A 115,343-nucleotide genomic window follows, 5' to 3' on the forward strand; every position below is an offset into this window, starting at 1 on the left:
GATACTAAACATCAAGCATCTAACCAAATAATCAAGGCAATAATCTATTGATTATGAATACAAAAGAGGGCATCCGTTTTTTGGACACCCTCTTTGTTCTAATGCCCTGCCTAAACCTGTAAAGTTCTTCTTGACAAACAACTAATTGTCTAACTATTTTCTTTTTATATTGTTATAGAAAAAACCATAAAGTGAAGTTCCAACTAAAGGAATAATCACAACAATCAGGGAAGCTCGCAAACTAAAGAAATCAGCAACCAAACCATACAAAAGAGGGATGAAAAACCCACCTGAAATAGCCATAATAATAAACGATGAAGCTTCATTAGTAAACTTGCCCAAATCTTTTGTGGCCAGCGCAAAAATAGATGCAAACATTATAGATACGAAAAATCCAATCGCAACAATTGAATAAATCCCGGTTTTTCCAGATGATAACATTGATATAGTAACCAACAATGCAGCTATCAACGCAAAGAACCCAAGTATCTTTGTTGGATCAATCTTCGTCATAATCCAGGCTCCGAGAAACCTGCCTAACATTAATCCATAGAAAATTATAGCTGAAAGTTTAACGGCCTCAGTACTGCCAATCTTACCTATTTCTTTAAAATAAGGCGTCATTAACTGGTATAAAATGGCTTCGGCTCCCATATACGAAAACATGATAATAAAGCCGATTACAAAATGACGGTATTTAAAAGCACCTTGAATTTTTAAACTTTCAAGCAAATTAGTACCTCTTGTCTCGGTTTTATTTTCGGGCATTTGAGCTGTATGCACTAAAACCGCCAATACTAAAAACACTAGAGCTACCAGTATATAAAAAAATTTAATTCCTCCGAAAATATTTCCTTCATACAATTCCAGTATAAACCACCCACCTAAAGGTGCTGTTAAAGCAGCACCTATTGCTCCAATGCCTTGAGCAAAATTAATTCTCGCTTCACGTGTTTCAGGTGCACCTAAAATTCCGATATATGGATTACATACAGTTTGAAGGATTGTTACACCACTAAAAATTATAAACAACCCCAAAAGAAAACCATTATAGCTTTGAAAAGAAGCAGCTGGATAAAATATAATTAATCCCACGGCTGATAACAGAGCTCCCAGTGATATCGCTTTTTGAGTGCCAATACGATTAATTAGCACTTTTGCCGGATATGCCATTAAAAAGAAAGCCAGAAAAGATAATGAAGTTCCTAACGATGTCTGAAGATTTGATAGGCTAAAAGTTTCCTGAAAAAATGTTGCTAGTACATTGAATAGATTCCAGACAAAGCCCCACATAAAAAACAAGGCATAAATGAGTATCATGGGATATATCACTACTCCCCGTTTAAGATTCATAAAGGTTCTTTTTTTAAGGTTTTATTATAATTATGAACATTGACTGCTTCAACCGTTATTTAACCCTATCGCCTGTATACATTCTTATGGCTTTCGTTCAGGCTAAATGATCCCTCAAAAGATCTCTCATTACAATATTTTGAGTCCATTGATCAGTAACAGGTCTATAACTAAAAGGCAAAGTCTGCAAATACGGCTCTGGACCAAATTCAGTACAAACCGGAAATTCTGTATAGCCTTTCAATTTTGCATTTTCAAGTATTCTTTTCCACCATGACAAGTGCGTCTCAATGGCCAACCGGTTATTATCAGACTGCAAATGATTAATCTGTGGCCCTTGTTCATAGCCCACTCTTGCATGTATAAAGTCAGCTCTTTGGCAGGCCTGTAAAACAATATCATTCTGATCTTTCAATAACGATTCCGATACACAACACCAATGCGAGAAATCTGCATTGATTCTTAAATCAGGCAGCGCATTGAAGTATTGTTTAGCCATGAGGGTCGAAAAGAGTGCTCGCCCCCTGTGGGTTTCATGGACAATCTTTACGCCTGTATATTCACCAACTCTTTCTGCGGCCTCAAATATCCTGCAATTCTCTTCAAATGAATAGAAATCCTTCCCTGTATGGGAATTAATAAACAAAGGGTTAAATGAAGCAAGATAGGAAAAGTATTCTTCCATACGTTCAATATATTCGTCAGGAGTTTCATCTTTGGATTCCAACCATTGCTGGGCAATTAACTCAAGTTCGTATTGAGGTAATAACTGTCTTATTTTTTCAGCAATGCCTTCATCGAATGAGATATTCATTTCAACACCATCAAAACCAGCATTTTTTACCCTTTCAAAGAAATGCTCCAATGAAAGATGACTACTTCCCCAGTATGGATAGAAAAATTTAATTTTCATTTATTATCTTCTTTATTACTCATTCAAGATACTCTGTATTTATGCAGTTCACTTAGCCTTTACATCAGAAACCATCATTTCTTTCCAGGTAACATTAAAGCGGTTTGTAACGGGACTTCCTGTGAAATTTTCTCTCAGATGCTTAAACTCCTCATACGATTTAATAATTTCATTTTTTCTTTTTTTAGACCTTACCAAAAAGTCTGCGTCAGGCGGGTAACACGCTGCAGGAACCCCTGCTTTTTTATTTTCTTTTTGGTCACCTTCAAAACGGGTAATATTTGCATTGGTAGGCAAATCTGCACTTTGGTAACGCAAATCCATACTCCATCTGACACTATCCGTAGTATTTTTGAAACTAGCATGAATAACCTTATTTGAAAGAAGCAATACTCCACCCTTTGGTACGGGGCATTCGACCCAATTTTCTTTTGGAAGCAATTCATCCTTTACGGCCAGATACTTTCCGGTTTCATGCATTACATGCTCCACCACATCACCTTTATGGCTACCTGGGATGACGTACAAACATCCATTATCAGCATTGGCATCAACCAGAGGAATCCACATGGTCATCACCAAAGCGTCATCACAAAATGGTTCAAAATAACCCGAATCCTGATGCCAGGGAACCTCACCATATCCAAAATTAGGGATTTTGGGACGAAGTCTGTACACCGAACTTGCAATCACTTCTTCCCCGCAAAATGCCTCAGCAACATCTAATAACTTTCGATTTGTAATTAGTTCAAAAATAGCCGGGCCATGTAAAATTCCATTCCAGATTGACACTGCAAGTTTGGGTGTTTGACTGCTTATTTTTGCGAGTCTTTTTTCAAACGGTTCATTCTCATATTTATCAGATAATTCTCCACTTTTAAAGAGTGAATTTGCCCTTATCCCGATTTCCGCATTTAACTCATCAATAACACCCTGAAGGTCTATGCTTTCAATCACTTTGTCGATTATCAAGTATCCCTCCTCTTTGAAGAATTGCTTTTGCTTATCTGTAACAACGATTTTTTTCTCCATAAACTGAAATTTATACGATACTATTCTACCTGGACACAAAGCCGGTTATTTCAATTTTATTGTTTGAATGTTTTTCCTGAAACTGGTTCATTTTCTTTAAATCCGATTCCATATACTTTTTCCCGGTATATCGCCACTTCTGGTTCATTTTAATATACTTATCTTCACAAACATCGTTAAACATACAAAGTTCCCATTTGGTGAATAGTCCAGTAAGGTTCTTTTCAAGTAGTACTGAAATGGCATTTAAGTTTTCTTGGGTATCAGTAGCATCCGGAATTAATGGCGTACGAATCTGCAATTCAGGGGCTCCATATTTTTCTATAAACGACTTAACAACCTGAAGTGAAGCAAGTATTTCTTTTGTACCTTGCCCTGTCAACTGTTTTGCTTTTTCGGCAATCAATATTTTCAGATCAAAAAATACCAAATCAATGTAAGGCAGGAGTTCTTGCATCACCTTTTGCGAAACAAATCCGGAGGTATCGAAAGCAGTATGAATCCCTTCCTTTTTACATTTTTTCAAAAGCTCAATGCAGAATCTGGAATAAGTGGCAGGTTCACCTCCTGTGAGTGTAACCCCACCACCTGAAGCATCCCAGAATGGTTTATCTCCCATAATCCTTTCAAATAATTGATCAACTGTATATTCATCTCCCAGTTTTTCTATCGCTTTTGACGGACAGACATTTGCACAAATTTGGCATCCGGTACACTTTTGTCTATCAACTTTAATTCCTTCTGAGGCCATTGATAACGCCTCTGTCGGGCAAACCTGAACACAAGATTCACAACCGATGCATCGCTTGTTAACCACCCAGATCTCCTTCTGCGGTGAAATGCTTTCGGGATTATGACACCACTGGCATTTTAAGGGACACCCCTTAAAGTACACAACGGTACGATAACCAGGACCGTTGTGGGTATTTAATGATTCCACCTTAAAAACTATTGCCGTTAATTCATTCACTTTCAATCTTTTTCACTATATAGCGATTTATAAATTCTGGTAATTCACCCGTTCAATAAACTCCTTCTGGAAACGTTTATCCATGGTTACAAAATGACTGGAGTATCCGGTAACTTTTACATTAATATCGTGATAAACCGGATTGTCATTGTCATGATATGCTTCTTCTAATATCTTTAAGTCAACTAAATTAAAATTGATTTGAACTCCACCCTTTTTGAAAAATCCAATAGCAAAGGCTTCCATTAACTTCTCCTTATTAACACCTCCTTTAAAGAAATCCGGTGTTAATTCGATCTGAAATGACCCCCCTTGGAATTTTGCAAAATCAAGTTTAGTAAATGAATTAACGGTGGCGCCAATACCATTTTTATTCCGCCCGTGCATTGGATTCATCCCATGAGCAAGCGGCTCTTTTGCCAGTCGTCCGTCAGGTGTAGCTCCCATCATTGGTCCTGCATAGGTGTGTCCCATGTATTGAAAAAGTGATGGTCTGAAACAGAAACCCTTGTTGTTTTGTTTGCTTTCCAATACTTCCCGAACCTGTTCAGAAACCTTGACAGCCATTTCATCCGCTTCTTTATGGTCGTTTCCAAACTTTGGAACGTTCAAAAAATGCTGACGCATCATTTCATTCTCAGACCAATCGGTTTCCAGGGCTTTTTTCAACTCAGTTAAGGCATATTGCCTTTTACTAAACACCAATTCTTTAATGGCATAAATGGAATCAGATACATTGGGAACACCCAGAACATTTACGGAGGTATAGTTATATCTAACCGCCCCTTTATCAGTAACATCTTTACCTTTTTCAATACAATCATGCATGCAAAAAGAAGTAACCATCTCTGGCCACACTTTTGCCTGCCAATCGTAAGTGGCATTCTTAAACTTCACAAGAGCATCAGCAGTGCAATCAACTTCATGGCAATACAATTCCCAAAATTCATCGAATGAATTAAGGTCTTTTTCTATCGCTCCATCAATTGCCCGTTGCATTGGTTTAATCAGAACAAGACTATTCACATCCTGATCGTTATATTCAGTTCCAACCCCGCAATACCACTGACAGCCACTATATGCAACATTCCATGCGTCTTCAGGTTTATAACCACTTCGTACTTCACTAGCTTTTATCACATCGTAATTAACCAAAATAGGAACACCACAACCATGACGGGTTAATACATCGCAGGCATATTCAAAAAATGCCTCATTCATGTCTTCGTGCCACATCACCCCCATGTGGTTTATGCCTCCAACTAGGTCGTATGCCTCCAGACAAACCCAACTCATTTCATTCGTTGCATCAGATAAATCCTGTAATCGGCCACCTAATGCGGTATAACTACCATATTTAATGTACATCTCACCGATTATCTCACGAGCAAATTGCCGGGTGATCTTTCCTTCTGCCATATCCTTTTCATAGAACGACAGTAAAAGCTGGTCCGTACGGCCATAACCGTTTCCATGGCCATGTATTCTTTCTGCCACCTGGAAGAACCAAATCCATTGAACCGCCTCATGCAAAGTTTGCGGCGCTCTTACTGACAGGTTCTCACAAACTTCGGCAATAGACAGATAGAGATCAATTTGAGAAGCATCGGAGCAACAAGATGCCTTTTCACGTGCCACATCAGCATGTCGGCAGATAAACCGTTGAATTGATAGGGCAACAATTTCCGAGCCTTTCAGATATTCTACCTGTTCTGTTTTTCCTTCCTTCTCAAATTTTTCGATGTTTGCCCGCACTTTATCCAACAATCCATTCCAACCTAATTCTAAACCAATACTTAAATCAGGACATGTATGCGTAAAACTAATACCTCCGGCTCCCAATTCGCGGGCCTCAAATCCTGCCTCCCGCTGCTCCTCTGGATATTGAAAATAGCGTGCTTCATCTAACTGCCAATGAAACTCACCCACAATCAATTCATTTTCGTGAACTTCTGCCGGACTGTTATCAATAAAAAAAGCATAGTCTTTTGCCCAGTTCAACGGAGTATATTCAAAATTGCCATTTTTAGAGGGCATTTCATCTGTTTTAGGAAATGAAATTCCAACATCAACCCGGGCATTATGATCGCCAATTTCAATTCTTTTATCACTATCGCATGCGTGCTCACCTGTAGCAGGGGAGAATGAGGCTGCCTCTCCTGACCAGTGATATACCAGGAATTCAGCGTTATCGCAATATATGTCTCTTTTTTTATCAATCACCAACTGTAACCTTCTATCAATTAAGGCTTGCATCCTATAATCAGGTACAAATTTCTTAGCCACTTCCTTTTCCTTCATAATTGTTTGTTATATTTGACGATCTAAACTTTTTATATATTCTTAAAATCTAAAAGAACACTATATCAGTTAAATATTAAATGCACATATCAAACATTCACATGCACAATCTTAACTAAATGGCAATAGATTCATTCGAATGCAAGATAATCACTGGCGGTTATAGCCATTGCGATAGTTCATGGAATAAAAGAAGAGATGAGCTTGACCAGTGTTTTAAAATATATATTCCAACCGAAGGAGAAGCCTCTATTCGAATCAAAGACGTAGATTATTGCATAAACTCTAACAACATCTATTTCATCTCAGGGTTCCAACTAAATAACCAAAAGTGTGATTCATTTATGAAAGTATATTGGCTCCATTTCATCCCAACATCGCTTTACTTACGTAGGATTTTAATGAATTCAGCCCCATTCTTTTCATGGAAGAAAGAAAACGTCCACTTTCTCGATGAAAAAAGCAGCTATATAAAATCCTTGTTCAAACCAAACTACAAGGACACAACTTTCATTTCACAGATACCCTACTCGTATGAAGAAGCCAAGTTGCATGCTTTCATCCTAAGTTTAATTGCAGATGTATTGAAACATAATTCCAAAGCTGAGATATCCCCCACAACAGAGCTAATGATCTTAAAACCAGCTATAGATTTTATGAATAATGAATTCAGACGCAACCCGGCATTGGAAGAAATTGCTAAGAAATCAAACCTTGCACCAAATTACTTTCACAGGCTATTCAAAAAGAATTTTGGTTTAACCCCACTGAACTATATGTTACGAATGCGAATGGAAATAGCGGTAAGACTCTTAACAACCACCGCTAAAAGTGTGAAAGAAATTGCTTATGAGGCAGGATATAATAACGAATTTTATTTCTACAGGCAATTCAAGAAACATTATAACTACAGCCCTGGAAGATTGAAAAAAATGAGACCTTTTTAATTTGAATATGTGCAAAATTAAAGCTTTGCTACTGATGTTAACACATCAGCAGCAAAGCTTATAGAAATCATGCAACTACATTAGTTCTCAACATACGCTCAACCAAATATTGCAACAAAACCTGCATTTTATTTATTTATAATCAGCTGCATGTAATTTAATACAATCACCAATATTACCATTAAATTCTTTTTCAATTTCCTTATAACGAATTTTACAATTCGTGCCTGTTTTTGAATAAATAACTGCTTCAACTAATTCATTATCCCTCCATTTGATATCCACTTCAAAACCTCCTCTGGCTAGCAGTCCTTTTACTTCGCCGGTTGTCCATTCAAACGGCAAGGCAGGTAATAAATGTATAGTTTCATCATGGCTTTGGATTAACATTTCTGCGATTCCTGCTGTTGCTCCAAAGTTGGCATCCATCTGAAAAGGAGGGTGTAGTCCAAATAAATTGGGAGAAGTACTTTTCTCCAAAACAGTGTTCAGGCTTTCTTTTGCTTTCTCTGCCTGATTCAATCGAGCATATTGACTTATCAGCCAGGCTGCGCTCCATCCGGTATGCCCCCCTCCGTTGGCAATCCTGTAATCCAGTGATTTTTGTGCAGCTTTTGCTAATTCAGGTGTATTCTCCAAACTAATTTGTCTTCCCGGATGCAAGGCAAAAAGGTGAGATATATGGCGGTGTCCTGGTTCCACCTCCGGAAATTCTTCTGCCCATTCCATTAAACGGCCATCAGATCCAATCTGTGGACCGGCAAGCAAATTTATGGCTTGTTTCACTTCCTGAACGGTTGTATTTTCAAGTTCAAGTTCCTCGGAAGCAAAAATAAAATCAGAAAAAAGCTGCCATATTACCTGTTGGTCATGAGCTGGCCCCATGCTTATCTGACTTCGGCTACCATCAGGCGCAATAAAACTATTCTCTGGTGAAACTGCCGGACCGGAAACCAACTTACCGGTTTTTGGATCAGCAACTAACCAATCCAAATAAAACTCTACCGCTCCTTTCAAAACAGGGTACATTCTTCTCAAAAAATCTTTATCATCGGTAAACAAATAATGTTCCCCGATGTGAGAACAAATCCAGGCACTTCCTCCTGTGTGCATTCCCCAACTGGCCATTTCGCCCGGCGAAGTGTATCCCCATACATTTGTAATGGGGTGAATAACCCAACCCTTGTTCCCGTATTGTACCTGCGCCGTTTTCTCACCTGGCTTTACCAATGATTCAATTAAATCAAATAATGGCAAATGCATTTCCGATAGGTTGGTCACTTCTGCTGGCCAGTAATTCATTTCCACATTTACATCGGTATGGTAATCTCCGTTCCATGGTGTCTGGATTTTATTGGCCCAAATTCCTTGTAAATTAGCCGGCAATGTTCCTGGTCTGGACGAAGAAATTAAAAGATAACGCCCATATTGAAATAACAACTCAACTAAGTGAGGGTCTGATTTTGTTTTCTTAAAATCGATTACACGTTGGTCAGTTGCAAAATTAATGTTATTTTCTGGGGTTAAATCAATACTTACCCTGTTAAAATAGGCCTGGTATTCTTTCTTGTGAGTGTCCAGTAACTCCTGATATGGCCTACTTATAGCACGTTCAATATTTTCGTTTGTTATCTTCTCGTACTCCCTTCCTTTATATTCAGGATAACTCAACACATAGTCTGTTGATGCTGTAAGAAAAAGCACAACTTCATCGGCATTTTCAACAATTACTGTTGAATCGGTATAGCTTACTGAACCATTTTTGCAGACTGCTTTTAACCGTGCCATGTATTGTAATCCGTTTCCTCCCTTACCATCAGAAAGAGCACCTGACATTACCAACTGATCATTTTCCGAATATGTTTTAAACCTTTCAGGGCGACTCATTGAACATTTGAAAGAAATCTGACCCATTTTATCTGCAGTAAAACGGGCAACCATCGCCTGATCCGGTTGGCTTGTAAATATTTCCCTTTGATAATTAACCCCATCCTGTAAATATTTTACGCGAACTACGGCATCATTCAGATCCAGTTCCCTGTAATAATTCTCATAGCCAGTTGTTTTTCCGTTTTCAATCCACAGATCGCCAAGTGTTTGAAAACAACCAAATGGGACTTCTGCACCATTGCCATGCCCGGAACCTTTTCCGACACAAATTTGGGTCTTGTTTGTTAACTCAGTGGCTTCTTTATACTTTCCTTCAAAAAGTAATTGGCGTATCTTTGCCTGGGCTTCCTTTGCCACGGGATTGTCATTGACATCAACGCTACCCGACCACATGCTTTCTTCATTTAACTGAATGCGCTCCTTATTTACATCGCCAAAAACCATTAGCCCTAACGAACCATTGCCCAAAGGCAGGGCTTTCAACCACTCCGGATCGTCTTTCCATCCATCGGGAGAGTCTTTTACTGTAGCATCAGCCGGTTGGTTATACCAGAGCTTTAGAGCTTTAGAGCTTGTTTCTTTCTTTTCGTTGGTACATGAAAAAAGAACCAGCATGATGAATAAGGAGGATAAGTGTCTTTTAATTTTCATATTCGATTGTTTAAAATAAATAGATTAAGGCTCAATTTTTATTTCTGCTATTCTCACCACGTTCTGCCCGCGTGTTGCAGAAAGCATCACATACCGCAAATATCGGCCTTTTGCCAGTTTGTGGAGGGTTACGGATTGTGGCACAGGATTATTATCCACGTTTCCATTCTTACCTTCACCCACTTTAAAATTGATATTTTCCGGATCATTGCCAACATACACTTCAAATCGTTCTACCCTACCAGGCTCTTCCGGACTTCCCTGAGGAGGAATGTAAGTAAACACTGACAAGGTTGTTTCTTCTCCCAAATCGATATCAATGTAAGCAGGCTTTCCATCTTTCAATTCTCCTTTCCAACAGGTATTCAGGTCTCCATCCTTAATGGCAGCATCTGTTTTCCAGTTATCCCTGGATAAATCTTTTTTCTGATTGATTATGTTAGGCTCTATCAACTCAGGTACTTTCAATAGTTTTACAGTTGCCAAACTTGGCGACAAACGGGAAGAAAGAATCCGAATTCGAATCTTATCTGTAGTGGTTGATTTTACTCTTTGAATTCGTCTAAAACCAACGGTAGTATTTTTTACCAACTCCCTCCACCTGCCATCTACCATGGCATCCACTGCAAATGCTTCAATTCGCTGTCCGAAGTCAGCCACCATTTCCTGAAGATAAACAGCATCGAAAGTTTGTTCTCCGTATAGATTAATCACTATTTCTGCTGTTTCAATCCCTTCAGGAGCCACCCAACCGGTACGGATATCATCGTCAAACATATAACTTACATTGTAACCGCCCTCACCAGTTGGAGTCGTTTCGGCCCTGGCGCCCAAAGCGTAATTATGTCCCGTCAACTCTCTTCTCCAGTCACCAAAAGCCTTCATTACTGCCATATCTTCTTCTGGAACTAAGCCGGTAGTATCAGGAGACATATTCAGTATTACTCCGGAATTACAGCCAATGGTACTAAAAAATGACTCAGCAAGATAGTTTAACGAACGTACTTTCTCCAATGGATTCCAGAACCATTTGGTATGAACAGGTAAACCACCCCTTGCCGGCATCCAGGTTAATTGCCTGAGTTTAGAAGTATCTCCGGTCATATCATCAATTCCTTTTAATGTCATTAACTGACTAATATCACCTAATTCAGGTGCCATTGTAGGTACACCGGCATGTGCACCCGGGAAATCTTTTGTATCATAAACAACCCCTTGCACACACCATTCTGTTGTGCGCCCCCGACCGGCTTCATTTCCAACCCAACGCACATCAGGGCCAACACCTGAAATAACAGCCGAAGGTTGTAACTTATGAATGGTAGCATGTATCCTGTCCCAGTCAAAATCCATTTCAACACCACTAACTTTAGTACTGATACCTGCACCATCAAACCATACTACATCCACTGCGCCGTAATTGGTCAATAGTTCCGTCAATTCATCCACCATCAAATCGTTATAAGCAGACGTCCCGTATGGTTCCTGTTTATCCCACGGAGAATAGTACACGCAAAAACGAAGTCCGTGCCTCTGGGCTGCTTCCGACACTTCTTTTACCAAATCTCCCTTACCTTCTTTATAAGGTGTTTTAGAAATATTTCTGGGGTGATAAGAACTGGGCCACAACCGGAACCCATCGTGATGTTTGCACACCATAATCACCGACTTTACACCTGCTGCGACAAAAGCTTCCATCCATTGGTCAACATTCACACTCTTTGGATTAAAAATGCTTAGGTCTTCCACTCCCGTTCCCCACTGTCTTCCGGTAAAGGTGTTCAGGTTAAAGTGAATAAACCCCATAGTTCCATATTCCTGGTAGCGAAGTTGTTTGGCAGATGGCCTTACTGCAGCCGCCAGCTTAATCATTTCTTCTTTCGTCACATTCTCCGGTATTAACACCGATGTACCTTCTTAGTAGGTATTTTCCACGTACTTAATGCCTGTTTCCTGTGCATGGGAAAAAAGGAAAAAAACCATAAAACCAACGGCTAATATATATTTCATAAGAAAATAGGCGTTTAATTACTAATTTCAGGTTGAATACGAAATCCGTGAAGTACAGTCCAGGAATTGCCTTCTGCATTAAAACCACTGGGTAAAAACATATAAGCAGGCACGCCATCAACCTTGATTACTTTTGGCCGTTCAAACTTATTATTGGCATATACCGCTTTCCCTTTACTGAAGTCTTGCTCAGGAAACATAACAGGACGCGTTTCCCAGGCAACAGATGTTGGAGTCATTTTTATTTCACCTGTCTTTTCAAAATGCGACTGGTCCATCTCGCAATAAATACCTCCATTTTCAGCATACATCCCAAAGTTATCACACATAGTTGCAACGATATTACCATCTTCTGCTACAAACGCACAGAGGTCTTCAACTTTTTTTCCCGGAGGTGGGGCAAAAACCGGCACCATCTGTTCAACATAAGGTCCTTCCAGGCTTTCTGCCACAGCTACACCCAAAGAAGTATTATTCATAAGTCTGCCATTAATTTCATAAAGTCTGGGACAATACATAAAGAACAAATAATATTTATCGTTGTATTTAACCAGCGATGGATTATCAGTGCCGCGTAAACTATTATAAGATGGAACCCCCTCAACAAGCGACTTCTGCATTATCATGCCACAATCTTTCCATGGCCCACCCGGCTTTTCAGCCATTCTCAATCCTATTTTTCCTTCAGCTCCGGTGTTTATTCCAGGATAGGAAAGATAAGTCAATACATATTTTCCATCAATTCTTTTCACTTCAGGATTATGTGCTGTGTAGCGATTCCACACCCCCTCTTTATCTCCTCCCGGCCTGGATGGAATAATGTTCTTTACAAAAGAATAAGGACCTTCTGGATTCTCGGCAATAAAGTAATTCACTTCAGATTCAACATCCCAGGCACCAAAACCATATTCTGCTGACCACTGACAAGCATACATATGATATTTACCATCATCTCCCTGAACGACTGAAGTACCCCATGTATGATAATCTGGCCTATCCAGGATGACACCCAAATATTCTAAACGGTCTATAAACTCTCTGGTAATTTTGGGTGGAATTGCAGTATCAGTTGCATTAACCATCACGTTAGTTTCTGACTTTCCTGCTTCAGAGCCTTTTTTTTGTTTGCAGGCTACCAAATTGAAACTGCCCAGTATAAGAATGGCAATACCAATTAAATAATTATATCTCATCTGCTTTCTTTTGGTAATTGTTCGATTAAAAATTCCTTTCTTTTCCAAGTACAGCTTCTTTGAAATGTTTTGGTTGATTGTTTTGAATACTTTTAAAAACAGTATTAGTCATTGACGGCTTTGTTCCTTTCATCACAATAATGTATTTTCCCAATGCTTTTGTGTCAAATACAATAACGCCATCTTTTTCCTGTTTTACCTTAACTACAGATTCATCATTCCCATTCAATACATCAACCCTTTGCCCTGGCCAAGGATTAACCAATTTACAAGTACTTCCCTTTAAACTTTCAATATGAACCGTTTTAACAACTCCCTCCTTCATTTCCGATGAAACGATGAACGCCCCTCTAGCCCGAAGCTTAAACGCAGGATTCCATCCTTCTGGAACAGCAGGGAATACCCTGATTTTGCCTCCGTTACTTTGCAGCAACATCTCATTGATTGTTGAAGTACATATGCTCATTGGCTCTAATCCACATTGGATAAACGGCTTTGCAGGATGCCCCTTTTCGTATTTACATCGCTCATCATAGATATAGTCACGCTGAGTGGTAATATCCGGTGTTTTAACGGAATCTGCATACAGTGACAAATAATACCAATGGTCAATGTTATAAAAAAGGCCCTGTGGAAAGTGCTGCAAACGTCGAACCTGGTTGGTTATTCGCTCCAAAGCAACATCGCCTAAGCCCAAGCGAGCTGCCACTATCGGATCGGGTGATATGGCATTTTTAGAAGGTGAATGGCTCTTTACAACATTGGCGGCAGCATTGTACTCCCGGCTCCCTTTTTGGTCAATGCCAATAATATTTGTAGGAAAGACCAACAAAGTGTTAGCGCTGAAATGATTGGTCCAGTCTCCATAGTCTTCTTTTTTAGGATAAACCGATCCATCCTGGTTATAGCCCAATTGCATGATTTCTCCAATACCTTCCTCTTCTCTGAAGGGAATAGGCCACAAATGGTCAATGATATGCTGCCATTCTTTAACTTTTTTATTGTCTCTTTCCAGTATTTTTGCAGAAGAAATGCAGGCAGTCATCGTTGAAATGATCATATTACGGTCTGTAATCGTATTCTTCAGTTTGTTAGAACGTGGACTCTCATACGGCTGCGAAGGAGATATAAAAAACTCATTTTTAGATTTATCCCACTGCAATGTCTGCACATAAAATTCAGCAGCTTTCTTCAAAAAAGGATAGGCTTTCTTTTCTAAAAATACAGTATCACAGGTATATTGAAAATACTCCCAAAAGAATCCGGCAATCTGACTGGCAGGCGTAAAGTTATTAATCATATCCCCCCTGTCCCAGAAGGTCATACGACCAAAAAAATCGTGTGCCTCACTCCAAAGGATAGCATTGTCAGCGCCCCGCATTTTAGCATGTTTCTCGGCTTCTGGCATAATCCGGTAATAAGTATCTAAATACGGAAGCATTAATTCGCAATCATTCTGCGGTGCCAATCCCCAGTATTGTTGTTGTGTATTCCAATGGTGAGGCGTCACCCAATTTCTAACATCATGGTTCCAGGTCCATAGCCCGCCGTTAAAAACAACAGGATACTTTCCTCTTGAGCTGCTTCCCATCAAATAACGACGCAGGTAATATAAATTTTCTAAATAACCCGCATCAATCTTTACAAAAGACTTGCCCCAAAACGATTTCCACCAGTCATGGTGTGCCAGCTTTTCCCGTTCAACACCCACTGACTCTGCCTCATCCAATAGCTTAATTGCCTCTTTAGTGGGAGCATCAGATTCATTTGATGTTACAAGTGCAATCATAATTGTCACTGTGTGAGCTCCGCCAAGTCCGGTAGTTAATTCAGCTCTGTTTTCACTAACTTTTTCGGCACTCACCGGGGCACCAATCAAACGGCATGCTACGGTAAAATCCAATCCATCAAAGCACTCCTCCAAAACAATATCATTGCCAATTGTAATGGCCTTTGAGTTCCCAATACCAATCTGGGTATTACCAGTATATCCGCCATACCAGCCTGGAAAAGCTCTGCTACCATACCTTTCAAGAGTAGTTCGAAGTTTCGTTTCACGGCTCCCTTTACTATCTGCCGTGACCTCCACAAACCATACATTTTTGTTGGCCGACACCCAAGTTCTTATATCACTCTCCATAAAAGGGGTTATTGATTTTATTGAAACATCCGCATTTTGAAGAGAAAGACGACCATCGTAGTCATCTAGGTAAAGCCAATCAAATACCGGTGCTCCAAAATCAATACTTAGTCTTGCCCCTCCTCGTAATGTAGCCCCTGCCTCTTTATTTGGCTGATCAAATAAATCATTTTTATTTATTTGAATCTCCAGGCCGTTAACATTTGACCACACCATGCCTCCTAAATCACCATTCCCAAGCGGAAATCCCTCGAAGCCTTCATAAGCAGGTGTTTTATATACCACATCGTGTTTATTTAAATATGTTTCACTATCAACACCAAATACTAAATTTGAATCTTGGGCGTAGACAATCGTGCAACATAAAAGAGCAACTATAAAAGAATAATATCTCATATCTATTACATTATGGATTAATCTATAATTTTATCACTAGTCTGTTTAGAGTATTGCTATATTGTTTTCCATTTATAACAATTCGACTAAAACACTCTGGTATAGCAACTTCAACTTCTTGTTCTATTTCTGAATTAATTTTCAAACTAACTTGTTCCTTAGTTCGATCCCATTTTAGCTCCTCAACCTGCATTTGACGGCGTAAAAGCACATTTTCAAGCGAACCTTTTCCCCACTCTTCAGGCAATGCTGGTAAAACATCCAATTTTTCATCCCAGGCAAATATCAATGAATTATTGATCACATCAGGAATTGTACCAACGGGATCAAACCCATAACCTCTGTTATCCGGCCAGTAGGAAATCATAAAACTCGGAAATACATATTTTTTCGCAACAAGCCGTGATAAAACCTCGTGAACGACATCGGCCCGTCCCAAACGCGCTGCACACTGTGCCTGATTAATAATCCCATGGGTGATGTGATTACTATCCGGGTTTTTCCAGTTATTCAGGAAGCCTTTTTCTTTCCCTTCAAAGGCTTTTTCAGAAGCTGCCCATAAAACAGGGTCACTTTCTTTATCGAATTCACAAAACTGGTACAAAGGCAGCATATGTGAATGGTGACGTTGGTTGTAATTCTCCGTTGTACCTTCGTAAGCCCACTCCTGCAATTCCCCTTTTTCATTGATTTGATAATCCGGCAGTTTCTTCAACATTGCTTTCCATTTCGGCAAGTTGTTGTTTTCAATGTTAAGTAGCTCACAAGATTCGACCAGGTTACTCAAAACAGATTTTAATACCGAAATATCGAAGGTAGAGTTAGCATAAAGCAAATGATCCTGCTCAGGCGAATATGAAATCCAAAAGGTATATTTTCCATTTTCGTCTTCTGTACCTTTTAGCAAATCCTCGTAGAATAATGCATTTTCTTTAAGTAAAGGCACCACCCTTTCTTTCAGAAAATCCTTATCTCCGGTAAAGCGATAATAATCATAAAAAAAGTGCAGCATCCAGCCCATTGTACCAATTGATTGTTCGCCGGGCCATCGTCCCCAATGCAAGAACAAGTTGGTGTTTGAAGCCCTTGGGTTGGAAACAATTCCACGACAACCAAATAACTTTTGGGCGTTTAAACGACTATCCACCAACCATGATTCAATTAATTTGAAGTAACCTTCCATCAGTTCAGGCATATTGCAACTCATTATGGATTGAATTTCGAGCTGAATATTTGAATCGAGGGTATAGTCCCCACTCCACTCTGGCTTCCAGGTGCCGGTCCAAATCCCTTGAAGGTTTGCCGGATTTTTGCCGGTGCTGCAAATTATTAAATACCTGCATGCGTCATATAGCTTTTGTGTCAAAGCCGGTGTTATTGTCCCATTTTCAACTGCTAAGTTTAACATTTCTTGGGACGTAGATTGAGTTTCACCCAAATTTAATTTCACCCGCGAGAATAATTCGCCATGTGCTTTTGCATGTGGTTTTAACAACCTGTTGTAATCCATGGCCAATCCATCCAAATGCGCTTCCATGTCAGCCAACTTGTTTTTAGGATATCCATTCACAAAATCGGGGTATTTTGGTGAAAAAGCCCAAACTTCGCTTTGCGACTCCGGAAGTGGCGCACGCCATGGCTCTACCTGCATGACAATTAACAGCTTATCTGCGGCATTAACTTTTATTTCATTGTTCTTAGCCGTAACAGTTCCCCCTGTTGGAATAAAACGGACAAGGTTGTCGTACCCCCCTTTCCCTTTTACATAGGTAACATGTGCCTTTATCTCGGTATCCTTTGCGGTCATTTCAACGTCGATCAACTCATGTGCCATTTTCATCGAAAAATTACCTCCCACTTTTCCTTTGGGACCGGTTAGTTCCATTACCACCGCATTATCGGGACGGGAAATAAACATTTTTCGTTCCCAATGACCAGCCTTATTATCCCATGTTACCTTTAATTCGCCTGTTTCGAAATTCTCGGTCAATTGATAGTTTTTCACTTCACCATCATTCCCGAACTGTTCAATGTGAAATGTAAAAGCCGGATGGAAGGGGTCAGTCCACGAAATCTTTTGATTGGACGTTTCCAGCATCATTTGGTGAGCAACCGAAGGCCCGTTTTTACCAGCTTGCAGGGCAGCCTTTTTTATTTCAGGCATTGAAGCTGAAAGGTCTTTTACAAACTCTTTAGTCCCAAGCGTCAGAAACAGTTCGCAATGGTTAATAACAATGGTCTCTTGGTATGGATCGCCGTACATCATAGCTCCCATCACCCCGTTACCTGTTAGCATTGCTTCTTCCCAGCGGGTTGCCGGCTGATTTGTTATTGCGCCATTGAATTCTTTCTTCTTTTGTCCGCATGCCCAAAGGCTAATTACCATCAGGACTGCTGTAATCTGAGCTTTAAATTTCATATGATATAAATGATTTGTTTTCAAATGTATAGTATAAAACTTGCATGTTTTTAATTATCCTCTCTGTTGTAAAATATTTTACATGCTCATTTCATAATACTCTAATTATGTGTTTACTTAATTTCTATTTCCGGCAGGTTCATTCCTGCATGCCATTGTTTGTACCTTTCTTTTAAATCTTGAGTAATTTCAGGAATCGTCAATGACAGGTCATTTTGTTCCCCTGGATCATTATCCAAATCGTACAGTTTGTATTCATCTGTTCTCCCAAAATACCGGAGCTTAAAGTTGTTCTTTCTAACTGCCCAGCCGGAATCATCTCCCCCAACGGAATAATAACTTTTTGCTTCTACTGAATTCATATCCTCAAATGAAGGTTCAGACGCCCTAAAACTCAATCCGGTCCAGTATAATTCATCATGAGGATGCCCTGCATTACTATTTTTTAAAAAAGGGACTAAGTCTTTACCATCGAAATCCACATTTTCTGGGTGTTCTAAACCGGCTAAATTGCATATTGTCGGGAAAATATCCATCGAGCTGACCATCGGTTTATAATTAACTCCACATGGTAGTTTCTGTGGAAAACTTATTATGTAAGGCACCCTTATTCCTCCTTCTTCAAGCAAATATTTTCCTCCTGAGAGGGGGCCATTATTGCCACTAATTCGTTTGGTTGAACCATTATCAGAAAGAAAAATAATAATTGTATTTTCCAGTATTTCATTTTCTTTCAGCTTCGAAATAATTTTCCCAACACTTTTATCCAATTGTGATAAATGCCACAGGAGCCTCGTTCTTCCATCGGCCATATAAGGTCCAATTCCGTCTCTAACCACCCATTCCAATGCTTCTTCCTTTTCCGGATCCCAATCTTCAATTTTTTCTATTCCAAGTCTTGTTAGCGCTGAATCAGGCATTTGATGAGTCCAGGCATGTACTTCGGTATACCCCATCATTAAAAAGAATGGTGACTTTTTGTTTTTATCAATAAACTGAAGGGCTTCATTGGTTATAATATCGGTTGTGTATCCTTCTACTTCCTTTACTGAGTCATCAAAATACCAAGGGCCAAAACCCCAATAAACGTTTAAGGGTTTCGGATACTTCATTTGGTCTTCAAACGAATGTTTCAAATAATCTATCATACCTCCCGTTCTTCCTACGAATCTCTCAAAACCATGCCTCAAAGGATACTCTGGAGACATAATATCATCAGCTTGACCTAAATGCGATTTCCCGAAAAGGGCAGTTGAATAACCTTTGTCTCTTAAATACTCGGCTATTGTTAACTCGTTATTGGGGAATGCTGCATTCGTGTATGTATGGACTCCCCAGCGCTGTTGATACCTTCCTGTTAAAAGACCGGCACGAGATGGTGAGCATATTTGGGCAGTTACATACCCTTGTGTAAAAAGAACACCTCTTTCAGCCAATTTATCAATATTTGGTGTGCTAACATCCGGTGCATGATGAGTATATGCACTACAATCACCATACCCCAGATCATCAGCGACCAATAATAACACATTAGGTTTCATACTATTGTGAATATCAGTATTATCACAAGAAACAAACCCTAATGCTAGTAATACCCAAATCCTAAAGAAATAAAATTTATTTATTATCATATATTTTAATATCACTTTTTACTTCAGCAATTGTTAAAGAAATTCTATCGTATGTACTAACAACTACAACGATCACATAAATATCTGTCATTGATTTAGCAACATTTATCTGTTCGTTGCAACTATCTGTATGTACAATCCATCACTTTTCTTTATACATATTGGAATAAGCTCTTCATTAATGTTTATTATATCGATATTCAAACAGTCGTTGAAATGTCGAGCATATAAAAATGTGGGTTCACAAAACCTCCGTTAAAAACTTACCGATTAAACGGTTTACCCAACTCTGTCGGATTTCTGTATTTTACATTAAGTTTCTGTAAGCGTTCAAGCTGAGGATAAAGCCTTTTTTGAAAGGATTCCCAACTCCTGTTTTCCATTTCTGACCACCCGGCTTCTACCAATGCAAAAGCTCTAGGCCAGGTCATATAGAAAGCACGGTCTATATTTTTAACATATTCTCCCCATAAGGTGGCTTCCACTCCTATAATGTGAGCCTGTTTATTAGGAGACAATCCATAACCCGGATCAAATTTATAAACCTGTCGTAAAGGCAAATAAGCCATCCAATCGCAGGTTTCTTCCCCTTTTGCCTGTGGATAATCAAAATAGGCGTGCTCACCCGGACTACAAATGAGAGAGAAGCCTTCATGACGAGTTTTACTGATAACCTGTGACGTTAATCCGCCACGCCAAGCATACATTGTACTTCCTTTCGGATATTTTGGCACATCTAACTCATACCAGAATAGAGGTCGTTTATTATAATCTATTAAAATTTGATTAACCTCATCAAAGAAATAGCTCATAAGGCCGTGTTCATCACCTAATCCTTTTTCCTTAATTTTACTTTGACATTTAGAGCATTCTTTCCAATGATCCAGCGGTGCTTCATCCCCTCCCAAATGAAATCTCTCAGAAGGAAATACTTCAACCATCTCGGAAATAAGATCCCTCAAAAACAAGAAAGTACTATCATTGCCTGCACAAAACAAATCTTTAGACACACCGGGTATTGTCCTAACTTTTAGCATCTTAGGAAAGCAAGTATATTCAGGATATGCCGATAAGGCAGCTACACTATGACCTGGAACATCCAGTTCCGGTACAATGGTAATAAAACGTTGATTAGCATAGGCAACTAACTCTTTTAACTCAGCTTTTGTATAGTACCCATAATGCGGTTTCCCATCACCATCTGTTTCTCGCCTAAATGAGCTTATTGTATTTAGTAAAGGGTATTTTTCTATTTCAACTCTCCACCCTTGATCATCTGACAAATGAAGGTGCAGATGGTTGAACTTATACATGGCCATTACATCAATGTATTTCTTCACATCATCAACAGGTAAAAAATGACGAGCAGGGTCAAGCATCAAGGCACGGTACTTAAATCTTGGTTTATCATCTATTATAACGCAAGGTATCCGAACCGTTTTATGACCATCGCCTGCATTGTCTACGATCTGCGATAAGGTTTGAATGCCATAAAATAAGCCGGTACGGTCAGTAGCCGAAATAATTATCTGCTTATCATCTATTGAAAGAGAATAGTCTTCTGAATCACCATTTCCTTGTGTGCATTTAAGTACAATCTGATTTTCTGTTTCTGTCCCATCTTTGACTAACTTTAAATTTGTTCCAATGGCCCGTTTTATCTGCTTGTTCAAATTCGCCACTTCAAACGATAAATCAATATCTGACTGTATTGCAATAGTACTATATTCTGAAAGCGAGTAATAGCCATCATTAACATCGATACTTAAAGGTTGTGGAATAATTGCCAGTTCACTTTGCTGCCCCATTAAATGCAGGGTCAAGAATATCATTGTTGTAGTAAATATGCATTTCATTCGATTATTAATTTTATATATCAACTAATGCTATGTTTATATTATTTTGTTAAATTTATGCCGCCTTGAATATTACACGTGTTACTTTTATTATTATATAAAGCCACATTATGGGATATGACTCTTAGTATCCTTTAATTCTTTCTAGTTTTATTCAACTTACTATTCCTTGATTTCTGGATAATGAATGATTTAAATAGTTTCATCAAATTCCCTTAAGTGCAAAGGATATTTTCCATGTTCTCGCACCAGCTTCACAATGTAATCGTAGCTTTGACCTGACACATTACTTGACACCGAATGGTCGGACTGAAAAATATATCCACCACCTTTGGCTGCATTCAATTTAAATAACACTTCTTTGCGAATTTGCTCTTTATCACCTGATTCCCAAACTTGAATGTTGTTATTGCCACAGTAGCTTATTTTATTGCCATATTTCTTTTTGAGTTTTACTGCATCCATATTTGCTTTTACTTCGAGTGGATTATAGGCATCCAACCCCAGTTCAATAAAATCTTCAAAAATCAGCTGTACATTTCCGCATCCGTGATAAATAACAGGCAGGTTATTGTTATGGCACTCTTCTATCATTGCTTTTACCCAGGGTTTGAAATACATTCTCCAGTATTCCGGGTCGAACAACATGGTTTGTTTGTATGCCACGTCTCCCCATATTACCATTCCGTCGAGCAAACCATCAGCAGCTTTAATTTGAGCTTTCATACAATCGAGGTAGAATTGCCCAATCCGGTTTATTTGCACCCCTAACTGATCGGGGTACATTCCCATCCAAAAGAGTGTATTTTCCTGACCCAATAATCTGGTTAAACACTCTGAGCATTCTATTATACTTCCATAAACCGGAAAATCCGGATGTAACTTTTTAACAGTCTCAATCCATGCGGGAGAGTTCCGTTCAAATCCATCACCTACACCGGCGATTTGATTGTCACCGGCTTCAAAAAAGCGTCGGCTGTCGTAAGGATCATCAAATTCAAATTTTTCCAGTTTTTCAATGGTATCAACTTCCCACGAAATAAATTCAGGCATAGGAAAGTCAAATTTTTTCCGCATGGTTGTTCGGAATCCAGTTTTAACAACCACCTCCGTTTCATCTTCCTTTATTGTTTCGAACGATTGTATTTTTGGATCCATATTTGGTATAGTCACAATCCAATCCAAATCGTAATAAGTGTATGGATTTGTTTCATCAGGCAGGTTTAATTCTTTTCGCCAACGCTTTACAAAACTGCCCCAAAAGAAATCACTAATGGGGACCTGATCAGGCTCTTGATGACTTAAGGCCTTATTCATCCGGTTTAATTTTGCCAAACATTTTTTTGTTCGTTCCATAGTGATAACTTAATTTATTCGCAGTGGTTTAAACTCAACTACTCCATTGCATGGTTGCTCAATTTGAATGATAAGTTCAACATACAAATCAGCTTCACCTTTGATTTGAGCCGTCTGATTAATTTGTATTGTATTGTTTTTAATCCGTACAAACTCTTGCATGGCTTTATTTCCATCGTAAAACATGGCAGCATTCTCCACCTTTACCTTCTGTTTGATTTCCGGCAAAACGGTTAAAACATATTGGCCAGGAACATTTATTTTATCACCAAGATTAATTTTCAGTTCGAGTTTGTTGTTGTTCACATCCTTTTTTTTCCACGAAACAACCTTTTGTGGATTCGACCAAACATGCATGCTCTGATTTTTGGGAGGAATAAAATTACTGACATTATAAACTGAAAATGACCGGATAAGAGGTTCCGCGGCTGCCTTCGTAATCACCAGGCGAAGTTTTTCAACCTCAACATCATCGAAATAATCAATCTTTTTACGGCCAACTGAAATTCCTTTGGTTAGTTCAACCCATTTTCCATTCGAATAACCTTCAATCCTATATTCACGGATACGCTCTCCTTCGCGATAATCTTCCATAACAACAGCATGGTTAATGCGGGTCGGTTTATTCAACTGCAAAACAACCTCATTGCCCTTTTGAGAATTGATTTCAGCAATAGGATTGGAAAAACGACGATTGATTTCGTCCCCAAATTCTTTATAGCGTTTCATATCACCTTCAACAATAAGGCCGGTGGTATCGGGAGAAGCGTTTAACAAGAATACACTGCCATATCCAACCGACTTATAATAGCAATCCATCAACTCATCAACCGATTTCCGTTTTTTTACTTTCTCGGGTGACCAAAACCAATAATGGTCATATAGCGTCGTATTAGTTTCAAGCGGGGCCCATACATCTCCATTCGGAGTACCATGAATTTGAGTAGAAACCCCTGTTTTCAGGTCTTCACTTCTGACGGTATTCCATGCGGGGTAAAACAGCTTTCCCGATTCAGTACCAGGCCAGCGCAATGTAGCGTGTGGTCCCTGAAATACGACCGAATTTGCGGCATATTGCTCCATTATGTCCGAAACATCAATAACACAGCTGCCATCGAACCAAACTTCCAGCATCTCTCCGTAGTTCGAAAGCACTTCAGTAAGTTGTGTTCTAAAAACCTTGTTGTACGCTTCCTGCTTTGCCGGATCTTTAGTTTTTCCTCCACTTCCAATCATTGCTCCCCAGGTACGATCACCGGGATAGATATAAACCCCAAGGTTCAATCCATATTTTTTGCACGACTCAGCGATTTCCTTCAACACATCGCCTTTGCCGTTTTTGTAGGGTGTATCTTTTATTCCATAATTGGTAGTTTCGGTTTGCCACCAACAAAAACCACCCGAATGTTTAGCAACAAATATGATTTGTTTTGCACCAAAAGCCAATGCCGCTTCGCACCATTGGTCAGTATTCAGCTTTGTAGGATTAATCCTGTCTAATGATACAGAATGGTCATTCTGTTCCACCTCCGACCAGGTCGTTGGTGCAAAATGCAGAAACATCAGCCGCTCCTGTTCATGCCATTGGTATTGTGCTTTTGTGGGAATAGGTAATGTTTGACCGATTACTTGATTAGTAAATAATAACTCAAATACAACGCACAAAATGACCAACATACACTTCATCAGCTTAATATTCACACACACTGATTTGCATAACTTACTATACTTACTTTTCATTATAAATTGATTTAATTATGTAGCTTTCGCCTTTTTGAGTTTCAAAAGAAATTATTTGATTTGTGTTAACCTCGGCGCTTACTTTCTCACCTTTCGATAGTATTGTAATATCTTTCGTATTCCAGGGGTTTAACACCCTACAAGTTCCTCCTACTGTAGAAGTCACATAAATGCTTCTAATCTGGGAATCCTTCTGCTCTGACGATACTAAAAAGCCTCCCTGCGCTCTTAAATTTTTAAATTTCCCTTCCTTTTCTAATGGCCATGCCGGAAATACCCGTATAATGTCATCAACACTTTGTAGTAATAGTTCGGTGATTGCCCCCGAACATGAAAAGTCTTCGGTATATATTCCGAAACTGTTAAACGGATGGTCACCCGGCATGATGGTCAGCATTCCATTTGAACGACGACGTGAAACCAGTTCTTCCTTTAACCATTTCCACGTTCCATCTATACTTAGCCTTGCTTTGGCGACTGCCATGGTTATCATCGAATTAACCCCTGTGTTTTTGATATTATTTACTGTACTTGTCAATATCTCTTTCTCGAGTGTAGGAGAGAACCACGAGTGAGTTTCGGCAGGAAAAACCGAAGCAACGGTGGTGGGAATATTGTGACTACGCTTAGGGTCATCACCAGGCCAATCGACTACTACCGGATTTTTACCTTCTGACAATGGTAATTCAGGAATCAGTTTCATGTTTGTCTTTATCCTTTCGGCAAGAGCGCTATCCGTATTTTGCAGGTCGATTGCCTCTAATGTTGAATTAAAGGTTGATGTAATAAAAGCAATGTCGAAGGCACAATTGTAGGTTCCAAAATCGCCATGTTCAGGGCTAAAGCTTGGCCCTAGTATGGCTTTTCCTACTTCATCTTTATTGCATTGCTCAAGAACATTGCAATAAAATATCGAAGATTCTTTTAAAAGTGGATAGGCTATATTTTTCAGATAATTTTCATCCGGATAATATTTATAACGCAACCAAATATTTCGACTCACATATCCTGAAGTCCCCAATACATATGACCAAGGTATATATGCCATCATGCGTTTATTTACACTCACACATGCATCGGGAGACGGTTCGTGGCCAAAAATATTTATGGGATAAAAAGCCCCATCCAGCTCAAATGTTTCCCATGCAAACCATTTTGCTCGTGGCAGATAATCCAATATCAATCTGTCATAAGGTTCCGAAAGTTCGCCTTGGTTACAACAATAAGGCCCCCAAAAAGCTTGTTCTACATTATAATCTAAAGTATAACTCCCATGCCACAAGGCATTTTCGTTAGCTGCCCCGGCATACAAGCCTATTGGATAGACACCGGGCTTACTTACACAGCGCATAAAATATAGGTTTTGATACCATATATTTGTCAAAATAGTATCCTCTAACTGAATGGCACTCCTGGACCAAAATTCCGCCCATATTTTATCGTGTTCTGAGACTAACTCAGTTGCATCTTCGGCAAGTACTTGTTTTGCCATTGCTATTGCATCAGCTTTAGGATTTGGTGAATCAAACGAACTTACAATACCAACCGCAGTCTTCTGCTCTCCCCGAGCAAGTGCAACAGCAAAGCTCATTCCTTTCCAATCTTTGTCAGCAGGTAAATCCTGCGTTAACCAACATACATTTTCGTCCTCACCCAAAGTTGCTTTTGGTAAATAATCAACATACACTGCTTCAAGACCAACCTCTTCCTCCGATTGAATGAGGAAAGCATTCTTTTGCGCCAAAGCCCTGACTTCAATTTCATTTGAGTTTATATTGGCTTTTGCTTCTCGAATATCTAAAGTAGAGGAAAACGGAGCCTTATTTTTAATAATAAGCTTACCGCACATTCGCGGACACGGATAGGGATTCTTCCAACTTGGAGGCGTATCATGCTCTTTTGCCCCACCTGAATATTTCCGGCTGGCAATATCAATTTTCATTAAAGGTGGGTCGTTTTCGGTATCTAACCTGGCATCCCAAATATCATTTTTAGACAGGTTTATTACCAAATCATTCCCACTTGAAAATAACATTCCATTAATGTCTCCATTTCCAATAAACACTGCATTTTGTATTGAGTTGCTATGCTCGGTTTGATTTATCCGGGCATTTTCTAGTACTTGACTAAATAGAATATTGTCATTTTTAACATCTCCCTTGTTACACGAAGCAATAGTAAAAAGAGCAATTATAAATAAGGTAATTCGCATGGGCATGTGATTGTTATTGATTAATTAAACACTACTTTTCTCAGAAATACAATTTCATCCTGTGCTTTGTCCGCCAGATTGAATATTACTTTTATTGAGTTGTCTTTCATTGTGGGGTGAGCTGTAATATTTAGCTCCATACGGCCAAAAACCCGGTCAATTTTGCAAAAACCGGGAGTTTCAACTCCTTCCAACATTAATGCAGCCTCTGATGGTTTATTTGTTGTACCATTTACTTTCTTTGCCACGAACAGTTCATATTGTCCGGGGCGGTCAATTATTTTTGATAAATCAACAGTAAATTGTCGCTCGTTTGTTGTTTCAACAAAACCCGAAACTTTTCCAACCTCAACTAAATCGATGTACTCTTTTGACTGACCTGCTTCCCATGAATTACCAAAATCATCTTTATCACTTTTAAGCCTGTCGTAATCCTTTTTATCACCTACCATATAAACAGCCAGTTTCTTTATAACTGGTGGTGCTGCATGTTCACTAGCATGAAAACGTATTTTTCGTACTTTCACAGGCTTAAATTTATCAATTCGCTTGTGCCCTACCGAAATTCCTTTTACAATTTCGAACCAATTGTTTCCATCCTTTGTCCCTTCAATGGTATATTTTCTTACCCGTTCACCAAAGGCAATATCTTCCATGGTTATTACGTGGTCTATTTCAGTTACTTTATTAAGCTCAAGTTCTACTACTTCGCCTTTTCCCGAAGTTTCTTTGATGCTTTGCGAAAACCTTCGGCGAATCTCATCTCCCAATTGCTGATATAATCTCATATCGGCAGCAGGAATCAAACCTGATGTATCAGGTGCCGAGTTTAATAAGAACAATCCTCCACGGCCAACAGATTTATAATAGCATTCTAAAAGTTGGTCTAAGGATTTTAAATGTTTTTCGTTTTCTGGCGACCAAAACCAATAGTGGTCTTTTAATGTAGTATTCACCTCAAGGGGCATCCACATATCGCCATTTGGGTCACTATGTGCGGCAGTTGCAGATCCGGTTCCTCCATCTTCTTTTTTTACTGTATTCCAGGCCGGATATGGCGCATAACCACGTTCATTACCAACCCAGCGGATGTTTGCCATTGAGCTACCGAAAACAATGGCATTGGGTGCGTATTTTTCTTTTATATCGTCGATAGGGATGATGCAGTTTCCATCAAACCAAATCTCGGTTGCCTCACCATAGCGAGACAGTACTTCTTCCCATTGCTGACGCAGCACTTTATTGTATCCTTCTTGTTTTGCAGGATCTTTGGTTCGTCCTGCTCCTCCAAGGTAGGCTCCCCAGGTAAGATCGCCTGGATATACATAAATGCCTAGTTTAATGCCTCGTTCCCAACAAGCATCTGATAATTCTTTTAGAACATCACCCTTTCCGTTTTTATAAGCAGTATTTCTTATACCGTAATCAGTCGTTTCAGTATTCCACCAACAAAAACCACTTGAGTGTTTGGCTACAAACAATACCATTTTTGCACCAAATGCTTCCGCTGCATCCAGCCATTGGTTAACATCGAGCTTCGAGGGATTCATTTTTTCTATTGGGTAAGAATGATCCCCTTGTTCAATTCCTTCCCAAGTGCAGGGATCGAGGCAGATAAACATCGTTTGTTCCATATTTTGCCATTGTAGTTGTTGAGGCGACGGGGTTGCCAAACGCTTTACCTCTTGAGCAAATAAGGAATGTACCGCTATTGTGAAAACTACGCTAAAAAAAAGGATATTTCTAATCATGCCATTAGTTTACTTTGTTTGCTATGGAAAAGAGCCGCCATAGTGAGCGGCTCTTTTATTAATTTCACTTATATTTTTATGATTAGTGCAATAAGTTTAATATCCTGGATTTTGTTGCCACTCTCCTTCTGCAGTCGTCATTTCAGACTGAGGAATAGGCATCCAATACATCTTATTATCCCATACATGTAATTTGGAATCCTCCGCTACCCTATTGTAATTGTATACAAGGTCACCAGTAGATAATTTTTCGATCCATACACCTTTTTTGGGTTTACCCATCACATCTTCTGCAATTTCCCAGCGCCTGATGTCGTGAAAGCGATGATCTTCAAAGCTAAGTTCAATGGCTCGTTCTCTTCTGTAAGCCTCAAGCAACTCTCCTCCAGTATAAGTGATTTCAGGCAATTCAACACCGGTTCTCCCGCGTATTACATTGATGGCTGTTCTTGCTTCTGCTTCATTACCAAGAGCGATTTGCGTTTCGGCATAGTTCAAATAAAATTCAGCCTTACGATACAGAACATCTGGAGTATATACCAAAGGAACACCTGCATAGTCTACAGACAAGGACTCGTCTGTATGTTTTCTCCATGCATATCCGGTGTGAGAGTATTCATGCCCTGTATTTCCGTATCTTGTATCTTTCCCTTGCTCTGAATTAGGAAGAGGTGTTCTTCCTTCAAAACTACCATCTCCATCATCCTCATATTGGATCCAGTACTCAACATTTCTATCTTTAAAAGGCATGCCGTTATAAAAAACAATGGCATCCATGCGAGGATCTCTATTTACATAAGGATCATGAGGATCATAACCTGAACTTGGATTTACGGAGCCGTCTGAAAGGAAAGGTCTTTGGCCGTCCTTCATGTCAAACATATCAACAAAAGTTTGTGTAGGTGTAGCATTTTGCCAGCCTTCAAAACCATTGGGTAACAGCAATGTGTTGGCTCCTGACCATTGTCCTTGGCTGATGGTTTTGTTATATTCCTTTGCAAAAATAACTTCAGGATCCAAGTAAGACGAAGTATTGAACATTTTGCCATAGTCATCTGCCAAAGGATATTCAGCCAAGTCCATTACGGCCTTATTAGCTGTAGCTGCAGCAGACCATTTTGCCTGGTCGTTGTTTGGATTAAACAACTTGCTGGCAGCATAAAGCAGAACTCTTCCTTTCATTGCCATGGCTGCCCCTTTGCTTGCTCTGGCAGGAGTTGTATTTACTGCAAGAGAGGAATTGATCACTTTATCCAAATCTTCCACGATAAACGCAACAACCTCATCCAGTGGTGACCTGGGCAGTCTCACGTCTTTGTCTTCCAATTCATAACGTTGTTTTACCAAAGGAATTTTACCATACCATTTCATCAACTCAAAATAGTAGTATGCTCTCATAAAGTGCATTTCTGCATCCATTGATTCAAGTGTCGTCTCTGAAATGGAAGAGCTTTCTGTTTTTTCGAAGTAACTGTTGATATGGCGTATGTATCCATAGCATCTGCTCCAACGTCCACGGGATACGCCTTCGCCGTTGGTTTCATCAATTCTACCTTCCAGATAGGTATCAAATCCATCGGCATTAGTTTTTTTGAAAAAGCACAGGTCTTCATAGCCAACCGTGCCTAAGTAGTTTGCTTCGTGCATATGATATATACCTGAATATGTCGCATTCACATAAGCTTGCAATAAAGCCTCGTCGTTAAACACATCTACTTCTGATACCGAATCTAAGGGTTTTAAGTCTAGTACTGACTCATCGCAAGAGAAAAGTATTAGAGAAATGCATAAACTAATTATAATTTTATGTATTACTTTCATAATAAATCACTTTAAAAGGTTAAGTTCAATCCAAAGTTCACTGTTCTTAGCATCGGATAGTCCCATGTAAGGTTACTTGTTTGTTCTGGATCGGTTATCCCATATTTATTTAAACTTGAAAAAGTCAGTAAGTTATACCCGCTAACGTAGAGTCTTAAACTATTCAAGCCAATCTTCTCAACTAATTGTTTTGGGAAATCATACCCAAATTGCACCGTTTTTAAACGTATGTAATCATTTTTAAAGAAGTAAAAGTCATTATCGTGAAAACCTTGTCCCGGAGCAGGCCACTCTGCATTGATGTGATCAGGATCATAAGTATGATTGGCGAAATATGCCATTGCATTATTTTCAGCACTGAAGAAAGTCCATATTTGTTTAGTTCCACCTGCACTTCCTTGCCAAAGCATATCGAAATACCAGTTTTTGTAGTCCACATGTCCAGTAATACCGAAGGTCATAATTGGCACATTAGAGTTGTATTGTCTGGTTTGGTCTGCAGAAGTAATTTCGCCATCCCCGTTATAATCTTGAATAATTACACTACCCAGATCGTCACCTGCTCTTTTAGGATACTTATCTAAGTCTTCCTGAGTTCTAAAAATACCAATAGCATGATATCTCAATGCACTCGAAACAGGATGTCCTTCTGGGTTCTGCCATTCGTATTCCCATTCTGGTTGATCAATGTCTAAAATCTTGTTTTTAGCATACGTAAAGGTGCCACCTATGGAGAAATTAAAATCATTATTGATACTCTGCTTGAAATTTAAAGTTGATTCCCAACCTTTGTTTTCCATCGTTCCGATATTTGTTTGAGGTACGCTTATGCCAAGATATCCTGGTATAGTTACATTCGGGGTGGCAAGCATGTTAGAAACGTTGTCTTTAAAAACGTCTAATTCCAAGGTCAACTGATGGTTAAAAAATGCTGCATCAATACCAAAATTCACCACATTATGAACTTCCCATGTAGTATTGGGATTTGCGCTTCCTGATTCAACATAACCTGGTGATATAGCTCCATTAACAACTGTATTTCCTCCAGTATTGTATGAAGCTAAATAATTAAAAGTAGGTACTGCATCATTACCAAGGCTAGACAAAGATCCTCTTAATTTTAATGAACTAATAAAGTCTGCGGACTGAAGGAACTCTTCTTCTGACGCAAGCCATGAGGCTGAGACCCCAGGGAAAAATCCAAATCGCTGACCTTCAGCAAATCTCTCTGAACCGTCATACCTAAAAACACCTTGTAAAAAATATTTTCCGCTGTAGTTGTAGTTCACACGTCCCGAATAATTAATGCGTGCAGTTTCTGATGCATAACCTCCAGCTGTACTTGCAGCGCGATCCGAACTACCCGAATTTAATTGATCAGAGCTCGATGATAGATAATCATCGTTTGATGCCGAGAATGCATCAAAGCGACCTGTCTGTTGCTCTACCTGTAGGAGAAGATCCATATTGTGATTACCTACTGATTTGGCATAATTGATGTTTAAATTCCCCGTAAAACCTTTTGATCTGTTGAATGATTCACTGAGACTGGTTGTACCTTGCTTATGTTGAATCGGCGTTTTATCAGCGCCTTCCGGGTTTTCGCTGTACCAGTACCAGGGTTCATTCCAATTTTTATTGAAGTTTGAAACTATTACAGCAGAACCAAATCCCCCAACAGACATTCCTTTTACCCATGGCAAATTGTATTTAAAATGTAAGCGTAGAGATTCGTTTGTTTCTTCCCATTTTTGATAACCTGCATTGTTCATTGCCAAAGGACTCTGGCCGAATCTACCATAAGCAGGATATCGCTCGTCTCCATTTACATAAAACTCTTTTAAAGGGTTGGTCAGACCTGCTGTTTGAATCGACCCTGAAAACACACCAGCAGAACGTCCAACATCCTGTTTCCTGTATGAAATATCCATACCTACGGATAAATTCTTGGTAGCTTTCAGATCTAAATTGGTCCGAATATTATATTGTTTATTACCACCCTGTTCGTCCAGATAGTAAACACTCCCTTGATCCAAGTACCTAAGCGATGTAAAAAAAGTGAACTTATCATTACCACCTCTAACTGAAAAATTAGTATTGCTCTGTGTAAATGTATCATTAAACGCTTTATCAACCCAATCATAATCTGGTATTTTTCCACTAGCAATATCTGCCAATTGCTGATCAGAATATGCTTTGGTATAATTTGGATCCCAACCAGAGTTTTTCCAGTTTAACCTGTTTAAATATGTCGCATACTCTAATCCATTAGATACTTTCATCAAGCCAATTGGTGAGTTTATACCGAAATCAGTTGATAAACTATATTGAACTTTCTCGTTTTTACCTCTTTTTGTTGTTACCAAAATTACACCACTAGCCGCCCTTGCACCATAGATAGCTGCTGCCGCATCTTTCAAAACAGAAATACTTTCAATTTCATTCGGATTTAAGCGCGATAAACCGTCAGCACCAATTACACCGTCAATAACTATAAGGGGATCGTTGCCGCTCAAACTTGATACACCTCTTATCAGCATGGTATTTGATTCGAGTCCAGGTTCTGCTGAGTTTGAGGTAACAAAAAGTCCGGATAACCTTCCTGTAAGAGAGTTCGTCATTGAAGCAACTGGAGCAACTTCCAATGCATCGCCTTTAATTTGGGCCACAGCTCCTGATACTTCCCTTTTCTTTTGTGTTCCATATCCTACAACCACAACTTCATCTAAATCGGTTACCTCTTCAATTAATGTTACATCGATTTGGCTTCGTTGACCAATGTTTAACTCTTGTTCAATAAAACCAATATAAGAATAGACCAACATTGCATTATCTGTTGCAACCGAAATTGAATAGGTTCCATCCACGCCAGTTATTACACCATGTTGCGGATTACTTTTTTCATATACGTTAACACCAGGTAGTGGTTCACCATTTATATCCGTAACTTTACCTGAAATAACCCTCTCTATGTTCTGTACAACCTGAGTAGAATTCTGCTCTAACGGCTGTTGATCTTTTACTATTGCAATGTAATCGTTAATCACCCGATAATCGAGATCTGTTTCTTTAAGTACCTCATTTAATACATCATCTAAACTTACATCTTCGAAATTTGCACTAATCTTCTTATCTACATCCAGATATTCAATCTGGTAATAGAATGAAACATCCAATTCCTTCTCTATCTTATCAAATACTTCCTTTAGATTTGCATCCTTAAAAACAAGACTTGACACTTTTTTTTGCGAAAAAGTTGATGCAGAGATTGACACAATGCATAAAAGGTTTAGTAGGAACAATAGTTTCATAACCTTCCTGATTTTAGCCCACCACAAACAGTGAAGAGCAGTGTTTGACTTTTTTTTCATAAATTTGCTTTTGAATTTAACACTAGCCATTTATGGCTTTATTTAATGGTTGTTCATACTGCAATATGAGCAACCATCTTTTATTTTAATATTACCTGAATTTTTTCCTGGTTTGTTAAACTGAGTTCGTAAGAAATACCAAATGTCGTTTCTAATGTGATCAACAACTGTTCGATGGGCACATTACGATGAGCTCTTCCTGAAATTTTACAATTTTTACTATACGATTCATCTACTACAATACGGATGTTATAGAATTGTTCCAATTTAGGAACAACTTCGTCTAATGGTAAATCATCAAACACCAGGTACCCATCTTTCCATGAAGTAAAACAGCTTGTGTTAACCTGTTTGATAGAAACATTGTCTATTCCCGCTGAGCAAACGGCTTGTTGACCTGGATTTAATCTGCCAATTGCATCACCGCTGATATTATGTAATTCAACTTTTCCTTCCTCAAGCGTTGTGATAATACTTGCTGCATCATAGGCATTTACATTAAAGGAGGTACCAAGCACCTTAATTACGAAAGATTTTGTTTTTACACGAAATGGTATATCCTCGTTTTTTGCAACAGTAAAATACGCCTCTCCTTCTAATTGAACATCTCTGCTTTTACTATCATTAAATTGCGAGGAATAAGTCAATTTTGAACCACCATTTAGCCAAACAATAGTTCCATCAGGTAGCGTGTTTTTGGTCGAATTTCCAAAAGTTGTTTCAACAACATACTGATTTTCTTCCTTAAAATATTCATTAGAGAAATAATGCCAGGATAGTGCTACTAGCACTACTGCTGCTGCATACTGAATGATTTTAGTAAAGACACGTTTTGGCTTGATTAACTCTCTTGATCTTGTAAAGGTAAATGAATGATATGCCCTTTCTATTGTTGCATCACTGATATCCTTCGACTCTCCTGTTAAAGCAATCACACGCTTTAAACGCTGGTACTCCCGAATACGCTTTTTATCTGCCTTTATCCATAAGGCTGTTTTCAATAGCTCATCTTCACCACCAACATCAAGTATATATCTACAAATTCTATCCAGATCCATTTAATCCACTTTTTTACTGCTTATACTAATAAGAGTATAAAAGTGCCAACATCCCTATAACATTATTGGATTTTTTTTAATGTTTTGTAACAAAAAAGTGCTTTTACCAAAAAAATCAGATTACAATCACCATTTACTGCCACTTAGATGATGTATTTAAAAAAACAGGTGTGTTAGGTAATCTTTTACAACAGAACGTATAATCTTTAACCCCCTGGTTATATTGCCTTCAACGGCTTTCTCTGATATTTTAAGTTCTTGGGCAATTTCCTTATTATTAAAGCCTTCTAATCGACTCATTTCCATCACTAATTTACACCGTGGGGATAATTTATCAATTGTTTGATTAATAATAGTAGTCAGCTCTTCAAAAGAATACTCATCACTTTTTTCTTCCTCACTGATAAAAAGATCTAACTCTAAATGTGTATTATTAAGCTCTGATATCATTTGCTGATTATGCTCCTGATCTTTTAAGTATCGGAAGCACATATTTTTGAGTACTGTATACAACCAAGAAATCAACCCTGCCTCATTGACACATCTGAGCGTATTTTTTTTCTTCCATAAAAGCAAGAATGTTTCCTGAACTAAGCCTTCTGCCTCAATAGAATTACGCACATACTGAAATGCAAAATAATGCAATCGACGATAGTATTTATTGAAAAGCATATCGAAACTACGCTCTTCTCCTTCTTTAATACTGTCTACAATTATCTTGTCTATTTCAGTCATCACTTTTTCTGAAAGTCATATATTCAGACTCAAATGTATATATTTTTTAACATTTACAAAGTAACTAAAAACTCATATCTATTTTTCCTCTGAGCAATCTTCACAGAATCATTTATTATTAGATTCATATAGCTGTATTAATCAAACGGATAAGATAATTTAAAACAGAGGCTTAGTTTAAACTCTTTATAGCTGCCCCCAAGGCATCCAAACCTATTGATTGACAAACACCAAATTTATTTTGTTCTTTCATGTGTGCAATGTCCCATGTATAAACATCATCAGCCAATCCCCAAAGGCTTCTGAACCTCTTTATATAAATAGCATCATTTGCTTTGGCTGTAAATTCTGGCTGAAATTGATTAATTTGTTTATCCCTTGTTTGCCATATTGCTTCGGCAGTGGCAAAAAACACCTCATCAAAACCAGAATTCAATAATACTCTTTCATTGTACCCGCCAAAATAACGCATTAATATGCCGCGACCAGCCAGATAGTCATTACCGTGAATTGGTCCAAAACTAGACAAACAAGGTGCTTCTCGAAGCACGTTATCAGTAGCATCAGTTAATGCCAGTCTTACACCATTACCAATAAATTTAATGAGGTATCGCAATCGTATTTCAAACGCATCAATGCTAAATGACGGTGTAACATTCTTTACTAGTTCACTCTCTACTAATTGATTCTTAAAAGTCAGCATATCAGAAAGGGCTGCAACCAACATCCCTTGATCACCACTCCACACCCACCCCGGCGACCAGGGAGGATGAATCTTTTCCTGGTATCCCGAGCCTTCAAACTCCGCCATAGGACGTTCTTGGATTAGTCCTGCAGATGACGATAGTTTTTTAAGATATTCATACTCTTTTAATTCAAACCATTGGTCAAACCATACCCATTGGCGGTACGCCATTTCAAGATATTTATCATTATCTCCTATATTTTCTTGTAGTGTCAATTTGTAAATTCGTGTTGACAACAGAAATAATAGGACATTTGTAACAGTATTTTTAACACCCTTACTTTGACCGTTAGCATCGCCGTTTCGACAACCATGTGATACTGGCAATGCATTATTAGAATAATCGTACGCTGTATTTTTTTTGTACTCCCAACATAAATTAACGGCAAGGTTATAATACCTCTCTGCCAATCCATCTTCTCCCATTCTTAAAAGATGCTTTCGGGCGTTTAAAGCCATAAGCCCCCACCAACCAAAATCATCTGCCCAAAGCCCGCCAGGATCAAAGCTATTAAAAAACTCCAGGTTCTTTTTAAGCATTTCAACAACCTTAACTTGCATCACCTTAACTTCTGGATCATCAGGCCACTTTTGACTAAGGGCTTCAACAAAAACCAGGCAGGCATCAAATGTGTTCCCTCTCTTCCAGAAGTCATTAAAATCCCAAATTTCTGTGAAACGTTTAAAGGCCAGTACCGACCTTCTTTTAAGCTCCTTTTCAAAAGCTTCATTTTTTGTAGGATTACAGCCAAATGATAACCCCACTGTGGTTAATATCGAAAAGCTACCGGAAAGCTTTATAAATTTACGTCGCTTCATTGTTATAGGATTTACACAATTAGAACTTATATTAGTTAAACATTATCAGCCTGCCTGCTGAAGCTACACCCCAAATCTTTTATATTGTAAGAAAAGGAGTAAATCTTATCCTATTAATCCAAATACATTATTAACTCCTTAAGAGGGTCTTTGAAAGGAACGGTTTCATTTTTGTATTCTGATTGAATCCATTGCTCTTCCCACTCCAAGGTATTAAATTTTGTATTATTCTTCTCTGCTTCTAACCAGAGTTCCCAACGTTTGGCATAGTATGAGCCAATTAATCCATTCCAGGTGCGTGCGGCATATTCATTTACTCCACCGCCCCAGGTGGTATTCAGGCGCTTAGCATTGCTTTCGTAATATTGCTTCTCCTCTGGAGTATCACCAAAATTTCGTGCGAGATTCACCCAATTCTCTAATTTATGATTGGGGTGTGAGGCAAGCAAACGATCAATAAACACCATGTCTTCAATTGCATCGCCGTAAATTGTATACTTTTTCTCACTCTTCTGTTTTCCTGCTTCTTCAAGTTTCTCATCTGCCCTTAATCCGACCAATTGAACCCCTAATTCAATAGCATCAAACTTATAAAGTTCACTGTCGCTTAATTCATCAGCACATGCTAAAAAAAGTTTTACAGCTTGCTCGAAGACTGGTGATTGATGAACACTGCCACCCCCTCCTCTGCCGGGACGAAACTGGTATCGAAAACGTGGATGATCTGTAAAGGTACCAAAGCATGATTTTCTAAGTAAGTCCCAGGATTGTTTCATTTTATCAGGATATGCACCATAGCGGGCTTTGCAGTACATGGCCAGCCACTCATCAAGATGAATTTCTTCAGTCCGCCAGCCCCAATCTGAAAGCAATTCATAGATAACCTCGTTATTTTCTATACCTTCCGGCGCAAATCCAAAACCTACAAGGTTACCTTTATCCTTATAATTAAGGGCCTCAGTCGGAGCTGTAGCATAAAAATCAAGCACTCCATTTAGAGGCACCTTTCCTCCCATGTTTGGAATGAATGAATAAATCCACTGTTTACCAAAAAAGCCCTTGTACATGTCCCATGAATAATCAATCTTCCAGAACAATGCATTGTATTCATTAGCCATATCCAAAATCATCAGTTTGTCATCCGGAATTTTTGACATCATGGCTTTAAGTCGTTCAGGAGTCCAAAATAGTTTTCCAGCCTTATCGCGATGGTAAGGGAATGTCCAGCCTTGCATAACCCATACAGCATCTGGATTTGCTTCGCGAATAGGCTGATAAACAACTTCCCCATACGCCGCTAATTCATTGTTTGCTATTTCCGGATCGTTACTTAATGGCACATCCATTTCATTAAAGCTATCCGCCAAGTAGTATTTGCCTTTTCCAAATTCCTTTTCCCATTCCTCAATATACATCTTACCAATTTTCACAAAAAGATCACTTTCCGGTGAAAGAATATGCACCTTTTCGTCAAATCCACCCCATCCGAGTTCTCGTACCTTCTCATCAGGGTAAATACGGCTGATGCCTTTCGGCACAAAACCAGCAAAAGCATGCACGATTGGCTCCATCTGTAACTCCTTCATACGATTTAGCATCTTATGGTTTAATTCAATTTGCTTATCGAAGAAGGATGCTGGCGGAGAACCATCCCAACCTCCGATGTTACCCATTCGGTTCCATGGAAAATGAGCTGGTCCTGAAAAATAATCGAGTATTTCATCGTTGTTCAGTCCTAGATTTTCAAATACACGAAATAGAATTGCTTCATGGGCACCGGCAATTAAGGGCATATTCATACCATGCATGGCCATCCAATCCAGCTCTTTCTCCCAACGCTCCCAGCCCCAATAGGGTGTTGTATATCCATGTGTTACCGTGTTTAAATAATAACGGTATTTAAAAGGAGACTGAACTGTTTTGTTCACTTCAGGAAGCTCTTCTGGGATATCAATGCGATTACCCGACCAACTAACAATTGAATGGCAATCATTACGCAGGTAATCGTAAGCACCCCGACAAAGAGCAGTAGGTGAACTGGCTGTTACCACAACCTTTCCATCAGCTGACTCAATCGAATATGCATCATTACCTTGTCCTTCAATATATTTAAAAGTAAAAACATCGGCATTAGCCTTACCAATAACACGACTAAGCACCTGTTTTGCCACCACTTCGGCAGGTTTATCCATACCGCTTTTCGCCTTACAGCTATTCATTATAAGCAACAGAATTGCTACTGTCCAAATTTTAAGATACATTTTCACTAGTTTTAAAGTTTATCTTATAATTTTTTATCCAACTAATTCAAGCAAAGTATTACTAAACTCTAGTAACTAATAAAGAGATGACCGCATTACTATATGGCCATCTCTTTACATCCAGTTAAATGAAACACTTTCTATTATAACCTATAGAATATTCCAAATAGATACTATTAGTTCCAACCTGCGTTTTGATCTAAGTTTTCATTATTTATTAATTCCCATTCAGGTATTGGCCATAAATAATCACGTGGTGCAGTAAAAACACGATTTTCGAGTGGCACCACACCTACTGCGGGTTGATTCATTGTTGTTTCCAGTAATTTCCACCTATGGTAATCATAGTACAAAACACCTTCACCAACAAGCTCAATAATACGTTCGTTCCTTATAATTTCTCGGAAACTATCTTTAGTTAATCCTGATAAAGCAATTGGTGGAACAACGATATCTGAGCCATCATCGGCCGCTTTTTTACCTCCCCGCTCTCTTAGTTCATTAATAAGATCAACCAGTTCCTGAGATGGACCATTCAGTTCATTACTGGCCTCAACATAGTTTAAATATACTTCTCCTAACCTGAAGATTATATGATCAACATGGCTACGCTGTTCAGCCTCTTCACTTGGATCTATAAATTTACGGAAATTTAACCAAGTTCCTCCATTGATAAACATAGCTCCTTCATATTCTACATCTTTGGTCCAATCAAAAATAGATTGATTCAAGCGTGGATCTCTGTTTTCAAATGGTTTATCAGCATCGTAAATAGGACTGGAAGTAATAGGGACTCCGTTAATATCAGGATACCTTTCCACTAAAGCTATTGTAGGCGAAAAAATGTTCCAAGAAGCATGAAAACTAATTGGGCCTAACCACTGACCAAGAGAATGGTACTGTCCTTCCAGATCAGCATTGATACGCGCCAATATAATTTCTTCGCTACCATCCCCTTCGGGTCTAAACAACTCTGTATAATTATCATGAAGCGAATATCCTCCTTGATCCATAATCTGCTTAGCTAATTTGGCACTTTCATCTAGCATGGTGTTATCATTAGCAAGCGTCCCCTCATACAATAAAATCCTAGATTTCAATGCGATAGCTGCCCACTTATTAATCCGACCTTGCTCAGGAGTGAAATCGGAGGCTGATAATTCAGAGATAGTTTTATCTAACTCGGTTAAAACAAACTGCAACACTTCTGCCCTTGGACTCTGCGTAACTTTTCCTTCAGTAATAGCCAAAACCTTATCAACAATAGGTACATCTCCAAATTGATACAGTAACTTATAATGCGCCCAGGCCCTAATAAAGCGCCACTGACCATTATACTTGTCTAACTTCGACTCATCAAGTCCAGCTTTACCAACATTATCCAAAAACCAGTTCGCATTTCTGATGGAGCTATATGAACTTTGCCATAAACTATTAACCATGGATGCACCTGGATTTAGCGCACCTGTGGATATTTCGGCATTAGGACCAGACTGGCTAAACATAACTTCCGTCAGCGCATCCCATTGTAATTGTCCTACATTATCTAAATCGAAATGAGCAGCGTTAGCAGCTTGTATCACTTGCTCTTCTGATGTCCAAAACTGATCATCAAATATCGCGGTTACCGGAAGTTTGGTAATATCTTCCTCTGAACATCCCATCAATAAAACACTGAATAGGAATAAATTAAGATATATAATAAAATTCTTTTTCATAACTATTTTCATTAGAATTTAACATTTAAACCAATTACATACGTTTTAAGTGGCGGTATACCTAAACCTCCGGTTTCTGGATCGTGGCCAGGTCTGAAATTGGAAATAGTTAGCAAATTGGTTCCTGTAGCATAAATTCTTACACTACTTAGTATATTGTTATCAGGTATTGGCAGTGTATAACCAATCTGAATATTCTTAAGCCTTAAATAACTGGCATTAAATGCCCAGTAATCAGAATTTGTATAGAAATTTTGAAAATAAGTTTGCTGGGCATATAAAAGTGGTCTTGGATATGTACCATTGGTATTTGTTTCGCTCCATGCGTCATTAGCCTCTTCTGGTATCCAGGCGTAATTACCAAACAAGTCATTTGATTTATACTGATCAGCTCCAGCAACTCCTTGGAAAAATGCTAAAAAGTCAATGTTTTTCCAATCAGCCTGTAATCTTAATCCCCAAGTCACTTTTGGCAAAGTTTCTGCGATTTTCACGCGATCATTAAAGTCCAATATACCATCATTATTAATATCCTTATACTTTATATCACCAGCTGAAGTATTTGGATGAATTCCTGAACTTATTGAAGCCCTATACTCCTGAGCTTCTGCTTCTGTTGAGATAATTCCCTCACTCACATACCCATAAACTGAACCTAAAGGATCACCCACGCGTGTATCTCCCCACTCACTGAATGCATCGGTTAACTCAAGAATTTCGTTTTTATTGTAGGTTCCATTTAATGAAACACGATAATTAAAATCGCTAACATGCCCCTGGTGTGTTAATATCATTTCGACACCAGTATTCTGAACACTTCCTGCATTTACGGCTGGCCCGCTTCTATTGGTTCCTACGACACCTTGTACCGGACTTGCAAGCAGAATGTCATCGGTGACCTTTTTATATACATCTATCTCTCCGCTTAATAATCCATTCTTAAATGAAAACTCCATCCCTAAGTTAGATGTAGTAGTTGTTTCCCATTTTAGATCCCTGAAAGGAATACTTCCCTCTGAAGCTGTTGGTGCCACTATATCACCCATCCCAAAATAATAGGTATTAAAAGCTATAGCCGAAAAATAGCTACCATCAACAGCATTATTTCCACTTGTACCATATGAAGCCCTGATTCTCAGGTAATCGAAAAACTCACTATTAAAGAAGTTTTCTTCAGACAAAGCCCATTTACCTGATACGGCTGGAAAAAAACCATACCTCGTTTCTGGAGCGAATGTTGAAGAGCCATCATATCTGCCACTTACTTCTATAAAATACTTCGATGCATAATTGTAACTTATTCTACCAACACCTGACTGCAATGCGCTTTCTCCAAGGTTACTTGACAGGGCAGTAATATCATCATTATCACCTGAATTAGGTGCATCTAATTCTGTTAATAACTCATCAAATTGAAATGCTCTTCGTCCTCCTTTAAGAAATGATCTTTTATAGAACTGTACATCCCAGCCAGCAAGTGCACTAATTGAATGAGCACCAAAGGTCTTATCATAATTTAAGAAATTCTGAAAATTGAGTTGTCTGCTTGTTACATATTCCTTAGAAAGAGAATTCACATCAGAGAACCAGGCTGGTCCCTGACTATATGTTCTGCTATATATATATGAAGTATTGTTTGAATTTCCAAATACACCAGAATATCTACCAGTAAAACTTAAACCATCAATAATATCCCAGTTAATACTAGTATTAGCAGTAAATTCACTTCCTTCATAGTTTGATGATCCAGCCTGTAATTCCCAAACAGCATTCCAAAAGCCTCTAGGGTAAGCACCCGCCTGATTTAAATAAGCAAACCCACCGCCATCTTCTTCTGACTGATAAACAGGTAAAAATGGAGCGGTTGAGTTCATGTGTAGATAAATGTTATCTATTCCTCCATTTACACTTGGTGAAGTATTATCAATAATCGTGTAATTTAAATTGGCAGAGATTTTTAAACTATTAGTTACCTGTGTTGAAAGGTTTGAGCGTAGTGTATATTTATTCCGCTCAATGCCATTCATAATACCATCATCATTTTTATAACCCAACGAAAATAGATAAGATGTCTTGTCGTTGTTTCCTGATACACTTAAATAATGGCGATTGGAGCGTTCTGTCTTAAGCACCTCATCCTTCCAATTTGTATTAGCATAATAATGATCTGTGCCGCTTTCAAACAACTGAATCTCTTCTGGTGTAAACATTTCTGCTCCACCCGAGTTTAATGAAGCCTGATTCATTATCTTAGCTGAATTAACTGAGTTCATTGACTCTTGAGTGGATGTTAGCTTCCCCCAACTGGTATAAGTTTCATAATTAAAAACGGCCTTACCGTCCTTACTTTTACCCGATTTAGTAGTGATCAACACAACACCCGCTGCAGCACGCGCTCCGTATATTGAAGAAGCGGCTCCGTCTTTTAATACAGAAATACTTTCAATATCATTAGGATCAATATTATCCGAATTCTGAGGAATCCCGTCAACAATAAAGAGTGGTGAATTATTCCCAATTGTTGTCGCTCCCCTTACCTGGTAACTTAATCCTTGGTTATAACCGGCATCGCGCACATACAATCCGGGTAACTGTCCCTGAAGTGCAGAACCAATACTAGTTGTAGTGATATTACCCAATTCTTTAGAATTAATCTGCGTTACAGCAGCAGTTACATTCACCTTCTTTTGCGTTCCATATCCGACCACAATGACTTCATCCAATCCGGTAGCCTCTTCAACTAACACTACGTCAATTGCAGTTCTGTTGGCAACTTGTACGGTTTGCGTATCATACCCAATAAAAGAAAATGTAATAACAGATTCCCCTGAACTTAATTCAATAGTATATGAACCATCAATTCCAGTTATTACCCCATTAGTAGGATTACCTTCTTCAAACACATTTACACCAGGTATGGGATCTCCGTTGGGATCGGTCACAACCCCTCTAACAGTCACACTTCTTTGCTGAGCAGATTGTTCATTTATATTACGCGTAGATGCAAATAGAAGAATTTTATCGTCTATAATCTTAAAATCAAGATGTTGAGCCACCAACAGTTGTTTTAAAACATCTTCCATATTGGAGTTTTCTACTTGCATAGAAACAGTCTCTGATTCATCTACAACATCATGGTTATAAATGAAATTCACATTCGTCTGGCCTTCAATTTCCTTAAAAACCTGCTTAAGAGTCATTCCATTCGCCTTCAAGCTGACCTTTTGATTTTGGGCACTTGTGTTAGCCTGCAAAGGCAAAAGCATGGCAAACAATAACCAAATAGTTATCCGCATAATAATCCATGTTTTTTGAAAACCACTGGCATGTCGCAGCGTTCTCACTTTAGTCATTTTTTTCATACATTTGAACTGTTTTAATTAAACTTAAGGGTGAGGGGGCTTGTAAATGTTGGTCGCATTTTCCCCCTCATCTTATTCTTGCTTACTCATCACTATTGTATTATTTTGTATTTCAAATCTAAAAGGCTTTGTAACTGACAAAAATCCAAGTATTTCAAAAAGGGTTTCGTTCTTAAATCTACCGGAATACTTATAGCTATAAAGCTCCTCATCAAGAACTATTAGCTCAACCCCAAACTTTCGTTCTAATCTTGTAACAATCTCTTTTAGGGTGGCCTGTTCAAAGACCAGATATCCATCAACCCAGGACTTGTTATGGTCCGCTGCTTTTACAACTTCCATTTGCATATTCCCTTTATAAAGAATAGCTTTTTCATCGGGTTTCATCTCACAACTTTTCAAGTTCGAAAATGCCCCATTTAACCGAACACTACCTTCTTTTAAGTATGTTGTTATCATTTCATCTTCCTGATAAGCCGATAGAATAAATTCAGTGCCTAATACCTCCACCTGCAAATGGGAAGTTTCTACCCTAAACGGCCTGTTTATGTCTTTAGACACCTTAAAAGAACCTTCTCCAATCAGAACAACATCCCTGCTATCATTAGAAAACATTTCTGGGAAAAGGAGAATCGATGATGCATTCAAAATAACTTTACTGCTATCTGGCAGTATAATTTCCTTGGTCTCACCAATAGCTGTTGAGTACCTAATGGTATTAACTAGTGGAGAATCTTTCTGTAACAAATAAACCAAAGAAGTAGATAAAAGCACTAGGATTGATGCTGCCACCTTCAAAAACAAGTTTTGTCTTCTTTGCCATAGAATTGTCTTATCCTTCACATCAGAGAATACTCTATTATATATCCTATTGGTAGCATCGGGACTCACTGTTAAGTATCCACTATCCCAAAACCGTTTAACAACATCGTATTTCTTACCATGAGTTGTATCTTCTTTAATTAACTCATGTAATAAAGCACTTTCCTCAAGGGTGTTCTCCTTTATTAACTCTCTAGTAAAAAGTGGTATTATTTCTTTTTTCCTTTTCATCATTTACTGGTCTTCATTAATAAAGACCATATGAAAATCAAAAAAGCCTAGGTTGTATTCAAAAAAACTAGAAAATATTAAATAGCAACAATAACAACCTCATGCCTTCTCGGGTAGGATGTTTTTTAGTATTCCCCACTTGTTCAATTAATTTAGTAACGGCTGTTTTCAGATGATACTCAACTGTCTTCTCTGAAATATTAAGAACATTGGCAATTTCTTTTCGTTTAAACCCTTGCAATTTGGCCATAGAGAACACAAGTTTACATTTTGGGGGCAAACAGTCAATCGCCTCGTTAAGGGCATCTATCAACTCTGAATCAAATCCCTCTTCTTTAGGCACTTCTATACGATCAATATAATATGAAGGTAGTTCATCAAGTTTAATTTCGTTTTGTTTTTTTCGTTTGATGGCTGTTAAACAGCTATTGCGTACGGCAATAAAGAGATAATTCTTTAAATCCTCTATTTCAAGTAATTTCCCTCTATTTTTCCAAAGTTTCAGGAAAACATCACTGATAATTTCCTCTGCCACCTCACTACTATTAACGAATCCCCTTGCAAAGCTATATAAACCTGAATTATAGGTACTCATTAAATGTGCAAACTCCAGTTGGTCTCCTTGGCTAATACGTGCTATTGAGGCTTGGTTCATAGTATTAATTAATTCCTAATAACCTGTAGAACTCAAATATATGCTTTTAATTAAACACCAACCGTCTGTTTTGTCTAAAAAAACTGACAAAATTTAGTTTACCATCTAATGACATAAGTACCTGAATGCAATGAAAACCTCTATTTTATTTACAAGCTGATAGTTTTTAAAGCGCCTCCTTCCAATCGCGATTCCTCAGCCATAAAACCCATTAAGTGACTTTCCATTGATGCCTGAATTGTTGAAGTTAATCGTTCAGGATCGTTATGCGCAACTGCTCTGATAAAGTCATACATTAGCCAGTAATCACCTCCCCCATGACCATAAAAGGCTGCATTTTCATCAATACTTAAATTGGATGCATCCCATGTCCGTTTTTTTCCTGTAATAGCGCTGTAATGGACGAGTTCATCCATATCACCAAACATATCACCCATTGTGCCAAATATGCGGGTTCTTCTACGCCCATAATGCGTGTGCGCCTCCATAGAAAATGATAGAGTTATATCATCTTCAAATTCGAAATTACTTACCTGATGATCCACTACGTTATTATCACAATGGTAAACACATCGACCGTAAGGCCCTGTTCGAAGTTCATTTAATATAGTCTCGTCGCTTGCACTTTGTAAATCAAAATTAAAGTGCTGCCCCCAGGTGCGCGATTCCTTGTATATTTTAATTGCTGAAAACGGACAGTTACGTTCAACCATACAACCATCGGTACACCGTAATGTAGATCCTTTGGGTGCATTTTTCTCCTGAAAAAGTGATAACGAACCAAAGGATGACACCTTTTTACAAGACTTACCAATTAGCCAACGCAAAATATCTGTATCATGACAGGACTTGGAGAGAATCATTGGTGTTGATTTTTGAGAGTTTCCCCAATTACCTCTGACAAAAGAATGCGACATATGAATTCGCTGGACAGGCTCAAGGTGCTGCACACTCACAATATCTCCTATTTCACCAGAATCGATAATTTGTTTCATCTTTCTGAAATACGGCGTATATCTTAAAACATGACAGATAGCAACAATCGCCTTCTTTTTGACAGATAATTCTAAAATGTCATTACATTCTTCCCAGGTTTGGGCAATCGCTTTTTCCAAAAGCATATCATAGCCCTGGTTTAACCCTGCCATTGCCGGTCCATAATGCAGATGATCTGGTGTTGCTATAATTAAAGCATCTGCAAATTTAGCTTGCTCAAATACATGCTCCCAGGTCACAAACTGCTTGTCAGCCGGAATATTAAAAGCCTTTGCCACCCTTTCGCGACGATAAGTTATTGGTTCTGCAACACCAACAATTTTTATTTCATCACGATGCGAGGCAGCATACTGCCCATATGCTAACCACCCCCGACTTCCAGCTCCAATAATTACAGCAGTGATAGGTTTCTTTAACGCATCTTCTTTATTATTTCTTTCAGACAATAATCGCACACTCGCCTCTGCTGTTTCAGCATGTGCCAAGAGTGGCATTGAAATCGATGCCATCCCCAGTGTCTTAATCATATTTCGTCTATTCCAGTTTTTCATGATTATTGATTTTTCAACAACAAACCTTAGAAACAACAGAGTACAGAAGGAATCTCACCTATTTTCTCGTTCAATCTCTTCTAAAGTTTTATTGGTAGTTTCAAACAAGTATTTCTTAAAAAAGAAAAATCCGCTAAATGTCATAACTGAGAAAAAGGCAAAGCTATAGGCCACACCTTTTCCCTGTTCAAACATGCCTGTCACAACAGGAAACAGGAAAGTAATAACCCCGCTAACCATCCAATTGGAGAACGATCCTATAGCAACACCCCTTGACCGTATATTATTTGGAAAGACTTCGGCCAATAACACAAATACAACAGCTCCCATCGATGACGCAAAGAACGCAACATAAACGATTAGTACAATGATTAAAATCCAACTGCTGGTTTGCCCCATGAAAAAGGCCCACGAAAAAACACCTAAAGCAATAGCCATTCCTATAGTGCCATAATAAAGTAAAGTCTTTCTGCCAATTCGGTCGATAAACTTCATCGCCAGTAAGGTAAAGGTTAAATTAGTCAAACCCAGTATCACGGTTTGGCCAATAGCCGAATCAGTAGAAAACCCGGCAGCTCTAAATATATCAGTTGCATAATAAAATACGATTGCTACCCCCGTTAGTTGACTATACAACCCTATACAAATACCTATTAAGGTAAACCTCAGGTTTGGTTTTTTAAACAGTTTTTCTTGTTGTTGTTTCTTCTCTTCAGCAATTGTTTCTCTGATTTCCCTAATAATATTTTCTGATTCATCTAAAGGGTTCACTTCCTGAATGACAAGTTGTGCCTGCTCATAATTACCTTTCTGAACCAGCCATCGCGGACTTTTACCTACCTTAAATAACAATAGAAGAAATAACAGTGAAGGCACTGCCTCTGATACAAACATGTATCTCCAATTGTTTCCACCTGTATTAATAAGCAGATAATCAACAAAGAATGCCAATAAAATACCAACTACTAATGCAAGTTGAAATGTTATAATTAGACGTCCTCGGAAGGCAGCAGGAGCTATTTCTGAAATATACATTGGCGAAAGAACTGAAGCTGCACCTACTGCTAGTCCACCTATAAAACGAAATACAATAAAGCTGTTAATTTCTTGTGCCAGCCCGGTCCCAAGCGCTGAGATCAAAAATAGAACTGCAGCCATTTTTAACATCTGTCTCCGTCCAAATAGATCACCTGGCTTTCCAATGCTAATAGCCCCAACAATACAACCAACTAAAGCCGAGCTAACAGCCCATCCCGTCATGATGTCATTAAGTTCAAAATGAGCTTTAAAAAAAGGTAAAGCACCATTTATTACTGCTGTATCGAAGCCATATAGCAACCCTCCTATAGCTGCAACTAAAGTATAAAGAATCAGTTTTCCTTTCATTTTAAATTTGATAGTGCATGTTACTGCATATTAACATTGTTGCTACATTGCTAATCCAGGCAAATAAACTCAATCAAATTAATAAGTTATAGCCTGGATTAACATCTGCGCTTTCAGCTTTATTTTTTAGCAATTTAGTACTTCGCCATAAGCCTCACCTAATATGTCCCACACTTTACGAGGTTCAGGTGCTGATAGCAAAGTACCCTGACCAGCTCTGTATGTCCACGAAAATATAGAGTCGACTCCTTCTTCTGCATAAATTTTCACAATATCTTTTATTGTACTCAAATTTTCGGGTGAACGAAAGAAGGATTGTATCCAACGTTGCGAAGGCTTATTATTCTGCTTTGCAAGCGACACTGTCGTTTTGGCAATATTCCTATGAGCCATTAATGGATCGTTCCCATCCACCAAAATTGATGTTGAAAACACATCATAAGCCGGATTAAATGCAATCCTTTCCCAATCATCAAACCCCCTTGCATGTGTGCTGTAGAAATGGTTATCTGCCGGCAAGGAGCATTGAATAACCTTTAGAGAAGGGTTTATAGATTTAACGATACGACTACCTTCTGTCAGAATTTCATTTGCTTGATCAAAACGAAACTTCAAGACTGTTTTTGTTAATGTTTTAGGCATCTCATACCCATATTTATCCTTAAATATGCGCTGGGTGATTGGGTTTCTGCATGAAAAATCAGTCGTACTTTGGTAGCTAATCGGATAAACCGGCATGGCATAATGTGGCTCATCCCAAAAGAAACCATCAACATCACACGTTCTGGCCAAATCAGCCAAAATACCCCAGAAATATTCGCGAAATGCCGGCGAACTTGGCGAAGCTGCGGCTAATGGTTCTCCAGTTAGTGCCGACCATTGCCGATCATTGACATGACACTCCTGTAGAAATACAGATGGTGGTTCTCCCCCAAAAAACTTACCTATCCCCCAAGTATTTAAATACACTTTTAGCCCAACTTTTCTGGCCTCATCCACAATTAAAGGAATAGTCGGTTTCCAAAAAAACAAATCAAACTCAGTAAGTGCAAGAAGAACGGCGGTACAGTTGTGTGCCTTCATCTCCTGAAAGTCCTTTCGGGCATGTTCCGGATAGGAAATACCATAATAACTAACTCCTGTTTCTGTAACCATTGCTATTTAAATTAAAGAAATTTCACTCTTGAGTTATAACGCTCACGCATGGCCTTATTCTTTTCATCACCACCAGGTATGTTCGCACTTGACCAGACAGGTGGCTCAACCCCCCTTGCCACACATGTTTTCACACATTCCATTTCTAATCGGTGTGCTATATAAAAATCTATAGTACTGGAAATACCAGTTATTGGCTGTTCCAGACCTTCTACTTTAATAACAGTATCTCCAAAAGGCACATAGTTTTCAATGTAAATATCAACAACATCTGATAGGTGGTTTCCACTTTTATGCCTTATTGGAAAATCCTTTGGTATATTATTATCCCAATCTTTAGATGAAACACCAATAACGGTTGCACCTCTCCTTTTTGCTTCCATGGCACAATCTATGGTTGGTGGATTAAATCCATAACTATGAAAAACAATAACCAAATCGTTTTCCTTTACTCCATAATAATCAACTGTTCCATCACCAATTCCATGCATCCTTTCGTGATTCAAATACATGTAAGCTGGTGTTACTGGGTGAATGGCGAAATCAATCATCGGGCAGATATTAGCTAATCCTCCAGCTCTCCAAAACAATTCCTGCATAACTAATGCAGTATGTCCACCACCACCATAAATATAAATTAAACGGTCATTCTCTATCGCATCTGCCATCGCCGATGCTGCTTTTTTTAACAATTCACCTTGCTCCTGCTCAAATTTTGTTGCTAAAGCATTGAATGTTTCCAATAATCTTAAATCAGTTTTTGCTTCCATTTTCGTTTCATTTTTAAGTTGATTACTGTAAAAATATAGTTACTTTGATTAAATGTTATTCTAAAAAATACCATAGCACTAAATCAAACATGGCAACACTTGATACAAAATCAACCAGCGACCGAAAAATCATTAATCTCCTTGAACTTGGTTTTAAAAACGTACTGGTGTTGGGACATTATAACTATAAACGGGCTAAAGAAAACCTTGAGACCCATGTACACTCAGGCATCATTGAAATATGCTTTTTTGAGAAAGGCACACAGCACTATATAATAGGCCAAGATAATTACCATCTAAAAGGTGGAGATCTTCTAATTACGCACCCAAACGAACCTCATGGTACTAGTAGTTATCCGGAAGAAAAAGGTAGTTTATACTGGATGCTTATAAGAATTCCGGAGAAAAATGACAAACTATTAAACTTGTCACCATCAAATTCTCAAATTTTAATAGAGCGTTTGCTAAACGTTAAGTCCAGACATTTTAAATCTCTGCCTGGAATTAAGAATATATTGTCTAGTATTTTTCAGGCTTACGCTAAGACAGATGAGCCCCTTAAAATGGTGGAGATAAACAGCTATATACTTACCTTTCTATTGAAAGTAATTCATTCTGGTGAAGATCAGGAAAATGAACAGATGTCTGATGAAATTGTGTTTGTATGTGAATTTATCAAAGATCATATTGAAGAAGATTTTGAGCTTGAGAAGTTAGCTTCGATAATCCACCTCTCTTTATCACGCTTTAAACATCGGTTTAAAGAAGAAAGCGGTGTTCCGCCTAAAGAATTTATCCTGAGGCAGAAAATTGAAAAAGCAAAACAACTTCTATTAACTTATCGGATGCCCATAAATGAAATTGCATTTACCCTTGGTTTTACATCTTCATCCTACTTTGCGACTGTTTTTAAACGGTTTACCAGGCAAACTCCAACTGAGTATATGAACAGTTATCACCAAAGATCTATTCAATAATTAACAGAAGTTCACTTGTTCGTTATGAAATATCTTTGCAGAACAACAAACTGGCTGTTTTGAAGAAAGGTGACAAGTTGTGTCAATCATTAACCTCAAATGAATACACATTTCCTCCAAAATCTGAAATAATAAAACCTTTATCAAAAGACGCAACAGGAGCAAGTATCGGAGCTCCTAGTTCAAACTTTTGAATTACCGTCCCATCAATAGGATTAACCCGGTATAAACAGCCATCTGAGGCTCCAAAAAATATTTCCCCATTAATTAGTTCAGGAGCAGATTCAACTGTCTGGCTCTTAGGAGAAGAGTATGGTGCAGTGTAAAATAAAGCCTCTCCGGTATTAATGTGCCATACTTCATCACCTCGCTGAATATCATATGCCACTATACCATCACCCGATGTGCCAAATATTATAAGCCCATTGTACACTATTGGTTTTGTTGCTACCTGCAAATCATATGGTGTTTCAACATATTGATAAAGCTCTCCTGTATATACATTAAATAATCCAATTCCTTTTTGAGAACAAACATAGAGCGTATCATTATGACAAGTTGCTGAGCTACTTCTAAAGCGAAACCCATTATCGCTCATTTTCCATAGTAAGTTTCCGTTTGATATATCATGAATGTACAATGCGTTCCAGTTTGAACCAGTTATTAAAACATCATTAACTACAGTCATAGTTGCCGTATTTCCTTCACCACCTGACCATGCCTTGTTTTGCCAAATAACACTTCCTGAATTTATATCAATCGCCTTTAAATAATTACCAAATCCGGTATAATAAATATCGTCTTTAACTACACTACCTGTTACAAAAGCACCAAGACTACTTTGTCCTAAACTGGTTTCCCACAATAATTGTCCATCGTTGGCATTTAAAGCATACACATTTCCAAAGTGGTCTGTTAAAAGAACCATTTCTTTTGAGTAGCAAAAACTGTTTTTTATTGATCCTTTGGTTTTGTATGTCCACAGTTTATCTCCAGTAGCTATATCCAAAGCGTGAATACCACATTTTTCCATCGCGAAATCGTCTATTGTTGCAACAAACACTTTACTATTACCCACAACCGCTTTTGCCATCCAGGTGTTTGCATTTAGGTTCGATAACCACTTTATTGACAACCCTTCCTTTTCATTTGAGAAATTGCCTTTTTGTATAATGTTTTTTCCATCATCAAAGGCAACTTCAACCTGCACTTCTGTACTTTCACTCAACTCAAACCAGTCTGGAATAACCACACTCCAATTCCAATCACTATTCTGTTGGAAATCCAAAGTAATCTGGCTTCCTTTTGGATTTATGAACAAGCCTTTAACTATCTGAACTTGAGCAGATGTATGATAAGTATTCACAGAAACAAGATTGCGTTGTCTATCTACATTATAGGGGAGAGCTGATTCTGAGGTAGTTATTGCCAACTGACGTTCAACATAAGTATACCGAGGCGTAATTTTCACTTCACCTTCATTTGTTATATTGAATACCAAAAAATTAGATGGAGAATGATCGATCCCTCCCTTATCTGGAGTTGACGCACAAACACTTACTGGCCCATCACCTCCATGCTTCTTGTAAAAATTAATATGCCAATGACCATACACCCATGCTTTTAGGTTGTGTTCATTCAAATCTACATACTTTTTGTTTCTTCCTTTAATATGAAATTTTTCATCATAAGTTAGTAAGTCGTGATTAAATACTACCAGATTTTTCTCTGGCGATACGTGTTCTAAGTCATTTATTAACCACTCATATAACTGATTTAGAGTATATGATGGCTTAACATCTCCATTCGCCATTGGAGTAACTATAAAATGTGTATTACCTGCATCAAATGAATAATAAACAGGTCCAAATAGAGTTTCAAACAACTGCTCGCCATATTCACCCTTAACCAAGTCATGATTACCTATACAATAATAAACAGGCACTCCCATTGTATGAGAGTTAACATTTTCAGCATGAAAATTTAAGCCGTCCTCATAACAGATATCACCTGTGTGGATAATAAAACCAACATCGTAATTAGTCGAATAATCTTTCACATCCTTTATCCACTTTTTATGCTCATGAGTTTCGGTATCGGCCAACTGTATAAATTTTGAACTATTCAATGTTCTCTTATATGGCTTTAGAGCAAAATCATAGGAAGCATCCTTACTTCCTATCGGGATATAATGCTTTCCTGCTGCTTTGTAGCCAGCTGGTACCGTAATAAAAATAAACCGGGTTACTTGAGCACCTGGTAAGATAAAATTACCACCTGCATCAGTTTTAACAACATGTAATCCGTCCGATACACATACCCCTTCAACTCCTTTGTCACCAGTATCAAATTGTGCATTTTCATTATTATCCAAAAACACACATCCATTATATGAAGCCTTTAATGTTATTCCACAAAATATGAATATACCCAGTAATATTAGTTTACTAACAGCCACAGTTTTAATCTTAGTTAATAATTGTCTAGTATAGTAATTGAAAATTCCACAAAAATCAATGATTTTCAGAATCACGTATGAAGCCCTCTGATGGTGTTAGAGTATTAGAGCAGTTATTCTAATAACAATGCAGGAATCCTCTGGAATAGGATTCCTGCAATCTTTATAAGTTATATACTCACTTATTGAGGTCGTTTAATTCATACGAATTCCTTCATTCTCTTAATTCATCTCAAGTTCACGATTAGGCTTGATTGTAATTTTTAAACTTCGCTCCTGAGCTGTACCTTGTGGCTGGATCTCCAAATAACCACCTATTCCATTATCGTTTTTCACAAACTTGTATGCATCTGACTTCGGCATAAGTTCTAAAGAGTTGAAAGAAACATTCTCAAAAACAGGAATAAAAATACGGGTTGGCGCTTTTATTTCGGCTTTCTCCATCCACTTACAAGAAAAAACACTCTTTTGTGGATCATAATCATATGATAATAGTTTACCGGCTATCTCAGATGGAAAAGGACGAATGACTCCATATTTAAAATATGAATACTTTTCTGTTCCTTCATGATAAGCCCAGTAAGTGTTATTAAACAAATACTTCTCAAAAAGTCGCAAATTGCGATGAGCCAGTTCAACTCGTCCTGGTGTTTCATGCCCAAGTGCTCCCCATTCTCCAATAAGAACAGGTACATTCATTCGTTTGCCACTCTCATTTATTCGTCCAAAAATTAATTCAAGTCTTTCGTCACTGGAATCTGATAAATTATCTGTATCCACTAACAAGTCATATCCATGTGCGGCATATACTACATTTTTATCAACTTCTCCGTTTGAAAGAGTGAATGGCTTAAGAGCTGTATAAACACCACTATTACAGAAATAACTATGGTTAAAGAACAGCATCTTGTCGGAAGTAACCTCACGAACAGCATTGGCTACTTTTTGATAAAAGCTTTGCAAAGCTCCTTTTTCAAATGAACTATTTAACTCATACACAGCGTCCATAACTTTCGCAAAACTTTCCTTATCATTTACAAGCTGAAGTGCTTCATACCTATTTCCAGTGTTTTCCCACATCTGAGCAACTTCCAATGCAGATACTTCTGTATTTGTTTTTTCGGATACAACCTGCGCGTATGCAGTAAATAAAACCGGCATAAACATTTTTGCATCCGATCCGGCAAAAGGTTCATTCATTATATCAAAACCTATCACAGTTGAGTTATCTGAATATCGTTTAGCCAGATGCTGCACCGCTTTAGCATAATGGTCCTGAACTCCCATTCCACCATCAACTTGCTTGTTTGCCCAAAAGTTATCCCACGATTTTTGTACTGCAGGGCTAATTAAATATGAATCACTCCACACTGCTCCTGTAATATGCTCTTCTCCTTCATCGAGAGTGGCCCATTCTGGAGCTCCATCGCTAAATTTCACACTGAATAAATCCTGGTGCATATCTAGAAAAACAAACAAGTTGTTATCCTTCGCCCATTGAATCTGTTCATCAATTTTTTGAAGGTAAGCTTCGTTAAAAACACCTGGTTGAGGTTCCAAACCATCCCATATAACACCTAAACGAATCACGTTAAATCCCCACTTTCTGAAGTTCTTGAATGCGTCCTCTTTCTCTGGACCAATATATCCCTCTTCTGGTTTTTTGTTAACAAGATTAACTCCATTCAAAAGAACTTGCCGTCCGTGTTGGTCAATAAATTCAGTCCCATTTATATGTAGGCTTGTTGCATTATTATCATTTACTTGTTGACAAGCCCCCAAAAACATTCCAATGAAAACAACCAAAACCACAAAATGTAATCGTTTCATAATTCTTATAGTTTAATTTTTAATTCGTGTAACAATTGAGGCAAACATATACTTAAAACTCTTATTATCCTTACTTTAGGTATATATACAACCATAGAGGTATAAACGTGTATAACATGGTATCAACTAAACAGATGGTTAATAGCTGGAATACATAGAATATTCAGTTAATTCACAATCTCACCATCTTCATCCCATAAATCTTTCCAGCTGTTGGCTCCCTCCCATAAAAACACTTGTCCCTTAACTAACCGAGAACCACATTCGCATTCATTAATTGAGTTATATTCCTCATTAGTAAGAGGGTGTTCAAACGATGCCTTGAGGTTACTAGTAATTTTATGCTTATGTACAGAAAACGGAATTGTAATATGTCCATTTTTCATTGCCCACTTAATACATATTACTGCCGGATGAACTCCATGTTTTTCTGCAATATCTTTTATTTGGGGCATTTCAATATCTATGGCATCTCCTTCAGCCTTATCACGCAAAGGGCGATTTGGTGAACCAATAGGCATATATCCAATGGGTAGTATTTGCCTATTTACACAATAGTCAAAAAGTTCCCGTTGCTGAAAACAAGGATGAATTTCCATTTCATTAACTGCCGGCAGAATATCCATAAGAGGAAGAACCTTCTCAAACTTTGGAATTGTCATATTTGAGGTTCCAATATTTCTTACTTTTCCGCTCTTAACAAGCTCCTCCATCTGCCTCCAGGTATTCATAAATTGCTCAACAGAAAATGGTTTCGAATTAGGATTTCTCGAATCACCATCACAGCCTGGAGCGTGATAATTGGGAAATGGCCAATGGACCAGATACATATCCAAGTAGTCAAGTTGAAGATTTTCCAAACTTTCCTGACAGGCTAGTGCCACCTCCGAATGTCGGTCATTCCACACTTTACTGGTAATAAACAACTCCTCTCGTTTACATAGGCCTGATTCAAACACTTCTTTTAATGCTCTACCAATCTCCTTTTCGTTGCCATAAACCTCAGCACAATCAATATGTCTGTACCCTAATCCAATGGCATCTTTTACCGCATTAGCAATTTGTTCACTTGTAAACCGGTCTGAACCAAATGTACCTAATCCAATAACAGGTATCTTATCGCCGGTGCGTAATATTTTAACCGGAACATCATTAGGATCTACCGGAATGCACTCATTATTAAAATCTAACATAATACATTAATTTAAGATCATTTTAAAATTCTATTCTAAGCCAATCTTCTTGTGGCAATTCCATAACGACACAATCATTTGCATACGTTCTCTCTGGAAGATTAATCAGAATGTTAGCTGGATTATCATTACTGGAAAAAGGAGCCCAATGCCAAACTCCAGGTTTAATTGTGATGACTGTACCTTTAGGCACATAAAAAACTCGGATTTTCTCTATAGGTATCGGAATTTGACTAACTGTTGCCAAACCAACCTGTAATAGTATATCATTGTCTAATGGGAGTACTGCTTCGCTGCATGAAGAATGGTACTCAAGGGTATCAATCACATAATCACGTTTTTCAACTCGACAACAAGAATAGCTTAAGGGTAGGTTTCCATTAACACTTAATTGTAGTTGATCTCTAAAAAACTCAACCGGGGGTGTACCCAGTCGTTCATCTACCGGATCAATTAAATTAGCATACGTCCCAAACGGTTTGTAGGCTTCCAGCGAAAGTGGTTCTATTTGAATTACTTTCATTATACATAAAATATTAGACTAAGAATATCATTTCAATTGCAAGTAAATAATAGACCTTCAACTATTTAATTTCCTCATCATACACAACGGCTACTTTCCCGCATCGGCCCTCATTCATTAGTGCGAATGCTTTATCAGCATCTTTTAATTCAAAACGGTGTTGCACTAAATCCTCTGGATGAAGATTCCAGCGTACCAGCAACTCAATTAATTCTTCCATTCTCCACGAATTTGTCACCCATGAACCATGAATAGAAATTTGATCGTGAATAATATCAGGTGATGGATTAAATTCAACAGTACCACCTTCACCTATCATCACATTTTTTCCCCATTTCCGGGTAGCACGAATGGCCAATTGACGACCATGAGTATTTCCAGAGCAATCAACTGTCTTCTCAAATCCTTCGCCCGTATGTGTTTCTGCCAAAACATTGTCTAAAGTGTCAACGCCTGCAACATAAACTGCATCGGCTAAGTCTAAGCCTTTTGCAATATCACAACGTTCTTGTACGGTATCAACTCCTACAACTTTGTTTGCACCTAAAGCTTTGGCTAACATTAAAGCGGCAAGACCAACAGGGCCAAGACCGACTACCAACACCGCATCCTTTCCTGAAATACCAATTTTCTCAAGCCCCTCATACACAGTACCAAATCCACATGCAACCTGGGCTCCATCAGTATATGTCAATTCTTCCGGTAAGTATATACAATCCTTCTCGTCAGCCAATATATATTCTGCCATTCCTCCATCTCGTTGCCAGCCATATGCCTGCCGAGCCTTACTTGTACAAGAGATCATATATCCACGACGGCAATCATTGCAAACGCCACAACCTGAAATATGATACAATACAACTCGATCTCCTTCTTTAAAACGCTTCATGTCCGATCCACATTGCACTATCTGTCCACAAGGTTCATGACCTGCAACAACATTCTGATACGCCTCGGGTCCTTTACCTAAGTGCTCACGATAAATAGCCCGTATGTCGCTTCCACAAATAGTAGATGATTTGGCTTTCACCAATACCTGGCCGGGACCAGGAGAAGGAATTGGCACATTCTTTAGTTCAACACTGCTATTACCTGGCAGGTATGCTGCTAACATAGTTTTCATATTCGATTCTTTTATAAGTGAGTATCTTAATTTTATAAGTGCTCATCATAAATATTATATATTGAAACACTTAATTAGATGATATTTTATCTGCTTAATAAGGCGTAACGCCCTTCTTTAAAATTATATTACCATACTTTGCGACCTCGCCAGTCATTACAACAGCAAAAGCACTTTTAGCTCTCTCATAAAATTCAAACCGACCTATCCGTTCTATAGGAGCAACATTGGGATTCGTCTGATGAATGGCCGAAAGGTAGCTTCGCTCTACTGATGGATCTAGCTCATCTCCATCTACTGCTGCCATCATGATTAATGGAGATGAAGCGTAAGAATCTAGTTCAAAGAGGGGTAAAATTGCCTCCAAAAGATCATTAATATTAAGGCCGTCTGCCCTGATAACTCTATCATTAAAGCTCTCCCCCGGAAAGTGAGCATCTGCAAGAATTATTTCGTCTCCGTGACCCATCCGGGCTAATAGCTCTAAAAGCTGAGGACTGATAAGTGGTGAGATTCCTTTTAACATAGCTGTATTTTACTTTTTAATGTTAAGAAACTATCTTTTTCTGAACTTATTATTCTCTCAAGTTCAAAACTTCATTTAAAATTAAAGAAACAGCGCCAATGGCAGCTGCTTCATTCCCAAGTTTACTCTGAATTAAATCGATACTTCTAGCTGGTTGCTGAATAACCTCACGCTGAAATACAGTACGAATTCGTTCTGTAAAAAAGGAACCGGCATTAGCTACTTTACCTCCTAAAACAATTACGGCTGGGTTTAATAAATTGGCAATAAAAGCAATCGATACCCCCAAATAATCCGCTGCCTGATTGAATAAGAAAAGTGCCAATTCGTCACCTGCTTTCGCTTTTTCAGCGATGATTTGGGTTGTCAGCTCATCCAATTTATTAAGACTTGAGTTAGGGTAGTACTTTAGCTTTTCAGAGGCTAATTTTGAAATACCTCTACCTGATGCATAACACTCAAGACAATCGATCTTACCACAGGCGCAAACTATTCCTGCAGGCGCATTAGAATGAATTTTATTATGACCTATTTCACCAGCAATTCCTTCAAAACCAAAGAAAGGTTCTCCATTCAGAATAATACCGGAACCAATTCCATAACCAATATTGATAAAAACAAAATCTTTATAGGTTTCGCCTACCCCATACATTAACTCTCCTTGTGCCATTACTCTTGAAACATTATCTACAAACACTGGCACATCAAATAACTCGGTTAGAGGTTTTCTAATATCCACATTCTCCCAATTAAAATTAGGTGAATATTCAATAACATCGGTCGTCTTATTATGAAACCCTGCTGCAGCAACACCTATACCTCGAAGCTTTTTCTTATTTACTCCTGACTTAAAAATTAGTTTCTCAATTATTTTTGAAACCAATCTCAGATCAGCCTCAAAACCATCTGTTGGATTTGTCTTTATATCATGAGCCAAAAGAGTATTCCCGTCTAAATCGGATAAAATAGCGTAAATATGCGTACGTCCCCAATCTATCCCAATAACATAACTATCGTCACCTCTGAACTTAACGATTACGGGTGGTCTTCCGCCTTTCGACTCACCTATCCCTACTTGCTCAGCCAATTGCTCTATATTGATCAAACTATCGACAATTCGTGTGATAGTTGGTGCACTAAGGCCTGTCCTTTTTACTATTTCTGCACGAGAAATCTCACGGCTTTCACGAATAAGATTAAGTACCTTAATTTTATTCAGGCGATTAATATACTCAGCGCTTCCTTTGGGATGATTAGAGCTCATAAACTTTCTTTAGCTACGAAAATAACCAGTACTAAGATAATGTCCAAATTGAATTACATTCTTTCTTGAATATTTTCTAATTTGATAACTGAACGCTAGAATCTAACTTTGATCTAATTCAATCCAGCCACCTTACCATCTAACTCCCACTCATCTTTTATTGGTACTCCCAGGTGATGCAAAGCTGTCACGGCAACGTCTACAACATCAACTTTATCTTTAATAAGACCTTGTTCAACATCCTTTCCGTTTAAGATATAAAAAATAGTTGTATGCTCATCAATGTTTTTCCCATGTTCATAACCACTTCCTCCATGATCGGTCGTGAGAATAACTAACCAATTTTCACCATCGTATTCCTTTCGTTGCTTAAGCGATTTAATTAGTGTACCCACTCGTTTATCTGCTTTTTCAATACTTTTTAAATATTTTACTGAATCAGGTGAAAACCCGTTGACATGTCCTGAGTGATCAACTTCATCAAGCTGAATAAAAATAGCATCAACATCCTCTCGTTTGATTACTTGTCTAGCAGTTTTTGTAACAGTTCTATCAAATAATCGAGATTTCTCAAAGTTGGCATCACCTTCCTGAAGAATATTGTGTATGGGTTTCCAATTCACAATTGAGTAGGTTTTAGCCATAGGATTATACTCCTTCAGTCGCTTAAAGAAGTGAGGATATTTTTCAATATTGGGATTTTTATACTCATTAGTTACTACATTATGTTTTTGGTGCCAAACTCCTGTTAACATTCCGGTCCAGCAAATCCCACTGCTACTTATAGGATCTGTTTGTGCCGAAAAAGAATACGCACCTTCGCGCCATAGTCTATCAATATTGGGAGTATTGGCTCTCTTTAACGCGTCAGGCCTACAGCCATCGATCCCAATAATTAGTACTTTGTTATTTCCTGCATTAGAGTGATAACAACCCAATATAACAAACAGCATTAATACAAATAAATTTTTCATCTTCCTCTACTTATAAATTACGCGTGTATACGGTATTTAATTTCAATTAATATCAACGTTTAATCATACATAATCCAGCTCAAAATATCGTTGCCCGCTTTAAAAAAAGGGGCAACGAAACTCTTATTGACAATAGCTTACCCTTTTGCTTTTTTCATAGTAATGGGAATATCTCCTTCTGGGGTAACAGCATTACCTGCTAATTGACCATTTTTCAGCTCTAATTGCACCTCAACTTCTTCATATTGCACCTCAACTTTAAAGCTTACTTTATTGCCTTCAATTTTTAATGCAAAACCATTCACATCTTCATACTCAAATACCAGCTTAACCTTTATTTCATTGCTGTCATTGAAAAAAACTGCTTTTCCAACCTGATACTCATAGGGGGCATGCTCAACATCAAACTCCCAACTACCAATAACTTCCTTTTCTATTCCTTCCGCTTTTAAGTTCATTGTACTTACTAAAACCAATGAAACAAAAATTAACATCGCTCTTTTCATTCTAACTTACTTTTTAAATTTATAAAACTATTATTTCAGATGGCCTATTACAATTAAGTTTCTATGCCTCCTAATCTGTTAGAAACAAATTTATAAACGTAATTGCAATGTAAAAAACTAAAGGGATAAACGGAACATATCAGGGATGAATGGTTCTACATATCCAGAATATCGATAAACTGTGGGGTGTAGCTTCTAGATACGGGAAGTAGAGTATCCACTTCCTTAACTTTAATTTTATAACCACGTCCTACTTTTCTAATCCAGTCAATATTTTCTACATTGATAGCGAATGAACGATGGCAGCGTAGCAATCCCTGAGACTGAAACTCTGACTGTACAATCTTCAAGGAGCTTCGTACCATTTCAGATTTAACGTTCCCCTTCTCAAGGTAAAAAATGGTAATATAATTGTCTGTTGATTCCAGATAAAGCACGTTATCTCGCCGAATACTAATTTTAATTTGCCCTCTCTCGTCCTTAAAATTAAACATTTCAATTTTGTTTATGTCTTCCCTAGTATCTGATTTATTAGCAGTGAAAACATAAAGAATTAGCAGTGAAAACAAATAGGGAAATATAACTATCAACAAAACATACTTAAAACTATTAATCCACTCGGTGACATAAGAATACCCTTCCTCACCATAAATAAATGATAATGCAAATGTCAGAATAATAATCTCTGAGAAAAGCCACAACGTTAAATTTCCAAGTTTGAAAGAATGCGATTTTGCAAAGAAATACATTCCTCCTTGAGATATACTCATTACAATAGCACCAATCAGAATAAACCCATTAATACCTAATGAAGAAATCCAATATGGTGAAGCAATCCATTCGGACATATTAAATGCCTTGAGGCCTATTAGTAAAAATGTGCAAAGGCTCAATGTGACCAATAAATGTATTAACCGATATCGTAACTCATTAAAAAATGACAGCTCTATGTTTATCAAGGCACCTTTCTTCATTTAACCATTTTTATTCTTGCAAAAATATTTAAGGTCTTTGAAAACAACGTGTCAATCTATAAATTTATTTAAAAAAAAGAATCAATCAGCACAAAACCTATATCAATTCACTAAATGAAAACTACTTCGTACTCCTTCAGGCTATAAACACCTCCTTACATCAAACAATATTGACTATCATTAAAAACAAAAAAGTCCACAGAATGATTCTGCAGACTTCTTTGTCAAAAAATCATTTATAATTATTGTATTCTGATATAGCCTTCATCAGGTAGTTCAAAAGCGACAACCTCACCATTTAACATGTACTTTCCTACTTGCCCAGGCTGCCCACTAATCATTGCGATAACAACTTGACCATTTTGCCACTTAATATCAACCACATAATTGCCCCTTGCTTTGAGTCCCTTGATAGATCCATTGCGCCAATTTTGTGGTAAAGCTGGCAATAACTCAATGACACCTGTATGCGACTGCAGTAACATTTCAGCAATACCTGCACATCCCCCCATATTACCATCTAATTGAAAGGGTGGATGAGCACATAACAGATTTGGATAACTGCCACCACCAGATAGCATATCGTACCCTTCATCTTGAGTAGGCTTTAATAAACGACGAAATAAGAGATAGGCACGTTCTCCATCTTTCAAACGAGCCCAAAAGTTAACTTTCCAGGCCAGCGACCAGCCTGTTCCATTATCTCCCCTTGCATTTAAACTAACCTTAGCAGCTTCAGCTAATCTTGGTGTATCTTCAACCGTAATCTGTTTGCCCGGGTGAAGAGCATATAAATGAGAAACATGCCGATGTTTACTATTGGGGTCATCCACATCTTCCTTCCATTCCTGAAGCTGATTCCATTTACCTATTTGCGGAGGGCAAATACGATCTCGAATACCAATGGCTTCTTTCATGAAATTTGCGTCCACATTAAGCTGTTCACATGCCAGAACACAATTGTTTAATAAGTCCCATGCAATCTGATGATCCATTGATGCTCCGGTAGATATTCCGCCATGCTCAGGTGAATAGGATGGCATTGAAACTAAGTTACCATCATTATCCTCAACCAGATAATCCATCCAAAACAAAGCAGCTTCCTTCATAATTGGATATCCTACTTCCTTTAAGAATACCTTATCCTGAGTAAATTCAAAATGCTCCCATATATGCTGACATAACCAAGCCGCTCCGGCAGGAAAAAAGCCCCATGGAAGTCCCCAACCTTGTGCAGTGTAGCCAAATTGATTATTCATGGTATTAACAACCCATCCTCTGGCATTGAAATAATTCTGTGCTGTTACCTTACCTGGTTCAACAAGACTTTCCATATAGGTAAAAAGAGGCAAATGACACTCGCTAAGATTCGTAACCTCAGCTGGCCAATACAACATTTGCTGGTTAATATTCATGTGATAATCACAAGCCCATGGAGGGTTTGTACTATTATTCCACTTTCCCTGCAGATTTAAAGGCATAGTACCCGGACGAGAGGCATTGATCATTAAATAGCGACTATATTGAAAGTAAAGGGATTCCAATCCTGGATCATTCACGCCCTGATTGTATTCAATTAACCTTTTGTCTGTAGGCACACTGTTTCGTTCTCTTTCTCCTCCTAATTCAATTTCTACACGATTAAATAGGCTCTGATAATCCTTTAAATATGCATCGAAGATACTATTATAAGATTTACTAATAATAGACTTGACAACAGCTGTATTTTGACTAACAAAATCATTTCCTTTATAATGAGGATATTCCATTATATAGTCTGTTGCTGCCGTATGATAAATTATTAATTCACGAGCATTTTTTACGGATATTACTCCTTCATCATACGCCGCTTCGCCGTCAGTATCGATAACCATGCATGTTTCAAAACTCATATTATTATCTGTAACAACACCTTGGTATCTGAAGATATTACCAGCAAATTCTTCTTTATACTTTTTATGTGGATTTACATATTCAATTGCATAATCAGTTTTTGAATCACATTTAAAACGATATACCAATACCTTATCCTGATAAGATCCAAAAAAGGTTCTTTCATGCTTTACACCACCAGCCAGGTAATTAACATGTGCCAATCCTGTTGACAGGTCCAGCGTGCGAGAATAATCCCTAACCCTATCACTTTGTTTGACTTTCACAAACACGTCCCCCATGGTTTGTTGAGCCCCATAATCACCGAAATCACATCCCTCTTTTTCATGAATAACTCCAGTTAAATGTTTTGAAGCCAAACGATGGGCATCCCTGTTTTGACCTTGCCTGAGAAGATTACGTATTTCTGGCAAATACTCAGATGCTCCTTTTTGATTACCATAATTATATTTGGGATGAGAACCTGGTCCACCCGACCATAACGATTCCTCAGTAAATTGAATCTGCTCTGTATCAAACCCACCAAAAAACATGGCTCCCATATACCCATTACCAAATGGTAAGGCCTCTGTCATCCAGTTCTGAGCTGGTTCAGTATACCAAAGCTCTAGATTATCACCTTCTTTCTCTGTGCCTTTCATCTGAATTATTGTGAAAAGCATAAAGAGGCAAGTAAATAGCACTTGTTTCATAAACACTTATTTTAATAAATTCTGTTTATTCGGAAATAATAATCATCCACCCTTTTTTGGCCTCTATTGTAATAGTATCATCGACTCTAAAAGCCTGCGCTTTCTGAAAATCCTTTACTTCAGGTGCCATTAAGCTTACTTTTCCTTTAGCCAAATCCAAGCTATTCCAATCAATGTTTAATTGGCACTTTTGTGTTTTATCAGAAAAATTGCCCAAAGCCACTAAAATTTTACCATTCTTTTTATAAACTGTTGCTTTCACATTCGAATTGTTGGTTGTGACAAATGGCTTCTTTTCCCAAAATCCAATCATTTCAGAAGTATGAATGCCAAAATCATCCCAAACTTTCCAGATAGGTCGAGGATCGCATAAGACTCCATCTGTCACCCAGGGATGTCGCACTGTCATGCCATAAAGCATGCCCAACCAACGGTTTCCTCCTCGGTGTAACATATCACCCATTAATCCAAAAGGAATACCTGAAACTTCCACAAGCCAGTTCTCAGGAGGCATCTGATCATAATGAAAACTCTCACCGAACCATAATTTATCCAGATAGGGGAAATACTCTGTATACTGTGTTGCAGGTCCCTTTGAAAAACCAGTATTTGAATGCAAATCAAGAATACACCCGGGTTTTTCTCTATCAAGTACTTTTCTCATGCGTTTTACAATACGTCTGTCATAAGAAACATCATCCAAATATAATCCGTCAATATCTACGTTACGCACCAGCCAGGCTAATCCTTCAATATAATAATTGTACCAACGAGAGTCTGATGGCGTATTAACAATAGAAGCATCTGCACTTTTTTCAGGGAAATACTGATACCATTGAGGATGATAACCATCAATCAAGTGTTCACGCAACCAAGGGTAGCCACCTCCCTTACCATCACCCAGAATCTCATGTCCCAAACTACGTAAAGCCCATATTTCTGTGGTATAATTTGTTAACTCCCTTACTGTATTATAGATCTTAACTTTCTGACCTTTTTCATGCATATCATTTATAAAGCCTTTCATCTCATCAACAGCTATAAATGGATAGTTGATATGAGGATTATACTCATTGGCATGATGAACATTGATAATTTTAACACCTGCATCAAAGTCTTCTTGAGTAGGCATTGGAGCACCACCATTGTGATAATAACGGTCAACAAACTGGCTTTCATAGTTAATTTTCTTGACAGGAGTCATTAGGAAAGCCCATTCAAAATCTATAGATTCACCTTTTTTAATAGTCCTTTTACCACTGTAGCAAATTGCTTTCACCTGTGATGTTTGTGTTTCTATTTTAAAACCACCTTTACCATCATTATCCCAACTCAAGGGGTATTCAGGCTGATAAAGATTTAACAATGGTCCGTTGTATTCACTACCGCGTAATTCACACCACATACCACCTTTAGCATCTCCAATCCAAAAACTATCATGTGGACCTTTCCACTTTGCCTGATGATTTTGTGGTACTTTACTTCCTGGTAATCCCATACCCATCATATAGCGAGCAATTGACTTTTTCAAGGGAATCTCCAATCGAACGTCGTCCAACTTTACGTCTTCAGTTGCAGTTAAGTTTATTTTGTAATGCATATATCCATCAGACTCCAGGGTACCTTCTGCTAGTACTTCAATACCAGCTACATTATCTTCCCATCTGCCCTTCATTACACCTGCACTATTCTTAAGTACTTCTATATCATTCATTCCACTCAAACCGGCTTCTTGCTTTTGGGTTTTGAGTTTAAAAGCAATCGGCCCAGCTAATATCTCCGTTCCATACACCTGCATACTTTCTGGCATCCCATTCATATTCAGGCGAACGACTTTACCTGAACAATCGTACATGTAATCATTAATGGCTTTAATTGGCTCGTAACCACCAGTTGCTTCATCATCAATACCTAAAGTCGAGTTGAGCCACCTTAACCTAGAATGTCTCCATGGTTCACTATCACCGCGATCGGCCAGCACCTCATCTTCAACTTTTATTTTAACTTTTGCTACCTGAGGTTTACAATTATCAGAAGTAACTATTACTTCTCCAATATAAACACCTGCTTTTGCTGTTTCTGGTATGTCAACGCCAATCCATAAAGCCTGTACCTTACCAGTTTCAACATCCACTGTTTTTGTAAACGTTTTTCCAAACGGATCAACACCACCAGTATTAAAACATGTCAGTTGATTACTACTAATTGAATGATTACCATTTTTTAAATCCGAGAACTGCACCTGTATGTTTTTAACATCTTTAGCTGAGGCATAAACACCTAATTGAAAAGCATAATATTCATTTTGCATTGCCTTTCCTTCAAAGTCAAGTCCTTTATCTTCGATAATCCACTTCACAGGTATTTCATCCAGCATTCTAATCGGATCTTTTCTATCTTCTGAAAAGATTATATAATCGTCATTCTTATCAGCTAAAAATTTCGATTTTTCTGCTTTTGTAGGAATAAGTTCCATTGGATAGAAACTATCAAATTGGGTGCGGGACTGGATGGCTTCCACATTAGCATTTGGAAGTTGCTGAAGCACACTACTATCAGAAAGCTTATTATCCTTCACCCAAGCTACTGATGCACTCTCTGGCCTTAAGTAACCCTTATTATAGAATCCATACTCCTCTTGTATTTTAAAAGGCGCATAATAGAAATAATAGGTTCCTTTTTTTTGAACAGGACCAAAAGCAATCTTACAGCGCTCATTATCCACTGCTATTCTATGAATATTTTTAATTGTGTCACCTGTTTCAGCATTTACAATAACAAACTTTTTCTTTTCTGGATTGGCATCATGACGACGCCAAAGCAGATCAAGTTTAACAACATCTGCAGGCGCATCAACCTGTATTACTGCGCGGTGATGACCATAATAATCAGCCCAAGGTGTTTTTGGTACTGAATATGGTATCTGCTCCACCTGACTTGTAACTGTGCATTGTGTCAGTGCAATCAATGAAATCAATAAAATTAACTGTCTCATTTTGTCTACTTTTTATATTTAAATCCTAATTAAATCATCCTACTCATTCACAAACACCTCTCCGGTAATCTCTTCGATCGTTCTTTCATGTTCTGTAATTCTAACAATTAAGTGCCTCATCCCTTTTTCCAGTTTTTTATCCAACGGCAGGTTCATAAGGATTTTCTCATAAGGTTCAATCTGCTTAATTGATCCAGAAACAAGTTCAACAATTCCATTTTTTGTATCTTCAAATACACTCAGTTTTGCTTCACAAGAGCTTTGTTGCCCAAAGTTTTGCACCTCAATCGATAAACTCATTTGATTATTATCATTTTGCACTTTTGGCAAACGAGCTGAAAGAGCTGGCTCCAAATAGTCTACCCACGGTAAGCGTGCATAAGCAAATAATAACTGCCCTTTGGACATCTCACCAACAAGTTTAATAACAAAATTATCGTCTGTCACACCATTACCCTGAGCATCAAAAACTAAAATTAGATCATTACCATCGATGCGAGAATCAATAACCTTACACCCGCCTCCAAAATTAACTTTCTCAGATGCACCTAAACGTAAACTTTCCAGCTTGATATCGGTATGAGGATTAAATCCTTCCTCAGCCATTATCTTTACTTTAATAGTTTTGGTTTGAGCATGAATCTTACTATTATCCAAAACAGTCATTAGTCGACCGACCGTTAGTGGAATACAGATATGCTTTGAACTGTGGTTATCATTGGCCAAATCGTTCCATTTAATGGTGTCAATAACTGCGAAGTGTGCCTGTGTTGCCCTGCCATATTCATCTTGCAACATCTTAATACGCTCATATTTAAACCAGTTTTCTTTTACGCCATCAGTATAAGTAGTTATACCCGGCATGTAGGCTTCACCCGGTTCAACCTTCCATTTTATTCCATCCTTCGAGCGAAGGTAGTATGCTATCCGTCCATACCAATCATTTACAATCATGTGATACTGAACATTGGTTTTCCAGATAACAGGATCTTCAAACCGTCCTTCAACAGAAGGGTAAGCGCTTTTCTGTGTTACCTGATTCCATGGTGATAAACCTGTCTGACTTATCCAAACGCCACCGCCTCGGCACACCATTAAGTATGAACCGTCTTCCCGTTTAGCAAAAGTTAGATTTGATAAACCATCGTGCACATTTCTATCCCGACGATCGAATTGAAATTGCTTGTATTCCCATGGGCCATTTAACGAATCAGAAATGTAATATCCTCTAATTACATAAATTACATAACGACCATCATTTAATTTATATAGTTCAGGATTATGGCCTTTACCAATAATTTGTTGTACAGTGTATGGCCCCAATGAGTTTGTTCCAATAGCATGAACCACTTCCGAATCGGGCCAAGCCATATGCCCCTTTTCGGCACTTTCAGGCCATCTACAAACAAACAAATGGTAAACACCCATATTATCTTTAATCGCATTACCTCCCCAATAGGAATATTCATCCTCTTCTAATCCGTTATCAACGTATCGAGGAACCACATCACCAGCCCCCCAGGTATCTGCCGTAAGTTCTCCATTAGTTGGAATGGGCAAGAAGCGATCCATAAAGCGTCCTCCTTTAACAAGGCTCTTCCACTCCGCAGGCCGTTCGCGTTCAATAATTTGTGCGTCAACTGAAGCAATCAAACTAAATAATATTACTGGTATCCACCAATTTCTTCTTAAAGTCATAATACTTTCTATATCTGTTTTATTTTTTAACTTCATTTAAATAGGCTTTGAATGAATCTGTCAGCTATTCAACTTCAGTTATCTTTTCCTGATTTGATAACAAATCCAAACTGATATTCGCGATTTCCATCCACCCAATATTCTTTATGAGTCCTTGCACCCCATGAATCATCCCCACCTACACCATGAATCTTATAATCAATATTAATATTTATAAAATCGCGTTCCATTACTTCAAAATGATGCTCCACGCTTTCAATATCCTCTTCCAAACATGACCATGCTCTTACATTAAATGGTTGCATACCACTTATATCCAGCCATTGTCTTTGTTGCTTATCATTAAAACTAATCCACCTCACGTCACCCCGATTACTATTATCCTGTGGCGAAATGTACGGTACCATATAGTCTTCTAGATTCATCTGGTATATACCTATTAATGCTCCCTCTTTCCTATCCGGATAATTTTCATGGGGCCCGGCTCCATACCATTTCAATTTTTCGTACTCTCGTGGAATGGCTAAACGAAACCCAATCTTTGGCATACTACTTTGCTTGTCATTGGGAGTATAATGCATATTCACTTGCAAGTCACCATTTGTATTAAGTACATATTTTAGTTCAACCTGAATATCCAGTTTCCGGGGCTTAAGCCGATAAACAACAGTTATCAACCTATTACTTTTATCCATTAGAATCTGTTCATCGACTATTGAAGCATCCATCATGAGGTCCTTCCAATCGCTCATTCGACGATCATAGTTATTGCGCTGCTGATTATCATTTGGTGGCTTCCAGAAGTACGGTTCTAATGGGCGCATTAATAATCGCTGATTATCAGACACCAAATTCTGAACTGAGCCATTAGTACGATTAATTTCACATTTGAAGTTAGCACCTTCAATTATAAGTCGCCCGGCTTGTTTACGAAGAATCAACTTCCCATCATCCACTTTATTCAGACCATTATCGAACGGATAAGGCGTCAGTACAAACTGCTCTTTTGCAACAACAAATCCCTTTGAAGCCCATGCATTATTTCCCTTTAATGCAGCTTCAATAACCATCGTATACTCGGCCTTATCATCTGCAAATTCAGGTATCACAAGAGAACCCTTCCAGGAAGCACCAGGCGACGCTTTGACATGTTCAATCTTGCTTTTAGCCTCCAAATGACCATTACGAAACAAGAGTTGATGAAAACAAAAGTTTTCAAGATCTGTAAAGTGATAATGATTATTTATGCATAGGTTTTCTTTTTGGGCAGTATCAAGCTCAAAAGTAATATATTGATGCACCTTTTGAGCCTCAAAATAGTGAGGATTAGGAATCCTATCAGGACCAACCAACCCATTTATACAGAACTCCTTATCATTCGGATGATCACCAAAATCACCCCCAATTGCCCAATATTCATCAGCTTCAAGCGACAACTGAGAAGCTTTTGATATGTATTGAAGACGACTACCATCCTTCTTTCGTGCAATTCCCTGATCAACCCAATCCCATATGGCTCCACCCGCCATGTGCTCAAAATCATAAATAACTTGCCAGTATTTTGCAAAATTACCAAGTGAATTACCCATGGCATGAGCATACTCTCTCATGAATATGGGACGATCTTTCTGCTTTTCAGCTATATTTCGAACTTTATCAGGGTGAACATATGATACATCCAACATATCAGATACATCCAAATCACTATCGCAAAAGACAATCGCATTGGGCAACACCCTTTGAATTGTATCCGCCATTGCTCTTAAGTTTTGTCCTTTTCCTCCTTCATTGCCCAGTGACCAAATTATAACAGATGGATGATTCTTGTCACGATGCACCATTGCTGCTGCTCTGTTTACATGGGCTTTCTTCCAATTAGGGTTATTACCTAATTCTTTATTACCAATGTTGTATCCATGTGATTCCTGATTGGCCTCATTCATTAAATATATCCCATATTCATCACACAATTGGTACCATAAAGGACTATTGGGGTAGTGGCTTGTGCGCACCATATTGAGGTTGCATTGTTTAATCAGTTCAATATCCTTACGCATAGTTTGTTCATCCACATACCTTCCAGTGCGCGGATGATGCTCATGACGGTTAACGCCTTTTAATTTAACCGCTTTTCCATTGACGGTAAAAATCCCATTTATTATTTTCACTTCACGCACACCTACTTTTATAGGAAGTACTTCTAAAATCTGCCCCTTTGAATTCAATTGTTCAATTAACAGTGTATATAAATAGGGTGATTCAGCACTCCACAAATTTGGCTTCTCAATCTTCAGGCTCATTAACTGCCTATTTATCTCACCAACTGGTATTTTCTTTAGTGGGTGAACAGAAATTTCACTAACCTGCTTACCATTTGCATCGTATACCGATGCTCTCAAGGAACCTTTGCCACTATTACCTTCTGCTTTGTTAAGCAATTCACTCTGGATCTCGAGTGTTGCTTTTGTGTAATTATCCTCCAGTTTGGTTGTTACCTGAATATCTCGTATATAAACATTTGGCCTTGAAATTATCTTCACATCTCTGAAAATTCCACTCAAACGCCACATATCCTGATCTTCCAGGTAACTACCATCAGACCATCTGTAAACTTCAACAGAAATGCTATTCTGGCCTTTATGAACGTACTTTGTAATGTCGAAAACAGCAGGTGTCATACTACCCTGGCTATAGCCCACCTTGTGTCCATTGATCCATAAGTAGAAGGCTGATTTAACCCCATCAAAATTTAATAAGAGAATTCTATCCGCCCAATTATCTTGATAGTCAAAGAAGTGTTTATAGGAACCAACAGGGTTTCGCAACTTATAGGAACTATAGCTATTATTGGGTTCATCCGTTACATATGGCAGATTCCTTTTAAATGGATAAGTAATATTGGTATAAATCGGGATACCAAATCCTTGGGTTTGCCAATTACCAGGAACTTCAATCTTTTGCCAATCCCTTGTTTGCACATCGTTTTTATAAAAATTTACCGGACGACTGTCTGGATCTGGGGACCAACAAAACAACCATTGACCATTGAGTGACAGCTCATTAACACTCTCAGCCTGTAGAAGAGCTGATTCTTTATTGTTGTATGGCGAAAAAGTAGCATGTGAAGCTTCTTTGTTAATTCCAATGACTTGAGGATTTTCCCAATCTGGAACCTGAGCAATTAGACAAAAACCAAAAACTAAAAAGAACAATATAACGACGGATACTCTCATAATAATCAACGTTTATATATGGTGAATTTCTTTTGCTACCAGAAACTTATGGTTTATTCTTTTGGGTATTAAAAACCTCTGCAGGGAAACGATAAGCCACACCAATCCTATCAAAGTATTTAAAATGGCTATTGAGCTTATTGGTAAAATCCTTCCAGCTTCTATTCTGAGAACCCGACCATCCTGCTTCAGCCAATGCCATACCTCTTGGCCAGGTCATGTAAAAGGCGCGTTCAATATCTTTAACATATTCACCCCACAAGGATGCTTCAACGCCAATAATATGATCACTCTTTTTAACTCCCATTGCAGGGTTAAACTGATATACCTGCTCCAACGAAAGTATCGGCATCCAATCACAGGTTTCCTCACCTTTAGCCTGAGGATAGTCAAAATAAGCATGCTCTCCAGGACATGAAATCAGTTTATACCCCATTTTTCTGGATTTTTTAATCACCTTTGATGACAAGCCCATACGCCAGGTATACATCGTACTATTTTCAGGATAAAAAGGCACATCCAACTCATACCATATCAATGGTCTTTTATTATTTTTTTGCAATGATTGGTTAACGCGTTTAAAGAAATAGCTCATCAGATACTGCGGTGTATCCTCGCCGAGAGATTTCAGCTTTTTCTGGCACTTAGGGCATTCCTTCCAATGATCGAGCGGTGCTTCGTCTCCTCCAATATGAAACTCATCACCAGGAAATACCTCAGCCAGTTCTGCTATAACATCATCTAAAAATGTAAATACTTCATCATTACCGGCACATAAAAGGTTTTTAGATACTCCTGGTGTTGTCCTCACTTCCAACTCTTCATCAAAACAAGTTAAATGCGGATAGGCAACAATAGCAGCAACACTATGGCCAGGCACATCAATCTCTGGTATTATTGTTACATGACGCTTAGCAGCATAAGCAACTAACTCTTTCATATCCTGCTGTGAATAAAAGCCAGAATGTGGTACTCCATCCCCCTCAGTCTCTTTTCGAACGGAACCAAGCTCTGTTAATAATGGGTATTTTTTTACTTCAATCCGCCATCCCTGATCATCACTCAAGTGTAAATGCAACCTATTATATTTGTATTTAGCCATAACATCAACATACTGCTTAAGTCCTTCCAGCTTTAAAAAGTGACGAGCAGGATCAAGCATTAGTGCCCGGTATTCATATTTCGGCTTATCAATTATCTTAACACAAGAAACCGTGTTTTCTATTGCATGATAACTTCCCCACATCCATTGCTGAAGACTTTGAATACCATAAAAAACACCGGTGGCACTTCCCCCTTTAATTACTATCTGATTCTTATCAATTTCCAATGCATATGCCTCCCTATCAGTCATGCTTTCATCTACGAGCAATTTAATAGAGTTGCTGAGTTTTTCATTTGTAACAACTCCTGCCTGGATACTAAAATTTGAACTTAGCATATCTGTCAGGTATGAGGCTTCAAATTGTAAGTATGAATCTGATAATATAGATTGTTTGGCAGGTGAGAATTTAAAAACTCCTTCACGTTTCTGTAATTCTGATGGCTCAGGAATAATTTTATGCTCTTGAGCTAAAAGATTAACTGCTATTAGCAGCATTATAAGTAATGATATTTTCTTCATATTCCTTAATTTTATGTCTAGCTTTTCGTTTATCAACAACTCTTGATTTATGCCAATCAATTATGGAAATACTTCATGCCTAAATAGTACACTACATCAAGTTCATTTTCCTGTGCTTCACTAGGATATTCTTCATCACTCAACACCCACTTTTCTTCGAAACTAAAGAAATCAGGTATTCTTGGATCATTTCCGTCAAGGACACCTCTTGCATAATCGATAAACATCCTCCATCGCTCACGATAATAGTCATTTAACAAACCTGAATATTCTCTATATGCATAATCATTTACAACATGTTTTTCATTGGTCCAAACAGTTATCAATCGACGGGCATTTTCTTCAAAATTCGTCATCTCGCTTTGCGATTGTGCTCTTTTCTTTGCTTTTTCCAACCATGAGCCAAGTAAAAACTCTTTTCTTGAGCTCATCAATAAATCCATATCAGAAATTAAGTCGAGCATTTTGCCGGCCATAACATTAAAATTATTAATATCCTTATTGTCGAATGCGACCTGAAGTTTGTTGTACACTTCCCTTCCGTGATTTGCCATAACCTGTCGCGTTAGATTCACAAGATCGCAACGAAAACAATCAGAATCAGCAAATTGATGTCTGTTTTTGAAGAACATTTCCCAGGCGAGCAACAATTTCTCAGGAGAATAATCCATGTCGCCATAACCCCAGGTTGAAACCTTTGTAACATTCCATGCTGGACGGGCACATAATACCGACTCAAATGGTGGACTGCCATGATCGCCACTGGCATGTCTGTATTGTGAGTTATATATGGTATTTCTCATGATTTGCCAAGCCTGCAATATTTCACTATTGATTTTTCCATAACGACTGCTTACGTACATTTCTAGCCAATCATCCATATCAACAGTATCTTTCTCCCATGCCAGATCAAATATTAGATCATAGATAACCGCATCCTGCTCAATCCCCTCAGGCGTAGCACCTAAGCCTTTCATCTTATTTCCATTGGGATGTTTTAAGGCAAACATAATATCTCGGTTCGTTTGATCTAACTTTGCTGTCATGCCTGTTTGTCCACCAAAATTTGGAATCTCACTCCAAATCCAGTTATGGCCTTCAAAACTGCTTTTGCGAGCCCATTCCGAGGCCTTACCTCCCCATTGAGGCAAGGCTTCTGCATATAAATCAACCACAAGAGCTTTACCCTTAGGTATTCCTTTAAGTAACTTCTTGGTAGGATTTTCACCCCAGGCTTGCAACACCCATGTACTTCCTGGGTTATTGGCCTTCATTGCGGCATAAATTCCCTTAGCTGCTTTCGTTACATTAACTCCCTCTGAGGTTCCTCCTTCATGAAACGGGTCGCCCTGGTAATAATCAGAAATACCATAGAGTAACCTTTGTTCTTCATAATATATAGCTGCTATTTCGCTGAATAGCGGATCATCAGGCAACAAAAAACCAGGACGGTTAAAGTTTAACCATTTCCCCGGATTATGAATTTTAGCGGTAGGATGTTTAATCTTTAATGAATTAGGTACCATACCATAAAAACCTTGAAAAACAGGTTGCATACCTAATTCTTTCATTCTACTTACAATCTTCTTTTGCAAGTCACTTTGCTTATCAATCCATTCTTGTGATACCGGACCACCCCAGCTTTCCAGATTTCCTAACAACCACCAACCGGTGTAAGATGGTCCAGGTAAAAAAGCAGTAATTTCATCCTCGGAATAATTCAACCTCCTTAAAGTATTCTGCCAAACAGCCTCCTGGCCAACTAATGCCAATGGCAGATTGATACCATGCAAGGCCATCCAGTCAATCTCTTTTTCCCAACGTTCCCAATCCCAAAAAGACATTGAATAATTAAATGTACAATAGTTTAAATAATAACGCTGGTCAAACGTTGCTATCTTTCTAATCTTTTGTTCAATTACAGGCAATCGTTCACCTATGTGCAACTGTTGTCCATTCCATGAAAAGCTTGAATTACAGAAATTTCTTAAATAATAGTGTAAAGCGTATGCCATTACAAGGGCTGAATTCCCTCGTACAACCAGCTTCTCATTTACTGTTTGCAATTCAAAAACATCATTCCCATTATCATCCGGAATCATTTGAAATTCGACCTCAACTTCCCTTTCTGGCATTAACCGGCTTAATAAAGCATAAGCAGCATCCACTTCACTTGACAAAACAGGATGAACGCTTAGCGTAATTAAAATCGCTACGAATATCTTTCTCATAATACTAGCATCGTTATTTCAATGTTATAATCTCATTCTTTATTTCTGCGAATTACGATACGTTGTTTTATTGACTTATCTTTTGGAGTATAGTACAACATATCAGCATCGTTGTTAAACATTAGTGTTCCCCCTGTAGCATATACTTCATATCCATTTTGAAAATGCCATTCTGGTAAAAAAACTTCTGTAGGCAACTCACAATTTACACCAGGATTAAACTCAAGCTCCATTTCGCCTTTTTCACTTGAAAAGGAGTATTTGACAAGTTGACCATTGACACGATATGGGTACGGACGTACTACAGCATCAAGAGCACGTCCTCCTGAATTAAGGTCATTAGCATCTAATACCTGCGAAAGGCTAAATACCGATAAGTCCTCCCCATTCCATTGATCTCCTCTTTCGTTTGTATTATCAGCTGTATAGTTCCATAAGGTATAGTGCAATAAATTATCTTCTATAGCTGAAAAACACCGCTCCAATGCTTTATTCTGGACTGAATAATCGCCCGTTTCATATGCCGTTCTATTATTCATATCAAAAGGTATCCCGAATTCACCTAATAAAGTGACCGCATCCTTTCCGTATCGCATTTTGGTATCCTTTTGCATCTGGCTAAGAAAGTCGACAAATGCAGCATACACCTGTCTCTTTCCTAATAGTATTTCATCATTTAACAGTCCTAGCCAAGGCACATATCTTTTAGTTACAAGTGTTGCATCGTCATACCAGTGAGAGCCATCAACCAGATTACTGATTTCCTGTTCCTTTAACATAGGGAGTTTATGAGGTAATGGAAACAACACATTATCCACACATAAAAACCAGTCTGGATCAATGCTATGTATAGCCTTCTGATAGGCCTTTATAAAAGGGATATAGTAATCATTATTAAAGTTCACATTTTTACCGTTAACTCTAGTAAAATAGTCAGGCTTCAATAGTTTAGGCTCTTCCCCATCACGTAGTTGCCATATCCCGGCTTCTTTCCAAATATCTTGTTCTGCTTTTTTCCATGCCAATTTTCGTTCACGATTAACAAGTACTTTTCCTTTATCTATCAAAGACACCTTACCCAATTCATATTCTTGTACCTCTTGAGGAATCCCTGCACCTAACAGCATACCCTGAAATGGGGTTGGTGTCAGTCCTACAACACTTGTTGGGAAAGGTTGGGATAAATCATTAACCCCAACATACCCTGAAGATGGTTCATTCATTAATTCAAAGCCGACAACATTGGGCAATTCCTTTAGCTCGTTTGCCAGTACTGCCATTGAATTTATATAATGCGATTGCAAGAAATCCTGAATAGGAATGGAATCATTCACTGTTACGTGCGGAGCAAAATCATTACCAGCAAAGAACAAGGTAAACATAGTGCAGGAAGCCAGTTTATAATAATTTGAAAACCATACCATTTGAGGATATGGATCACCAAATATATTATGAACGAAAGCTGCATCTGTTTCTAAAAAATTTTTGACGTTAAATCCTGCTGCTTCAAATGTCCATAAAGGTGCACCATCGCCACCACTATATCGACTCCATAAATCCTGATGAGGATCAATAAACACATTTATATCATAGGCAGCAGCTTTGGTAATGAGTTCTTTCACATATTTGATGTACTCATAATCATATATTCCCGGCCCAGAATGTTCAATGGCTTCCCATGTAACAATAAAGCGCACAAAATGAAATCCCCATTTTTTTAATCTTTTAAAATGCTTGTCTGCTTCATTTATTGGGAATGGGCGTCCAACAAAAGAGATATCAGTACCATTAAAAAAACCTTCTTTAACATGACTTCCGATATTAGGTATATATGGCACCTTGCTGCTCCCGCCAAGATTGATCCCTCTCAAAAAGAGTGTCCGGCCATCCTGCGAACAAAATTGCCCTTCCTTGACTTGAATATTTTTACCTTCACCAATACTATCCTTTGCATTGTATTCTGGAATATTATTAGATAATGTTAAAATCAGCCCCTCTACATCTTTGGCTTTGTGATTCTCAGCTCCAGTAAAAAAGAGTACATAGACAATGCAAATTAAGAGTATGGCTACACTCATCAGAATTTTATACAATCGGCTCCTCATCTTCAAATTGTTTTATTGAGTTGTTAATTATTCACATCCAAAAGTATTGTTTGTTAATTCAAAACACCTCTTCTCGGTATGTATAGCCATATTATGGTATGAATGATAGCACATATTACTTTACAATTCATCCTATTGATATAATTATTGAATACAACCGGAAATGAGTATTAACTCATCACAATTATTCTCTTATTGAAAACCAACGTTTCGCATTCATACAATCGCCTGAAATCGTATAGTAGTATTCATTTGCTGATACTCCTTCACCAAGATGAATAGTAAATAATTTTTTGTCATCAATAATTTCTTGTTCTACTTCAAATCCAGGTGCATTCATAGTGATGCGTGATAGTTCATACTGCCTGGAATCATCACTCCAGGGAGAATACAAAGACACTTCTACTTTTATTTCTTTACCGTCCATCCTTTGTTGAATTAATGGCAATGGTTTACAATTTTTAAAAGGAAATAGAACAGCTGACATTGGAAACTTTAGTTGTACCTGACCAGCTTCGTTCTTTACATCTATTTCGGTCTCTCTCATTTGCAATGTTTCCAAATTAAACTCATATACCTTCTTAACACCCTTAGGTACTTCAGGTAATTGCACCAAAACATCTTCACGCAAAGGCTCACCATCTACATGTCCTCCTGTTAAGACCCAATAGCTATCCGATTTCCATAAATGTCCCATCCATTTTGAATTGTTTAATGCAACAGGATCCCATTCGCTTATTTCACCATAAATTACAGCGTCTTGTAAAGTACCAGCCAACTCATGCCATAATAATTCGCGATTGTTTTCTTCAGTAAAATCATCTGGTTTTTCTGCTCCTATATTCCCCCAGGCCCAGTCTTTTCTTAAACTTTCTGTTTTGGCCATTATGGCTCCCTTAAAAGCTGCTTCCGAAGCACTCGCATGATAGGATAAAGGCAAATAATCTGGCAATGCCACCTTCATAGCATCTATCTCATGACCAGAACAATCCATCACCAGTGCTCCATTTGTACTTTCACTGAAGTAATCCATGAAGAATTCAGTGGATATGAATAAATCCGGATTAATTGAATCAGTTGCCTGACGCACTCGCTTCAACATTGTTCGCATCCATTTATTGCTATTATATGGACTCTCGTGGTGATGCTCAGGATTGAAACATGGTTTAAATGGAAAGCCCAGTTCATCAAGTCTTATTTCATCAACCCCTGCTTTGGCCAACATGCAACAAACGCGAATAATATTATCCTGCCACGGTTTATATCCAGGACAACAAAAAGCACCATAAATATTATCCCCATTTCGATAATCCATTAGTGGTACTCCTCTTTCATTTTTTACAATTGCATATTTTTTCCATTCGCCCTTTAGCAAAGGGCTATCTTTTCTTATACCATAACCGGCAACATACATACCGACTCTTCTGCCATACTTGTGACACTCTTCAACACCCCGAGTAAAATCCTCAAGCCCGCCTAAATCAGACCTGAATCCAATAAAACCAGAGGACATCCATGGCCCATATGTTTCAGGCCAAAGATTAACGCCTTCATTCCACATAGCAATCTCCATACAATCATTATATGTACCTCGATAAGCATCATGAAGTTGCCTAAAGGATTTGAATAATTCTTCACCTTTAACGCGCTTATTAGAAGAAACGGTTTCTTGCGATGGCAACCACGTACTTGCACGTTTTACCACCTCCTTTTTATACCAGGCTGGCACTTTCTGAGTTTCTACATTGGTACTAAACCATTCCCCATAGGCTCTTGCCGCTTTTCGCCAGTTACCATTAAAAGCCATTATTCTATTTTCCGGCCAAGAAAAAGCTTTTCCTTTAGTTAGAGTTTGTTCATCAAAGTATAGTACATTGAGACCTCCATCTGGAACGCAAGAATATATTTTATTTGTGAACAAAGTATCCATTGTGACGATAGCCAATCCTTCCTTTACTATTGGATCATATACACATTGCCACTGCATCATAACATTCTGCCCATAAACACCTCCTGTTACATTCTCCCAAGCTTTTTCGCCAGGATATCCCCTATCCCACATATTAACCATTAAGTTAGAGTTAGCATCTGTCCCAAGACATATGCCTGATAAATAAGGGAAAGCCGCATAGACTGATACATCGTCATGACTTACATTCCTTACTTCTAAATGGCTATCAAAGCTCTCTTTCCCGTGATCAAGCCTTATCGACAATGCTATCTCAAGAGGCACTTCTTTAGCTTTATAAGTAAGCCTTAAAGTTCCGTTTGATTGTTCTTTTTCAAATGAACTATTTAAAAGATAACAATTTGAAGGCTCAACAATTACTCCTCCGTAATCATTGTCATGAGCTCCTGCTTTTAACTTAGGCATAGTTGTTGTGTTGACAAAAAGGCGAAATATGCTTGCCTTACCCTCATTTTTTAGATAGTTGTCATTGGTACCTTTATTTATTAATTTTAGTAGTTGTCCGTTATTTTTGCTAAAATGAATGGCCAATTTATCATTTTCTATACCAACACTATTTTCATTATCAATAGTAAAAACTGAAGTTTGTGGATGACATGAAACAAGAAAAACACTCAGACAAATAATTACTAGTATTCTCATTTTTTTTTTGAATTTAGTGCCGCCAATAACTCAAATTGACACAATTATAATGTAGAGATATATAATATTGACTCACCGTTTAATAGAGAAACGGTGAGTCAATCATTCTAATAAGATTTAGAACCTATCATAGAAAACCAATCAGCTAGCCTGAGCAAGCAAGAACGCTATACGTCACCTATCCAGACAGTAGACTGAAACTCTAAGTCATTAAATAGTTGTTAATTAACATTGGCAACAAGCACATCGCCTTTCTTTAATTTGATCGTTAATATGCCGTTTTGCTCAGTAAACTCATGACTACATTTAAATTTGGAGTCAAAAGGATTTTGAAGTTGAATTTCGCCATCAGCATTAGCCATTATTTCAATGTTATCGACTTTTCCCATCTTCATTTCTGCAGAAACCAGAAATGCCCCATAAGTTCTTAGTTTATTAAAACTAACATCCTTCCAGTCGGATGGCAGTGCCGGAAATAGTTTTACAATGCCCGTATGGCTTTGAATAAGCATATCCTGGATGGCTGATGCAAATGCAAAATTTCCTTCCAAGGTAAAAGGACGATATGTCATATTTGAGTATCCCGCCTGACACTGATCTCCATTCGCATGGAATGAGTTCTTCAGACAAAAACATTCTGCAAAAATACGTAACACACGAGCAGCATTATCACCATCGAATGCACGTGCATATAGATTACCTTGCCAACTGAATGAATAACCTGTCCATGCTCCAGAACCTTGAGCCTCTAGGTTTTGCAGTGTGTTATTTATCGTTTTGGCATCCTCTGAACCATTGGAAATATCGATTAAACCAAGCGGGTGAAAACCCATAAGGTGAGAGAAATGACGATGCGATTCATGATATGTTACTTCTGGGGCAAACATTAATCCTGTTTCCTCATCAATAGCCAGTTCCGGCCATTCTGACAATATCTGTAACCATTTATCAGCATCTTCCTTTAAACCAAGTTCTGCAGCAAGTTCTGCGGCTTTTTCATAGTTCCACCGAATAAGAGCCAAATCAAAATTTGTAGTTTCTGAGAACCAGGCTTTGGCAGAGTTATCATATATCTCAGGACTAGAGCTAATCAAGAGTTTTCTGCGCCCCTTTTCATCTTTAACTGCCATTTCATCAAGATAAATTGCTACATCTTTTAACCAAGGATAGGCTTTCTGCTCAAGAAAATCTCTGTCCATAGTATATTGCCAATGTAAATAAAAGTGATGCCCCAACCAGGATGCCACCGTTTGTCCAAAAGAATACTGAATCCATCCCCCCATCGGTTCTCCATCTAATGTACTCACTCCTGGCACGTTCATTCCATTTACATCAAAATAATCTCTGGTATATTTTTTAAACACATCGCGGTGCTCCCACAACCAGTTAATAAACCCTTCTTCTAGATTTAAATAGTTACCTGTATAGGCGGGCCAGTAACTTAATTGAGTATTTAGATCATGGTGAAAATCACCTTTCCATGGTGGTAACTTACCATGATCAGCTGTCCAAACGGCCTGTAAGGAAATAGGTGGAGCATCGGCTCTGGCGGCTGAACCAAATTTGTACATCTCAAGATAATACTGACGTTCAAGTAAATCATCAGGAATGCTGATTGATGATTGCGCCCAATAGTTCTTCCACCACAACAAATGCCCTTCTTTGGCAGATAGATAACCTTCTGATACTGCGTTGGCAACAACCTCTTCTGCCTTAACGCTCGCTTTCACTTTTTCATTCTCTGATGAAATTGACCAACATCCAGTTAGCGTTTGAGCTCCTTTTTCCCATTGAGTATATATCTGATATTTAAAATCATTCCACCCATTTTGGTTGTAGCAGATGTTATCATCACCTTTTGTTATTACACCTTGTTTGTAACCTAATTGGTTAAGGTCGGTCTTTGCCTGACTTGTATACCCTTCTTCATTAGGGCGGTCATATGACGGAGAAATCATTTCGATAGAAAGTTCTTCAGGCAGATTCTCAAACTGATACCAACCAACTGGCTCACTGGCATGAACAAAAGTTGTTAACCTGGCTCCATTTATCCATTCTACAGTACAAATGGCAGATGAAACATCTAAATCAACTTTTTTCACATCACCTAATGCATCAATATTAAACTCAATAGCTCCTGCAGGGATTTTTGATGGCGCTGGCAATTTATCGTATGGCACATCAAAAGCTTCCTGAACCTTATTGTATTCACCGGCTTTCCAATGTTTATAAACATCCTTAAACTTCCATTTATCAAAGTCGATGTTCTCCATTGGCCTCAAGTCCCACAAATCTGCTCTATCCAATGAGAATCTCAAACGTCCGCTCTTTTGCCAAACCAGGTTGCCAACTGTGGCATTTCCAAGTGGAATTGCTTCATCCCACACATGCGCCAGTTTTTCAAACTCAAGACCATGCTTTGCATAGCTATTGGGACTTGATTTTTGCGATTGTTGACACGAAATAAACATGCCAATAACGATCAAAACACTTAATCCAATTTTTGTGAAGTTCTTCATTATTCTCTTAGAATTTATTAAACTGATATTTTCTTTTCCACGTAAATGATTGTCCACTATCCAATGTAAATTCAATCATTGGCTCTGTGCATAATGCTAATTTCCATAGGTATATAAAAAATGGGCCACACTTCTTATCTTCAATAACCTTAACTGAAGTGCTTGTATTAGAATTAACTACAAAATATTCCTGCGCGTTTTTGCACTTAATATGCCCCCCTATCCATTCTGACTTAAAATCAATTACATTAATCTTAATTTCATTCTCCTCAAAACTGATTCGGGAATCAAACTTATCGACCGGTTCTACCTTATCTGAGAAAACAATTTTATAATCTTGACCGATGAAATTCTTATCAAAACAGAAGAAATTATGACAATATGGATTAGCATCAATCTTCTTATCACCGCAATTCTTTAGGCTATGAATTATTTCCAATTCAGCTTTATCATCGGTAAGTCGGATTTCTTTCTCATATTCGTAGGCATAACCAAAGTCCGTTACCAGGTTTTGCTTGAAAACGATACAATTATCTTCTGTATGTATATCCCATTTACCAGGCTTTATGATTTTGTATGGATAATCCCAGAAATATGGTTCCTGACTAGCTCGCTGCAAAACACCTACGCCTATCTTAACAAATGGCTCTCCAACTTTTGCTTCATCATAACCAAGAGGATTACGAAACTCTTCTGCTGTTCCTGTACCTGTCCCCGGTACTAACGGATCATGGACACCACCATTCGCTGTTCCGTTATACATTTGCCATGATTGAAGAAATTCATGCTCTCCGTATTCAATTTGAGCAATCATACCAGACCAATCAAAACGTGTGCTTCTGTAATAACCATTGTGTTCATCAGGCATTAAGACAGTTATTTTGATCGAATCATTTTGAAGAATAACCATAGGGTATTCCTGATTTGTTTTTAAACCTGAGTCAGCTAATAACCTTTCTGAAGTCCAACAGAGCCCAATTAAAAATATTATAATAATTCGATACATCGCTTAAATCAATTAGTAGTTAGCACTACTTATAAAGACACATGTAGCATCAAAAAGCCTAGGTGTTTTTGATGAAACTTTTTAAATGTTGCAAACTAAGGGTGATAATTTTTTTTTATTACTATTAAAATAGTTCAGCCATAATAAATCACACATTACTGATATGTGATTTATTTAATACTTTACAATTAATTATTGTCAAAAAATATCTATTGCCCTTGAATTAGCCTATATTTTAATACCGACTTATTTTTATGCTTCACCTGAATCTTCCCGTCAACTATATTATAAGGTACGTACTCAATAGGCCGATCGTTTATATCAAGTGCCTGTATTAAAATATTGGTTGTTAAACCCAAGACTGATGGATTAAATTCAACAATTTCGAAATCCTTAGCAGGAATAATTTCCCAACCGAAGGTTTCGTTTTTAAAGTATACTTTTCCATCACATCTAAAACTTTCATTTTCAAACACTGTCGCATGTGAATCAATATATATTTGATTGGCAGCCTGATTAAACTCTGCCAATCCTTTTGACTTCCACTTGCTTGACTGTCCATACACCGAGATTAGATCATATTCAGGATGATATGCCAAAAATCCATGTTCTGGTAAATCATACTTAATACCTTTTGCATCAACTGTCCATACCTGGTCTGAGAAATTCACAAAAACCTTTAGGCCTGAAGAATAGTCAACAGAAAGTTTAGCTTGCTTGAGCAAATCCTTTTTGATAGCTTCAGAAGAGCTAACATAGTTAATTCCATCAAAGTATTTAATGCCAGAGACTGGAATCATTGAATAATATTGCTGTAACGGTTGAAGCATCGCATAGCGTTTTATTCGCTCAGTAATATCTCCATTGATTAGTCCAATGTGGCCATACGCTAATGTATATGCCAGATACTCCACCCCTTCCACATAAACGTTTCCAGCATCCATCTCAAGGGGGTGTATTTTTAATAACTGAAAATCTGGAAAAACATCAATCTTATTGAGTTTTGGGTTGAAATTTGCATAATTTCCATCCACTAACCCTGCATACCACCAATGATAGTTACCTTCCGAGTAAACCGGCCCATGATAGGCTTTTTTCTCATTCATCAAAACCAGGCCGTAACATTCATAGCTGCGCCTAAAAGTTGCTGCACCTGGTACTCTATGATCATAATCCACCCTTGCCACTGGTGAAACAGCTGTATGTACATCACAGTAACTATGATTGGTTCCAAACTCTTGGTGTATTAGTGGAGCAAATTTCTTTTGCTGCTCAACAGCTATCATTGGTTTTGGGGAGTAACATCGTGACCAACTAACTTCCCAAGCTCCATTTGGTTCCCGTTTAATCCAATCAGGATTCCAGTTGGCATTAACCGGTGCAAAATCTGTATAGTTAGAGTACAGACCAACAAGCCATCCTTTACTTTTTATGTTTTCCACCAAGTCTTGTACAGCTGCATTACCTCCTCTCCCCGGAGCTGATTCTGTTCTAAAAGTGTAACTCTCACCACCATCACGCCAAATACCTTCATGATATCGTACGGCAACTTCTTTTAAACCTAAAGCTCTTAATTCTTTAGCTTGTTGTTTAAGGTAATCATGGTCTGGTGTACCTTCCACCATCCAAAGACGATGAGCCATAATAGAACGCATTGGAGACTTAGGGTTGTCCACTGTGGGTAATACCTCTTGTACATCGGGTGAAATATTTATAAACAGCTTCTCTCTTACCGGATTTCTAACCCCATTTGTTTTGGGAATGTATTTGACCCCATTATTGTAGCTTGCCCAGCCATCTTTGATATGATGACGACCAGGCGTAAAGTCCGATGCATCCGAGTAATACCAATCAAATTGCTTGAAGAAAAATAAATCATTACTGTATAATATCTGTGGAACACGATGGTCCCCATAGGTTAAAAACGGTACAGTGATGAGCTTTGCCTGTTCTTCAACTTTCGTCCTTCCAAGGTTTATAGAGCTAACATGACCTTCTTGACTCTTTTCATGTATACCTATAATTACTGATTTCTGCTTGATCGTATACCAAACATTAAACTTTACTTTCTTATGATTGTAAATAGCCAATGCTTCTACAAAGAGTGTATCGTTCTTAATTTTTGTTTTTTTAATATCCCATTCAACTAATTCTGCACTATCGAATTCAAGCTTAGCACCTTCATTAATGGGAATAACCTTATTGTTATATACTAATTTCAACCCATTTAAAAGGCCATGTTCAAGATTTAATTCATATCTAAATGATTGATCAGTGCCATCGTATTGCAGGGAGTAAGTCTCTCCTAATTTATTTATTGTATTTGAATATTTACTCTTATTATCTGGTAAGATCGTCACATCTCTTAAAGGGAAAGGTAATTTATCGGGCCACTTTTCGTACTCAATCGGTTTAAGCTGTTCTTTATAAACATAAATAGGCCCTAAAAAATAATTTAGCTCTAAATCAGTTATATTTCTTCGTCCTTTAAAGCGAACCCCTATAAATTTGGCAGGCAATTTAATATCTTCATTGAGCTTAATGTGGCTTAAATGCCAATACTTATGAATCATACCAGGATAACCTGCCTGAGTAAAGTCCAGCTCGTGAAGCTGTCCATTTGCTCCCTCAACAAGTGCAAAATGCCTCATTGCAGTCTCCCATTTTGGTTCGCCCCATAGCCAATGTGCTCCATAATTCCAGAAATCAATACAATCCCATGAATTGTCTATTACAATTGGCTTTTTGAGTTTTACCGTGATAGAAGCTTTCTTATCGGTTGCTTTAAAGTTTAATTTGCCACAATATTTACGATACAGCTGTTGTTCTTGCGTCTTTGTTAATGTCGCAATGCTGTTTTCTGTTTCCAATTCCCAAATCTTATCATCTTCGAAAGTAACCAAGGGAACTCTCGCTTCATTTCGATTAGCCATTTCATAAGGAGTGTTAGCCTGATGTCTGAACGGCTTGGTACTATCTTGTAGAGTACCTTGTGCACTTGTTGAATTAGAATTCAAAATAATTACACTCAACAAAAAAAGAGCATTAATAACGCTAAACTGTCTAAGCAAAATCATAGCAAACTGATATATTAACACTTTATACCCAAGGAGTAGCTTTAAACCTAACGATAGGTGTAAAGTGAGATAATTGAAAATAATTACATCGAAAGGATGTTTAATCAAACTCACTACCCGAAGTAGTGAGTTTGATTATCTAATGTAACTTAAATGTCACTAGAGATTTTAATAGTCACTTAAATTATTACTTATTCTGGTTGGGTAACTGTAACCAACTATGCCATCCGCATTAATCGCATACATACGAATGATGTATGCAGTATCTTTAACAGCGAACCCTTCAATAAGAGCAGTAACAGCACCAATTCCTGTTTCTTCAATTTCCCCAACAACCTTCACTGCATCACCGTCAAGTTCAGGAAATTGCATTTCTAACAAAGATTCGGTGGTCTTTAACTGCCACAATACTCCAACCTCCTGAATCGGAGCTCCCCCATCGGTATAAACACGACATCCCACTTCTGCAGATGTTTCGGTTATAATAGGACTTTTACTCTCATCAAGTAATATATTGGGTCGCGATAATGTTGGTGCTTCAATATCTTCATCGCAACTACTAAATGTAAGCAGGGAAAACACTGCAATAAATGTTAATATATATTTATACATAGTCTTGACTTTTAATTAATTGTAACCATTATTCTGCTTCATATTCGTATTTGAATTCATTTCTTCTCGAGGAATAGGCCAAACATAATCACGAGAAGAATTAAAAGAACGAATATCGAGAACTTTCGTTTTATATTGCCATTTATCTGTTGTTCCCATACCATCTCCAGGATAGGACATATCTTGTAAATAGGTTGCATCATATCCATGAACATCCTTCATCACATCCTCCATAATTCCCCATCGTCTGATATCATTTAATCGGTGTCCTTCAAAAACAAACTCTATGCGTCTTTCATTTCTAATAACGTCACGCATCTCGTCCTTACTTAAGCCAGGCATCGCATTAGTAAGTGTTGTCATACCAGCACGTACTCGCAACTCATCAATTGCTGCATATACGCTCATATCTGGGCCTGCTGCTTCATTTTGTGCTTCTGCATAGTTTAATAAAACTTCTGCATATCGAATAAAAAGTTTATTGGTTCCTTCACTCTTAGTTCTATCAAGAGCTTTACCATTATTAATCCATTTCTTTGGTTTAAACCCAGAACCACCTAAAATCCAGTTCTCTTCGAATCGTAAATTTACACGTCCCCAAAACTCTATTGTCCATGGAGCACCGGGATAATAAATTGATGCCTCTAGGCGTGGATCTCTATTCATATAAGGATTTTCAGGATCATAACCTGAATTAGGATCGGTTATAGGCAGCCCATTAGCCATGTAATAAGATTCAGCTAACTCTAAGGTTGGTAGAAAAGATGGCCACCATTCCATTAAAGGCATTTGAAAAAAAGATGGATTGATTTGAGGTGTATAATGAACTTCAAAAATAGCTTCTGTTCCCGATACTTCAACCTCATTTTCTTCTAAGAATAATCCCTCATAATCCGAATATAAACTATACTTTCCAAGATCCATACAATCTTGTGCAGCTTTTGCCGCATTAACCCATTGCTTGTCATATAGGTAAACACGTGACAAAAATGAATAAGCAGCACCGCGTGTTATACGCCCTTGATCATCAGGACCATCATAACTTTCTGGTAAAATTGGAATAATATCATTAAGATCCTCGATTATTTGCGCAATTATATCTGCTTTTGCAGTTCTTGCCGGCTCTTTATTTTCTAAATCCGGTGCATCTAAAATTAATGGTACATCACCGAAAAAGTTAACTAAATCATGATAATACCAGGCACGCAAAAACTTTACTTCTGCAATGTAACGAGGAATTTTATTAGAAATAAGTGTCGATTTTTCAATTGCATCTAAAAAAGCATTAGCTCGTGCTATGCCTGAATAATTTCGTTTCCAATGGGCTTCAACCCTGAAGTTCTCAGCTGTAACAGTTCCTCTGGCAAAATCAGTTGCTCCTTCCCAGGGAGAACGGTTAAAAGCATTATCTGTCATTACATCGTAATACATTGGATAGACTCTTAACCACAAATTATCATCACTGCTAAAGTCAATGTTATTGTAGACCCCATTTACAACAGTTTCCACTTGTTTCTCAGTCTTCATAAAATCTTCTGGTCGACTAAAGTCTTTCGGTTCAGTATCCAGATAGTCTGCACATGCGCTCATTACAAGAGCGATGACTAATATATTTAGTTTACTAATAATCGTTCTCATCATTTAAAATTTAACGTTTACACCCATTGAAAATATTCTCGTCTGTGGATATTGCAGAGTATTTGTTGTAGTACTAGGCTTTTCAGGATCAAAGCCATAGCGCATTTTTGTCCATGTTAGTGCATTCTGTATATTTCCATATACACGAACATGAGAAACCCCAATACCTTCGAGCAAACGTTTTGGAATAGTATAACCTAGAGTTACATTTTTCAAACGCAGATAAGAAGCATCCTCCATGTAGTAATCTGAAACTATATTAAACCTGTTTGGCTCACTGTATAATCTTTGGATATTACTATCTGGATTGTCTTCTGACCAAGCGTTACGATACCAAGCCCCAGTTGCAGCAGCTCCTCCATGAAAAGGGGCGGTGATCATTCCCTGATTAAGTGAATTAACTCCAAATACGCCTTGGAAGAATAGTCCTAAATCCCAGTTGCGCCACCCCAAGTCAAGGTTACTCGAAAATACCCAATCGGGATAAGGTTTGCCCAATAATGTTCTATCATCAGCTGTTATAACTCCATCTCCATTTAGATCAGCAAATTTGATATCTCCAGGTTGAGCAACCATACCAGCATAAGCATTACCAATCTCTGTATTAAGATGATTATCTATATCAGCTTGAGATCTATATAGTCCTTCCGTTTTAAATCCATAAAAAGAATTAAAAGGTTTACCTACTTCCCAAATTAAGTTATTGTCAAAAATTATAAAATCCTGACCACCTAAATCAGTGATCTCATTTTTAGTACTTGATGCGGTAACACTGGCTTTAATATCGAGTGCCTTATACTTTCCAACATAGGTTGCCATCATCTCTACTCCCCTATTCTCCATTGCTGCAGCATTTACAAATGGAGCCTCTGATAAACCTAGAGTACCTGACACTGGAAGTTGCATCAGAATATCCTTATTTGTTTTAACGAAGTAATCAAATGTGGCAGTAATCTTATTTTTAATAACTCCAATATCAAAACCCATATTTAATTGTTCTGAAGTCTCCCATGTGGTAGAACGATCTGCAAGCCTTGTAATTGCGGCAGCAGAATACAAGGTATTATTAAAATTATAAGTCAAATCAGAATTCATTCTATTACTTGCAGCATAATAATCACCTATTGCTTCGTTTCCTAATTGCCCCCAAGAAGCTCTTAACTTCAAATTGGCCAACCAATCTACCGACTCAAGAAATGATTCTTCTGATACACGCCAACCAATCGAAGCTGACGGGAAAGTACCCCATTTATCTTCAAACCTTGAACTACCATCTCGACGCACTGTTGCCTCCAGCATGTATTTATTTAAGATATTTAAATTCAAACGTCCATAATATGATAGCCATGACCCTTCATATGCTGAAGAACCATTTTTCTGAGTCGCTGGATCTCCAATGCCCATACTTGGTACATTAACTGGAAAATTAGCTCTACTCATAGAATACTGCTTATAACTTAATTCACGAGCTTCAAAACCAGCTAAAGCATTTAAATCAACACTCTCTCCTATTTTTGTAGAATAATTTATCTGTGAATCAGTCATCTTGGTTAAGGATGTTTCTCTATAGTTCTCCAAACTTGCCTGAGTTGGAGTGCCCTTTTGCAACTGACCATTATCTTGTAATGAATAAAAAGTCAAAGAAGGATTCCATATCTCCAATTCATTAGATGAACTATACAAATTATAAGAAGCATCAATTTTTAAGCCCTTAAGAACTTCCAGGCTAGCTGCCATTCGGATATTTATAGGTGTCGATTGCGTTTGTCTATATCCTCCTTCTTCCTTTGCGGCCCAATTACTTCCATACCCAGTATAGCCAACAGTTGGTATATATTTTCGTACAGTCGACGGAGCAACATAAACATTATAAATTGCATTATCCATACCTGCAACCACATCATTTGTTGTCTGATCATAACCGGACAAATTAAGATCTAATCGTAACTTATCTTTGAGAAAATAGGAAGTGAAATTAGATCGAATAGTCAGCTTCTTAGTATCATTTCCATCCACAATACCGTCCTGATTAAGGTACCCTACAGAAACAGAATACAGGAGGTTATCTGAGCCACCAGATATATTAACATGATTATCATAAATCGCTGCCGATCTAAATGTATCAGAAATCCAATCATAATTAGTTGGATACATCATTGGGTCGACATTGTTTCTATAATTATACATGTATTCTTCATTATACCAGGTAGGGTATTGACCATTATTCGAATTTGCTTCAGCTTGTGCACGTAACTCGAGGTACTCGACGCCTTTCAGGACATCCGGCATTTCCGTCACCTGTTGTACACCGGCATATCCTTTGTAGTCTACTTTCATTTGACCAGACTTACCTTTTTTCGTTGTAATTAATATTACACCGTTAGATGCTCTGTTACCATATATGGCAGTTGATGCTGCATCCTTTAGAATTGAAATATTCTCCAAATCCTTAGGATTTACATCTGCAAGATCGCCTACCATCCCATCAATAATTACCAATGGCTTACTATTACCAAAAGTTCCAATACCACGAATTAGTATTTGGGCATCATCATTTCCAGGCTGTCCTGAAGTTTGCGAGATAAAGGCACCAGCAACCTGACCTTGAAGTGCTGCACTTGTATTGGTTAAAGGCCTGCTTTGCAATCCTTCTGGCATTACAGATTCTACCGCCCCGGTAAGGTTGGCCTTTTTCTGAGTACCATAACCAACAACAACAACTTCATCCAATCCTGTTGACTCCTCAACTAAAGTAATATTGATATTTGTTCGATTGGCAACTTGAATAGTTTGCGTATTAAAGCCAATAAAAGAAAATGTTAAGGCGGATTCCCCTGAACTAACTTCAATAGAATAGCTACCATCGATTCCTGTAATAACTCCATTCATTCGATTTGCTTGTTCAAAAACATTAGCACCGGGAATAGGTTCACCATTAGAATCTGTAACAACCCCTTTCACAGTTATTTGAACTTGCTGATCATTGATTATAGTTTCATTATTTTCTTTAGGTAAGAAAATAATGAAATCATCCTGAATTCGATATACAAATTCTGACCCCCTCAATACTTCATCCAAAAGAGTAGTAACCTCCTCTTGTCGTGAATTTATAGTCACAGTTCTTCCTATATCTATCATATCAGAACTATACACAAATCGATAATCACACTGATTCTCGATAGCTTCAAGCACTTCAACAACTGACGCGTTTTTAACATTTAAATTTACTTTGCTTCGTTGTGCATTAACACCGGCTGAAAGATGTAAACTGAACACGAGTAAGAAAAATGATAAGATTTTCATGACCCTTAGGATTTTTTTCACCTCTGAAGTCATCGGAGGTTTAATAATTCGCCATTTTTTCATAAATTTAACTCTTAATTTATATTAAACTGAATATTTAGTTTTAACAGGAGAGGGCTCGCAAAACTCTCCTGTTTTTTATCTAATCAAACTAATCCTTTTTTCATCAAGAACCACCTTGTATGCTGTTCTTTCTTTAGTTATAACAATAGGCATTGATAACTGTATTACATCTAATATATCTGCTAGTGTATCATCTTTAACTGTTAATGATACCTTAAGATTCCTTAATGAATCATTAGCATCCAATTCGAATTTCACTCCATACCTCAATCCCAATTCAACGAAGAATTTATCTAACGCAATATTCTTAACTTGTAAGTCTTCCTTTGACCAAACTATGTTTTCCCATGAAGTTACCTTATCTACATGTAGTTCATTCAATGAATAGGTATAACTTGCTAATTCACCAGGTACAAGGATTTGTTTAAAATCCTTATTCACATCATGTGTAAGCATCACACTACCCTCTTCCAGTAAAACATCAACATTCTCTGAATCTGAATTGACATTAAATTTAGTACCCAAAACCTCAATATTTATCGGCCCACTATTGACAATAAACTTCAAATTATCAGGTCTAATATCAAAGAAAGCTTCGCCCTCCATGCTTACTCGCCGACTAAAAATAAATTGAAGTGGATTATACGAAAGTGTAGTATTCTCATTCAATATTACTTTGCTACTATCAGGCAAAGTGACTTCCAATTTCTGTTTTAACCTAGTTTGCACCAGAACATCCTGATTCATCGCTGTACTGTAAAACAAGATAGTAGTAACACATAAAGCTGTTATAACAACTGAAGCAACAGTTAACAGAAATATTTTCAGCTTTCTATTGGAATATCTCTTCAAAACAACTGTCTTTTCAAACTCCTTCCAAGCATTGTCTGTTCGAAAATGATAAACTTTCTTTGAATCCAACTTCCACTTCTCTTTTTGCAGCTGAAAGTATTCCCTGTTTTTGTTTGAAGCTCTTATAAACTTCAGCAGTTCAGATTGTTCATCTGGCGATGCAGTTCCTTGTAAATATTTGGTGATTTTGCTTTCCATTTTGAGTTTTGTATTGATATATTAAATACACATACAAATTGCAAAACCCTACTTTTAGAAAAAAAAAAATCGAAACAATATAAAAAAGAAGCAGAAGTCCCCCTCAACTCAATCTTCAATATAAAATAGCTTTACAACAAGCTATAGAAAGAACCCTATAGCATTGGAAGATTAATACAACCAATCAAAATAGCCGGAATTAAAGATTGCCCTGGATATTTACTTTCGATATGAATGCGTATATGCTTCTTTGCATTAGAAATGTGTCTTTCGATAGCCTTAACTGATATATTAAGCTCCTCGGCAACCTCTTTTTGCAAACGTCCTTCAAATTTACACATCTCAAACACTTCCCGGCACTTTGGAGATAATTGTTCACACGCCTCTTTCAACTCTCGCTGTATAAGATACTCTATAGGCTCTTCCTCAAATCCATTAAAGTCATTTTCGCTTAAAAACTGCACATCTTTTATTTCTTTGGCGATACAATTTAAGTGCCTATTATGTATTTCTTTATCCCGAAGATAATTTATACAGCGATTACGAATTGACTTAAAAACAAAAGATTCTATTGACTTTTCCAATCTCAGTTCACATCTATTATTCCAAATATTAATAAACGAATCTTGAACTATGTCCTTTACATCATCTTCATCTTTAACAAACAACGAAACATAATTAAAAAGTCGCATGTATGAATTTCGATAAAAGTGTTCAAATGCATTGACATCACCTTTTCTAATCAACTCGAACAATAGCTTATCTACAGACATATCAATTACGTAAGATATTATAACTATAGGCTTTCAATCTATTAAACACAATATTTTTCAAAGAAGGCTCCAAAAGACTGCTAATTTTGAACAAACTTATTGATAAGACCTAATTGCAATAATTTGGTATAAAAATCTTTGGTAATAAAAAACTCTACATCAACAAACTTAGTATCATATGCCTGAACTGTTGTATTAGAACTTAAAATCTGAGCTTCTAACCGCATGGCATCGCTTCCCGCATATACATTTTTCACCCACTGAATATATAAATTATCTGGTTCTTTTTTAATTGCATCTTCAATAATCGCATTCGCTTCGTATTGATTATTCCGACTATGCACTAATACTTGCCACAATAGTTTTGAACTTTCGTTAAGGTATTGTGGTGTTTGATGCCCCATTACCTTCTCATAACAAGCCTTTGCTTCCTCCTTCTTACCAAGGTTTTCATTAGCTATAGCTATCAGAAAATCATCAAGCCTCTCATCAACATCATAATGTTTACCAACACCTAAATTTAATGGCCATAACTTAGCCTTATTGGCATAATCTATTACGTAGCTGTATTGTCCTCTTTCAAGCGCCCTCATAGCTAAACGCAAACATACCTCATGGTAAATATTTCTTCCTTCTGTAGCCCCCTCATAAGGCATTACGTCAAAGTTCTCCAAGAATGAAAGACATTTATCAAACTTTTCTTGTTTCATAAGAGCGTTGGCATACAGCATTCCAAATTTGGCATTTTCAGGATAACGCTTGTGATACTTCTTAGCCAAATTCTCTGCCCTAACAAGATCTTTGCTTGCTATTGCATTCTCTATGAGCAATAAATTCAACCGCCAATCGTCACTATCAATTTCTAACGCACGCTTTAAACACGCCTGCTTTACACCTTCATCACCTACAAATAAATTAATCTTGGACAGATAATATGCCACAAAATCAGGCTCCTCGTCACATGCTACAAAACACTGCCTTGCCTCTTCTAAACATCCTATATGCCAATTAATTAAACCTGCATAATAAGACATTTGCCAACTAAACTTCTCCTTCAAGAGGATGTTTATTACTTTTAAAGTTTCTTTTCGATGAGGAAAGACGTGTGCTGCGGATAATTTGCTTAACTGTTCTAAAAGCTCTTTTCTGTTTTCAGGATTTAAATAAGCCAACCACAATTTAATTATAGGATGGTCAACCTTATATGAGTCTAATATTTGTATTGCTTCTTTTTTTTGACCAACCTGATCGTATCTAATTGCCAAATCTAAAACTGTCTCGAAAGGCAGTTCATTCGAGATATTGCTTAACCACTGTTCATTGACCTTTTCTCCGTCATAGTGTTCTTCAAAAGCAACAAAGGCATTGCAGGCATCAAGATTATCTAATTTTTCTAAAGTCTCATTATACTTCGACAGATCATTATTAAGGCGACTGGCAATAACCACCAGCTCCAACGCTCTAGTGTTAGTACCATTAAATAACAATGCCTTATTAGCAAATCGTATTGTCTCATTGAGTTGCTGCTCTTGCAAACATATCTCCGCTAATTTTGTGTAAGCTGCAAAACGATACTCAGGAGACTGAGCTGAAATTGAAAACCCACTTTTAGCTTCATCCAACTTGCCTAAATCTTTATTGACCATCCCATAAATATAATTTCCCAATGGGTCATATGTATCAATAGCAAGTGCTTGGAGGCTATATTCCAGAGCAGTTTCATACTTAGCCTTTCGATAATTCCCAAGTGCTAATCTGCCAACCACAGGTAACAAAGTGGACTCTTTTACATAGGCAGATTCATAAGCCTCCATAGCTTCTTCATAACGTCGTTGTTTTTCTAACTCCAACCCTTTAACATACAACCCATAAGCACTATTCCAGTTGAATTCTTTTAGTGGAACAGTTGGGCGTTCCAAAAACTGTTCGACACTTTTTGAATCGTATTTTAATAGCTGTCTGCCTATTTCAATAGTAAAATCGCTATTTATATCAATTTTTATTTTTCGCTTATACAATTGCAGTGGATTTAAATTAACAGCTTCCTCAAAAAGTTTAACCCCACCGCTTGAAATCACTATATCCGTTTCTAGTTTTTGAAGAGGGCTCAAATAAAGTTCAAAACCATCAGCTTCTTGTTTCACATTTAACACTCCATATTCGGAAGCAGCAACCATGCCCTTGGTTTCTTTTAATGGGAACCATAATTCGCGCATTATATCAGAATCGTAAGGCATAAACTCTCTATGTTTAAATGGTGTGAATGTACTGCTATGGGCCGCTTGGTTAAATAATTTTCCTGCCTGATATTCGATGTACTGTCCATCTCCATCCGACAATAAATCTTCCCAAATCATCCCCTGATCTGAAAGCCCCCAAATCCAGATTTTTTTACCTGGCTTATCATCATAATCGGCATAATGTCCAAAACCAAAATTATCATCATGCCAATAGCCCCCGAAAATATTTGCATAGGCATTCAATACATGGTACGATTTATAAATTCCAAAATTATTTTGTTCATACATGGCAATGTGTTTGCCATTATCGTATGGCCAATCTCCAACTTCACCTCCATGGCCTATTCTTTTGTTCCCCGGATAGATAAACTCAAGATTCCCATTGGCTTTTGCTGCCGCATTCATCCAATGGTAATAGGTAATGGGTACATCAGAAGTATTATGCCAAGAGGCAATTGTTTCAAAGTAAGCTTTATCTTTGTCAAGCTTTATCTCCACATTCCATCGGGAACCTGATGGTAGATCAATTGCTCCTACTACACAAGAAACGCTACCATCTTCATTTTCTTTAAGAATATAATCCACAGGTGTGGCACATGTTGGTATATGCCCGATATCGCCAAAGTTATATTCTAATCCTCCAGAAGACCAGGCACCACGCATTGCTACATCTCTGAACTTAACACTATGATTGTAATACAAAAACTCTTTCCCTGTCGATTTTTCAATTGCACCCCAAATTTTCCCGCCAATATCTGGGCAAACGAACACTTTAACAAAATCATTTTCAAGCACAACCATCTTCCATTCCTTTACAGCTCCATCTTTCTCGTAACCATCAAACCTAAAATAAGGATATATCCGATCCGGATTAACAACCGGATTTGGATCATAAAATGAATAAGTATTCATTGCAATCCATTGTTCACTTATGGTTGCCTTTTGGGCTATATTAACTGAAGCTACACTTAACATGGCTATTAAAACTAAAAATGATTTCATTATACTTATTTAAATGATTATAACCAGCGTCCATCGGTCATTACACATTCTTAAATATTGATAACGCTGCCTTTCTTATGCTGTAACTATTATTGCACTCGCTCTAAATAATGGATAGTATTAATATTTTACTTTTTTACTGTCCGAAATTAAGTTTTAATGTTTAAATAACAAAACTTCTAATTATCCTATGAGGAGGAAACACGTCACAATTTTCACCTATCGGCAAAAGCTATCTTATTATATTAGTTATAGTTAAATACAAAAGAGGCTTAAAAAAGCCCCTTTTTAGTTTGAAGAACTATTCTACTGCACGTTTACAGTTAAAACTTAATATCATATAAGCCTTTCGCATCTTTTTCAAACCACTCAATACTCATATCAGTCATAGGGTGGCTACGTAAACGCTCCAAAATTTCGAAATTAACAGTGGCTGCGTGACTCCCCATCATACTCACACGGTGCACCTGGTCAACGGTTTTAAAGCTAGCTGCCAAGACTTTAGTCGACAATCCGAAATATTCAATATTCTCAACAATATTCCCCACCACTTCGATTCCATGCGATGAAATATTATCCAAACGATTAACGTATGGAGCAACCCAATCAGCTCCTGCACGAGCTGCTACCAAAGCCTGCTGCTGAGTAAAAATAGCAGTTGCTGTTACATTGATACCTGCCTCCTTAATCATCGGCATGGCTCTATATCCTTCCTCAGATACCGGAATTTTAGCAAAGTAATTATTACCCAGGCCATACTTTGCTTTATAGGCTTTAGCCTCACGCAGCATATCTTCTGCCTTGTTACTAATCATCTGCACATGCAGCATTTTATCCTGCACAATCTCTATTAATTCAGGTAAGATAACAGACATAGGTTTGCCCGCCTGAGCAATAATAGTGGGATTGGTGGTAACACCCTCAAGAGGAAAGTAATAGAACAACTTCCTTAACTCCTCAATATTGGCTGTATCAGCTAAATAAATCATATAAAATCAGTTATTATTTCAAACCTGCAAAGTTAGCTATTAAGTAGGCTTCTGCCTCAACATTCCATAAACCATTATGCTTATCACACAGTTTAGCCAGATTCGCATAGACCGTATTCTCTCGACCTAACACTTTGAAATCGACAATAGCGGTCAAAGGCATTTCCACATGTGGATATATCAACTTTTTACCTCCTGATATATTTGGCAAGTCAAGCGTTGCCTCTGGTACCACATTTAATCCTCCAATGTGTGTCACTAATCCTGCAGGATCAAGACCTTTGGTCATAATTTCCAAGGCTTCTTTCATATCATACGTATTGCCACCTGATGTACCAACAATATGCGTATAAGCATAGTGTACGTTGTAAAAATTCATCTTAGCTGAGAAATCGGTATTAGATGGCCCAGCAAAAAAGTTTAAGCAGCCGTCAAAACCGAGTATGGCATCACCCTGCTCAATTACCTGGGGAACCGGTGCAAATACAAAAACATCGTTATAACCATCTCCTCCAGTTAATTCACGAAGATCTTCTACAGCATCACCCATTGTCGATGTATTAACATAGCGCAAGTCAATGCCTCGTGATTTGGCAAACTCAACCGTGTACAAACTTGCTGCTCTGTCCAAACGCTCCTGATCAATATCGGTTACCACCAAAAGCGATGGTTTACGATCTTCGCGACGTAAGGCATAATTAATAGCGGCCAAGCCCATTGGGCCAACACCTGCAAGAATAGCCATTTTACCTCCGTCCACAATCTCCATATCATGCACATAACTGCCTGCCTTAGTATGATAATTGGCATGCATCGCACCAATTACACAACTTAAAGGTTCAGCTAAAGATGCTGGATAAAAACCAGGCCCATCATATGCCAAAAGACAATCCTGAACCAACACATCTTTAGGAATAATCACATAGGTGGCGTCTCCTCCTATATGCTGATATGAGTAACCTGGAGCACTAAGTACACCAACCGGACCATCTTCATAATAAATAGCTGGCTGAATAGAAAATTTCTGCCCTGGTTTGAATTTATCAGTCCAGTTAGCGCCAACTTCAACAATTTCACCGGCAAACTCATGACCAATGATAATCGGACTTTCAGCTATATCATCAGGCACACGCTTATGGTCTGTTGCCTGATTGGCAGCCTTATAACTCGACATGCATAAACTATCGGTCACTACCTTGGCCAATACCTCATCTTCTGTAATCGGAGGCAATTCAAACTCTTCAATGCGAAGGTCTTTTTTACCGTATAATCGTACTGCTTTTGTTTTCATATTTCTTTAGACATTCATCATCATTCAAATATCATATATCATTTACCTCAACATCTCCTGACCTCCGGTAACCGGCACAGCCTGTCCTGTTTCGTATTCCTGATCAATCACGTAAACAATGGCTTTGGTGACGTCTTTAACCCGACAGCCGCGACCGGCTGGAACCTGCTTCTCATAATGTGCCTGTACATCGGCAATAGATTTTGCTCCTGGCACCTTGCCTGCTTTTAAGTACTGAACAAATAGTCCATTCTCAGGATCACTCCACAATGGCCCGTCAAAGAAATTTCCAGGACAAATAGAATTTACTTTAATATTATGTGGCATCAATTCCAAGGCAAATGACTGGGTGAGACCAATGCCACCAAATTTGCCGCCGGCATATGCAAAATTGCGGTTACTGCCCTTCAGCCCTGATTTGGAATTAACCTGAATAATATCCATGTAGTGTTCGGGAGCTGCCAGTGCCTGCAATTTCATTACACGAGAAGCATGTTTGGCACAATAAAAATAACCAGTGTAGTTCACTTTAGTCATTAAATCAAAGGTATCCGGGTCCATTTCGTCAAGACCACCGGCTCGAAGTATACCTGCATTACTAATGATGGCGTCAACACCACCTAATTGTAAAACTGTTTGATCAATCAAATGACGTACCGAGCCAGAATCTCCCACATTGGTTTTTATAAAGATGGCTTTATTGTTTTTCCCTTTACCATTTAGTTTATCCACCATCTGTTGGCCTGCCTGTTCATTTAAATCAGCTACAACAACATGGGCACCTTTATCAAACAGCTCTTCGGCTACTCCCCCACCAAATCCCTGAGCTCCACCCGTTACAATGATGATTCGATTACCAACAACTTCATTACTTTCCTTACTGAAGGCATCAACAAGAATAGCTCCTTTATTCTTAACAACAACAGCTATTACAGCCTCTTTCTTCTGACTGATTTTTTGTTTCAGCTCAGCAATCAACTGCTCTTCATTTTCGGATACATCTATTTGAATACAATTGTTTGCATCGATAGATTTATCAATCTGTTTAAGGGCCTCAATTGAATCTACCGCCTTACCGTTTTCATTTACTATCCCCTTACATATCACCAGACCTCGCTCCGACAAGCACATTCGGGTTATTGCCAATATATCAATCAACTCCATGAAGTTCTTTTTTACAGGTTACATGTTTAATTATCGAATTACCTAACTGGTAATATTTATGTCGCTGACTTGCATCAAACACACCCTGTTCATCCAGAATACCTTTACCTCTTTCGGCAAAAAGATGTTGGTGAGCTGCCAGTATACAAGCGCCTTCGTAATTTATCTGCAGTAGTTCATCATCCAATTTTTCATTGCCTTTAGCCATTACTTCAACAGGCTGCTTACCAGGACTATTGTGCTCGGTTCCGAAACTCACTACAAACCCTTCCTTTCTCAGGAAAGTAGCATATTCTTTTAATGTCTGATGTGAATTTCGGGTCGGGATCAATTCGATCGAATAGATATTCCGGCGTTTAAGATCAGCCGCAACCTTATGCAACTCCCTTTCAAAATCGGTAAACCCCTTTACTGCATCAGCCAAAAATGGATAGGTTGGTACACCTCCTGCCTTCAATATAATTTGCTTAATCACACTTGTTTCGGCAAAAGCCTCCGTACTCTCCTCCACATAGGCAGGCTTACCTGCTTTGAGCAATGCACTGCGAATTTCATTTTCCATTCCGGCCGATGAATGCAGATTACTTTCAAAACACTTATTACCAAAAAGTATCAGGTAAAATCCCAACAAACGTTCGGTTGAATGATAATGCCTTTCGGCCAGCAATCGCACTGCCAATGCCAGGTGACGCTCGCGAACATGACCTTCGCTTAGGTTTTTCTTAATCGCTTCAAAGCTCAACTCATAACCAAAACCCACCTCGTTGAACCAATCATTTAATTTAAGCGTCATCTCTTCTGAACGCTTATTATTCAGCTTCATAATCTTATCAAGAATAGCCTGATCATCATCAGATAATACCGAAGGAAATGCGAGTGCCTTGCCACTTAAATAAATCCTTCCCGGATTGGAAGGATCATTGATTAACAAACCATTTTTCTTATCGTCGCGGTTAATACCAATAAACTCAACATTAAACAGTGGGTAAAGTCCCCGCTTAAAAGCCCCATCACACCACTGTTCATATGCCTCAAAAGTATTGAAATCATTCACACCCACAACCTGCACATTTTCCTCAACAGCCTGATCCAGCGCTTCATCAATCGACATAAATGCACTAAATGAATAAGGTGTATGCAAATGGTTATTGACCAGCAATGGTTGATTCTCACCCGAATGTATTTCAGGTGAGAAATCTTTCATGTATTTTAAATAGCTCATAACAGGCCGAATTAAATACCCAGTTTTGAACGACGAATTATCTCCGCATTGGTGAAATTATTGCTAACCATATGACCTTTTAACGGCACAATCTTTTCATGAATAGCATCTAACAACCATTCTTTTGTGGGGAAGAAATAGTCTTCCAACTCATAGGCTGGTGTAATCCAGTTGCGCGAACCAACCACTACAGGTGGTGCATCCAACTCGTCAAAGGCCAATTCGGTAATGCGCTGAGCCATGTCTTTTAAGAATGAACCTCGCTCATTGGCATCACTGGTTAATAAAATTCGACCAGTTTTCTTCAAGCTTTCTATAACCGGCTCGTAGTTAAACGGTACTATGGAACGGGCATCAATTACTTCGGCCGACATGCCATACTTCTCTTCCAGCTCTTTAGCCGCTTCCAATGCGCGATAAACAGTGGCTCCAATTGATAGTATGGTAATGTCTTTACCTTCTTTCTTCACATCCGGCTCACCAAACGGAATCTCGTAATATTCCTCAGGCACACCACCTTGATGGAACTGCTCGCCAATATCGTAAATACGCTGACTCTCGAAGAAAATAACCGGGTCGGTTCCCTGGAGAGCGCTATTCATCAATCCTTTTGCATCATATGGCGTTGCCGGGAAACATACTTTCAAGCCCGGTATATGCGCAACCAATGATGACCAATCCTGTGAGTGTTGCGCCCCGTATTTGGAACCTACTGACACGCGAATGACCACTGGCATCTTAATCACATTACCCGACATGGCCTGCCACTTAGGTAACTGGTTAAACACCTCATCGCCACATCGACCTAAGAAATCGCAATACATGATTTCAGGAATAACACGACCACCACACATGGCATATCCAATGGCTGTACCAATAATAGAAGCCTCAGAAATAGGCGAGTTGAACAAGCGCTGATAAGGCAAAGCTTCGGTCAATCCGCGGTACACGGCAAAAGCACCACCCCAATCACGGTTTTCTTCACCGTAAGCAACTAATGTTGGATCTTTATAGAAACGATCAACAATGGCTTCAAATAAACCATCGCGCAGCTGATACTGCTTAATTTTTGAGAATGGCTTGCCATTGGCATCAAAAGCAAAGCGCTCTTTCTTGGCAATTTGCTGCACACGAGGGTTTTCTTCCATCGGATGATTGACTTCCACCGGACGATCTTCCATCTTGTCTTCGCTGCCTTCAGAGAACATCATCTCACCGATTATCTCCGGATGCTTCACCAAATCCATACGTGGCGAAACCTCTTCGTCGATGGCTAAGGTCATTGAGTACTTCATCAACTCAGTCACATCTGCCTTAATGCTATCTAGCTCATCCTGGCCGGCAATACCTGCTTTCACCAACTCAGCTCCATAAGATGCAATACAATCCTGTTGTTCCCATGCCTCAATCTCTTCCTTGCTACGGTACGACGACGCATCAGATGGTGAATGCCCACTATAACGATAGGTCAGTACATCTAATAATACCGGACCTTTTTTATCCTTTAATAATTCGAGTTTGCGCTGATAAGCATCAATCACTGCCAATGGGTTATAGCCATCTACACGCTCGGCATGCATGCTATCGCGGTTTACACCTGCTCCGATACGCGCAGCAATGTCGTAACCCATGGTTTCACCACACGTTTGACCCCCCATACCATATTGGTTGTTCATGATGTTGAAGATGATTGGCAAACCACCCTTATAGGCGCCTTCCCACAGTTGCTCAAACTGATCCATGGATGCAAAAGCCAAACCCTCCCATACAGGACCACAAGCCATGGATGCATCACCAATGTTGGCAACCACAACACCTTCTTTCTTGTTCACCTTTTTGAATAACGCAGCACCAACGGCAATATCGCCAGAACCACCAACAATGGCATTGTTTGGATAAACACCAAATGGCGTAAAGAAGGCATGCATTGATCCACCTAAACCTTTGTTAAAACCAGTTTCGCGGGCAAAAATCTCGGCCAGTGTTCCATATACCAGGAAACGGCGGGCCAAGGATTTTAGATCACCCTGATGGTTTTCAGATACAATTTTCAATATGGTTCCATCGAAGAAAGTTTTCATCACCTCCATTAAGGCCTCATCATCCATTTTATGAATGGCCGACATGCCTTTTGCTAAAATCTCACCATGTGAACGATGCGAACCAAAAATAAAATCCTGCTCATCGAGATGATAAGCCATACCAACTGCGGCTGATTCCTGACCAATGGACAAGTGAGCCGGACCGGGATGGTTATAGCCAATCCCCTGGTACTCTCCCTTTATTTTAATTTCATTCAACATGGTTTCGAACTCACGAATCAAAACCATATCGTGGTAGATACCGACAAACTGTTCTTTAGAGAAATTTACTTTTTCCTCTTCAATGGTTTTATCGTATTGATTAACCGGTATATCTTTAAATTCAATTTTGCTTGCTTGACGAACCTTGGTAGGATCTATAAATTGTGACTTTGGCATTTTTCTATACTTTTATTATTAGCAATTGAGATTAATGGGAATGAGCAAATACTGTTTCCCTGAATATTTCTGAAACAGTGGGGTGCGGAAACACGACCTGCTCCATTTCTTTAAGTGTCATTTCATTTTCGATGGCCATACAGGCCCCATAGATCATCTCACTGGAAGGATTACCGAGCATATGTACACCCAGCACTTCGCCATATTTGGCACCAACCAGTACTTTACAAAGACCAGCACCACCTTCATTTTCGGCAATAAAACGACCAGCATAAGCCATTGGTAACTGAGCAACTTTCACCTCAATGCCTTTTGCTTTGGCTGTTTCTTCTGTTAATCCAACACCCGAAAACTCAGGATTGGTATAAACAACGCCTGGAATAGCATTGTAGCGCATTTGATCCTCTCCTCCACTCAGGTTATTCACAACCACTTCACCTTCGCGACTGGCTGTGTGTGCCAAAAGAGAAAAGCCGGTAACATCACCAGCGGCATAGACATTCGGAATGTTGGTACGCATTTTTACATCCACTTTGATGCCACCTTTAAACAGTTCCACTCCCAGGTTCTCCAGGCCAAAACCATTGACTACAGGCCGGCGTCCAACGCTCATTAATATTTTATCGCCTTGAATTTCATTTGTCTGTCCGTTTTTTTCGAAAAACACCTTATTGTCTTCAACCTTAATAACTTTAGATGTCAGGTTAAAGTCGATTCCTTTTTTAGCATATTGCTGACGTAACATGGCACTCATCTCAACATCCATACCCGTCAGAATCTCATCCAACATTTCCACAATGGTAACCTTAGTTCCGAGGCTATTAAAAAAGCTGGCGAATTCCATTCCAATAACTCCGCCACCAATAATCACCAACTCATCAGGCTGCTTTTCCAGTTGAAGGATTTCGCGGTTGGTTATTATATTCGCATTGTCTTCCACTCCGGGTATTGGCGGGATAAAAGCTTCTGAACCCGTACAAATGAGCAGGTTCGAAGCCAATATCTCTCCTTCATGAAATGCTAATTCGATACCCCGTTGGGTACGTCCTTTAATAAAAGCAGAGTCATTCATAACCTCTACCTTAAACTGTTTCATTTTGGCACCAACGCCTCCAACGAGTTTCTTAACCACCTTCTTTTTGCGTGCCATCATTTTGTCAAAACTGAAGGATAAATCACCTGCTTCAACACCATACTTATTGCCTGTCTTGGCATTATCGTACAGTTTGGCACTGTATAATAAGGTTTTGGTAGGCATACATCCTTCATTGAGGCACACGCCACCCAGTTCTTTCTTTTCAAAAAGTACAACTTTCAGTCCCTTGGCACCCGCACGCTCAGCCGCTACATATCCGGCTGGTCCACCTCCGATTATTGCTAAATCATATTTGTTTTCCATGGCTTAAAAGTCAATTGTCAGGTTTTCAATTTCAATGGCAATTTGCTTCAGGAAGCGTGTTGCCAAGCCACCATCCAAAGCCTGGTGATCGTAAGTCAGACTGAGACCCATGTAAGGCACAAAACCATAAGCTCCACCACCCAAATCGGCCGGACGAGGTACAATGGTGTTAACACCCAAAATGGCTACTTGTGGTAAGTTGATCACTGGTGTAAACATCTCCACGCCGTAATTACCCAGGTTGGAAACAGTAAACGAAGCCGCTTCGGATGATAATAACTCGGGATCGATACTTCCCTGGCGGCATGATCCAGCCACTTCTTTAAACTGATTGGATAAACCTGCAATAGACAAGTCATCGGCATTTTTAATAACCGGTACCATCAGGCCCCGGTCGGTATCTACAGCCAAGCCTAAATGCACTTTATTAAAATACTTTACGCTATCGCCTAAAAAGTGAGCATTGGCATCTGGAAACTGTTTTAATGCTTTAATAAGCGCAAAACATACCATATCGTTGATGGTGATATTGGGCGCTCCTTCGGTAGCTTTCACTTGTTGACGCAATTCAAGCAAACGACGGGCATCGGCACTCAGATGGTGAGTTAACTGTGCTGAATTCTGCAAGGAAGCATGCATGGCCTTTGCTATCAGCTTGCGTATATTTGGTAATTTCTTAATCTCAAAATCGTTGGTATAAACCGGATTGGTCGAAAGATCAGCTGCTTTTACCATGCCATCTAAACCACTTCCCTTATCGGCCATTGCCAAACCTTCTTCTTTCATCACTTCTTTGGCCAGTGGGCTGGCCTTTGGCACCGAAACCAGATAAGCTTCTATATCTCTGACGATGATTCGACCTTCGGGGCCCGAACCGTCGATTTTCTGATAAGGTACTGCTTCAGCATTAGCTAATCTCTTAGCTCGCGGCGATATCTTAACTTCCTCATCTGCTTCGCGTTCTTTCAGCACCACTTCCTGTTGAAGTTCTACTTTTTTCTCCTCAACAACTTCACTTTGGGCTTCGGCCACTTCTTTGGTGACACCACTATTCTGAAACGAGCTGATATCTTCACCGGCTTGCCCTACAACACCAATATTCTGAAGCACCGGAATTTCATCACCAGCTTCACAAAAGGTTGCCAATAATATGCCATCCTCCTCTGCTTCCTGCTCGAAAGAGGATTTATCGGTTTCATAGGCAAATAACATATCTCCTTTGCTGATTTCATCTCCCACTTGTTTATACCAGTCGGTAAATATGCAGGATTCGACTGATTGCCCCTGACGAGGCATAATGATTGCGTTAGCCATGATTCTTTTTGTTTTGAACCAAAGATATTTGAGTGCACTTGTATATACAAGTTAATCAGCTAAAACATATTATTTCACTCATTTATTGCAATTTAACACTACTTACAAGTTACTTGTATATACATCTATAATCACTTATCTTTACAAAAATTTAAAAAATGGCAGTTAAGAAAGCTCTTCCCCCTTATAAAGTTTTATACGAACAACTACGAAAGCATATTACCGATGGTAACTATAAGCGAGGTGACATTCTGCCTTCCGAGAATGAGTTATGCACCACTCACCAGGTGACACGCCCCACAGTTCGCAAGGCCTTGGATCGCCTGGTACACGAAGGTTACATCCGCAAAAAGCAAGGAAAAGGGAGCATCGTACAGGGACAGCCGCAAGGCGTCGGCATCCTGTCGCTCTCGGGAACCACTTCTGCCATTGGTAAAGACAACCTGGAAACAAGAATAATTGTAAAACCTACCTTAATAAAATGTGATGATGCATTCGGCTTTCCATTGCTTGATTTTGAGAAGGAAGTGGGATGCTATCGACTGGAACGATTAAGGATTATGAATAAACAACCCATATTCTATGACATTACTTTGGTTCCAAACATAAATTTACCTCGCTTTAGCAGTAGGAATTTTGAAAACCGTTCTTTGTTTGAGATTATGCGCACTTCATACCAAATTGAAATAAGCGGCGGCGAACAAAAGCTAATGGCCATAACGGCAGACGATAAAGTTCAGCAATACTTTAATGTCGCAGCCGGCCACCCGATTTTACGTTTGGATCGAAAAATGGAAACCAGCGAAGAAGGCTTTTTCTTCTATAGCCAGGTGTATTGCAATACCGAGAATTATGGTTTATATGGCACCTTTTAACACATGCTTGATTATAGCCCAGTATTGAATCATTCTGTTTATAACACGTCCTTTAAATATCAAAAAAAATCATCCCTTTTAAAACGGATGCTTATCTATTGTCAATATCATGCTTATATTTTTGGAAAAATGTAGTTATGTTTTATTCAAAACATAGGCATGTTTTTCTTGGAATATAGCTACTTTGCTTAACGACATTCGTTTATCGCCGATTTACTGATGCTTACCCAAACATCGACAGATAACCTAACTATTGGAATAATGCACATTAACATGGAAGATTTTGGCAAGAATATTGACAATCCATGCTTAATAATACACAAAAAAAGAGGAAGATTACCAGAACCTTCCTCACAATCCATAACTCAACTATACCATACTAGTCTACGGTTAAAAAAACACTGAGTCGTACCATATGTTTTAGCAGAATGTTTTTCTCAACTCGTCGATTTCATTATCGCTCATTGGCTCAAAAGACCCCAAAGAAGTACCCATCACCAATGATTTAGCACTAAACTCAGCAACCTCCAAACGATCAAAGGCCTGAAGCAAATTATTACCTGTCATTAATACCGAATCGTTTTCAATAATAACTCCTGGATTATCTTTTGAAATCAATTCGGGCAATAAGTTATTTTGGGCAAAATGACTACCAAACGGCACATTGGCCATATCCTGTAAAAAGATCCAACTCTCAGGAATGGTTCTCACATCAAGTTTTTTGTGTGTTACGCCATAGGCCATCAGGTATTCAGGTTGCGTTAAAATAATCGCATTAATTTCGGGATGCATCTCGTAAATCTTCTGATGCAACCAGGTTGACCGACTTGGTACTTTATCGGCTTCACATTTGCCATCTTTGACCTGCACAATATCGCTCTCCTGAATATCCCAACGCGTAGCATCGGTTGGTGTAATTAAAAAGTCATTGCCTTTCCAACGCACAGAGATAGTACCATATGTACTCATCATTAAACCCTGGTCACAGGCACGGCGCACCATGTCTTTTATCTCATGACGGATTCCTTTCTCATCAGATGTATAAACAACATTACTCATCTTTGGATAATCAGTTGGCACCTGGTTATTGAATGAATAGATCTGCTCCTCTGTCAGAAATTTCGGCTCACCAATTATATTTGAGTTAATAAGCGTACGACAGGCAAACTCAAGAGTTTCAAAACGTTCATAGGCTTTAATCACGTTCTTTCCGCCAACCACAGCCCCATGGTTTTCCATGATTACCGAATCGAAACCATTTTTAAATTGCTCTGAAATTGAGTTACCAAGCTGGTTACTTCCCGGAATGTGATACTTAGCATAACCAATTGGGCCACAAACCGATTTAACTTGCGGAATGACATTGGTATTTGGTATCTGGCGAACAATACTGAAAGCCACCAATGCCGGTGGATGAGCATGCACCACTGATTTTAAATCCGGGCGTTCTACATATATCGCCTTATGAAACGGATATTCCATCGATGGTTTGTGGGGACCAATAATTTCGCCGTCAGCCTTTACACACATGATGTCCCCTGGTTTTAACGAACCTTTATCAACACCCGATGGAGTTACCCACATATCTCCGCTCTCATCCATGATTGAGATGTTGCCACCAGACGTGGTGGTCAATCCCTTTTTGTATATCCGGTTAATTATCATGATGATTTGGTCACGCGGATGTAACAAATTCAAATTTCTAACTGACATAGTCTACTGTTATTTATCTAAATTATTTAATATCAATCTGATATCCTTGCACTCTATATGTTATTTACTGCCAATTTCTTATATGAGTAGTGTCCATATATTGCAATCACCACAAAGCATAGCATGGGTAATATAAATGAAGCATTTACAGCTGGCAACCAACCAACAGTCTCAAAATCTATTATCATGGCCTGCAACATTGGCATAATTGCCCCTCCTACAATTGCCATCACCAATCCTGCCGATCCCATTGTTGTATCCTGACCTACATTCCCTAAAGCAATACCATAAATTGTTGGGAACATTAAAGACATAAAAACAGAAGTTGCCACTAAGCAATACAGACCTGGTAAGCCAACTATTAAGATGGCTCCTGTTGTAGTTACGATACCTCCTAAGGCAAACCACATCAGCAATCTGCTTGCATTTACGTATTTCAGAATAATTGTACTTGCCAATCGACTGACAATAAACAGACCCATGGCCACCATATTATGATACTGACCTGCCTCTTTTGTAAGTCCCAGATTTTCGGCATATTGAATAATAAATGTCCAACACATGATTTGCGCCGCAACATATGCTATTTGGGCTATCACACCTGAACGGTACACCTTATTTTTCAGCAATCGTTTCATTGACTGTAAAGGATGAATGTGTGTCTGATGCGCTGTATCAGGCATTTTAACTACTGCTATAACCACAAGCATCACTAATACAACAAGGCCTAACGCTACATATGGATCTCTTATGATAGCTAAATCATGTAATCTATCTGTTGCTTTGGTCATTTCATCCAAAGACGAAAAATCAATTTTATTTCCTAACTCATCAAAGTGTTTATCTGCATCTAAGTTGGCCAAAACAACTTTAGCAGCAACAATCATCCCAAGGAATGATCCCATAGGATTAAAAGATTGAGCAAGGTTCAACCGCCTTGTCGATGTTTCCTGTGTTCCAAGTGAGAGTATAAAAGGATTAGCTGTTGTTTCAAGAAATGCCAAACCAAATGTTAGTATATATAATGAACCAACAAAGAAAGAGAACATCTGGAACTGAGCAGCAGGATAAAATAAAAGTGCACCAGTTGCATATAATCCTAGTCCCAATAATATACCCTTTTTATAACTGTATTTTTGTGCGAATAATGCGGCCGGAATAGCCATGGTGGCATAACCACCATAAAAAGCAAATTGAATGAGTGTTGCTTTGGTATGCGTCAGCTCCATTACGGTTTTAAAAGCAGCTACCATTGGGTTGGTAATATCATTCGCAAATCCCCAGAGGGCAAACAGACTGGTTATTAACACAAATGGAACCAGGTATTTTTTTTCAAGTAATTTAGATGGATTTTTCACATGTACATTTTTAAGGATTTATAATTGTTGATATCCCTTTTTGTATATCAAATATTGATTGGATTATCTATTCTTCTTGTAAGCAAGGTATTTCCCATAGAGCGCCTCATAAATTGGAGCATTATTAGAAGGATAAATTACACTTTCATTGTAATCGATCTGTTTTCGGGCTGCATCAACAGATTTATAAACTCCGGCACCGGTAAACACAAACATCGAAGCGCCCAATACGGTTGTTTCTTTTTGCTCAATAAACTGAATGGGAGTATTACACACATCGGCACGCAATTGGTTCCACAAACGGTTTTTAGAACCGCCACCAACACAAATAATCCGTTCAGCTTTAAACCCCCCTGCCGCCTCCAGTGCCTCCAATGCCTCACGTAAACGAAAGGCCATGCTTTCAAGGAATGCGCGGTAGATCTGACTTCGTTTGGTATTGATAGTTAAACCGGTAATAGTACCTCCATTGGTGCTGGTTCCATCATCATAAAAAGCAGAATCCACCATAATGCCATTAGCCCCTGGCAGTTCCTGCTCTGCTTCACTTATCATGGTTTCATACAATTCGTCCCCCGTCAATTCGGAGTAATAATTTTTTGAGAACCACTCCAGTACACCTGACCCCAACCAGTTCTGACCGATATTAAACACCCCTTTGGTAGCATCAAGCTCCGTTGTCAGATTCTTTTCAAGCTCTTTGATGGTGGTGCGATGTCCTTTACTGCGTGTCATCAATATCTCCCAGGTACCTGAGCTCAATACCGGTTGATTTAACTGTGCTCCTGAGCCGAAAATGGCGAACTGTGTATCATGGCCGGCCACAAAAACCGGAGTTCCTTCTGGCAGTCCTGTTAATGCTGCGGCTGATTGACTAATACTCCCAGCCTGCTCTCCCGGTTCAGCCAGTTCGCCAAACAAACCACGGTCGATACCAATCGCATTTAAAATCTCCTCCGAAAAATCGCGCTTCACTAAATCACTCATCATGGATGTTCCCATCATGGTGGTATCATTCACCATCACGCCGGATAGTTTGTGTATCAGCAAAGAGGGAATAAAAAGGAATTGATGGGCCTTATCAATCACTTCGGGCCTGTGCTCCTTCAACCAAATCATTTTATTAATGGTATTGAAGGCATAGGGGTAAACACCTGACTTTTCGTAGAGTTTTTCTAATGGAACGTATTTACCAATGTTATCCATGATGGGGGCTGTACGCTGACATTGCCAGGAGATGACCGGATAAAGTAAGCTGCCATTTTCATCCACAAAAGCACCATCCACGCCAAAAGTGGTGACGGTAACACCGGCCACTCTTGACAAATCAATTTGCGTACTAACAATTTTTGCAGCCTTACACAATTTACCCCACAACTTATCCAGATCCCAGATTCTTCCACCGAGGTAATTCGGATCTTCATCCGTTTCATTAGCCATAGCATGTGAGGCTATTATGTGACCTCTTGTATCTATGGCAATCACCCTGACATTGGTTGCTCCACAGTCAAAAACAATGGCTATATCTTTTTGCATCGTAATGGTTTATAAACAAGATTGCGGACTGGCAGATAGTTGACGCCATCTGCACCAGTCCTTGTCAATCTC

Annotated in this window: 70 protein-coding genes; 3 read left to right on the forward strand and 67 right to left on the reverse strand. The window is 38.4% G+C overall.

The window, feature by feature from the left end; genetic code table 11:
* Nucleotides 1-153: 153 nt before the first annotated feature.
* From KDU71_RS09765 to KDU71_RS09785, 5 genes are all read right to left on the reverse strand, one after another.
* Entirely contained in the window at nt 154-1,353 is a 1,200-nt protein-coding gene (locus KDU71_RS09765; RefSeq protein WP_212190240.1) for an MFS transporter, read from the reverse strand.
* Nucleotides 1,354-1,450: 97 nt separating this feature from the next.
* Nucleotides 1,451-2,266 carry a sugar phosphate isomerase/epimerase family protein gene (locus KDU71_RS09770; RefSeq protein ID WP_212190242.1) on the reverse strand — a complete coding sequence of 272 codons (816 nt, stop codon included), beginning with the start codon at nt 2,264-2,266 and terminating at the stop codon, nt 1,451-1,453.
* A gap of 48 nt (nt 2,267-2,314) precedes the next feature.
* On the reverse strand, nt 2,315-3,298 hold the full coding sequence (locus tag KDU71_RS09775) for a phytanoyl-CoA dioxygenase family protein (protein ID WP_212190244.1): 984 nt from the start codon (nt 3,296-3,298) through the stop codon (nt 2,315-2,317).
* 25 nt (nt 3,299-3,323) lie between these two features.
* Entirely contained in the window at nt 3,324-4,268 is a 945-nt protein-coding gene (locus KDU71_RS09780) for a glycyl-radical enzyme activating protein (RefSeq protein ID WP_212190254.1), read from the reverse strand.
* Between the two features lie 27 nt (nt 4,269-4,295).
* Nucleotides 4,296-6,569 carry a pyruvate formate lyase family protein gene (locus KDU71_RS09785; protein ID WP_212190256.1) on the reverse strand — a complete coding sequence of 758 codons (2,274 nt, stop codon included), beginning with the start codon at nt 6,567-6,569 and terminating at the stop codon, nt 4,296-4,298.
* 119 nt (nt 6,570-6,688) lie between these two features.
* Here KDU71_RS09785 and KDU71_RS09790 point away from each other — a divergent pair, with 119 nt between their 5' ends.
* Complete coding sequence (locus KDU71_RS09790; protein ID WP_212190258.1) at nt 6,689-7,516, forward strand: helix-turn-helix domain-containing protein; 828 nt, start codon at nt 6,689-6,691, stop codon at nt 7,514-7,516.
* A 132-nt stretch (nt 7,517-7,648) separates the two neighbouring features.
* Here the strand turns inward: KDU71_RS09790 and KDU71_RS09795 are convergent, their stop codons facing one another.
* The 25 genes from KDU71_RS09795 to KDU71_RS09915 form a co-directional block, all read right to left on the reverse strand.
* Entirely contained in the window at nt 7,649-10,057 is a 2,409-nt protein-coding gene (locus KDU71_RS09795; RefSeq protein WP_212190260.1) for a glycoside hydrolase family 95 protein, read from the reverse strand.
* Nucleotides 10,058-10,081: 24 nt separating this feature from the next.
* A complete protein-coding gene (locus KDU71_RS09800; protein ID WP_212190262.1) occupies nt 10,082-11,944 on the reverse strand; it encodes an alpha-L-fucosidase in 1,863 nt (620 codons plus the stop codon).
* Between the two features lie 137 nt (nt 11,945-12,081).
* On the reverse strand, nt 12,082-13,260 hold the full coding sequence (locus tag KDU71_RS09805) for a glycoside hydrolase family protein (protein ID WP_212190264.1): 1,179 nt from the start codon (nt 13,258-13,260) through the stop codon (nt 12,082-12,084).
* 25 nt (nt 13,261-13,285) lie between these two features.
* Nucleotides 13,286-15,685: a glycosyl hydrolase family 95 catalytic domain-containing protein gene (locus tag KDU71_RS09810; protein ID WP_212190266.1), complete on the reverse strand. Its 2,400-nt coding sequence runs from the start codon at nt 15,683-15,685 to the stop codon at nt 13,286-13,288.
* 133 nt (nt 15,686-15,818) lie between these two features.
* Nucleotides 15,819-18,215: a glycosyl hydrolase family 95 catalytic domain-containing protein gene (locus KDU71_RS09815; protein ID WP_212190268.1), complete on the reverse strand. Its 2,397-nt coding sequence runs from the start codon at nt 18,213-18,215 to the stop codon at nt 15,819-15,821.
* Nucleotides 18,216-18,328: 113 nt separating this feature from the next.
* Nucleotides 18,329-19,846: a sulfatase family protein gene (locus KDU71_RS09820; RefSeq protein WP_212190269.1), complete on the reverse strand. Its 1,518-nt coding sequence runs from the start codon at nt 19,844-19,846 to the stop codon at nt 18,329-18,331.
* A 263-nt stretch (nt 19,847-20,109) separates the two neighbouring features.
* Nucleotides 20,110-21,702, reverse strand: coding sequence for a beta-N-acetylhexosaminidase (locus KDU71_RS09825; protein ID WP_212190270.1), 1,593 nt, complete (start codon nt 21,700-21,702; stop codon nt 20,110-20,112).
* A 192-nt stretch (nt 21,703-21,894) separates the two neighbouring features.
* The gene (locus KDU71_RS09830; protein ID WP_212190273.1) at nt 21,895-23,019 is read right to left on the reverse strand and encodes a uroporphyrinogen decarboxylase family protein; all 1,125 of its coding nucleotides are present in this window, start codon (nt 23,017-23,019) and stop codon (nt 21,895-21,897) included.
* Between the two features lie 48 nt (nt 23,020-23,067).
* Nucleotides 23,068-24,798, reverse strand: coding sequence for an alpha-L-fucosidase (locus tag KDU71_RS09835; RefSeq protein WP_212190275.1), 1,731 nt, complete (start codon nt 24,796-24,798; stop codon nt 23,068-23,070).
* Complete coding sequence (locus tag KDU71_RS09840) at nt 24,788-27,010, reverse strand: glycosyl hydrolase family 95 catalytic domain-containing protein (protein ID WP_212190277.1); 2,223 nt, start codon at nt 27,008-27,010, stop codon at nt 24,788-24,790. Before KDU71_RS09840 ends, KDU71_RS09835 begins: the two co-directional genes overlap by 11 nt.
* A gap of 20 nt (nt 27,011-27,030) precedes the next feature.
* Nucleotides 27,031-28,761, reverse strand: a complete 1,731-nt coding sequence (locus tag KDU71_RS09845; RefSeq protein ID WP_212190279.1) for an alpha-L-fucosidase — start codon at nt 28,759-28,761, stop codon at nt 27,031-27,033.
* A gap of 96 nt (nt 28,762-28,857) precedes the next feature.
* Entirely contained in the window at nt 28,858-30,582 is a 1,725-nt protein-coding gene (locus KDU71_RS09850; protein WP_212190281.1) for a RagB/SusD family nutrient uptake outer membrane protein, read from the reverse strand.
* An 11-nt stretch (nt 30,583-30,593) separates the two neighbouring features.
* Nucleotides 30,594-33,953, reverse strand: coding sequence for a SusC/RagA family TonB-linked outer membrane protein (locus KDU71_RS09855; protein ID WP_212190291.1), 3,360 nt, complete (start codon nt 33,951-33,953; stop codon nt 30,594-30,596).
* An 80-nt stretch (nt 33,954-34,033) separates the two neighbouring features.
* Complete coding sequence (locus KDU71_RS09860) at nt 34,034-35,011, reverse strand: FecR family protein (protein ID WP_212190293.1); 978 nt, start codon at nt 35,009-35,011, stop codon at nt 34,034-34,036.
* Nucleotides 35,012-35,167: 156 nt separating this feature from the next.
* Nucleotides 35,168-35,746, reverse strand: coding sequence for an RNA polymerase sigma-70 factor (locus KDU71_RS09865; RefSeq protein ID WP_212190295.1), 579 nt, complete (start codon nt 35,744-35,746; stop codon nt 35,168-35,170).
* Nucleotides 35,747-35,918: 172 nt separating this feature from the next.
* A complete protein-coding gene (locus tag KDU71_RS09870; RefSeq protein WP_212190298.1) occupies nt 35,919-37,310 on the reverse strand; it encodes a hypothetical protein in 1,392 nt (463 codons plus the stop codon).
* Nucleotides 37,311-37,423: 113 nt separating this feature from the next.
* On the reverse strand, nt 37,424-39,571 hold the full coding sequence (locus KDU71_RS09875; protein ID WP_212190300.1) for an alpha-N-acetylglucosaminidase: 2,148 nt from the start codon (nt 39,569-39,571) through the stop codon (nt 37,424-37,426).
* Between the two features lie 176 nt (nt 39,572-39,747).
* On the reverse strand, nt 39,748-41,301 hold the full coding sequence (locus KDU71_RS09880; protein ID WP_212190302.1) for a RagB/SusD family nutrient uptake outer membrane protein: 1,554 nt from the start codon (nt 41,299-41,301) through the stop codon (nt 39,748-39,750).
* The gene (locus KDU71_RS09885) at nt 41,301-44,651 is read right to left on the reverse strand and encodes a TonB-dependent receptor (protein WP_212190304.1); all 3,351 of its coding nucleotides are present in this window, start codon (nt 44,649-44,651) and stop codon (nt 41,301-41,303) included. The genes KDU71_RS09880 and KDU71_RS09885 overlap by 1 nt, the downstream gene beginning before the upstream one ends.
* Nucleotides 44,652-44,723: 72 nt before the next feature.
* A complete protein-coding gene (locus KDU71_RS09890) occupies nt 44,724-45,707 on the reverse strand; it encodes a FecR family protein (RefSeq protein WP_212190306.1) in 984 nt (327 codons plus the stop codon).
* Between the two features lie 64 nt (nt 45,708-45,771).
* Entirely contained in the window at nt 45,772-46,359 is a 588-nt protein-coding gene (locus KDU71_RS09895) for an RNA polymerase sigma factor (RefSeq protein WP_212190308.1), read from the reverse strand.
* Between the two features lie 149 nt (nt 46,360-46,508).
* Nucleotides 46,509-47,906, reverse strand: a complete 1,398-nt coding sequence (locus tag KDU71_RS09900; protein ID WP_212190310.1) for a Gfo/Idh/MocA family protein — start codon at nt 47,904-47,906, stop codon at nt 46,509-46,511.
* Between the two features lie 54 nt (nt 47,907-47,960).
* Nucleotides 47,961-49,292 carry a sugar porter family MFS transporter gene (locus tag KDU71_RS09905; RefSeq protein WP_212190312.1) on the reverse strand — a complete coding sequence of 444 codons (1,332 nt, stop codon included), beginning with the start codon at nt 49,290-49,292 and terminating at the stop codon, nt 47,961-47,963.
* A 126-nt stretch (nt 49,293-49,418) separates the two neighbouring features.
* Nucleotides 49,419-50,447, reverse strand: a complete 1,029-nt coding sequence (locus tag KDU71_RS09910) for a glycoside hydrolase family 10 protein (RefSeq protein ID WP_212190314.1) — start codon at nt 50,445-50,447, stop codon at nt 49,419-49,421.
* Nucleotides 50,448-50,458: 11 nt separating this feature from the next.
* Entirely contained in the window at nt 50,459-51,217 is a 759-nt protein-coding gene (locus KDU71_RS09915; protein WP_212190316.1) for a sugar isomerase domain-containing protein, read from the reverse strand.
* A gap of 89 nt (nt 51,218-51,306) precedes the next feature.
* On the opposite strand from KDU71_RS09915, the gene KDU71_RS09920 reads away from it, so the two are divergent.
* A complete protein-coding gene (locus KDU71_RS09920) occupies nt 51,307-52,194 on the forward strand; it encodes an AraC family transcriptional regulator (RefSeq protein ID WP_212190318.1) in 888 nt (295 codons plus the stop codon).
* Between the two features lie 82 nt (nt 52,195-52,276).
* Here KDU71_RS09920 and KDU71_RS09925 read toward each other — a convergent pair whose 3' ends face one another.
* The 34 genes from KDU71_RS09925 to KDU71_RS10090 form a co-directional block, all read right to left on the reverse strand.
* Nucleotides 52,277-54,727: an outer membrane protein assembly factor BamB family protein gene (locus tag KDU71_RS09925; RefSeq protein ID WP_212190320.1), complete on the reverse strand. Its 2,451-nt coding sequence runs from the start codon at nt 54,725-54,727 to the stop codon at nt 52,277-52,279.
* 147 nt (nt 54,728-54,874) lie between these two features.
* A complete protein-coding gene (locus KDU71_RS09930) occupies nt 54,875-56,482 on the reverse strand; it encodes a cellulase family glycosylhydrolase (RefSeq protein WP_212190321.1) in 1,608 nt (535 codons plus the stop codon).
* Nucleotides 56,483-56,649: 167 nt separating this feature from the next.
* Nucleotides 56,650-57,675 carry an aldo/keto reductase gene (locus tag KDU71_RS09935; protein ID WP_212190322.1) on the reverse strand — a complete coding sequence of 342 codons (1,026 nt, stop codon included), beginning with the start codon at nt 57,673-57,675 and terminating at the stop codon, nt 56,650-56,652.
* Between the two features lie 22 nt (nt 57,676-57,697).
* Complete coding sequence (locus KDU71_RS09940) at nt 57,698-58,198, reverse strand: DUF4867 family protein (RefSeq protein WP_212190323.1); 501 nt, start codon at nt 58,196-58,198, stop codon at nt 57,698-57,700.
* A 61-nt stretch (nt 58,199-58,259) separates the two neighbouring features.
* Nucleotides 58,260-59,321: a zinc-dependent alcohol dehydrogenase family protein gene (locus KDU71_RS09945; RefSeq protein WP_212190324.1), complete on the reverse strand. Its 1,062-nt coding sequence runs from the start codon at nt 59,319-59,321 to the stop codon at nt 58,260-58,262.
* Nucleotides 59,322-59,415: 94 nt separating this feature from the next.
* Nucleotides 59,416-59,847: an L-fucose mutarotase gene (fucU, locus tag KDU71_RS09950; RefSeq protein WP_212190325.1), complete on the reverse strand. Its 432-nt coding sequence runs from the start codon at nt 59,845-59,847 to the stop codon at nt 59,416-59,418.
* 49 nt (nt 59,848-59,896) lie between these two features.
* A complete protein-coding gene (locus KDU71_RS09955) occupies nt 59,897-61,111 on the reverse strand; it encodes an ROK family transcriptional regulator (protein ID WP_212190326.1) in 1,215 nt (404 codons plus the stop codon).
* A 113-nt stretch (nt 61,112-61,224) separates the two neighbouring features.
* A complete protein-coding gene (locus tag KDU71_RS09960) occupies nt 61,225-62,085 on the reverse strand; it encodes an alkaline phosphatase family protein (protein ID WP_212190332.1) in 861 nt (286 codons plus the stop codon).
* Between the two features lie 137 nt (nt 62,086-62,222).
* Nucleotides 62,223-62,591: a hypothetical protein gene (locus KDU71_RS09965; protein WP_212190333.1), complete on the reverse strand. Its 369-nt coding sequence runs from the start codon at nt 62,589-62,591 to the stop codon at nt 62,223-62,225.
* A 155-nt stretch (nt 62,592-62,746) separates the two neighbouring features.
* Complete coding sequence (locus KDU71_RS09970) at nt 62,747-63,565, reverse strand: LytR/AlgR family response regulator transcription factor (protein ID WP_212190335.1); 819 nt, start codon at nt 63,563-63,565, stop codon at nt 62,747-62,749.
* Between the two features lie 242 nt (nt 63,566-63,807).
* The gene (locus tag KDU71_RS09975) at nt 63,808-66,150 is read right to left on the reverse strand and encodes a glycoside hydrolase family 95 protein (protein WP_212190337.1); all 2,343 of its coding nucleotides are present in this window, start codon (nt 66,148-66,150) and stop codon (nt 63,808-63,810) included.
* Between the two features lie 25 nt (nt 66,151-66,175).
* Complete coding sequence (locus KDU71_RS09980; RefSeq protein ID WP_212190339.1) at nt 66,176-69,145, reverse strand: glycoside hydrolase domain-containing protein; 2,970 nt, start codon at nt 69,143-69,145, stop codon at nt 66,176-66,178.
* Between the two features lie 39 nt (nt 69,146-69,184).
* Nucleotides 69,185-70,879, reverse strand: coding sequence for a glycoside hydrolase family protein (locus tag KDU71_RS09985; protein WP_212190340.1), 1,695 nt, complete (start codon nt 70,877-70,879; stop codon nt 69,185-69,187).
* A gap of 38 nt (nt 70,880-70,917) precedes the next feature.
* Nucleotides 70,918-74,076: a glycoside hydrolase family 2 TIM barrel-domain containing protein gene (locus tag KDU71_RS09990; protein WP_212190343.1), complete on the reverse strand. Its 3,159-nt coding sequence runs from the start codon at nt 74,074-74,076 to the stop codon at nt 70,918-70,920.
* A 46-nt stretch (nt 74,077-74,122) separates the two neighbouring features.
* Nucleotides 74,123-75,700 (reverse strand): beta-N-acetylhexosaminidase, encoded by a 1,578-nt coding sequence (locus KDU71_RS09995; RefSeq protein WP_212190345.1) that lies wholly within the window; start codon nt 75,698-75,700, stop codon nt 74,123-74,125.
* A 56-nt stretch (nt 75,701-75,756) separates the two neighbouring features.
* A complete protein-coding gene (locus KDU71_RS10000; protein WP_212190347.1) occupies nt 75,757-77,931 on the reverse strand; it encodes an alpha-N-acetylglucosaminidase in 2,175 nt (724 codons plus the stop codon).
* A gap of 32 nt (nt 77,932-77,963) precedes the next feature.
* Complete coding sequence (locus KDU71_RS10005; RefSeq protein ID WP_212190349.1) at nt 77,964-80,009, reverse strand: glycoside hydrolase family 5 protein; 2,046 nt, start codon at nt 80,007-80,009, stop codon at nt 77,964-77,966.
* 211 nt (nt 80,010-80,220) lie between these two features.
* Complete coding sequence (locus KDU71_RS10010; protein WP_212190351.1) at nt 80,221-82,647, reverse strand: DUF6259 domain-containing protein; 2,427 nt, start codon at nt 82,645-82,647, stop codon at nt 80,221-80,223.
* Nucleotides 82,648-82,868: 221 nt separating this feature from the next.
* Nucleotides 82,869-85,166, reverse strand: a complete 2,298-nt coding sequence (locus KDU71_RS10015) for a glycosyl hydrolase family 95 catalytic domain-containing protein (protein WP_212190353.1) — start codon at nt 85,164-85,166, stop codon at nt 82,869-82,871.
* A 7-nt stretch (nt 85,167-85,173) separates the two neighbouring features.
* The gene (locus KDU71_RS10020; RefSeq protein WP_212190355.1) at nt 85,174-86,034 is read right to left on the reverse strand and encodes a hypothetical protein; all 861 of its coding nucleotides are present in this window, start codon (nt 86,032-86,034) and stop codon (nt 85,174-85,176) included.
* A 347-nt stretch (nt 86,035-86,381) separates the two neighbouring features.
* Nucleotides 86,382-89,249, reverse strand: a complete 2,868-nt coding sequence (locus KDU71_RS10025; RefSeq protein ID WP_212190357.1) for a hypothetical protein — start codon at nt 89,247-89,249, stop codon at nt 86,382-86,384.
* A gap of 168 nt (nt 89,250-89,417) precedes the next feature.
* Nucleotides 89,418-89,861: a hypothetical protein gene (locus tag KDU71_RS23015; RefSeq protein ID WP_244828344.1), complete on the reverse strand. Its 444-nt coding sequence runs from the start codon at nt 89,859-89,861 to the stop codon at nt 89,418-89,420.
* Between the two features lie 15 nt (nt 89,862-89,876).
* A complete protein-coding gene (locus KDU71_RS10035; protein WP_212190368.1) occupies nt 89,877-91,499 on the reverse strand; it encodes a RagB/SusD family nutrient uptake outer membrane protein in 1,623 nt (540 codons plus the stop codon).
* A 3-nt stretch (nt 91,500-91,502) separates the two neighbouring features.
* A complete protein-coding gene (locus KDU71_RS10040; RefSeq protein WP_212190370.1) occupies nt 91,503-94,865 on the reverse strand; it encodes a TonB-dependent receptor in 3,363 nt (1,120 codons plus the stop codon).
* 75 nt (nt 94,866-94,940) lie between these two features.
* Nucleotides 94,941-95,915 carry a FecR family protein gene (locus KDU71_RS10045; RefSeq protein ID WP_212190372.1) on the reverse strand — a complete coding sequence of 325 codons (975 nt, stop codon included), beginning with the start codon at nt 95,913-95,915 and terminating at the stop codon, nt 94,941-94,943.
* A gap of 155 nt (nt 95,916-96,070) precedes the next feature.
* Nucleotides 96,071-96,688, reverse strand: a complete 618-nt coding sequence (locus KDU71_RS10050; protein WP_212190374.1) for an RNA polymerase sigma-70 factor — start codon at nt 96,686-96,688, stop codon at nt 96,071-96,073.
* Nucleotides 96,689-96,768: 80 nt separating this feature from the next.
* Nucleotides 96,769-99,930 carry a DUF5107 domain-containing protein gene (locus KDU71_RS10055; RefSeq protein WP_212190376.1) on the reverse strand — a complete coding sequence of 1,054 codons (3,162 nt, stop codon included), beginning with the start codon at nt 99,928-99,930 and terminating at the stop codon, nt 96,769-96,771.
* A gap of 323 nt (nt 99,931-100,253) precedes the next feature.
* Nucleotides 100,254-100,919 (reverse strand): transaldolase family protein, encoded by a 666-nt coding sequence (locus KDU71_RS10060; RefSeq protein ID WP_212190378.1) that lies wholly within the window; start codon nt 100,917-100,919, stop codon nt 100,254-100,256.
* A 13-nt stretch (nt 100,920-100,932) separates the two neighbouring features.
* Nucleotides 100,933-102,210, reverse strand: coding sequence for a zinc-binding dehydrogenase (locus KDU71_RS10065; protein WP_212190380.1), 1,278 nt, complete (start codon nt 102,208-102,210; stop codon nt 100,933-100,935).
* A gap of 42 nt (nt 102,211-102,252) precedes the next feature.
* Nucleotides 102,253-103,374 carry an SDR family NAD(P)-dependent oxidoreductase gene (locus tag KDU71_RS10070; RefSeq protein WP_212190382.1) on the reverse strand — a complete coding sequence of 374 codons (1,122 nt, stop codon included), beginning with the start codon at nt 103,372-103,374 and terminating at the stop codon, nt 102,253-102,255.
* On the reverse strand, nt 103,361-104,596 hold the full coding sequence (locus KDU71_RS10075; protein WP_212190383.1) for a PHP domain-containing protein: 1,236 nt from the start codon (nt 104,594-104,596) through the stop codon (nt 103,361-103,363). The genes KDU71_RS10070 and KDU71_RS10075 overlap by 14 nt, the downstream gene beginning before the upstream one ends.
* A gap of 11 nt (nt 104,597-104,607) precedes the next feature.
* On the reverse strand, nt 104,608-107,076 hold the full coding sequence (locus tag KDU71_RS10080; RefSeq protein ID WP_212190384.1) for an alpha-ketoacid dehydrogenase subunit alpha/beta: 2,469 nt from the start codon (nt 107,074-107,076) through the stop codon (nt 104,608-104,610).
* Between the two features lie 31 nt (nt 107,077-107,107).
* Entirely contained in the window at nt 107,108-108,475 is a 1,368-nt protein-coding gene (gene lpdA, locus KDU71_RS10085) for a dihydrolipoyl dehydrogenase (protein ID WP_212190385.1), read from the reverse strand.
* Between the two features lie 3 nt (nt 108,476-108,478).
* The gene (locus KDU71_RS10090; RefSeq protein ID WP_244828346.1) at nt 108,479-109,789 is read right to left on the reverse strand and encodes a dihydrolipoamide acetyltransferase family protein; all 1,311 of its coding nucleotides are present in this window, start codon (nt 109,787-109,789) and stop codon (nt 108,479-108,481) included.
* A 158-nt stretch (nt 109,790-109,947) separates the two neighbouring features.
* On the opposite strand from KDU71_RS10090, the gene KDU71_RS10095 reads away from it, so the two are divergent.
* On the forward strand, nt 109,948-110,664 hold the full coding sequence (locus KDU71_RS10095; RefSeq protein ID WP_212190386.1) for a GntR family transcriptional regulator: 717 nt from the start codon (nt 109,948-109,950) through the stop codon (nt 110,662-110,664).
* Between the two features lie 420 nt (nt 110,665-111,084).
* Here KDU71_RS10095 and KDU71_RS10100 read toward each other — a convergent pair whose 3' ends face one another.
* The 3 genes from KDU71_RS10100 to fucK form a co-directional block, all read right to left on the reverse strand.
* On the reverse strand, nt 111,085-112,377 hold the full coding sequence (locus KDU71_RS10100; protein ID WP_212190387.1) for a class II aldolase/adducin family protein: 1,293 nt from the start codon (nt 112,375-112,377) through the stop codon (nt 111,085-111,087).
* Between the two features lie 53 nt (nt 112,378-112,430).
* A complete protein-coding gene (fucP, locus tag KDU71_RS10105) occupies nt 112,431-113,735 on the reverse strand; it encodes an L-fucose:H+ symporter permease (protein ID WP_212190388.1) in 1,305 nt (434 codons plus the stop codon).
* A gap of 63 nt (nt 113,736-113,798) precedes the next feature.
* Nucleotides 113,799-115,271 (reverse strand): L-fuculokinase, encoded by a 1,473-nt coding sequence (gene fucK / locus KDU71_RS10110; RefSeq protein WP_212190390.1) that lies wholly within the window; start codon nt 115,269-115,271, stop codon nt 113,799-113,801.
* Between the last annotated feature and the right edge of the window lie 72 nt (nt 115,272-115,343).

The sequence above is a fragment of the Carboxylicivirga sediminis genome (assembly GCF_018156225.1).
Lineage (GTDB): Bacteria > Bacteroidota > Bacteroidia > Bacteroidales > Marinilabiliaceae > Carboxylicivirga > Carboxylicivirga sediminis.

Bases quoted from the DNA above. Each gene is read 5' to 3' on its own strand.
- KDU71_RS09880 (WP_212190302.1), bottom strand. From the start codon at position 41,301: ATGAAAATAGTTATGAAAAAGAATTTTATTATATATCTTAATTTATTC.
- KDU71_RS09865 (WP_212190295.1), bottom strand. From the start codon at position 35,746: ATGACTGAAATAGACAAGATAATTGTAGACAGTATTAAAGAAGGAGAA.
- KDU71_RS10005 (WP_212190349.1), bottom strand. From the start codon at position 80,009: ATGAGTGTAGCCATACTCTTAATTTGCATTGTCTATGTACTCTTTTTT.
- KDU71_RS09795 (WP_212190260.1), bottom strand. From the start codon at position 10,057: ATGAAAATTAAAAGACACTTATCCTCCTTATTCATCATGCTGGTTCTT.
- KDU71_RS10095 (WP_212190386.1), top strand. From the start codon at position 109,948: ATGGCAGTTAAGAAAGCTCTTCCCCCTTATAAAGTTTTATACGAACAA.
- KDU71_RS10060 (WP_212190378.1), bottom strand. From the start codon at position 100,919: ATGATTTATTTAGCTGATACAGCCAATATTGAGGAGTTAAGGAAGTTG.
- KDU71_RS09900 (WP_212190310.1), bottom strand. From the start codon at position 47,906: ATGAAAAACTGGAATAGACGAAATATGATTAAGACACTGGGGATGGCA.
- KDU71_RS09855 (WP_212190291.1), bottom strand. From the start codon at position 33,953: ATGAAAAAAAAGTCAAACACTGCTCTTCACTGTTTGTGGTGGGCTAAA.
- KDU71_RS09870 (WP_212190298.1), bottom strand. From the start codon at position 37,310: ATGAAGCGACGTAAATTTATAAAGCTTTCCGGTAGCTTTTCGATATTA.
- KDU71_RS09860 (WP_212190293.1), bottom strand. From the start codon at position 35,011: ATGGATCTGGATAGAATTTGTAGATATATACTTGATGTTGGTGGTGAA.
- KDU71_RS10035 (WP_212190368.1), bottom strand. From the start codon at position 91,499: ATGAGAACGATTATTAGTAAACTAAATATATTAGTCATCGCTCTTGTA.
- KDU71_RS09895 (WP_212190308.1), bottom strand. From the start codon at position 46,359: ATGAACCAAGCCTCAATAGCACGTATTAGCCAAGGAGACCAACTGGAG.
- KDU71_RS10015 (WP_212190353.1), bottom strand. From the start codon at position 85,166: ATGAAGAACTTCACAAAAATTGGATTAAGTGTTTTGATCGTTATTGGC.
- KDU71_RS09885 (WP_212190304.1), bottom strand. From the start codon at position 44,651: ATGAAAAAAATGACTAAAGTGAGAACGCTGCGACATGCCAGTGGTTTT.
- KDU71_RS09825 (WP_212190270.1), bottom strand. From the start codon at position 21,702: ATGAAATGCATATTTACTACAACAATGATATTCTTGACCCTGCATTTA.
- KDU71_RS09775 (WP_212190244.1), bottom strand. From the start codon at position 3,298: ATGGAGAAAAAAATCGTTGTTACAGATAAGCAAAAGCAATTCTTCAAA.
- KDU71_RS09980 (WP_212190339.1), bottom strand. From the start codon at position 69,145: ATGAGACAGTTAATTTTATTGATTTCATTGATTGCACTGACACAATGC.
- KDU71_RS23015 (WP_244828344.1), bottom strand. From the start codon at position 89,861: ATGTATAAATATATATTAACATTTATTGCAGTGTTTTCCCTGCTTACA.
- KDU71_RS09835 (WP_212190275.1), bottom strand. From the start codon at position 24,798: ATGAAAAGTAAGTATAGTAAGTTATGCAAATCAGTGTGTGTGAATATT.
- KDU71_RS09820 (WP_212190269.1), bottom strand. From the start codon at position 19,846: ATGATAATAAATAAATTTTATTTCTTTAGGATTTGGGTATTACTAGCA.
- KDU71_RS10040 (WP_212190370.1), bottom strand. From the start codon at position 94,865: ATGAAAAAATGGCGAATTATTAAACCTCCGATGACTTCAGAGGTGAAA.
- KDU71_RS09790 (WP_212190258.1), top strand. From the start codon at position 6,689: ATGGCAATAGATTCATTCGAATGCAAGATAATCACTGGCGGTTATAGC.
- KDU71_RS10045 (WP_212190372.1), bottom strand. From the start codon at position 95,915: ATGGAAAGCAAAATCACCAAATATTTACAAGGAACTGCATCGCCAGAT.
- KDU71_RS10025 (WP_212190357.1), bottom strand. From the start codon at position 89,249: ATGATTTTGCTTAGACAGTTTAGCGTTATTAATGCTCTTTTTTTGTTG.
- KDU71_RS09875 (WP_212190300.1), bottom strand. From the start codon at position 39,571: ATGTATCTTAAAATTTGGACAGTAGCAATTCTGTTGCTTATAATGAAT.
- KDU71_RS09960 (WP_212190332.1), bottom strand. From the start codon at position 62,085: ATGAAAAATTTATTTGTATTAATGCTGTTTGTTATATTGGGTTGTTAT.
- KDU71_RS09990 (WP_212190343.1), bottom strand. From the start codon at position 74,076: ATGAGAGTATCCGTCGTTATATTGTTCTTTTTAGTTTTTGGTTTTTGT.
- fucK (WP_212190390.1), bottom strand. From the start codon at position 115,271: ATGCAAAAAGATATAGCCATTGTTTTTGACTGTGGAGCAACCAATGTC.
- KDU71_RS10090 (WP_244828346.1), bottom strand. From the start codon at position 109,789: ATGGCTAACGCAATCATTATGCCTCGTCAGGGGCAATCAGTCGAATCC.
- KDU71_RS10100 (WP_212190387.1), bottom strand. From the start codon at position 112,377: ATGTCAGTTAGAAATTTGAATTTGTTACATCCGCGTGACCAAATCATC.
- KDU71_RS09965 (WP_212190333.1), bottom strand. From the start codon at position 62,591: ATGAAAAGAGCGATGTTAATTTTTGTTTCATTGGTTTTAGTAAGTACA.
- KDU71_RS09955 (WP_212190326.1), bottom strand. From the start codon at position 61,111: ATGAGCTCTAATCATCCCAAAGGAAGCGCTGAGTATATTAATCGCCTG.
- KDU71_RS09985 (WP_212190340.1), bottom strand. From the start codon at position 70,879: ATGAAGTTAAAAAATAAAACAGATATAGAAAGTATTATGACTTTAAGA.
- KDU71_RS09975 (WP_212190337.1), bottom strand. From the start codon at position 66,150: ATGAAACAAGTGCTATTTACTTGCCTCTTTATGCTTTTCACAATAATT.
- KDU71_RS09920 (WP_212190318.1), top strand. From the start codon at position 51,307: ATGGCAACACTTGATACAAAATCAACCAGCGACCGAAAAATCATTAAT.
- KDU71_RS09815 (WP_212190268.1), bottom strand. From the start codon at position 18,215: ATGAAATTTAAAGCTCAGATTACAGCAGTCCTGATGGTAATTAGCCTT.
- KDU71_RS09890 (WP_212190306.1), bottom strand. From the start codon at position 45,707: ATGATGAAAAGGAAAAAAGAAATAATACCACTTTTTACTAGAGAGTTA.
- KDU71_RS09845 (WP_212190279.1), bottom strand. From the start codon at position 28,761: ATGATTAGAAATATCCTTTTTTTTAGCGTAGTTTTCACAATAGCGGTA.
- KDU71_RS10010 (WP_212190351.1), bottom strand. From the start codon at position 82,647: ATGAGAATACTAGTAATTATTTGTCTGAGTGTTTTTCTTGTTTCATGT.
- KDU71_RS10080 (WP_212190384.1), bottom strand. From the start codon at position 107,076: ATGCCAAAGTCACAATTTATAGATCCTACCAAGGTTCGTCAAGCAAGC.
- KDU71_RS09770 (WP_212190242.1), bottom strand. From the start codon at position 2,266: ATGAAAATTAAATTTTTCTATCCATACTGGGGAAGTAGTCATCTTTCA.
- KDU71_RS09940 (WP_212190323.1), bottom strand. From the start codon at position 58,198: ATGAAAGTAATTCAAATAGAACCACTTTCGCTGGAAGCCTACAAACCG.
- KDU71_RS09935 (WP_212190322.1), bottom strand. From the start codon at position 57,675: ATGTTAGATTTTAATAATGAGTGCATTCCGGTAGATCCTAATGATGTT.
- KDU71_RS09910 (WP_212190314.1), bottom strand. From the start codon at position 50,447: ATGGTTACAGAAACAGGAGTTAGTTATTATGGTATTTCCTATCCGGAA.
- KDU71_RS10050 (WP_212190374.1), bottom strand. From the start codon at position 96,688: ATGTCTGTAGATAAGCTATTGTTCGAGTTGATTAGAAAAGGTGATGTC.
- KDU71_RS09830 (WP_212190273.1), bottom strand. From the start codon at position 23,019: ATGAATAAGGCCTTAAGTCATCAAGAGCCTGATCAGGTCCCCATTAGT.
- KDU71_RS09945 (WP_212190324.1), bottom strand. From the start codon at position 59,321: ATGAAAACTATGTTAGCAGCATACCTGCCAGGTAATAGCAGTGTTGAA.
- KDU71_RS10020 (WP_212190355.1), bottom strand. From the start codon at position 86,034: ATGCCTGATGAACACAATGGTTATTACAGAAGCACACGTTTTGATTGG.
- KDU71_RS10065 (WP_212190380.1), bottom strand. From the start codon at position 102,210: ATGAAAACAAAAGCAGTACGATTATACGGTAAAAAAGACCTTCGCATT.
- KDU71_RS10075 (WP_212190383.1), bottom strand. From the start codon at position 104,596: ATGAGCTATTTAAAATACATGAAAGATTTCTCACCTGAAATACATTCG.
- KDU71_RS09905 (WP_212190312.1), bottom strand. From the start codon at position 49,292: ATGAAAGGAAAACTGATTCTTTATACTTTAGTTGCAGCTATAGGAGGG.
- KDU71_RS09840 (WP_212190277.1), bottom strand. From the start codon at position 27,010: ATGCGAATTACCTTATTTATAATTGCTCTTTTTACTATTGCTTCGTGT.
- KDU71_RS10055 (WP_212190376.1), bottom strand. From the start codon at position 99,930: ATGAAATCATTTTTAGTTTTAATAGCCATGTTAAGTGTAGCTTCAGTT.
- KDU71_RS09765 (WP_212190240.1), bottom strand. From the start codon at position 1,353: ATGAATCTTAAACGGGGAGTAGTGATATATCCCATGATACTCATTTAT.
- KDU71_RS09785 (WP_212190256.1), bottom strand. From the start codon at position 6,569: ATGAAGGAAAAGGAAGTGGCTAAGAAATTTGTACCTGATTATAGGATG.
- KDU71_RS10000 (WP_212190347.1), bottom strand. From the start codon at position 77,931: ATGAGAAAGATATTCGTAGCGATTTTAATTACGCTAAGCGTTCATCCT.
- lpdA (WP_212190385.1), bottom strand. From the start codon at position 108,475: ATGGAAAACAAATATGATTTAGCAATAATCGGAGGTGGACCAGCCGGA.
- fucU (WP_212190325.1), bottom strand. From the start codon at position 59,847: ATGTTAAAAGGAATCTCACCACTTATCAGTCCTCAGCTTTTAGAGCTA.
- KDU71_RS09850 (WP_212190281.1), bottom strand. From the start codon at position 30,582: ATGAAAGTAATACATAAAATTATAATTAGTTTATGCATTTCTCTAATA.
- KDU71_RS09805 (WP_212190264.1), bottom strand. From the start codon at position 13,260: ATGAGATATAATTATTTAATTGGTATTGCCATTCTTATACTGGGCAGT.
- KDU71_RS10070 (WP_212190382.1), bottom strand. From the start codon at position 103,374: ATGGAGTTGATTGATATATTGGCAATAACCCGAATGTGCTTGTCGGAG.
- KDU71_RS09970 (WP_212190335.1), bottom strand. From the start codon at position 63,565: ATGAAGAAAGGTGCCTTGATAAACATAGAGCTGTCATTTTTTAATGAG.
- KDU71_RS09930 (WP_212190321.1), bottom strand. From the start codon at position 56,482: ATGAAACGATTACATTTTGTGGTTTTGGTTGTTTTCATTGGAATGTTT.
- KDU71_RS09995 (WP_212190345.1), bottom strand. From the start codon at position 75,700: ATGAAGAAAATATCATTACTTATAATGCTGCTAATAGCAGTTAATCTT.
- KDU71_RS09915 (WP_212190316.1), bottom strand. From the start codon at position 51,217: ATGGAAGCAAAAACTGATTTAAGATTATTGGAAACATTCAATGCTTTA.